Genomic DNA, 115343 nt, shown 5'->3' with positions numbered 1-115343 from the left:
ACCAACCACTGGTTGCCTAAACCGGGTAAGGCATGACGCCACATCTGCGGCATAATCAAGCGGAAGAAAATAGCTGCCTGACTCAAGCCCAGAGCCTGGCCCGATTCCCATTGTCCAACAGGCACCGCTTTCAGTGCGCCGCGTAAAGTCTGCGACGCATAAGCGGAATAGAGCAGGGCCAGTGCGATAACACCACACAGGAACGGGCTGACTTCAAAATCATCAATATTGAGCTTAATCGGCAGCTCAAACAGATAAAGATTCAAAGTGAAGCCATCTGATAGCATCATCAACAGCTGAGAGGAGCCGAAATAGATAAACAGAACCACCAGAATCTCTGGTAGCCCGCGCAGAATGGTGACCCAGCCGGTTGTCAGGTAGCTGACGACCTTCCAGCGTGACGATTCACAGACGGCAAACAACATCGCCAGAACCAGACCGAGGGCCAGTGCACAAACGGCAAGGCCGACGGTCATGCCGGCGGCGCTTGCTAAAGGTTGAAATTCATTCATGGGTGCTTAAATTATTGCTGGAACCATTTTTTATAAATTGTCTGATAGGTGCCATCTGCTTTAACTTTCGTCAGTGCAGCATCTAACTTACCCTGTAACTCAGTGTTATTCTGACGAACGGCAATCCCTAAACCGGTGCCGAAATAGTTCGCGTCAGTCACTTTGTCACCCACAGCCGCCAATTGATTATTTTGTTTCAACCACTCATTGACCACCGCAGTGTCACCAAATACCGCATCCAGACGGCCATTTTTCAAGTCAAGAATGGCATTCTGATAGCTGTCATAAGGCACGGCGGTAATTTCAGGGTGTTTCTCCATCAGGTATTTTTGATGAGTGGACCCATTTTGCATCCCCACACGCTTACCTTTCAGCGCTGCTACATCAGCCACTTTGCCTTTTTCAGCAATAAACAGCGCAGAGTTTTCATAGTAAGGCTGGGTGAACGCTACTTGTTTTTGACGCTCAGGGGTGATGTCCATCCCTGAGATAACCGCATCAAAACGCTTGAATTTCAAGCTTGGGATCAAGCTGTCGAAAGCCTGATTGGTAAAAGTACATTCGGCTTGCATCTCTTTACACAGCGCATTAGCCAGATCGATATCAAAGCCTTGCATCTTATTATTGGCATCAATAAATTCGAATGGCGGGTAAGTGGCTTCAGCAGCGAAACGAATGGTTTCTGCGGCAGAGGCGGACAAACTGATACTGGCAAGGACGGCAGCAATTATTAATTTTTTCATCGCAAATTCCCAAATAGATATCAATGTGACAGATAGCTGGCAAAAGCTTCAGTTGTTGGTTGGATAAAGTGGCTGGCATCACCCTGTTCGACGATGTGGCCGTTTTCCATGTAAACCACACGGCTGGCGGTTTTACGGGCGACTTCAACCTCATGGGTAACAATCACCTGAGTGATGCCAGTTCTCGCCAACTCACGGATAATGCTAACAATTTGTGCTGTGATTTCTGGATCAAGCGCCGCAGTCGGTTCGTCAAATAACAAAACCTGTGGTTCCATCATTAACGCGCGGGCAATTGCCACACGCTGTTGCTGACCACCCGAAAGGTGTAGCGGAAAGCGATCGGCAAAATCAGTCAAACGCAGACGTGTCAGTAACTTTTCTGCCCGCGCCATGGCCTCATCTTTTGACAGACCCAGCACGCGGCAAGGGGCTTCAATCAGATTCTGTATGACAGTGAGGTGCGGCCAAAGATTATATTGTTGGAAGACCATCCCCACATTCTGGCGTAATTCGCGAATAGCCTTTGCGCCCGGAGCCTGGGAAAAGTCAAAGTGATTACCTGCTATCTGCAAGGTTCCCGAACGTGGCATTTCCAGCAGGTTAAGCACACGCAATAGCGAGCTTTTACCGGCACCACTTGGCCCCAGTAACACTAAGGTTTCGCCCGCAGGACAGTCTAAGGTAATGTCGAACAGCGCCTGGTGCACGCCGTAGTAACAGTTAATTCCGTTAAGTTGAATACTCATGCGCCAAATCTGAATAGCCAATGATGCCGTGAATGGTAACTTCCGCGGCATACTTATGCAATCTTTGTGCGTTAAAATTTATTAATAACCAGCATCAGGGGCAAAAAACAGCATAACATTTGGATTTGAATGCTCTCAGAGGGAATTTGTCATGCGATGAATAAATCTGACAGAGCAACCGCAGCAATAGGTTAAAAAACAATCAAAACGAAAATGTGTTTGCAAATCAAGGAGTACCGGTTTACTGGAACAAAACCGGTACATACCCGTCATCTTTCAAGTTGTAGGTGTGTTGGCTGCTCTCACTTACCCGAATCACTTACTTGAGTAAGCTCATCGGGATGCGTTCGCTTGCCGCCTGCCTACAACTTGAAATCTATAGGGTATCGCGGTTGTCATCTTTCAAATTGTAGGTGTGTTGGTTGCTTTCACTTACCCGAATCACTGATTTGTGAGTTAGCGACCGCCCAGAAGTTGGCGCAGGCTGCTGGCTGGGGCTGAGACGCCCATAAAGCGGATATCATCGACCACCCAGCAGGTTCCTTCGCGGATCATCAACACTTCGTCTTGCCACACCACTGACTGCCCACCGGCCGACTGGTGTGTCAAATTGACACGTAGTGGAATATTCCGCGCATCGGTATTGGGAATGGTTGAAGCACTGGCAACATCCGCGCTGGTGCTGCCTTCACGCAAACTGGTGAAGATATCGCCATTAATGGTTTGTGTACTATTTACCGCAGAAGAGGTGCGATTGCCCGCTTGTTTTCTGGCGGTTTGAATCTGTTCATAAAGCGCCTGGCTCAGATAAGGGCGAAATTGGGCTGACAGATTATCATCGGGCAAGCCACTCTTATTGCCGATTTGCTGAATTCGCAGGTCATAGAATTTTTGCGCTACCGTGTCCGGCCCGCCGTCAATACAAGGCGCTGTGCGGCTGCTAATATCTTTATATGCTGGGTCAACGGTATTGCTGCAAGCGCTAAGCAGAATGGCAACAGGAAGAATCAGGGCAATATTTTTCTTTTTCATATGATGACCTTAAGTGAAAGAATCTGTTATGAAAGTGATTGTAGTATAGACCCAAAGAATCAGCGGAGTTAACCCGTGTTGAGCTTGCCGTGCTCTTTTAGCCAACGGGCTGTGCGGATAATGCCTTCATCCAATGACACCTGCGGGCGATATCCTAATTCCAATTCAGCGCGGTGGGTATCCAGCGTCAGATCAAAATTAAGTTTAGCGACACCATAATGGGTCAATATTGGTTCCTTTTCGGCTTTATTTCCCAGTCTTTCCATGGCTCTGGCCATGATATCCAACATCGGGTAGGGCACTGAGCGAATACGGCACGGCATATCCAACTCTTCCAGCAGATGTTGCACAATGGTGCGCAGCGGACGAGGTTGTTGATTAGTAATATTATAAACTCTGCCAGACGGCGTATTCTGGCTTTGGGTCGCCAACCACATCGCATGAACGGCATTTTCCTGGTAGGTCATGTCCACCAGAGCATCACCGCCACGGGGTAGCAGCAACGTGCCATAATACTTAATCATTTGCAGCAGGCGCGGTAGCATCACAGTATCGTGCGGGCCGAAGAGACCTTGCGGGCGCAAAATAGTGAAATGGGTTTGCGGGTTGGACAGCGCTAATTGCTGAATAACGTCCTCGCCCGCCGCCTTGCTGCGTGCGAATTCATTGGCGAAACGTGCTGGGCGGAAGTCTTCCTGAATATTACGATGGTGGTGATAATCAAAATAAATGGCCGGTGAGGAGATATGAATAAAATTTTCCACACCATAAGCAGCGGCCCATTCGCCCAAGCGGCGTGTGGCGCGGACATTGGCCAGTTCGAAAGCCTGTTCGGTGCCCCATGGCGAGGTAAAACTGGAGCAATGCCATAGCGTATCGACATCAGCCAGCATGGCTTTCGCCTGCGAGGAAACCAGATTCGTCAGGTCCGCATGAATAAATTCAGCGCCCATTTTTGTCAATAATGCACCCATCGCCGGATTATTGCCGGTGGCGATAACTTTGATACCCTGACGACGGAGATATTCAACGGCATTTCGGCCTAACCCGCAGGTTGCACCGGTGACCAATACCTTCATAGCGAATTCGGTTCCCACCAAAAATCAGAATGCTAGAGCTTTTATTTATTCGCCCAGCAAATAAGATGCCATTCTTTCGTGAAATGCAGCGCTATGCAATCAGAATCCCCTGCTTACTTGAATTTGCAGCGTTATTCGTCGCTCTTATGGTTGCGTTCGCGGTCATATTGCACCGCTAGCGTGGTGATGCGTTTTGCCATTCCACGGAAAATAAACAGATGGGCTGGCATCATCACAAACCAATACAGTAATCCATTAAAGCCCGCCGGATGCCACCATGCCCGAACATCAAAACTGCGCCGGCCGCCCAAGTCCTTGATGGTAAAAGTTAATCGACCAAGGCCCGGCGCTTTCATGCCAAACATCATGGCTAACTGACGCAACGGTTTGAGCGTGATAACTTTCCAGCCATCAATCAAGTCACCTAACTCCAGCGTTTCCCTGTCCGGGCGGCCATAAACGACACCGCCACCGGCAAGATCATCCATCCAGGCGCGGGTTTTCCATAGCGGATTGCCATAAAAATAACCCTCTTTGCCGCCAATTTGCTGTACCACATGCCACAGTGCTTCGCTGGAGGCCGAAGTGTAGAGTTGGCAGCCGGCTTGTTTGGGATAAAAGCCATAACCCGGTCGCCAGCGGGCGCGGGCCTCGGGGTCATAGCCCCAGTCGGGGGAATCCACCACTTCATCTTCACGGCGCAATGTCTCTTTGACAGCATCGTCAAAACTGATCAGTTGCTGGGGGATAAGTGCTTGTAACGCCTCACCATCCGCAGGTAAATCGTGATTTAGTCCTTCAATCAATGCGCTGGCAATTGATGTGGGCACCGACGTGACCATATTGATGAAATAAACCGAGATAAAGCGGGTAGGGAGCGGAATGGGGACCAGCCAGCGCCGTTTACCACTGATGGCAATAAAGCGCTCGAACATCGTTTGATAGCTAATGTATTCTGGCCCGGCGACATCAAAAATGCGGTTTTCTGCGGCGGGATGATTGAGTAATTCCGTTAAGTAAACTAACAAGTTTTCCAGCGCAACCGGTGATGATTTCGACCTAACCCAGCGCGGTGGCGTCAGAATCGGCAGGTTATAAACCATATCGCGCATGATTTCAAAAGCGGCGGAACCGGGGCCGACGATAATACTGGCGCGCAGCTCTGTCACCGGAATACCACTTTGACAAAGCAGGTCACCGGTCAGTTTGCGGGCAATCAGATGAGGGGAACTGCTATCATCCGGCTGTAAGGCGCTGAGATATATGATCTGTTTTACTGACGGGCTTTGTTGCAGCGCCGCTTTCATATTGGTGGCAGCCAGACGTTCTTGCTCAATCAAATCCTGCCCGTCGCCCATGCCATGCACTAGATAATAGACGACATCAATATCTTGTAGCGCAGTGATAAGGGTTGAGGGCTGATAAAGATCGACAAAACGGCAATTGACCCCCGGCCAGGATTGCTCTTTTAGCCACTCGATACGACGAGCTGCCGCCGTGACAATGTGCCCTTGCTGGCTGAGTCTGGGCACCAGATGCTGACCAATATAGCCACTGGCCCCCAACACTAATATTCGCTGCGGTGTCATGAGCGCTGCTCGCTCAAAAACTCACGCCATAGCGCGACGACTTTTTCCAAATCAGTACGGCTGATATTGATGTGAGTAATCATTCTGGTGATGGGGCCAGCGCTGATTAATACACCACGTTCGCGCATCCACGGGCCAAGTTTGGCTGCTAATTCAGCGGGTTGTTTAATATACAGCACATTGGTTTGTGCTCCTGGTGACACAATTTCTACACCGAGCGCGTGCAGTTGTTGCTCCAGCCAGAGGGCATTGTCATGGTCATCTTTTAGTCGCGCGACATTGTGCTCTAATGCATATAGCCCGGCCGCTGCCAGAATACCCGCCTGACGCATGCCACCGCCGGTCATTTTGCGCCAACGGCGCGCGCGTTTGATGTATTCAGCGCTGCCACACAGTAATGAGCCAACAGGTGCGCCCAACCCTTTGGAGAGGCAGATTGTCAGGGTATCGCAATATTGGGTTATCTCGCTGAGGGGCACATCCAATGCCACAGCCGCATTAAAAATACGAGCACCATCAATATGTAACGCCAGTTTTTTCTCGCGGGTCAATGCCCAGGCTTGTTGCAAGTAACTCAGTGGTAATACTTTGCCGCTGTGGGTATTTTCCAAGCTCAGCAGCCGGGTTTGGGCAAAGTGAATATCATCGGGCTTGATCGCGGCCAAAACTTTATCCAGTGGCAAAGTACCGTCATCATTTGCATCAATAGGCTGTGGCTGAATACTACCAAGCACTGCGGCTCCACCGGCTTCATACAGATAGTTATGCGCTTTTTGCCCGACAATATACTCTTCACCACGCTGACAATGAGTCAACAGTGCCACCAAATTTGCTTGTGTACCGCTCGGCAGGAATAGTGCGGCCTCTTTACCTGATAACCTGGCAGCTTGGGCTTCCAAAGCATTCACCGTCGGGTCATCGCCATACACATCATCGCCGACTTCGGCATTCGCCATGGCATTGCGCATGGCGGCATCAGGTTGTGTAACGGTGTCACTGCGTAAATCGATCAGCATAAATTTCTCGCGAACAGGGGAAGAGTGGTTTCATCATAGCGAGAATATTAAAACAAAGAAGCCCACTAAAAGATTATTTACTGTAAATAGGATATTCATCCCAACAAGCAAGGTTTATTCGCTGATTTTATTCTGGTTCTTATTTAATTCCATGAGCAATCGCTAGCGCTTTATTCAGTTTACCTAATACTGTCCCTTGTTTATTGGTAAAATAACGCTGTTCCAGCGTGCTGGTATCGGCATCGTAATACAATTTCAGATGATACTTATTGAGAAACATGTCCAGGTGCCCTTTTTCGATGCCAAAAACCCAGTGCTCACCAATGTTTTTTAACCCTTCTAAAACTTCGACCGAACCATATGAGGTGTTTTCACCGGCGAGGACGTCGGAGTAAACATAGTCGAAAATGATTTCACTGCCGTCGGGGGCGCAAGAGTCGATGGCTGAAAAAATACGGTTCACCGTGCTGGGAGGGAGATACATAATTAATCCCTCCAATATAAACAGGTTTTTCTCACCTTTTTTCTGCGGGATTTCTTGTAGGATGGTGGTTAAATCCTGCTGATTAAAATCAATCGGGATATAACGTAAATTCTCCGGGGTTGGAATGCTAAGTTCTTGTAGTTTTGCTATTTTATTCTTTTGAGATATCGGGTGGTCGAGTTCGTAAACACGATTTTGCTGTAGCTGATTCTGGAATCGAATCGCCCTGGAATCAAAGCCTGCACCCAGAATAAAAATGTTGGCAAATTCGCTGGCACGCAATTGAAATAATTCGTCGATGTATTTTATCCGGCTAATTAAAAACTCATAGCTACCCGCGGGCATCTGCGGAGAAAGAATATTGCCCGGCATCAAAAAAGATTTTTGTGTCATGGAAAAAAAGGAGGTTAAAGAGTGTGAAATTAATAACGAGATATAATCATCTGTTTTGTATCCTTCTCTTTTCTCACTGTAAGATTTTGCTCTGAGTATGCAGATTAACTCCGCCGAAGGTGAGAAATCTGACATGGTGCTTTTTGCCATTTTATTTATCCCTAATATAAATTCGACTTAATTAAGATTTTACGCCGTACATTATGAATGAGGATTTAAATAAAGCAGCCTCATGTGCCTGCTTAATTTTTATCTGGATAGGATATGAAAACTGTTAACTGGATGGGGAAATTACAATAATTATTGGCCCCAGAAATCGCTCTCTGGGGCGGAGTAGAAGAAGAAAATCCCTATGGGGTGAAATGGGTTCTGTCAGCGTAACCAGTTAGTCTTGGCCAGTTCGACCACTTCATCACCACGGCCATTAATGATGGCTCTAAGCATGTACAGGCTGAATCCTTTGGCTTGCTCAAACTTGATTTGTGGCGGCATCGACAGTTCTTGTTTGGCGGTGACCACATCCACCAAGACTGGCCCCGGATGGGCAAAAGCGCTTTCCAGTGCCGCATCTAACTCAGAGGCTTTCTCCACCCGAATGCCTTTGATGCCTGCGGCGTTGGCGATGGCGGCGAAATCAGGGTTATGTAAGTCTGTGCCATCGGTTAGATAGCCACCGGCTTTCATCTCCATGGCAACAAAGCCCAGCACACTGTTATTAAATACCACAATTTTTACCGGTAATTTTAGCTGCGCCAAGGTGAGAAAATCCCCCATCAGCATGGTGAAACCGCCATCACCACATAAGGCCACAACTTGCCGGTGCGGATCAGTGGCTTGCGCGCCAATGGCTTGTGGCATGGCATTAGCCATAGAGCCGTGGTTAAATGAACCCAGTAAGCGGCGCTTTCCGTTCATTTCCAGATAACGGGCGGCCCACACGGTTGGCGTGCCAACATCACAAGTGAAGACGGCATCATCTGTGGCATGGCGGCTGATTTGCTGCGCCAGATATTGCGGGTGAATAGGTTGGTTATCATTGGCGGTGGCCAGCCCATCGAGATCTTTGCGCGTGGTGCGATAGTGCTCCAGTGCTTTGGTCAAAAAGGTATTATCACTTTTGGCCTCTAACTGAGGTAACAGCGCATTCAGCGTGGTTTTGATATCACCGACCAGCGCCATATTGACCGGGCAGTGGGCGCCGATGCTACCGGGGTTGATATCAATCTGAATAATATTTGCATGGGTGGGATAAAACGCGCGGTAGGGGAATTGTGTCCCCAGTAATACCAACGTATCGGCATTCATCATGGCATGATAGCCGGAGGCAAAACCAATCAGCCCGGTCATGCCTACACTGTACGGATTGTCCCACTCAATATGTTCTTTGCCGCGTAGCGCATGAACTACCGGTGCTTGCAGCATTTCAGCCAGTTTCACCACTTCATCATGGGCACCCGCGCAGCCACTGCCGCACATTAGTGTGATGTTTTGGGCTTGGTTTAATGTTTCGGCTAAAATATTCAACTCACTCATCAGTGGCTGAACCAACGGCAGTTTAGGTGTTTGCCACACCACGGCGGCATCTTCCGGAGCCGGTTGTAATGCGACATCACCCGGTAGCACAATCACTGAAACACCACGGTTAAGAATGGCTTTGCGCATGGCAATTTCCAGCACGCGCGGCAATTGCTCCGGATTTGACACCAATTCACAGTAGTGGCTGCATTCGCGGAACAATTCTTGTGGGTGGGTTTCTTGAAAGTATCCGCTGCCAATTTCACTGGAGGGGATATGAGCGGCGATAGCCAGCACGGGCACATGGTTGCGATGGCAATCAAATAAGCCGTTAATCAGATGCAGGTTACCGGGGCCACAAGAACCCGCACAGACAGCGAGTTGTCCGGTGAGTTGTGCCTCCGCGCCGGCAGCGAAAGCGGCAACTTCTTCGTGGCGTGTTCCGAGCCACTCGATAGTTCCCATGCGATGCAGGCTATCACTCAGACCATTGAGTGAGTCCCCGGTTACGCCCCAGATTCGCTTAACGCCAGCTTGTTCCAACGTTTTTGCGACCAGTGTTGCCACGGTTTGCTTCATAGTTGTTCCCTCAAGGATTAATGGCGAGTCATTATTCTATGAGGTCAAAGTATGGCGCGTTTAACAATAATTGCCCCATAAAATACAGGCAATAGGCATTTATGGGGCAGGTAAAAAAGAGTATCAAGCCAGCTGAACATCACCTTGTAGCTGACAACTGCATGCCAGAACATAACCCTGAGCAATCTCTTCAGGTGTCAGTGTCATGGTGCTGCTGGTGGTGTATTCGCCATGCAGAATGCGGGTTTTACAAGAGCCGCAAACCCCCGCGCGACAAGCGGCCATCACCGGCACTTTGTGTTGCTCCAAAGCAAATAACAGCGAGGTGCCAACCGGAACTTTTACACTGCGTAGCGGGTGACTGATGGTCATCGTCAGTTCATTGCTGCTGTCAATTGCTTCATCGGATGTGCGAAATTGCTCTTTCTGGAAATGGTCACTCGGAACTGCGTGTTCGCGACAATATTGCTCAACCCAATCCATATAAGGTGCAGGCCCGCAAGTCATGACGCGGCAGCGGGTGATATCCGGTGCGACCTGTTGCATCACTTGAGCATTAATTCGCCCGGCAATAAATCCATCCGTTGCATCAGACTCGGCCATCAACGTGAGCTGCAACTGCTGGGGATACTGCTGCAACAGTGTTTGCCAGATATCGGCAAAAATGACATCAGCCGGAGTGCGGACATTATAAATGATCCGGATATCGGCTGTAGGCCGTTGCGCGAGTAAATAACGGCACATCGACATCACTGGTGTAACACCGCAACCGGCGGCACACATTAAATAGTGGTCATCATCAAAATGAGCACAGGTAAACTCCCCCTGGGCATCGGACAGCCACAGATAATCACCTGCTTTGACCTGTTGAGTCAGCCATTGTGAGCCTTCACCAGCAGCCAAACAACGTACGGTAAGCTGGATAAATGGGCTTAAACCGGGTGTGGAAGATAGGGTATAAGCGCGCAGAGTTTCATCACTGTTACGAATACTCACCAAAGCATATTGCCCCGGCAAATAAGGGTAAAAATCATGATTAATCAGCCGCAGGCTCCAGACGTCGGGGGTTTCTTGCACGATGGAGTGAACTTGCATACGGTTGGGGGTGATAGCGGTAGGGCAATCAGTGGGGATAAAATCAGTCATGGGTACCTCACAACAAATCAGGTCATTTGGGGCAAAATATGATTTATGCCCAGCCAACAGCAAAGCGCACTGGCCGGGCACAAGGCGGTGACTTAATGACCTAAAATTGCATTCATATCTTGTTCTACGGTCGTAATTGGCCGCATGCCAAATTTCTCATACAGAATTGCCATCAAATTATCGGTCAGGAACCCCGGAGCGGTCGGGCCGGTATAGATATTTTTCACACCCAATGACAGTAAGGTCAGCAGAATAACAATGGCTTTTTGTTCAAACCATGACAGCACCAGGCTGAGTGGTAAGTCATTGACGGTGCAGCCGAGTTTTTCTGACAACTTAACCGCCAGCATAATTGCCGAATAGGCATCATTGCATTGACCAACGTCCAGCAGACGCGGTAACCCTTCCAGGGTGCCGAAATCGAGTTTGTTGAAGCGATATTTACCGCAAGCCAAGGTCATAATGATGCAATCTTGCGGCACACTGCGGGCAAAATCGGTGAAATAGCTGCGTTCTGTGCGGCTACCATCACATCCACCGACCAAAAAGACATGGCGCAATTTTTTAGTGGCAACCAGATCAATCACGGTATCCGCAGCATTCAGCAAGGTTTGACGACCAAAACCGACAGTAATCAGGTGTTCCAATTCATTGTACGGGAACCCCGCCATCCCCAGAGCTTGCTCAATAACCGGTGCAAAATCCTCACCTTCCAGATGATTGACACCCGGCCAGCCAACAATACTGCGCGTCCAAATGCGGTCGCCGTAATCTCCTACATTTGGATCAATAATACAGTTGGATGTCATCAAAATAGGGCCGGGGAATTTGGCAAATTCTGTCTGCTGATTCTGCCAGCCACTGCCATAGTTACCGACCAAATGTGAATAGCGTTTTAACTCAGGGTAGCCGTGGGCGGGCAACATTTCGCCGTGAGTATAAATATTGACTCCGGTTCCCTGAGTTTGCTCTAGCAGCATCTGTAAGTCTTTGAGATCATGGCCTGAAATCAAAATGGCTTTACCGGCTACAGGGCGTACGTTGACGGATGTTGGCTGCGGGTCGCCGTAAGCTTGCGTTTCACCGCGGTCCAAAATAGCCATGACATTGAAGTTCATTTTGCCAATGCCCATGGCGTTATTCAGCAAGGTATCAACATCACGCGGTTGAGTGCCCAACCAAGCCATATAGGCATGATATTGTGCATAAATTTGCTCATCGAACTGGCCCAGCACATGGGCGTGCTCCATATACGCAGCCGCTCCTTTCAGGCCATACAGGCACAACATTCGCAGACCATGAATATCATCACCAACCTCAGCTTTGTCGTTATTCAGCGCAAATTGCTGGGCTTGTTGTTGCAGGGTAGGGATGTCGTCGGAGTGCAGTTGTAGCTCGGCCAGCGGATGATCGACGGTAATCGTGCTGTCAATCAGGCGGCAACGAATAGCCAACGATTGGCGCAACAAAATGGCTTCTTTGGCATAACCGACGATGCGGTCTGAGTCAAAGTTCACATTGGTTAGTGTGGAGAAAAAGGCTCTGGGTGCAAAGCTGTCAATCTCATGGTCAACAATGCCCAGCTCGCGGGCAGTTAATGCCCATGCGGACAACCCTTGTAATACGGCTACTAACAAGTCTTGTAAATCAGAAGTTTCGGCGGTTTTCCCGCACATTCCCTGCGCGTAAGAGCAGCCATTACCCACCGGCGTCCGGATAGTTTGTTCACATTGCACACAGAACATAATTATTTTTCCTTTTAAAGTTGCATTTGTAATGCGTGTTTAAAAGCATAGATGTGCACAGGTGGTTTAAAAAGGCTTTTTTCATGCAACTTTAACTTGTTTTGATTTGGCGCAACTTTCGCTGCGAATGAGAATTTATTCACTATTGGAGTGAAATCACGCAGTGAACCGAGTGGCTCACTGCGCGAATGAAGAATTATGAAGAGAAGAAAGCAATCAAAATTGGCGCGAGCAAGCTCAGTAAAAAGCCGTGCACAATAGCGGCGGGCACCATTTCCAACCCGCCACTACGTTGTAATACCGGTAGCGTAAAGTCCATGGAGGTCGCGCCACACAAGCCCAGCGCGGTGGAACGACTGCTGCGCACCAGTGTTGGAATCAACATAATGGCCACTAATTCACGCGCCAAATCATTGAAGAATGCCGCACTCCCAATGACAGGACCAAATGAATCAGTTAATAAAATACCTGACAATGAATACCAGCCAAAACCAGACGCCATCGCCAGTCCGGTTTTAATCGGTAAACCCATCAATATTGCGGCGAGCATTCCGCCCGCCAATGCACTGATCGCCACCACAAAGGCCACAATGGTGCCACGGCGATTTAATACAATCTGGCGCAGTGTCATACCACTATTACGCAATTGAATCCCAACTAAGAAAAGCAGGAAGATCAGCGCCAGTTCGCTGCCTTTAGCGGCAAACTGTAACCACTCCCACTGGCTCAATCCCAGTAAGAAACCGACAATGACTACGCCGCATAACTTTAATGATTCCAACGCCATATGCAGACGGGATGGTAATGCTTCCTGACGATGGGTATTTTTCCACGGCGTTTTGCGTTCGAGCAAAAATAACGCCAGTAAATTGGCACAAAAAATACACAGGAAGAAGACACCAGTGTATTGGAAAATAAGTAGCAGGTTCGCACTGAGATTTTCGAGAAATGCCAGGCTGATGCCCATAAAGAATAAAATAACGTAGACCATCCAGCTTAATAAGCGGTTGATCAATTGAATTAATGTTTTGCGGCTAAGTGGGATGAGATAACCAATAATTAACGGCAAAAGAATGATCAGCAATCCTGAATACACGAGTTATACCGTCCTATACCCTTCTCATTGTCGTAACTTGCCGTGCTGTAACAGCAATGACGCTGGGTATTATATGCAGATGAATAATGGGCTGTGGCGCAATAAACTATCTAAAATCAAAGGAAGAGTAAAGCAACACCGGTTGTCAGGAGACTTGACCTATAAGGTTTTTTTGCCTGAGATAATCAGGTAATAGGTTAGCTCTGTAATCTGATAGTATCAGTATGAATAAATTCGCACCGGAGGCGTAGCATGTATCTTGAACGCGTAGATATTGTCGGTTTTCGCGGTATTAATCGTATTTCATTGAACCTTGACGATAATACGGTGCTGATCGGTGAAAATGCCTGGGGTAAATCCAGTCTATTAGATGCCCTCACATTACTTTTATCCCCTGAACCTCAGCTTTATCATTTCACCTCGCAGGATTTTTATTACCCAGCAGGTGATGAGAGTGCTAAAGAGCGCCACTTACAAATTATCTTCACCTTTTGTGAAAAAGATATCGGCCATTGGCGAGCCCCTCGTTATCGCCAGTTAGCGCCGCTATGGATAAAAAATGACGATGGTTTACATCGTATTTATTATCGAATTGCAGGTGAGTTGGCAGACGATGACACGGTATGTACCTGGCGCACTTTCCTCGATTTAGAAGGGTGCCCACTGGAATTACACGATATTGAAAAGCTGGCGCGCGGGGTGATTCGTATTCATCCGGTATTGCGTCTGCGAGATGCGCGTTTCATACGCCGACTGCGCAGCACCACGGCTGAAAACAGTAACCAGCCAGATAAAGTGGCGTTGAATCAGCAATTGGATCAGTTAAGCCGTGAATTGGTACGGAATCCACAAAAACTGACTAATACCCAGCTGCGCCAAGGCTTGGAGGCGATGCGTCAATTGTTAGAACATTACTTCGCCGAGCAAGGGTCACAGTCCGCTAGCCTGCGCAATCATCGTCACCGGCCACAACCTGAACGTGAAGCCTGGCTCGCCCTCGATAGCATCAACCGCATGGTGGCCGAACCTAACAGCCGCAGTATGCGATTGATACTGTTGGGTATGTTTTCAACGCTATTGCAAGCGAAAGGACCACTGAGCCTTGACCCTCATGCGCGCCCATTGCTGCTGGTGGAAGACCCGGAAACCCGTTTACACCCGATCATGTTATCTGTTGCCTGGGGGTTACTGAGCCAACTGCCGCTTCAGCGCATTACAACTACAAACTCTGGGGAACTCATTTCATTAGTGCCCGTTGAGAGCATTTGCCGATTAGTGCGCGAATCATCCAGGGTTGCCACTTACCGCATTGGCCCCCGTGGCATGAGCTCTGAAGATAGCCGCCGTATCGCTTTTCATATTCGTTTCAACCGCCCCTCAGCGTTGTTTGCCCGTTGCTGGCTGTTGGTTGAGGGGGAAACCGAAATTTGGTTACTTAATGAACTTGCCCGCCAGTGCGGCTATCACTTTGAAGCGGAAGGCGTAAAAGTGATTGAGTTTGCTCAAAGTGGCCTGCGCCCGTTACTTAAATTTGCCAACAGAATGGGGATCCAGTGGCATGTTCTGACTGATGGCGATGACGCAGGGAAAAAGTATGCTGCGACAGTACGTAATATGGCGGACAATGGGCGAGATCACGAACGGGATCGCTTGACCATTTTGCCAGCCCCGGATATGGAGCACTTTTTATATCGCTCGGGCTTTGATGAGGTATATCACCGAATATCCGGTATTCCTGCCAATGCCAAAATGCAGCCACGCAGAGTAATTGAAAAGGCCATTCATCGTACCTCTAAGCCCGATTTAGCAATTGAAGTGACCAACTACACCAGAGAACGGGGCATTGAATTCATCCCGCCATTGTTGAAAAAAATGTTCTCCCGCGTAGTCTGGCTGGCGCGCGGCCGGGCAGACTAGCGGGCATGGCCTGCCTAAGCACCTCTAACCGCGTGAAAAATGCGCGGCTAAACCATTTTCAAGTTGTTCAAGTAACTGATAGCGGCGGCGATATTCTGCGCGTTTTTTACTGGCAATGTCTTCAATGGACTTACGTGCAATTCTGACGGGTAAATTGAAATGACCTTCAGCACATTGCACTCCACCCAGTGATATCCAGAAGCTATCGTAATCTGCATGTAATTTATCTTTCTTTTTCGCTCGATAGCGCCAGTTTTGATAAACATGGGTGGCGTTGCCGACGGCAATAATCTGTCTAATTCCCATCAGTTCTGCCAGGCAACAGGTGGCTTCTAATACTAATCGTTTCGGGAATAATCCATGACAGGCCTTGGTGCAGGCATGAATTTCACTGTGTGGGGTTTCGTTATCAGCACCTTGCAACCCACCGATAAACAACGTTTTTTTGTTTTGGTAATAAGTGAGGCTAAATGTGAGTAATGCCAGGGTTTGTTGTTGCTCATTGGCAAGCATCAGCGTAATTTCACCCTCCTTATTGAGTTTTGGAATAACACCCAAATAAAGAGAATACCTTTCCTCATTCTTGCCAGCTAATTCGGTCAATTTATAAGGTGAATGATGCAAATAGTTGCGGCGTAATAATTCTGGCATACACTGGTTTTCTAACTGGAAATGAGTCTGTAGCACTTCCAGTTTCTGCCGATTATTGAGCGTGTTAGTCAAGTAAGGGCGGTGTAACTTACAGGGTAAGTCCGGTTGAGCGCGTAGCATACTATTGAGAAACGGGTGCTTCACCAGTACACCCAGCAAGTTAAAGGTCAGTTTAGGGCTGATTAAAGTTCGGGCGATAAATTTAAGCCGAAACTGCGATTTTTGCCATGAACCGCCCAGCGCCTGATGACCTTTGAACAGCAATGCAATTAGTCCCCAGCGGTTAATATTGTTAGGGATTAATACGGGGTTATTGTTGATGCGCATGATTAAGTCCGTTATATCAATGTATTTCCGGAGCTAATTGGAACAAATGGGAGCTAAACGGAGTCTCAATGCATCTTAGATTCCGGCGGTAGTCGGGTGGGCATTTACGCGTTGTTTAGCTAAATGAGTGCTGCCGATGCTATTTTCAGCAAGTTGATAAATTTAAAATTTAAAAAAGGTAATTGATTTGATGCAGTTCAGTAGCAGTCAGCGCCGATGGCTTATCGCCATTGCCGTTTTCATTATCGGCGGTTTTTTCATTATCAGGCACCTTACGGCACCCACACCGATTCAATTCCAAACGGTAAAAGTCGCCCACCGTGATCTGCAACAGAATGTATTGGCAACTGGCAAACTCGATGCAGTGCGCAAAGTTGATGTAGGTGCTCAGGTCAGCGGCCAGTTGGAAAAACTCTATGTGGAAATTGGCGATCAAGTTAAGCAAGGGCAATTGCTGGCGATGATCGATCCACAACAGGCGCAGAACCAAATTAAAGAAGTGGAAGCGACATTACAGGACTTAAATGCACAATTGGGGCAGGCGAAAGCTGAACAACAATTGGCTGCTGTCACCCTACGTCGCCAGCAAGATTTGGCAAAATTACAAGCCGTATCACGTCAGGATTTGGATCAGGCGAGTACCACTCTGGCAGTGAAAAAAGCGCAGGTTGAAACTATTAATGCGCAAATTAATAAAACCAAAGCCAGTTTAGATACTGCCAATATTAATTTGGATTACACCAAGATTTCGGCCCCGATGGGCGGTGATGTGGTGCAAATCACGACGTTACAAGGCCAAACTGTGATTGCTGCGCAGCAAGCGCCTAACATTCTGACACTGGCAGACATGAGCACTATGCTGGTGAATGCGCAGGTTTCAGAAGCAGATGTGATTCATTTAAAACCTGGTATGAAAGCCTCGTTCACTGTATTGGGTGATCCTGGAAAGCGCTTTGATGGCGTATTAAAAGATATTCAGCCAACACCAGAAAAAGTGAATGACGCGATTTTCTATTCAGCGCGTTTCGAAGTGCCGAACCCCGATCGGCTATTGCGACTGCAAATGACTGCGCAGGTGTCAATTCAGTTGGCAAATATTCCTCAGGCAATGGTTATCCCATTATCAGCATTAGGTAATGAGTTGGGGACTAATCATTATCAAGTGGCGATACTCAAAGATGGCAAGGAAGAAAAACGCGAAGTGACGATTGGTATCCGCAATAACGTCGATGCGCAGGTTATTTCTGGTTTAAATGTGGGTGAGGAAGTCATCGTTAGTCGCGGCGGCACGGAGGAGGCGTAATGGCGGCATTGCTTGAATTAAAAGGCATCCGTCGTAGCTATCAGTCCGGCGAAGAAACCGTTGATGTATTGCAGGATGTCTCACTGACCATTAATGCCGGTGAGCTGGTGGCGATTATTGGTGCCTCTGGTTCCGGTAAATCGACATTGATGAACATTCTCGGCTGCCTGGATAAGCCCAGTGCGGGCGTTTATCGGGTGGCCGGTCAAGATGTTGCGGCGCTAGACAACGATGCATTGGCCGCATTGCGCCGCGAGCATTTCGGTTTTATTTTCCAACGTTATCATCTTTTACCTCACCTTAGTGCAGCTCATAATGTTGAAGTTCCAGCGGTTTATGCAGGACTAGGTAAAAATGAACGCCGTGAACGAGCGAACATGCTATTAACCCGACTGGGGTTGGGGGAGCGCGTCAGTTATCAACCCAACCAGTTATCTGGCGGGCAGCAACAGCGTGTCAGTATTGCGCGAGCCTTGATGAATGGCGGTCAGGTTATTCTTGCAGATGAGCCGACAGGTGCACTGGACAGTCATTCCAGCGTTGAGGTGATGGCTATTTTGAAACAGCTTCAACAGCAGGGGCATACGGTCATTATTGTTACCCATGACCCCACTGTTGCGGCCCAGGCTGAGCGGATTATCGAAATTAAAGATGGCCGTATCATGGCCGACTCTGGTTCGAAAATAACGCAAAATGTTGAAACTTCTGACGCGATTAGCCTGACACCACCTGCACCTTCCTGGCAGCAATTAGCGGGGCGTTTTCGTGAGGCATTATTAATGGCCTGGCGCGCAATGTCGGCCAATAAAATGCGTACCGCCCTGACGATGTTAGGCATCATTATCGGTATTGCCTCGGTTGTTTCCATATTAGTGGTTGGGGACGCGGCTAAACAGTTGGTGTTGGCGGATATCAGAGCCATCGGCACGAACACTATTGATGTCTACCCTGGTAAAGACTTTGGTGACGACGACCCCAGCACCCGACAGGCGTTGGTTTATGATGATATGGCCGCGCTTAAAGCACAGTCATACGTCAGCGCAGTATCCCCGACTATCGCCGGCAGTATGCGGTTACGTTATGGCAATATTGATGTGTCGGCCAGTGTATCAGGTGTTAGCGAGCAATATTTCAGGGTGTATGGCATGAAGCTTGAACAAGGTACTGCCATCACCCACGAGCAGGTGGAGCGTCAATCACAAGTAGTTGTTATTGATCGCAATACGCAGCGCCGTCTGTTCCCTCATATCAAGGATGTCGTGGGGCAAGTGATATTGATTGGTAATATGCCTGCTACTGTTGTGGGCGTGGTGGAAGAAAAACAATCCATGTTTGGTAGCAGTAAAGCGCTACGGGTGTGGGTGCCTTATAGCACCATGGCGAGCCGTTTGATGGGGCGTTCCTACTTTGATTCGATTACTATTCGGATTAAAGAGGGCTATAGCAGTAAAGAAGCCGAACAGCAGTTGGTCAGGTTGTTGACTATGCGCCATGGTAAGAAAGACATATTCACCTACAACATGGATAGTTTGCTGCAAACCGCAGAGAAAACGACTCGCACTATGCAGTTGTTCCTAACGTTAGTGGCTGTTATCTCACTGGTGGTCGGTGGGATTGGCGTGATGAATATTATGTTGGTATCAGTAACTGAACGTACCCGTGAAATTGGTATTCGTATGGCAGTGGGAGCGCGATCCAGTGATGTTATGCAGCAATTCTTAATTGAAGCTATTTTGGTCTGTCTGGTAGGAGGAGCACTCGGCATCTCACTGTCTTTCGCTATTGGCTTGATAGTCGAAATGTTTTTACCCAACTGGCAAATTGCTTTCCCTCCGGTGGCGCTATTCAGCGCATTTTTGTGTTCAACCGTCATCGGGGTCGTATTCGGTTATCTACCGGCGCGCAGCGCAGCTCGGTTAAACCCTATTGATGCTTTAGCGCGTGAATAAATAGCGCAGAGGTTGATTTTGGTTTATATAGCCGCATATTAGATGTATTGGAAATAAAAATGCCAGTCATTATTGGCTGGCATTTTGAATTGTCATAAATGTTGTACTGCGACAAACCGCTTGGGAAATACCTTTGGCCCCAAAGTGTTGAGGTGAGAGTCAGTCCAAGATGTTCAGGAAGATAAATCCGCGGTGTCAGGCCAATACAGCGTGTTCCTGCGGTATGGCTTCTTGCAGTACCACATCTAATCCTAGTGGTACAATCAGGCTGGCATGGTTCCCTTTTGGCCCTTGATGGACATCAAAGTTAACCATCTGGCCCGCTTTTAACGTTCGGTAGCCATCCATCTGGATAGTTGAATAGTGAGCGAATATATCTTCGCCGCCGCCCTCAGGGCAAATAAAGCCAAAACCTTTGGCATTGTTGAACCATTTAACAGTACCCGTCTCCATACTTCTACGTTCCTCGCAAGGCTATTTTGGTTCGAGATGAGGTAATCACTGGTTAAAGTGAGCGCGAATTGGTTAAAACTCCAACAGCTCACGAAAATACACTCTAGTGGAAATGGCCTTAACGTCAAGGGGGGCGCTTTTGTCTGGGCAAGGCAGTTCTTCAAAGTTTGATGTAGCTAACGCTATTGTCTTTATTTGGATACAATTTAACCGTTTTTAAAGCGAAAATACTGACTTCTTTCTCTGGCGGCGTTATGACATAAGTGATGTTAAAATAATAATAGATATCTGTATGAAATGGTCTTATAACCGGAGTGAAGTATTGCTCCTGAGTGGTTCAGTGAAACGATGGGCAGGCAATGGGGAAGAACAACGACTGGCTAAATTTTGAACATTTAGTCAAAGATAAACAAATCGAGGCGCTCAAACCGCCGTCTATGTATAAAGTGATACTTAACAACGACGATTACACTCCGATGGAATTTGTGATTGACGTTCTGCAAAAGTTCTTTTCTTATGATATTGAACGTGCAACACAGCTGATGCTCAATGTGCATTATCAAGGAAAGGCGATTTGCGGTGTTTTTACTGCCGAAGTGGCAGAGACAAAAGTCGCACATGTAAATCAATACGCCAGGGAGAACGAGCATCCGTTGCTTTGTACGCTGGAAAAAGCCTGATTAAGGCAATTATTGGGAGGTGCCTATGCTCAATCAAGAACTTGAACTCAGTCTCAACATGGCTTTCGCCAGAGCGCGTGAGCACAGACACGAGTTTATGACCGTGGAGCACCTGTTGCTGGCATTGCTAAGCAATCCAGCCGCGCGGGAAGCGCTGGAGGCGTGTTCGGTTGATCTGGTGGCGTTGCGCCAGGAACTGGAAGCGTTTATTGAACAAACCACACCGACCTTACCCGTCAGTGAAGAAGAGCGCGACACCCAGCCGACGCTCAGTTTCCAACGCGTGTTACAACGTGCGGTCTTCCACGTGCAATCATCAGGGCGCAATGAAGTGTCTGGTGCCAACGTGTTGGTCGCCATCTTCAGTGAACAAGAGTCCCAGGCGGCCTACCTACTGCGTAAGCATGATGTCAGCCGTCTGGATGTAGTGAACTTTATTTCCCACGGCGCCCGTAAGGACGAACCGGGTCAGGCACCGAATACAGAAAATCCGGTGAATGAAGAACAGGCAGGAGGGGAAGACCGTATGGAGAACTTCACCACCAATCTGAACCAACTGGCCCGTGTTGGCGGCATTGATCCACTTATCGGCCGCGATAAAGAGTTGGAGCGCACCATTCAGGTATTGTGCCGTCGGCGTAAAAATAACCCACTATTGGTGGGGGAATCTGGCGTTGGTAAAACGGCTATCGCCGAAGGTTTGGCCTGGCGTATCGTGCAGGGCGATGTTCCTGAAGTCATGTCAGAATGCACATTATATTCCTTGGATATCGGATCACTTCTGGCCGGAACGAAATATCGTGGCGATTTTGAAAAACGCTTCAAGGCGCTGCTGAAACAGTTAGAAAATGACAAAGATAGCATCCTGTTTATCGATGAAATTCATACAATTATCGGTGCCGGAGCTGCATCTGGTGGGCAAGTAGACGCTGCTAACTTGATCAAGCCGCTACTTTCCAGCGGCAAAATTCGAGTCATTGGCTCCACCACGTATCAGGAATTCAGCAATATCTTTGAAAAAGATCGGGCGCTGGCACGTCGTTTCCAGAAAATTGATATTACTGAGCCGACGCCGGAAGAAACCGTCCAGATTATCAACGGCCTGAAACCAAAATACGAAGCGCATCATGATGTGCGTTATACCGCAAAAGCAATCCGTGCGGCGGTGGAGTTATCGGTCAAATACATTAATGACCGTCATCTGCCAGATAAAGCCATTGATGTGATTGACGAAGCTGGTGCACGTAGCCGTCTGATGCCGGTGAACAAACGCAAGAAAACGGTCAATGTTTCGGATATTGAGTCTGTGGTTGCCCGCATCGCCCGTATTCCGGAAAAAACGGTGTCAGCCAGTGATCGCGATGTGCTGAAAAACCTGAGTGACCGCCTGAACATGCTGGTGTTCGGTCAGGATAAGGCCATTGAGGCGTTATCTGAGGCTATTAAAATGAGTCGCGCGGGCTTGGGGCATGAGCACAAACCTGTTGGTTCATTCCTGTTTGCTGGCCCAACTGGGGTTGGTAAGACAGAAGTGACGGTGCAATTGGCCAAAGCGCTGGATATTGAGCTGTTGCGCTTTGATATGTCTGAATATATGGAGCGCCACACGGTTAGCCGCTTGATTGGTGCGCCTCCAGGCTATGTTGGGTACGATCAAGGTGGCCTGTTGACCGATGCGGTTATTAAGCATCCTCATGCGGTTCTGCTGCTGGATGAAATTGAAAAGGCGCACCCGGATGTGTTTAACCTGCTGTTGCAGGTGATGGATAACGGGACGCTGACCGATAACAATGGTCGTAAAGCCGATTTCCGTAACGTCATTTTGGTGATGACCACCAATGCCGGTGTGCGCGAAACTCAGCGTACTTCCATTGGTTTTAAACAGCAGGACAACAGCACTGATGCGCTGGAAGAGATCAAAAAAGTGTTTACTCCGGAATTCCGTAACCGGTTGGATAACATTATTTGGTTTAACCACTTGTCACCTGCTGTTATCCAGCAAGTGGTCGATAAATTTATCGTTGAGTTGCAGGCGCAGTTAGATGCTAAAGGTGTATCACTGGAAGTCAGTGAAGAAGCACGTGATTGGTTATCTGATAAAGGTTACGACAAGGCGATGGGTGCGCGGCCAATGGCTCGGGTGATTCAGGAAAACTTGAAGAAACCGCTGGCTAACGAATTGTTGTTTGGCTCTCTGGTTGATGGTGGTTCAGTCACTGTTGGATTGGATAAAGAAAAACAACAGTTGGCTTATGAGTTCCAGAGCGCACAAAAACGCAAAACTGAAGGTGCAGTTCACTAAGTTAGCCATTTGCTAACTGTGCTGTAACTGCATATTTAGAACAAAATAAAGGGCGATAAGCTAATTTAGCTATCGCCCTTTTTATTTCTTTGCACATTTTACTTTTATTTGTATGGTGAATAAATGCACTAAATTGACAAATAAAAGAAAACGCAAAACGCCCTGCCATTAAATGGAAAGGGCGCCGGAGGTGGGGACTACATCCTCAGAGCTCGCCAGCCTTTAAACTGGCGACAGATTAGCCGATTAACGGCTACGGAAGACAATGCGGCCTTTGCTCAGGTCGTACGGGGTCAGCTCTACAGTGACTTTGTCACCCGTCAGGATGCGGATATAGTTTTTACGCATTTTACCGGAGATATGAGCGGTTACCACGTGCCCGTTTTCCAATTCAACACGGAACATGGTGTTCGGCAGCGTATCAAGAACGGTGCCCTGCATTTCAATATTGTCTTCTTTGGCCATCGAATCCTCTAGGTGTAACTACCTTAGTTTTTAACCGGCAAGATAATGCCGAAAAACCCACATTATGTAAAGAAGTGTTGGCGGTCATCGCACCATTTCAGCAAAATTAGTCTGCCGGGAAGAGGGGATAAAGCCTAATGTGGGGTTCTTTTCAACGGTTGAGTTTTACCTGCATCGTGGATGAAACATTCAACGATTGCGGTAACCAGCATTCAGCCGGTAGTGGACTAAACTGGAGTTGACTCAACTGTTGCAAAAAAAAGTTGCGTGGGATCTCAATCGCACCCAGCGACGCAGTGTGAGCGTTGAGGACCTGACAGTCAATCAGTTCTCCACCATGACGGGTAAAATGATGACAAAAAACCATTAAAGCGCTTTTTGAGGCATTATTAGCCCTGCTAAACATGGATTCACCACAAAAGAGTGAGCCCACTGAAACACCATACAAACCGCCAATCAGTTCATTTTTCAACCAAACCTCTACAGAATGGGCGTGGCCCAGTGTATGTAACTGGTAATAAGCTTGCTGTACATCATCCCCAATCCAGGTTCCCTCATCACGCAGGGTGGCACAGGCACGGACAACATCTTCAAAAGCGTGGTTGAGCGTAAATCGATAAGGGCAGTTGCGCAGAAAGCGCCGCATGCTACGGCTGATATGTAAATCTTCTGGGTACAATACAGCTCTAGGGTCAGGTGACCACCATAAAATCATTTCTCCAGGACTGAACCAGGGGAAAATCCCCCGTTCATAGGCGGCCAACAAACGAGGAGGAGATAGATCTCCCCCTAAGGCCAACAATCCGTTTGGTTCGCGCAGAGCCAGCTCAGGCGAGGGGAACGCAAATGATTGAGAAGAGAGCTGTGTGATGCGCATAAATCCCCTTGATGACACTTACAGGCCCATTTGGGCATCCCCGTTGTATTGGGAACCACAGCGCTATCGACGATGTATTCGCTGCATCTTCGGCTGTGGCTCTAATGACTTTGGATATAATCATCAATAACAATAATATTGCTTTGGTTTCAGCAGCTTTACTTAATACTAGCTATAAACTTGCTGATTATCTGTCTATTGTCTGTGTTTAGGCGCTTTACTTGCACACCATCTGCGTATTAATGCCGCTGATGGAACTGGTAGTAGCGCCCTTTGTTTTGTAACAAGTTTTGGTGGCTACCTTGCTCAACTATCTTTCCTCCATCCATAACACAGATTCGATCCATAAATTCCAACCCATACAAGCGATGTGTGACAATAATCAGGCTCTTATGCTGGCAGTGTTGGCGTAATAACGTGAGAATCTGTTGCTCAGTTTCTGCGTCTAATCCTTCGGTGGGTTCGTCGAGAAGCAGCAGCGGTGCTGGATGCAGCAGCGCACGAGCAATAGCTAAGCGACGTTGTTCCCCCCCAGATAATGGCCGCCCACCATCCCCCATCCAGGCATTCAGCCCTTCATCGTTATCTAGCAAATTAGCCAAGCCAACTTGTTTTAAAACAATTTTTAGCTGTTCATCTGTTGCAGTAGGGCAGGCCAGCAATAGATTTTCTCGCAATGTACTGCTGAAAATATGCACCCGCTGGCTGACCACTGTCATCATTTGGCGCAGTGTCGTTTCATCGAAACTGGCTAAAGGTTTCCCGTTTATCGTAATGACACCTTCATTGGCATCCCATGCTCGGGTTAGTAACTGTAATAGTGTGGACTTACCACAGCCCGTACGACCCAATAGTGCGATATGCTCCCCTGCGGCCAGTGACAGCGATATATTCTGTAAAACAGGTAAGGGTTGCTGTGGGTAAGTAAAACTCAACCCTGTCACTTCTAGCGCTACCTGTTGGGCTACAGCGGGGCCGCTGGTCGGGAATATCACTTCGGGTTTTTGTTCCATTAGCTGGCTAACACGAGTCGCTGATGCAATAACTTGCCCCAAGTGCTGGAAAGCACCTGCAACGGGTAACAGAGCTTCAAACGCCGCCAACGATGTGAAAACGAACAGCGCCAACAATGCACCTGGCTGGCTGTCACCTCCTATTCCGTCAGCGGCTCGCCATAAAATTAATGTGACAGTCAAACCTGAAGCCAGAATCATTAAAGCCTGAGATAAACCCGCCAAGGATGCTTGTTGCTTTTGGCGAATCATCCAACGCTGTTCAATCTCTTCTAATGAAGCACGAAAACGATGTAATGCTCCGAAAACCAATAGTTCGGCTTGACCTTGCAACCAAGAAGTCAGTTGTGAACGATAAAGGCCACGCAGGTTAGTTAAATCGCGGCCAATAGGCTTACCAGCACGATAGAAAATCAACGGCACTAACAATAACAACCCAAGTAGGATGGCACCGAGCGTCAATGCTAAATTGACATCAATGTAACTCAGGCCAAAGGTTACGGCAGCTATGATGACAACAGCAGCAACCAATGGTGATATGACCCGCAGATAGAGGTGGTCGAGTGTATCGACATCGGCAACCAGGCGGTTCAGTAACTCGCTCTGGCGAAAGCGAGCAATACCTGCAGGGGAAAGTGGTAAGATTTTCTGGAATGCAAATACCCGTAGATGTGCCAGCACTCTAAATGTTGCGTCATGGCTGACAACGCGTTCGGCATAGCGGCCTGCTGTTCGGGTAATCGCAGCACCTCGCACACCTGCCGCAGGGAGCAGATAGTTAAACGTATACAATCCTGCGGGGCCAGCAATGGCGGTTCCTGCCAAAAACCAACCGGATAAAGTGAGCAATCCGATACTGGCGAGTAGGGTGATGATTGCCAACACAATACCCAGGCAAATTAGGAACCAATGGCGGCGATACAGCGCCAGAAAGGGGAGAAGTACTCGCATGATTAAAGCTCCTCACTGCGGTGGGACAGCAGATTGGCAAATGAACCGTCAGCTTGACTTAAGCTGGAGTAATCACCTTGTTGAATTAAAAGACCATTATCCATCACCCAGATTTGATCATATCCCAACGTATCTTCCAACTGATGAGTGACCAGCAGTGTCGTCTGCCTACGAGAGGCTTCTTCAAGCGCTTTCATGACCAATTGCTCACTATGGGCATCCAAACTGGCCGTAGGTTCGTCTAATAGCAAGAGTCGGCATGGGTTCAGCAATGCTCTGGCAACAGCTACTCGCTGGGCTTGCCCAACAGAAAGTCGCGCTGAATGGTCACCGACCTCCGTATCTAACCCTTGCGGCAAGTCATTGAGGAACTCATTGATATACGCGCGTTCAATCGCCAGTTGTAATTGGTCATTGTTAGCATCAGGTTGGCCCAGCAAAATATTGGCAACCAGTGTCTGTTCCGGCAAGTGCGGATTCTGTCCGACCCAACTTAGCTGCTCACGCCAGGTTTGCGGATCCAATTCACGCAACTCTATATTGTTGATTTTTAATGAGCCGCGATAAGGTAAAAAACCCAATAGCAGGTTAAGCAATGAGCTTTTGCCCGCACCACTCAGACCAACGATAGCAACTCGTTTCCCCGCTGATAGGGAGAACGTTAGTGGCCCAGCCAAACGGGTACCCGTAGGAGATAGTATTTCCAGTTCATTTGCTTCGAGAGCGATGGAATCAGTGCCATCAAGAACTTTATCACCCCGGCCAATAGTTTCACCGTCAGTGCTCAAAAAGGTAACCAGTGATTCAGCAGCCCCAACAGCTTGTGCTTTGGCGTGATAAAACGTGCCTAAATCTCGCAATGGCTGGAAGAATTCAGGTGCCAAAATCAAAACCAGAAAACCTGCAAACAGTGTGACACCAAGGCCGTAGCTGCCAAAATTTAATTCTCCCAAATAAGAGAAGCCGAAATAGACAGCAACAACTGCGATGGAAATGGCGGCGAAAAACTCCAATACGGCAGAGGAGAGGAAGGCCATTCGCAACACTTCCATCGTGCGGCGGCGGAAATCTTCTGAGGATTCGCGGATTTGGTCTGTTTCCGCTTTAGCGCGGTTAAATAGCCGTAAGGTGTCCAGGCCGCGTAGACGATCGAGGAAGTTACCACTCAGGCGGGCCAATGCTACAAAATTACGCCGGTTAGCATCGGCTGCCCCCATTCCCACCAGTGCCATAAACAAAGGGATCAGCGGCGCGGTGACGAATAGAATTAAACCTGCCGCCCAGTTGATCGGGAAGACAGCAATGAGAATCAGCACCGGAATAAGAACAGCCAAATACATTTGTGGCAGATAGCGAGAATAGTAATCCTGCATATCTTCAATCTGTTCCAAAATAATCGTCGCCCAACTTCCGGCTGGTTTGCCTCTTACCCAGGCAGGGCCGAGTTGTTCTAATCGGTCTAATACTGTTTTGCGGATTTGTTGGCGCACTTTCATGCCGCAAATAAACCCCACTCGCTCACGTAACCAACTGATCACGGCGCGCACGGCGAAGGTTCCTGCCAGCAAACCAAAATCAGTGATTAATTCTGCGCGGGGGACTTTATCGATAATTAAAGATTGCAGCAAGGTGGCTAACAGCCATGCTTGAGCAATAATCAATAATCCGCTGAGGAGGCCAAGTAACATGGACAGGCGGAGCCAACGTTGCGCGGGGGCGCTTTGTTTTTTCAGCCAACGAATCAACTCATACTGTCGTGTTTTATTCATCGGGCAATTTGTCTGCGCAAAGTACGGGAAAATGTCAAAAAATGGTTGTCACCTTTCGAGATGGCAAACCAGCGAGGGGCAATATTACCTCGTCATGCCATGAGGTGAAACCATAATGCTTGTGATAGTTGCCGCATTAGTCGATATCTATAATTTGCTGTTTTTCATTGACATGCTGAGATACAAAATAAAGGGCCAATAGAAATTAAAAACGGGCAGCTCACATATTTGTCAGCTGCCCGTTTGTATTCGGTGGATCAATTATGTCAGATGCTATTTATCGTTAACTAACCCATCAAGATAGCGTTCTGCATCCAGCGCGGCCATACAGCCGGTACCCGCAGAGGTGATTGCCTGACGGTAGATGTGGTCCATAACATCACCCGCTGCAAATACACCCGGAATTGAGGTTTGCGTCGCATTGCCCTGAATACCTGATTGCACTTTAATGTAACCATTTTCCAGTGCCAACTGGTCACCAAAGATAGCGGTGTTAGGGCTATGACCGATAGCAATAAATACGCCAGCTACCGCTAACTCTTCGGTTTCATTGTTTTTGGTCGACTTCAGCCGCACGCCTGTTACACCCATATCGTCACCCAGCACTTCATCTAACGTACGATCAGTGTGCAACACGATATTGCCATTTTTCACTTTTTCCATCAGACGGTCGATCAGGATTTTTTCGGAACGGAAGCTATCACGACGGTGAATTAGATGAACTTCAGCAGCGATATTGGCCAGGTACAGTGCTTCTTCAACGGCGGTATTACCACCGCCGACGACGGCAACCTTTTGGTTACGGTAGAAGAAACCATCACAAGTTGCACAGGCAGAAACCCCTTTACCCTTGAATGCCTCTTCCGATTCCATTCCAAGATAGCGTGCAGATGCACCTGTTGCGATGATCAGCGCATCACAGGTGTACTCGGCACTATCACCAAATAGACGGAATGGACGATTTTGTAGATCGACTTTATGGATGTGGTCGAACAGGATTTCTGTCTGGAATTTTTCTGCATGTGCATGCATCCGTTCCATCAGCGCCGGGCCGGTAAGACCTTCCGGATCACCTGGCCAGTTTTCGACATCGGTGGTGGTGGTCAATTGACCGCCTTTTTCCATTCCGGTAATCAATACGGGGTTCAGGTTGGCGCGTGCCGCATAAACTGCCGCGGTATAACCCGCAGGACCAGAACCCAAAATAATCAATTTGCTATGTTTAGCCGTACTCATGAATACCTCTTTCCCACAATGGCGGACAATGTTAACGATTGTAGGGAAATTCGAGCATTAAAAAAAGCAGACAAAAATGTTGTTAGCGATTTGTTTGATAGGTAATGCCTATTTAATGAACTAAGTGTATTAAGAATCGGCAGTTAGCGGTTAAACAAAATTGAGTAATGGGCAAATTAGACCAAAATTCATTTTTACGTTATGGACAAAACAGCCTTAAAAGCCTTTGACCCCATAAAAAATGTGGCTTGCAAGCCGATAACGCAAAAAAAATTTGCAATTTCCCCATGCCAATTTTGCCATTTTATAGCAAAAAAATGGTGAAAAAATAGGTTAGTGAAGGGGACTGAGATTTTAATTCTGGCACGTTCTACTGATTTAACTTCTTTTACTTTGACAATCGGCTGTGCATTTGCGAAAACATCATAGGAAGAAGAAATTATCTGCGCGCCATAATTTCAGATTTGGTATCAGTGATACCAAGCGAAAACCCTGGAATGTTTTCGATTAATACTGGATGGCATGTGGAGTATGTTCCCGAACAACCGTAGGGGGGATGTTTCTGCGGTTGCTCGTGATGCGCTATCTCTTCCTCAACGCTAATAATCATCGAGTACCTCGCATGCGGTTGGACAGACAGGGTGTGAGATAACAACGTGTTGATATATTTGCATAAAACAGGCTGCGGGTCGTTGTTTGCAACAAGTTTTCAATCTATTACGGATTGGAGCCTGTCGCAGACTCAAGGAAATTAAGAGAGACTATAAGATGATAGATAATAAAAAACGTCCGGGGAAAGAGCTTGATCGTATAGATCGTAACATCCTGAATGAATTACAAAAGGATGGGCGTATCTCCAACGTCGAGCTTTCAAAACGAGTAGGGTTGTCACCAACACCATGTTTGGAACGGGTTCGCCGCTTAGAGCGTCAGGGCTTCATTCATGGCTATACCGCATTGCTTAATCCACAGTATTTGGATGCATCATTGTTGGTTATCGTTGAGATTACTCTGAATCGTGGCGCTCCGGATGTATTTGAGCAATTTAATGCTGCTGTAAAAAATCTTGAGGAAATTCAAGAGTGTCACCTGGTTTCCGGCGATTTCGACTATTTGTTGAAAACCCGTGTACCTGATATGTCAGCTTACCGTACATTACTCGGCGAGACCTTGCTTCGCCTACCGGGCGTGAATGACACACGTACCTATGTAGTCATGGAAGAAGTGAAACAGAGTAACCGCCTTGTTATTAAAACGCGGTAAACAGGCAGGTGCAAAACCTGAGTAATTTGGTTACACTCCTGTTTATTCATACAGTTTCAGCGCCGGGAGGGTTCTCGGCGTTGCTACTCATACCAGTTAACAGGAACCTGGAGAGCCTTTCTTGAGCCAGGAATATACAGAAGATAAAGAAGTTACTTTGAAAAAACTCAGCAGTGGGCGTCGTTTGCTTGAGGCTGTTTTGATTGTAGTAACGATTTTGGCAGCCTTCCTTATGGCCGCGCTGCTCAGTTTCAATCCTTCAGACCCGAGTTGGTCACAAACCTCATGGCACGAGCCTATCCATAATCTTGGAGGGAGTGTTGGTGCCTGGATGGCCGATACATTGTTCTTCACTTTTGGTGTATTGGCTTATGCCATCCCCGCCATTATGGTGATGTTGTGTTGGGCTGCATTCCGCCAACGTGATGCCAGTGAACATATCGATTACTTTGCTCTCTCGCTGCGCCTGATTGGCATATTAGCGCTGATTTTAACGTCATGCGGGCTGGCTGCATTAAATATTGACGATCTGTATTACTTCGCCTCTGGTGGGGTAATCGGTAGTCTATTCAGTAATGCCATGTTGCCGTGGTTCAATGGCGTTGGTGCGACCCTAACATTGCTTTGTATCTGGGCTGTTGGTCTGACACTTTTCACTGGCTGGTCATGGTTGGTTATTGCGGAAAAAATTGGTGGGCTCGTCTTAGGCTCTTTGACATTTATGACGAATCGTTCGCGTCGTGAAGAACGTTATGACGATGAAGATGACCAAATTGAAGAAGCGAATACCGCCGAGCAAGATAAGGGTGCCAATAATACAGCGATAGCGGGTGTAGCCGCGACTACCGCACTGGCGGCAAATTCAGCCTATGCAGATGACGACGATGTGTTGTTCTCGGCACCATCGGTAACTGACACACCTGCCAGTCCAATATTAGATGGAGCAATTCCGACAGATAAAATTGCGGCTGAAAGCAATGATCCATTAAATAATTATGATCCATTACTGAGTATATTGCGTGCGACTGATAATGGTGAACAACCGGTATTAGCATCTACAGGGAATCCGTCTGAACCCGTTATCAACCACGGTACAGAGCCGATGGCTGATAATGTCGCCGCGACACCGCCGCTCTATTCTTTTGAGATTCCACAAGAAGCGACGTCTCCTGCGCCAACACGTATGGCACCACCGGTTGAACGGCCTGAACCTCAACTGGGTTCATGGGATAAACCAACATCCCCTGTCAGCCATTCACCATTTGATTTTTCTGCGGCACAACAGCAGAGCGATCAGGTGGAAAATACACCTTATATGAACCCAGGATTAGGCACAGATACTGATAGTCTGGCTGCTATGGGGGCCGTCAATCGCCCTGAATCTACCGTTGGGATTGTCGCGGCAAGTGCAGCCGCAGCTACGTTTATGCCAGCATTTACCGCTACCAGTGATAGCAGTTCGCAGGTTAAACAAGGTATAGGACCGGAGTTGCCACGGCCTAACCCTGTTCGTATTCCTACAAGGCGCGAGCTGGCATCATACGGGATCAAACTTCCGTCTCAACGTATGGCGGAGCAGGAGCAACGTGAGCAAGAAGCACAAGCACCTCAGACGCCGTTCACCGCAGCTGTCGCATCTGAAGATGATGATGCATTAGAACAGGCAATCTTGCGTAAAGCCTTTGCTGATCAACAATCTGAGCGTTATGGGCAATCAGCCGATGCGGGAGTGAATACTTTCGCAGCGGTTGAGCCGGAAGATGAGCAAGCCTTGCAAGAGGCGGCATTACGACAAGCTTTTGCCGCGCAGCAACAACATCGTTATGGCGCAATGCAGGGTGAAAACAGTGACAATAGTCAATATGAACATGTTGCTGTTGAAGAGATGCAGCCGGTAGATACTCGCAGTGCCTTTACATTCTCTCCTGTTGCCGATCTGGTTGATGAGAGCCCGCGTGAGCCTCTGTTTACGTTGTCGCCGTATGTTGACGAAGCCGCACAGCCTGCACCGGTGCAAAGTTCTTCAGTACCAGAGCACACTGAACAGGTCTCGGGCTATCAGGTATCAGGGGTAAATCAAACTCATCAAACATATTCAGGTCAATCAACACCAGTGCAGCCTACGGCATCAACACAGCCCGTGTCACCAGTGCAGCCGATCCCGGCGATGGATAGTTTGATTCACCCATTCCTGATGCGTAATGACCAACCATTGGTGAAACCAACAACACCATTACCTACACTGGACCTCCTTTCTTCACCGCCAGCGGAAGAAGAGCCGGTCGATATGTTCGCTTTGGAGCAAACGGCTCGTCTGGTGGAAGCGCGTCTAGGGGATTATCGGGTGAAAGCGGAAGTGGTCGGTATCTCACCAGGGCCGGTGATTACCCGCTTTGAGCTTGATTTAGCCCCTGGCGTCAAAGCTTCACGTATCTCCAATCTTTCTCGTGACCTGGCCCGTTCGCTATCGGCCATTGCTGTGCGTGTGGTTGAGGTTATTCCTGGCAAACCTTATGTCGGATTGGAGCTGCCGAACAAACATCGTCAGACCGTTTATTTGCGCGAAGTGCTTGATTGCGCCAAATTCCGTGATAATCCATCACCGTTAGCTATCGTGTTAGGTAAAGATATTGCCGGGCAACCGGTAGTAGCTGATCTTGCAAAAATGCCTCATTTGCTGGTGGCGGGTACAACCGGTTCCGGTAAATCGGTAGGTGTTAACGCCATGATCCTCAGCATCTTGTATAAAGCCACGCCTGATGATGTGCGTTTTATCATGATTGACCCGAAAATGCTGGAGCTGTCAGTGTATGAGGGCATCCCTCATCTGTTAACCGAAGTGGTTACGGATATGAAGGATGCCGCGAATGCGCTACGTTGGTGTGTCGGCGAAATGGAACGGCGTTATAAGCTGATGTCTGCGTTGGGCGTACGTAACCTTGCCGGGTACAATGAGCGAGTTGCACAAGCTGAAGCTATGGGGCGACCAATTCCAGACCCATTCTGGAAACCCTCCGATAGCATGGATATTTCACCGCCAATGTTGGTGAAATTACCTTATATCGTCGTCATGGTGGATGAGTTTGCTGACCTGATGATGACGGTGGGCAAGAAAGTTGAAGAGTTGATTGCTCGTTTGGCACAAAAAGCCCGAGCTGCCGGTATTCATTTGGTTCTGGCAACTCAGCGACCCTCAGTGGATGTAATTACTGGCTTGATTAAAGCCAATATCCCAACCCGTATCGCATTTACGGTTTCCAGCAAGATTGACTCACGAACTATCCTTGATCAGGGCGGTGCAGAGTCACTACTGGGTATGGGGGACATGTTGTATATGGCACCTAACTCCTCAATTCCGGTACGTGTTCACGGCGCTTTTGTCCGAGATCAAGAAGTACACGCAGTCGTTAATGATTGGAAAGCGCGAGGCCGGCCTCAATATATTGAGAGCATTCTCAGTGGCGGAGACGAGGGTGAAGGCGGTAGCCTTGGCCTGGATAGCGACGAAGAGTTGGACCCACTGTTCGATCAAGCTGTGAGCTTCGTATTGGAGAAACGCCGGGCATCTATCTCCGGGGTGCAACGCCAATTCCGTATCGGGTATAACCGCGCTGCACGTATCATCGAACAGATGGAAGCCCAGCAGATTGTCAGTACACCGGGCCATAACGGTAATCGTGAGGTATTGGCCCCGCCGCCACATGAGTAGTCATATTTTGCTCTGAGGCAGTTATCATAGACAGGGCCGCTTTGCGGCCCTTATGCAAAAAAGCGTACACCCCATATTTATCAGAGAATTTTATAAGGTATTTAGAATAATGAAAAAACTGCTTGTAGCTTGCTGTCTGTTATCGGGGTTAATTTCGGCTCACGCACTGGCCGATGCCAGTTCCGACTTACAAGCTCGCCTGAGTAAGGTGAACAGTTTTCATGCTAACTTCTCACAAAAAGTGACCAGCTCAGAGGGAGCCGCGGTACAAGAAGGTGAGGGTGAGTTATGGGTGAAACGGCCTAATTTATTTAACTGGCATATGACTTCACCTGACGAGAGCATTTTGATTTCTGATGGTGAAACATTGTGGTTCTATAACCCATTCGTTGAGCAGGCAACGGCGACCTGGCTGAAAAATGCCACAGGTAACACGCCATTTATGCTTATTACCCGCAATAACCCGGATGATTGGAAGCAGTATAATGTGAAGCAGAAAGGTGACGATTTTGAGCTGACACCTAAGAGCGCCAGCGGCAATCTAAAGCAATTTGCTATCACAGTAACGCCAACGGGCACTATCAAGAGCTTTACTGCGGTTGAGCAAGATGGGCAGCGCAGCGCTTATACACTGAAAGGTCAGCAAAATAGCTCAGCGGATGCCAGCAAATTTAAATTTACCCTACCAAAAGGCGTAACGCTGGACGACCAGCGGCAGTGAGGTCAGTGTGAGTAATATGTCCCTCGACTTTTCCCAGAATGAGTTTCAGCCATTGGCCGCGCGTATGCGGCCTTTGACGTTGGAGCAATATATTGGTCAGCAGCATTTGCTGGCTCCGGGTAAACCGTTACCGCGGGCAATCGTTGCTGGGCAATTACACTCAATGATCCTCTGGGGGCCGCCGGGAACCGGCAAAACCACGCTGGCAGAGATTATTGGCCGTTATGGTCAAGCGGATGTTGAACGTATTTCTGCGGTGACCTCCGGCATTAAAGAAATTCGCGAAGCGATTGAGCGCGCCCGGCAAAACCGCGACGCGGGGCGGCGAACTATTTTATTTGTCGATGAAGTCCATCGCTTTAATAAAAGTCAGCAAGATGCATTTTTACCCCATATCGAAGATGGCACGATCACATTTATTGGTGCCACTACTGAAAACCCTTCATTTGAACTGAATTCGGCTTTGCTCTCCCGAGCGCGCGTCTATTTGCTAAAAGCGCTGACCGCCGCAGACATTGAAAAAGTTATCGATCAAGCGATGTCAGATAGCAGTCGGGGCTATGGTGGGCAGAATATAAAACTGCCAGATGAAACCCGCCGCATGATGTCTGAATTGGTGGGGGGCGATGCGCGCCGTGCTTTGAATAGCCTTGAAATGATGGCGGATATGGCAGAAATAGATGCCAACGGGGTGCGAGTGTTAACCCCGGATTTGCTGAAAGAAGTATCAGGTGAACGTAGCGCGCGCTTTGATAATAAAGGTGATCGTTATTACGACCTCATCTCGGCAGTCCATAAATCGATTCGTGGTTCCGCGCCAGATGCGGCCTTGTATTGGTATGCGCGAATTATCACTGCAGGTGGCGATCCGCTCTATGTTGCCCGGCGTTTACTGGCGATAGCGTCAGAGGACATTGGCAATGCCGATCCCCGCGCGATGCAAGTGGCGATATCTGCGTGGGATTGTTTTACCCGTGTTGGCCCGGCTGAAGGTGAGCGAGCGATTGCTCAGGCAATTGTTTATCTGGCCTGTGCACCGAAAAGTAATGCGGTTTACACGGCGTTTAAAGCAGCAATGCAAGATGCGCGTGATAAACCTGACTTTGATGTGCCGGAACATCTGCGTAATGCGCCGACTAAACTCATGAAAGAAATGGGTTTGGGGGCTGAATACCGTTATGCCCATGATGAACAATATGCTTATGCTGCCGGTGAGAACTATTTTCCACCAGAAATGGCCTCGACCCGCTACTATTTACCGTCATCCCGAGGTCTGGAAGGCAAAATTGGTGAAAAGCTGGCATGGCTGGCTGAGCAGGATCAAAATAGCCCGATAAAACGCTACCGCTAGCCTTGCTGTTGCGGTAAGGTTAGCGCTATATAGGACTGCTAAGCGGCTGTTTATGCTGCTTACGTGGTTAAATTATTTTCAATAACCCTTTATACCCCAAAGCATGGCGTTGCTAACAACACGGCAATTCCAGTTCAAGGGTGTAACCATAACTACAAGCACAGGACTAGCATGCTCGATCCCAATATGCTGCGCAATGAGCTAGACGCAGTAGCCGAAAAACTGGCTCGCAGAGGTTTTAAACTTGATGTAGAGATGTTGCGCCAACAAGAAGAGCGCCGCAAAGTTTTACAGGTTGAAACAGAAAGTCTGCAAGCAGAACGTAACTCCCGATCGAAACTGATCGGTGCGGCCAAGGCGCGTGGCGAAGATATCGAACCATTACGTCTTGAAGTCAACGAGTTGGGTGAAAAGCTGGATGCAGCCAAGGCCGAACTGGACAAGTTGCAAAACGAAATCCGCGACCTGGCATTGTCGATTCCTAACCTGCCAGATGATTCGGTTCCGGTGGGTAAAGATGAAAACGATAATCTTGAAGTCAGCCGTTGGGGTGAACCACGCCAGTATGACTTTGAGGTGAGAGATCACGTCTCCTTGGGCGAAATGGCCGGTGGGCTTGATTTTGCCGCCGCGGTGAAACTGACTGGTGCGCGTTTTGTGGTGATGAAAGGGCAAATTGCTCGTATGCACCGCGCATTGGCACAGTTCATGTTGGATCTGCACACTGAAAAACACGGTTATCTGGAAACCTATGTTCCTTATTTAGTTAACCATGCGACTCTGTACGGTACCGGTCAGTTGCCTAAATTTGGTGGTGATCTTTTCCATACCAAACCACTGGAAGAAGAATCTGACAGTAGCAACTATGCATTGATTCCAACGGCAGAAGTGCCGGTGACCAATCTGGTGCGTGATGAGATTCTGGAAGAAGAGTCTCTGCCATTGAAAATGACGGCACATACCCCTTGCTTCCGTTCTGAAGCGGGTTCCTATGGCCGTGATACCCGTGGCTTGATCCGTATGCATCAATTCGACAAAGTTGAGATGGTGCAGATAACCCGCCCTGAAGATTCTATGGCGGCATTGGAAGAGCTGACCGGTCACGCAGAGAAAGTGCTGCAATTGCTGGAATTGCCATATCGCAAAATGCTGTTGTGTACTGGTGATATGGGCTTTGGCTCCAGCAAAACTTACGACCTGGAAGTGTGGTTGCCAGCGCAGAATACTTATCGCGAAATTTCTTCATGTTCAAACATGTGGGATTTCCAGGCTCGCCGTATGCAAGCACGTTGCCGTAACAAAACTGACAGAAAAACCCGTTTGGTTCATACCCTGAATGGTTCTGGTCTGGCAGTTGGGCGTACTTTGGTTGCAGTGCTGGAAAACTACCAGCAGGCAGATGGCCGTATCCAGGTGCCAGAAGTCTTGCGCCCTTATATGGGTGGTTTGGAATTTATTGGTTAGTCACAGCGAGTCAATATCTCTCGCTTGATTATCAAGTAGTTATAAAGCGCCTTCGGGCGCTTTTTCTTTTTTGGGTTATGGCGAATACACAAAATTTATCGCGTAGGGATTTATCCAACAACATATCGTGCTATCGACTCTCGTGATGTAATTGACTTTTTTATCACCAGTGGCATGATGCGCTCACTTTTCTTGTCCCGACGGCTTCAGTCTTATTATGTCCGCATATTCTCGCCCGGTGCTGCTTTTGCTCTGTGGGCTTTTGCTGTTTACGATTTCTATCGCGGTTTTAAATACATTGGTTCCCTTATGGCTATCTCATCAACAATTGCCGACCTGGCAAGTGGGGATGGTAAGTTCATCGTATTTTAGCGGGAATCTGGTTGGGACATTGATTGCCGGGCGGATTATCCAACAACTCGGTTTTAATCGCAGCTACCATTATTCCTGTATTTTATTCGCGCTGGCGACATGTGGGTTAATGCTGTCGGTTGATTTCTGGAGCTGGTTAGGCTGGCGCTTTTTCGCTGGTGTGGCGTGTGCATTAATTTGGGTTATTGTCGAAAGTGCATTACTACGTAGTGGCACGGTAACCAACCGAGGGCAACTGTTGGCGGCCTATATGATGGTTTACTATCTGGGCACCGTCACTGGTCAGTTACTCTTGGGGGTAGTCTCGACTCAACTACTCAGTGTTATTCCGTGGGTCAGTGCATTGGTCATTACCGCAATGTTGCCGCTGTTATTTGCGCATTTTTCTCATCAAGATAGCGGTGATGTACCCCATATCGCCGTTTGGCCGATGCTGAAGCGCCGTAGTGCGCGTTTGGGGATTAATGGCTGCATTATCTCCGGTGTGTTATTAGGTTCGCTCTATGGTCTGCTGCCGTTGTATTTATCGCATCAAGGAATGAGTGATGCCAGTGTTGGATGGTGGATGGCGTTGCTGGTCAGTTCAGGGATAATTGGTCAGTGGCCAATAGGCAAAATGGCCGACCGCTATGGTCGTTTGTTGGTGCTACGGATTCAGGTGTTTGTGGTGATTCTCGGTAGTATCGCCATTCTGGGTAACTATGCGCTGGCACCGGCACTGTTTATTTTGGGGTGCGCCGGTTTTACCCTTTATCCTGTCGCCATGGCGTGGGCATGTGAAAAGGCGAGTGCCGATGAATTGGTCGCCATGAATCAGGCGCTATTGATGAGTTATACCATCGGTAGTCTGACCGGCCCGACCATGACTTCATTGTTGATGCAGCGCTATTCAGACAATCTATTGTTTATCATGATTGCGGGTGTGGCTTTGGTGTATTTAATGATGTTGCTACGTAAACCCGATCAGCAAAAAACGCCGTTCGCCGCGGTGTAACCGCCAAAAAAATACCGCCAGCGAGAAAATCTTGCATGGCGGTATTGATTGAAAATTAGCTAATATTTTGACAGCTATCAGTAGATCACTTTGTGACCATAGCTTTCAAGAATACCTTTCACGCGGTCCATAATCTCCGCGGTAGGGGGCTTGACCCCATCCAGTTTGTATTCTTCGCCCATGGCAATCCATTTGTGCTTACCTAGCTCATGATAAGGCAACAATTCGATTTTCTCGATATTGGTCATGTTCTGAGTAAATTCACCCAGCATATGGGCGGATTTATCATCATCCGACCAACCCGGCACGACCACATAACGGATCCAGGTTTTTTGATTGCGTTTTGCCAGATAGCGAGCAAATTCAAGGGTTCGGTGATTGGATACGCCGACCAGATTCTGATGCACGCTGTCATCCATCTGTTTTAAATCCAGCATCACTAAATCAGTGGCATCCAGTAATTCATCAATCACCGGATCATAACGGCGCACAAAACCATTGGTATCCAGACAAGTGTGAATACCTTCTTCGTGACAGGCGCGGAACCAATCACGAACAAACTCAGCCTGTAAGATGGCTTCGCCACCGGAGGCAGTAACACCGCCACCAGAAGCATTCATAAAATGGCGATAGGTAACGGCTTCTTTGACCAATTCTTCAACGGTAACTTCCTTACCGCCATGGGTGTCCCAGGTATCACGGTTATGGCAATACAGGCAGCGCATCAGGCAACCCTGGAAGAATACGATAAATCGAATACCAGGGCCGTCAACGGTGCCACAGGATTCGAATGAGTGAATGCGGCCAAGTACGGACATTGCAGGTTACTCCAATACTGGATAAATAAAGGCCCCACGAAGGTGGAGCCTTTTAGTCTAATCTATTTTAGTTAGAACTTATATTGACTGTGTGAATGTACGTGTAATCACATCCTGCTGCTGTTCTTTAGTCAGCGAGTTGAAACGAACTGCGTAGCCTGATACACGGATAGTCAATTGCGGATATTTTTCCGGATTTTCCATCGCGTCTAACAGCATTTCGCGGTTCATTACGTTCACGTTCAGGTGTTGACCACCTTCGATGGACGCCTCGTGATGGAAGTAACCATCCATCAGACCTGCCAGGTTAGCTTTACGCACTTCGTCGTCTTTACCCAGTGCGTTTGGCACGATAGAGAAGGTGTAAGAAATACCATCTTTCGCGTAAGCAAACGGCAGTTTAGCAACAGAAGTCAGAGAGGCAACAGCACCTTTCTGGTCACGACCGTGCATTGGGTTAGCACCTGGACCGAATGGAGCACCAGCGCGGCGGCCATCTGGGGTGTTACCGGTTTTCTTACCATAAACCACGTTAGAGGTGATGGTCAGTACAGACTGAGTTGCGACTGCACCACGGTAAGTACGCAGCTTCTGAATTTTCTTCATGAAGCGCTCAACCAGGTCACAAGCGATGTCATCAACACGTGGGTCGTTGTTACCAAACTGTGGATATTCGCCTTCGATGTTGAAGTCGATAGCCAGGCCATCAGCATCACGAATGGTGCTTACTTTGGCATATTTGATTGCAGACAGGGAGTCAGCAGCAACAGACAGACCTGCGATACCACACGCCATAGTACGGTAAACATCACGGTCATGCAGGGCCATCAGTGCAGCTTCGTAGCTGTACTTGTCATGCATGTAATGGATGATGTTCAGCGCAGTAACGTATTGTTTAGCCAGCCAATCCATAAAGTGATCCATGCGTTCCATGACTTTGTCATAGTCCAGCACTTCATCCATCATTGGCGCTTCTTTCGGGCCAACCTGGATCTTCATTTTTTCATCAACGCCGCCGTTAATTGCATACAACATGGTTTTCGCCAGGTTGGCACGCGCGCCGAAGAACTGCATTTGTTTACCGACAATCATCGGGCTAACACAACATGCGATGGCATAGTCATCGTTGTTGAAGTCAGGACGCATCAGGTCATCGTTTTCATACTGTACAGATGAAGTATCGATAGACACTTTAGCTGCATATTTTTTGAAGTTCAGTGGCAGCTTTTCAGACCACAGAATGGTCATGTTCGGCTCTGGAGACGGCCCCATGGTGTACAGGGTGTTCAAGAAGCGGAAGCTGGTTTTAGTCACCAGAGTACGGCCGTCAACGCCCATACCTGCCAGAGACTCAGTTGCCCAGATTGGGTCACCAGAGAACAGCTCATCATACTCAGGGGTACGCAGGAAGCGAACCATACGCAGTTTCATTACCAAATGGTCAATCAGTTCCTGCGCTTCGATTTCAGTCAATTTACCTTCTTTCATATCACGTTCGATATAAACGTCGAGGAAGGTAGAAACACGGCCGAAGGACATGGCAGCGCCGTTCTGAGATTTAACCGCAGCCAGGTAGCCGAAGTAAGTCCACTGTACAGCTTCTTTGGCGTTAGTTGCCGGACCAGAAATATCACAACCATATTTGGCTGCCATTTCTTTGATTTGACCCAGAGCGCGATGCTGTTCAGCAATTTCTTCACGCAGCTGAATGGTCATTTCCAGGTCTTTACCGTTTTCCAGGTCATCCTGCAAAGAGTTGAACTGAGCCAGTTTGTCTTTCATCAGGAAGTCGATACCGTAAACGGCTACGCGACGATAGTCACCGATGATACGGCCACGACCATAAGCATCTGGCAAACCAGTCAGTACACCAGATTTACGGCAGTTCAGGATGTCTTTGGTATAAACGTCAAACACACCTTGGTTATGTGTTTTACGGTATTCGGTGAAGACTTTTTTCAGTTGCGGGTCAAGTTCACGACCGTAAACTTTGCAAGAGCCTTCTACCATTTTGATGCCGCCGAATGGGATCAGGGCACGTTTCAATGGTTTTTCAGTCTGCAAACCAACGATGGTTTCCAGATCTTTATTAATGTAGCCAGCATCATGAGAGGTGATGGTCGCTGCTACGTCGGTATCGAAATCAACTGGCGCATGAGTGCGGTTTTCCAGTTTGATACCTTCCATAACTTGCGCCCACAGCTTGTCGGTCGCTTCGGTAGAGCCGGCAAGGAAGGACTCATCGCCTTCATAAGGGGTGTAGTTTTTCTGGATGAAGTCACGAACGTTGACTTCTTTTTGCCAGTCACCTTGGGTAAAGCCTTGCCATGCTTTGGCCAATTTTTCATTAAGTTCGGTCATAATGCATCTACCTTTTAATGTGAATTTCTTCGAAAACCGTGTGCGGCCACACTTAGTGTTGCTGGTCACCGCGCAGATAAATTACCCAGTAAGTCAAACCTACCAATAATCCGCCACCGATGATGTTGCCGATAGTGACCGGGATCAGGTTATCAATAATAAAGTTACTTACGGTTAAGTTAGCAAATTGCTCAGGTGCTGCTCCTATGGATTGCCAAAATTCTGGGGGCGCGAAGTTTTTAATCACGATACCCATAGGAATCATAAACATATTTGCGATGCTATGCTCAAAGCCGCTGGCAACAAACATACCCACCGGTAAAATCATCGCAAACATCTTGTCCATTATGGTACGGCCGGAGTAGCTCATCCAAACCGCCAGGCAGACCATTAAGTTGGCCAAAATACCCAAACATACTGCTTCAACAAAAGTATGGTGCAATTTGTGGTCGGCTGTTTGTAAAACATTCAAGCCCCATTGACCATTTGCCACAGTATATTGGCCCGCGAACCAAATAAGGCACACGAAGAATAGCGCACCGCACAGGTTCCCAATATAGACATTAACCCAGTTGCATCCCAGTTGACGCCAGGTAATACGGCCACTGGCTTTGGCCACCGTAGTCAGAACAGTAGAAGTGAAAAGATCACCACCACATACCACCACTAACATTAGCCCCAGGGAGAAACAAATACCACCTACCAACTTGGCAAAGCCGAAAGGCACGCCAGCAGTACCGGTAGTCGCTGTAATATAAAAAACAAACGCAATTGAAATAAACACACCAGCAGTAATCGCTAAATAAAAAGTTTTTAGCGGATGCTTGGTGGCTTTATAGACACCGGCATCTTCGGCTACTTTAGCCATTGCCGCAGGTAATAATGCATCGAAGGGGTTGTCAGCTTTCACACTAACTCTCTCTTAAGGGTTAATAAAGCACAACGAGATACTAGCAAAGCAGTATAGCGTGAAAATTGATATGGATCATATTGCGCGAGTTTAGTTAGCCCTAAAACACTACAAAGTATGTGCTTAATTGGATTAACTATTTGATTTTTAAAATAAAAAAATATTTTAAGATTTGCAAAAAATTTTGATTCTGCTGTTTTAAAGCCGTTGAGAACGTTAACTAAAAGTAGTATTTGTAGCTATTTTAATTCATCGCTGTCATTAAATATTAACTATTTATTCACCTCTTTGTTTGTTTCCTCTGATTGGCAAATAATGTTTGTTTAAAGGTGCTGTTTTACCCTAGAGCGGCGTCAAAAAATAACGTTTTTTTATGACAAAAACAATTGTTGGCTGGTGTCATTGGTATTTATTTTGGTTAGGAATAATTGCAGAAATTAATAGCTGAAAAATTTGCGATACAAAAGCGGCGCAATGCCGCTTGAGGTTAATGACAAAGTTGCTGATAGTTCAGTGAGTGAAGGGTTTACCGCACCTAGGGGCGCTCCGGCGACTTACGTCGCTACGACCCCAACGGCACGATTCCCCTTCAATTGACTTTATCAGCTCCGACAGATAATTAACTGAAATCTATAGGGCCGAGGAGTTACTCGCTTTTTGCCCAATAACGGCGTTTCGCCGCCTGCAATTTAGCGTAAGCACCCAGCAGCGCTTGGTGTGCTGGCAGGGCTTTGAGATCTTCATCCACACTGAACAGGCCATTGAAGCGCTCTTCACCGGCGATGGCTGCGGATGCAGCCTCTACAGCTTCCTGACCATACATCTTCACGAATGCATTGTAATATTGCGCTGGGTCGCGGTCTGGCTCTTGGGTCAACAGCAACAGAGTTTGTAGGCAACGATAGTAGTTTGCCTGTTTTGCGGTAAAGACCGAAGAGTTGAAATCTTGCGTCCATTCCACCCAAATCAGTGCTTGCTCCAAATCACCGCCAGCCAGCGCCAGCATAGATTTCAACTCACCCACCCGCAGTGTATACCAGCCGTTATCTTTACCAGAGGCAATACCCAGCAGCTCGCGGACGCGGGCGAAATCATCCAACCCTTCATCATCCAGAGTCTGAATGAGTTCCAGATACTGCTCTGGTTGCCAATCACTGTCTGGCAGCGCCAGCAAGGTATCACGCAGGTGCACGCCCATGGTGTTGTTCGCCATCAGCAGATCTTCAGCTGGATAAATATCAGACATCCCCGGCACCAAAATTCGGCAAGCATACACTCCTAAGTGTTCATAATCGGCGATGTACACTTCGGCGTCTTCTTGCTTGAAGATAGCCATTAAGGTGGCAAATTCTTCTTCTGTCGTGCCTTTAAAGCTCCAATCCACGAAGGGATAATCAGCTTCTTGTTTAAACATATCCCAGCTGATTAAACCGCTTGAATCGATAAAGTGTGTTTCCAGATTGGTATGTTCGGCGACTTCTTCATCATCAAAGGTTGGCGCGGTGAATACATCTAAGTCTTTGAGGCTACGGCCTTGCAACAGCTCAGTGACGGTACGCTCAAGGGCTACGCCGAAGTCGGGATGTGCGCCGAATGAAGCAAAACATGTTCCGTTTGACGGGTTAAACAACACCACACAAATTACCGGGTATTTGCCACCTAAAGAGGCATCGTATGACAGGATCGGGAAACCTTCCTCTTCCAGTTTTGCGATAGCTTCTACCACGCCCGGATAGCGGTTTAACACCTCGGCCGGGATTTCCGGCAAGCTGATAGATTCCGCAATAATACGATTTTTCACTGAACGTTCAAACACTTCGGACAATGCCTGTACGCGAGCTTCATTGGCGGTATTACCCGCAGACATGCCGTTTGAAACATACAGATTGCCGATAATATTCATTGGAATATAGACGGTTTCTAAATCTGACTGGCGGGTGAATGGCAGAGAACAAATACCGCGCGCCGCATTCCCTGACTGCAAATCCACCAGGTCACTGGCGACCAGTTCGTTTTCTGGATCGTAAAACGCCAGCAAGCGCTCATCCAGAATACCTTCCGGCAACAAATCATCTTCAGGAATGGGGAACCATTTCTCATTTGGGTAGTGAACGAAATCACTCTCAGCTATTGCTTTGCCCAGATAGAAGTCGGCAAAAAAATAGTTAGTGGATAAACGCTCGAAATATTCACCCAAGGCCGACGCCAGTGCGGCTTTCTTGCTGGCACCTTTACCGTTGGTAAAGCACAGCGGGCAGTCACGATCGCGGATATGTACCGACCAAACGTGAGGAACTGGGTTCAGCCAGGAGGCTTCTTCAATATTAAAACCGAGGTCGCTCAGTTTTTGCTGAAAGCGGGAGATGGAGTCTTCCAGCGCGGCGTCTTTGCCGGGAATAAAGGTTTGGGTCATGGTCTTCACTTTTTGGCGGTACTAAAAACGCGCAATCATACGGGTTTTTAGTTAATAGCTCCATGTATTCCTAAAGCACAGTAAATGTCACAGTTTTAGTGTGGATATTCCGGATAATTCACTAGCTTATAAATGATGGAGTCATAATATGAAATCTATAAAGCTAACTGTCTTAGCCGGAATCTTAGCAGGGATCAGCGGTTCGGCCTTTGCTCTGCCCAATATTACTTTATTGGCGACCGGGGGAACTATCGCCGGTGGCGGTGATTCAGCCACTAAATCTAACTATACTGCGGGCAAACTGGGGGTCGATGCTCTGGTTAACGCCGTGCCAGAAATGAAAAAACTCGCCAATATTCAGGGTGAGCAAGTGGTTAATATCGGTTCTCAGGATATGAATGATGAAGTTTGGCTGAAATTGGCGAAAAAAATTAATGCTGATTGCGCCAAAACTGACGGATTCGTGATTACTCATGGGACTGATACATTGGAGGAAACTGCCTATTTCCTCGATTTAACGGTCAATTGTGATAAGCCCGTGGTGATGGTTGGGGCCATGCGCCCGGCCACGGCACTGGGTGCTGACGGCCCGCTGAATCTTTACAACGCCGTGGTGGTTGCCAGTGACCCTAACTCTGCTAAACGCGGTGTGCTGGTGGCGATGAATGATACGGTATTAACCGGCCGTGATGTCATGAAAACCAACACTACCTCGGTGCAAACCTTCCAGTCACCTAATACTGGGCCATTGGGCTATATCTATGATGGTAAAGTGAATTATCTTCATCAGCCAGCGCCACGCCAGCCTGCCTTTGATATCAGCAAGCTCAATGAATTACCGAAAGTGGGCATTATTTATAACTATGCCAATGCCTCTGACTTACCCGCTAAGGCATTGATTGACGATGGTTATAAAGGGATTGTCAGCGCCGGTGTGGGTAATGGCAACCTGTATAAAACGGTATTTGATACACTGGCAACCGCGGCACACAATGGCGTCGCAGTCGTGCGTTCATCCCGCGTCCCCACTGGCTCTACCACCGAAGATGCTGAAGTTGATGATACCCAATATGGTTTTGTTGCTTCTGGCTCACTTAATCCACAAAAAGCACGGGTACTGCTGCAATTGGCATTAACCCAAACGCAAAAACCACAAGAAATTCAAAAATTGTTCCACGCCTATTGATAGATCCAATCTTTGACGGAGGCTTCGGTCTCCGTCTCATTCAAGCACCCACAGTTTTTCCCCCTCAAGTGAATAACCGTTGCAGCAAGCGGAGTCGAATGATAAAACCGAGTGAGGATTTATAACGATGGCAATCTCAGTTGAGTGTGGTGAGGGGAAATGACACAGGTTTATAATTTTAGCGCAGGGCCTGCAATGCTGCCGGTCGAAGTTTTACGTCGTGCGGAGCAGGAATTACGTAACTGGCATGGTCTGGGTACGTCGGTCATGGAGATCAGCCATCGCAGTAAAGAATTTATGCAGGTAGCTGAAGAAGCAGAAAAAGATCTGCGCGATCTGATGCAGATCCCCGCCAATTATAAAGTGTTATTTTGTCATGGCGGAGCACGTGCGCAGTTTGCCGCAGTGCCACTGAATTTACTGGGTGACAGCCGCAGCGCTGATTACATCGACGGTGGCTATTGGGCGCACAGTGCGGTCAAAGAAGCTCAGAAATATTGCACGCCGAATGTGATTGATGTGAAGACGCATGATAACGGCGTGACAGGCATTGCTCCGATGAAACAATGGAAATTGAGCGATAATGCCGCCTATGTGCATTATTGCCCGAATGAAACCATTGACGGGCTGGCTATCAATGAAGAACCTGACTTTGGTAACAAAGTTGTGGTTGCCGATTACTCCTCATCCATTCTCTCTCGCCCGATTGATGTCAGCCGCTATGGTGTCATTTATGCCGGTGCCCAAAAGAATATCGGTCCAGCTGGTCTGACAGTGGTGATCGTGCGCGAAGATTTGCTTGGTAAAGCGCGCACTGAGTTGCCAGCTATCCTTGATTATAAGGTTTTGGCAGAGAACGGCTCTATGTTCAACACGCCGCCAACTTTCGCCTGGTATCTGTCCGGCCTGGTATTTAAATGGCTGAAAGAACAGGGTGGTTTAGGCGAAATGGAAAAACGTAATCAGGCGAAAGCTGCATTACTGTATCACGCTATCGACAGCTCTGATTTCTATCGCAATCAGATCGCGACCGTGAATCGTTCCTGGATGAATGTGCCGTTCCAAATGATTGATCCTTCGCTGGACAAATTGTTCTTGAGTGAAGCAGAGGCCCAAGGTTTACAAGCTTTAAAAGGCCACCGTGTTGCTGGAGGTATGCGTGCCTCTATCTATAACGCGATGCCAATTGAAGGCGTAAAAGCATTAACTGATTTTATGGCTGACTTTGAGCACCGCCACGGTTGATTGCTCTGAACAGACGCTCGTCTGCTCAGCTTTGTTTATCATTATGATTTAAATGTATTTATTTGGAATAACAACAGCCCCGTCCTGTGCGGGGCTGTTGCTCATAAAAGACTGGAGAGTGCTTTTCCCATGCTGGAATCCCTGACTTTACACCCCATTGCCCTGATTAATGGCACCGTTAATTTACCCGGCTCTAAAAGTGTTTCTAACCGTGCACTTCTTCTGGCAGCGCTGGCCGAGGGGACAACCCAGCTGAATAACTTGTTAGACAGTGATGATATTCGCCATATGCTCAATGCACTACAGGCATTGGGGGTGAAATACCGTCTTTCTGCTGATCGTACCCGCTGTGAGGTTGATGGATTGGGCGGTAAGTTGGTTGCAGAGCAGCCATTAGAACTGTTTTTGGGTAATGCGGGCACGGCCATGCGCCCACTGGCTGCGGCACTATGCCTGGGGAAAAATGACATTGTATTAACCGGCGAACCGCGTATGAAAGAGCGGCCAATTGGTCATTTGGTTGATGCATTGCGCCAGGGCGGAGCACAGATTGATTATCTGGAGCAAGAAAACTACCCGCCGTTGCGCATACGCGGGGGCTTTCGTGGCGGTAAACTAACCGTAGACGGCAGTGTTTCCAGCCAATTCCTCACGGCACTTTTGATGGCAGCTCCCTTAGCTGAACAAGATACTGAAATTCATATCCAAGGGGAGTTGGTGTCTAAGCCTTATATCGACATTACGTTGCATCTGATGAAAGCCTTCGGTGTGGATGTCGTTCATGAAAATTATCAGATTTTTCATATTAAAGGCGGGCAGGCTTACCACTCACCAGGTACCTATCTGGTTGAAGGTGATGCGTCTTCTGCCTCTTATTTCCTCGCCGCTGCGGCTATCAAAGGCGGAACAGTACGTGTAACTGGTATTGGTAAAAAAAGTGTGCAGGGCGATACCAAGTTTGCGGATGTTTTGGAGAAAATGGGCGCTAAAATCAGTTGGGGTGATGATTATATCGAGTGCAGCCGTGGTGAATTACAGGGTATCGATATGGATATGAACCATATTCCTGATGCCGCGATGACCATTGCTACCACCGCACTGTTTGCCGACGGCCCGACAGTTATTCGTAATATCTATAACTGGCGAGTGAAGGAAACCGACCGCTTATCCGCGATGGCGACAGAGTTGAGAAAAGTGGGCGCGGAAGTGGAAGAGGGGCAAGACTACATTCGGGTGGTACCACCTGCGCAGCTAATCGCAGCCGAAATAGGGACTTATAATGACCACCGCATGGCGATGTGTTTCTCGCTGGTGGCTTTATCTGACACGCCGGTCACTATCCTTGACCCGAAATGTACCGCGAAAACATTCCCTGACTACTTTGAACAACTGGCCCGATTGAGCCAGATGGCCTAATCATCAGCTTAAAATGGGTGTCGCTCGGCACCCATTTTTGATGAATTACATCTGCCAGAAAATAAATATTTCCTCACGAGCTGCCCTATCTCTTCTACACTTCTGCTACCGCCTATGGTTTTATTTTCAGCAACTAAACACCGCAGGGTAACAGTTCACTCCGATGCAGCGTATAATACTGCTCCTGTGTTTGCCCTGCCGGGTAGACAAGAGGTTTTGCCTACCGAAAGGAGAGATAAATGACGGCGTTAGCCCCGGTGATAACCGTTGATGGACCAAGTGGTGCAGGTAAAGGTACGCTTTGCAAAGCATTGGCTGAATCGTTGGACTGGCGTTTGCTGGATTCTGGTGCGATTTACCGTGTTTTAGCTTTAGCAGCGCTGCATCATCAGGTTGATATCAGCACCGAAGAGGCATTAGTTCCACTTGCCGCACATCTCGATGTTCGTTTTGTCTCACAGAATGGGCAGTTAAAAGTGATTTTAGAAGGTGAGGACGTCAGTAATGAGATCCGCACCGAAACTGTGGGGAATACGGCATCTCAGGCGGCAGCGTTTCCTCGGGTGCGTGAAGCACTATTGCGCCGTCAGCGAGCTTTCCGTGAACCGCCCGGCCTGATTGCTGATGGCCGCGACATGGGAACCGTGGTGTTTCCAGACGCGCCGGTGAAAATATTTCTTGATGCAAGTTCGCAAGAACGTGCACACAGACGTATGCTACAGTTGCAGGAAAAGGGGTTTAATGTTAACTTTGAACGTCTTTTGTCCGAGATACAGGAGCGAGATGATCGCGATCGTAATCGGGCTATTGCACCTTTAGTCCCTGCTACAGATGCGTTGGTACTGGATTCAACCAGTATGTCCATCGAGCAGGTGATCGAACAGGCGCTGGCTTATGCCCAACGAATTCTGGCGTTGCCGTTAAAAAAATAACGACAATGCGGTCAGTTCTGAGCTCTCAACGATTTATTTTTTAAATAAAATTATTTTTGATGAGCACTTTAACCTTGCTGCAAGGATGTGTGGCGAGGCATGTGAAACAACCCCATCCGGCGGGATGCTAGATGGACGTTAAACTTAAGAATCCTGAAGATTATAAACATGACAGAATCTTTTGCTCAACTCTTTGAAGAATCCCTGAAAACAATTGAAACACGTCCGGGCTCTATCGTCCGTGGTGTTGTTGTTTCTATCGATAAAGATATCGTACTGGTTGACGCCGGTCTGAAATCTGAGTCAGCAATTCCAGCAGAACAGTTCAAGAACGCGCAAGGCGAACTGGAAATTCAAGTCGGCGACGAAGTTGACGTTGCACTGGACGCTGTTGAAGACGGCTTCGGTGAAACTCTGCTGTCCCGTGAGAAAGCTAAGCGTCACGAAGCATGGCTGATGCTGGAAAAGGCTTACGAAGAAGCTGCAACCGTTACTGGTGTGATCAACGGCAAAGTGAAGGGCGGCTTTACAGTCGAACTGAACGGCATCCGTGCGTTCCTGCCTGGTTCACTGGTTGATGTGCGCCCAGTTCGCGATACTCTGCATCTGGAAGGCAAAGAGCTTGAGTTCAAAGTCATCAAGCTGGATCAGAAACGCAACAACGTCGTTGTTTCTCGTCGTGCAGTTATCGAATCTGAGAACAGCGCTGAGCGTGATCAATTGCTGGAAAACCTGCAAGAAGGCATGGAAGTTAAGGGTATCGTTAAGAACCTGACTGACTATGGTGCATTCGTTGATCTGGGTGGCGTTGATGGCTTGCTGCACATTACTGACATGGCTTGGAAACGTGTTAAACACCCAAGCGAAATCGTCAATGTGGGCGACGAAATCACTGTTAAAGTTCTGAAATTCGACCGCGAACGTACTCGTGTATCCCTTGGCTTGAAACAGCTGGGCGAAGATCCATGGGTTGCTATCGCTAAACGTTACCCAGAAAGCACCAAGCTGACTGGTCGTGTAACTAACCTGACTGATTACGGCTGCTTCGTAGAAATCGAAGAAGGCGTTGAAGGTCTGGTACACGTTTCAGAAATGGATTGGACCAACAAAAACATTCACCCGTCTAAAGTTGTTAACGTTGGCGACGTAGTGGAAGTTATGGTTCTGGACATCGATGAAGAACGTCGTCGTATTTCTCTGGGCCTGAAACAGTGCAAATCTAACCCATGGCAGCTGTTTGCAGAAACCCACAACAAAAACGACCGCGTTGAAGGTAAAATCAAGTCTATCACTGACTTCGGTATCTTCATCGGCCTGGACGGCGGCATCGACGGCCTGGTTCACCTGTCTGACATCTCCTGGAACGTTGCAGGCGAAGAAGCAGTTCGTGAATACAAGAAAGGCGACGAAATCGCAGCTGTGGTTCTGCAAGTTGACGCAGAACGTGAGCGTATCTCCCTGGGCGTGAAACAACTTGCAGAAGACCCGTTCAATAACTACCTGTCTGTTAACAAGAAAGGTGCTATTGTTACTGGTAAAGTAACTGCAGTTGACGCTAAAGGTGCTACAGTTGAATTGGCAGGCGGCGTAGAAGGTTATCTGCGTGCTTCCGAAGCAACTCGCGACCGCGTTGAAGATGCGACGCTGGTTCTGAACGTCGGTGATGAAGTTGAAGCCAAATACACTGGTGTTGACCGCAAAAACCGCGTAATCAGCCTGTCTGTTCGTGCTAAAGACGAAGCTGATGAGAAAGATGCTATTGCTACAGTTAACAACAAGCCAGAAGAAGGCAACTTCTCTAGCGCAATGGCAGAAGCGTTCAAAGCTGCGAAAGGCGAGTAATAATAACGGGGGCGGTTTTGCCCGCCCCTATACGGTAGTTTAGCTGCAAAGCTTGGAGGTAATATGACCAAGTCTGAACTTATTGAAAGACTTGCTGGCCAGCAATCTCACGTACCGACTAAGGTCGTTGAGGATGCAGTGAAAGAAATGCTTGAACATATGGCTGGAACACTAGCTGAAGGTGAGCGCATTGAGATCCGCGGATTTGGCAGTTTTTCTCTTCACTACCGTGCTCCGCGTGTTGGCCGTAATCCAAAGACCGGCGCTAAAGTTGAGTTGGAAGGTAAGTACGTTCCGCACTTTAAGCCAGGTAAAGAGTTACGTGATCGCGCGAATATCTACGGTTAAGTTGTTTTCAACTAATCGCGTTATTATGTAAAGCTGATCGAAACGGTGCCTCCTAAGGGCGCCGTTTTTATTGGTGTTTCGCTCTGTATTCCATTTGATTTACTCGTCGTAAAATAACGATCTTCACAATACTCTCCCGCACATTCCCACTTATTTTAGATACATCCCGCATTTCTTCTGCCGATTCTGCAACACGCTAAAACTGTTAGCGAGCCTGCACGGAACTCCTGTCATTGATACTGGCACTATAGCCCTTACATAGCGAAAATCAGCTTGTTACCCATAAGGTGAACGGATGGCAATGAGGCTATTCGAGCGTTATAAAATGGACGGTTGTTTATCACTTTATCAATTGATCATGCAGCACTCGCTATTATTGCCGGGCTTCTGCCCCTTACTGTGCTACCTCAGTTGCCTGGCGTTAGGATTATTAGCATATTACTGATATTGGGGGCACTGCTATGGGTTAGCGGCAATGCTTATTGTCAGTGGCTGACGTTGGCTTTGTTGAGCTTTGTATGGGGATGCTGGCAGGGTGATAACCTGTTGATGCAGATTGATCAACTGACTCAGAGAGAGCAGCAAGTCGTCGCCACAATAAATACCTCACATTTGACATGGGCAGAAGGTAATAAGGTTCTATTAGATATTCAACAGGTCAATGGGAAGAGGGTGTTCTCAGCGATAAAGGTTACTGTAACATGGCAAAAGGGCCTAAATTACTGCGCCGGGCAGCAATGGAAGCTTTGGTTACGAATGCGAGGGGTACATAGTTTACTCAATGAAGGTGGCTTTGATAGCCAGCGCTGGGCGATAGCAAACCGCCGCCCATTACAGGGGCGAATCATTCGGGCTGAGTTACTCAATGAGTCCTGTAACGCTCGCCAGCAAACTATCCGTGTTGTTGAACAGCAACTTGAGCCTTACAGACAGCGGCAGATCTTGCTGGCATTGGCTTTTGGTGAAAGAAGCCAACTGGATCCTCAGTATTGGACGCTGTTGCGCGATACCGGCACGGCTCACCTGATGGCAATTTCAGGTTTACACATTGCGATGGCGGCGTTATTTGGTGGAGTATTGGCACGAGCGGTTCAGTCTTTGCTTCCTGCCAGTCGTGTCGGGCCTTTGTTTCCGCTGGTTACCAGTTGGCTTGTTGCACTCATCTACACTTGGTTAGCGGGGGCGAATCCACCAGCGGTAAGAGCGGTGATGGCATTAACACTATGGCTGCTGCTGAGACTTTTTAGTGTCTCCTGTAGTGCATGGCAAATATGGTTATGGGCATTAGCACTCATTTTGCTTAGTGAGCCTCTCGCGATACTTTCGGACAGCTTCTGGCTCTCCTGTTTAGCTGTATTCAGTTTGATATGCTGGTTTTACTGGGTTCCACTTGCCCCGCGTTTTAAAACGGGTTGGCAGGGGCTGGCTATTCGTGGACTTCATTTACAATTAGGCATGATGCTGCTGTTGATGCCACTGCAAATCGTTTTGTTTCATGGCATTAGCTTACTTTCGATACCTGCAAACCTGTGGGCAGTGCCTCTTGTCTCCCTAATCACTGTCCCTTGTGTCTTATTGGCACTGGTTTTTGCTCTATTTCCCTCGGTTGCCGGGATATTCTGGTCGTTGGCTGATATATCGTTAGCTGCGGTACTTTTGCTTCTGCACCCGATGAGAATGGGCTGGCTATATACTGGCTCGACATCAATTATTATTGGATTTGGTGGCTGGCTGACCATGCTTATCTGGCGTTTTGCATGGTGGCGTAACTACTCCATCGGAGTCATGGTGCTTTGTGTGAATTTGGCCTTATTCATTCAGCGTCGTGATGAATGTCAGTGGCGTGTTGATATGCTGGATATCGGCCATGGTCTGGCGGTGGTAATTGAACGAGGGGGGAAGGCCATTATCTTTGATACTGGTAATCGCTGGGATACTGGTAGCATGGCGTCCAGGGTGATTTTGCCTTATCTACGCTGGCGGGGCATCACGATTGAGCAAATTATTCTCAGTCATGATCATCAGGATCATACCGGTGGGTTAGCTGAAATTCAGGCCGCTTTTCCTATGGCTACGGTTCGTGCTCCTTTTCCCTTAAAATACGCGCCAAATGCTTTGCCTTGTAAGCAAGGCTTGGTATGGCAATGGCAAGGCTTGAATTTCGAAGTTTTATGGCCTCGTGAGCAGATGATTAATGCTCAGAATGATGATTCGTGTGTTATCCGTATTGATGATGGAAAACACAGTTTATTATTGACTGGTGATCTTGAGAGGCGGGGTGAAAGAGCATTGATTAAAGATTCGCGAGCTAAATTAGCCTCGACATTGCTACAAGTTCCTCATCATGGGAGCAATACATCTTCAACGGCACCTTTTCTGCGAGCGGTGAAGCCGGAAGTGGCTTTTGCTTCTGTTGCACGCTATAACCAATGGCGCCTCCCGGCGAGAAAAGTGATACAACGCTATCAAAAAAATAACATTATCTGGCGTGACACATCGGTGTCTGGGCAACTAAGTGTTCATTTTTACAGCGATAGTTGGCAAATTAATGGTTATAGGGAACAATTAATACCTCGCTGGTATCACCAGCAATTTGGCGTTGGAGGCCATAATGAGTAGAATGGGCCGCTATTTCTTCTGGTGCTGGTATTTGCATGATGAATGATAAAGATCTATCCACCTGGCAGACGTTTCGTCGCCTCTGGCCATTGATCTCTCCTTATAAGACCGGACTTGTTGTTGCGGCAATAGCATTAATTCTTAATGCTGCCAGTGACACCTTTATGTTGTCGTTACTGAAACCCTTGCTCGACGATGGTTTTGGTAAGGCTAACAGCTCAATATTAAAATGGATGCCTCTCGCCGTTATTGGCTTGATGGTGGTTCGCGGCGTAACCGGTTTTGTTTCCAGCTACTGCATCTCATGGGTCTCTGGCAAAGTGGTGATGCATATCCGTCGCCGCTTATTCAGCCATATGATGGGGATGCCGGTCTCGTTTTTTGACCAGCAATCAACCGGTACGCTGTTATCGCGTATTACTTATGACTCCGAGCAGGTAGCCGCATCTTCTTCTGGCGCACTGGTTACAGTGGTGCGGGAAGGGGCCTCGATTATCGGTTTGTTTATTATGATGTTTTATTACAGTTGGCAGTTGTCGCTGATTTTAATCGTCATTGCGCCAATCGTGTCAGTTTCTATTCGCCTGGTTTCTAAGCGTTTTCGTAATATCAGCAAAAATATGCAAAGCACCATGGGGGAAGTTACCACCAGTGCAGAACAAATGCTGAAAGGGCATAAAGAAGTCTTGATCTTCGGCGGCCAAAAAGTTGAAACCGAGCGCTTTGAAGCGGTGAGTAACCGTATGCGCCAGCAAGGGATGAAACTGGTTTCGGCGTCTTCCATTTCAGACCCGATCATTCAGTTGATTGCCTCTTTTGCTCTGGCATTTGTACTGTATGCCGCAAGTTTCCCAAGTGTGATGGAAACCTTGACCGCCGGTACTATTACCGTAGTGTTCTCAGCCATGATTGCGCTGATGCGCCCGTTGAAGTCACTGACCAATGTGAATGCTCAATTCCAACGTGGGATGGCTGCTTGCCAGACATTGTTCACCATTCTGGATATGGAGCAGGAAAAGGACGAGGGCAAACTGGAAGTTGATCGTGCTAAAGGCGAAATAGAATTCCGCCATGTGACGTTCTACTATCCGGGCAAAGATACTCCAGCACTGAATGACATCAATATGCATATTGAAGCCGGTAAAACGGTTGCATTGGTGGGGCGCTCAGGCTCGGGTAAGTCAACTATCGCCAATTTAATGACCCGCTTCTATGATGTCAGCGAGGGCAGTATATTGTTGGATGGTCATGATTTACGTGATTACCGATTAGGGGCATTACGCAACCAGGTAGCATTGGTGTCGCAAAATGTTCATCTGTTCAATGATACGGTTGCTAATAATATTGCTTATGCCCGTGATGAGCAGTACAGCCGCGCTGAAATTGAAGAAGCTGCTCGCATGGCCTATGCGATGGACTTTATCAATAAAATGGAAAATGGCCTGGACACTGTTATTGGTGAAAATGGCGTCATGCTCTCCGGTGGTCAGCGCCAGCGTATTGCGATTGCGCGAGCACTCTTACGGGATTGCCCAATATTGATTTTGGATGAAGCCACTTCTGCGCTGGATACTGAATCTGAGCGGGCCATTCAGGCCGCACTGGATGAGTTGCAGAAAAACCGAACTTCATTGGTCATCGCCCACCGCTTATCAACTATTGAGAAAGCTGATGAGATCCTGGTCATTGAGGATGGGCGCATTGTGGAACGGGGCATGCATGCTGAATTACTGGCGAAAAAGGGTGTTTATGCTCAGCTTAACCGTATGCAGTTTGGCCAATGATTGAGCGTATCTGGTCGGGAAAGTCTTGGCTGTATTTGCTTCTGTTGCCGCTGTCCTGGCTATATGGTGCCATCACCTGGCTTATCCGCATCAGTTATACTCTGGGGCTGCGCTCAGCATGGCGCGCCCCTGTGCCGGTCATCATTGTGGGGAATCTGACTGCGGGTGGTAATGGTAAAACGCCGGTCGTTATTTGGTTGGTGGAACAGCTTAAACAGCGGGGTTATCGCGTTGGGGTTGTGTCCCGGGGTTACGGTGGCAAGTCAGATGTGTATCCATTATTGCTCTCCAACAGCACCACAACGGCTCAAGCGGGCGATGAGCCAGTTCTGATTTATCAGCGCACCGGCGCCCCAGTTGCTGTCTCGCCAAAGCGCTCTGATGCAGTCAAAGCATTACTGAAATCTCATGATCTGGATTTCATTATCACTGATGATGGTTTACAGCATTATGCATTACAGCGAGATTTTGAGCTGGTGGTGATTGATGGTGTGCGCCGCTTTGGCAATGGCTGGTGGCTACCTGCTGGCCCGATGCGTGAGCGAGCGGGGCGCTTGCGCTCAGTTGATGCAGTGATAACCAATGGCGGTATCGCTGCAACTGGCGAGATACCGATGCAACTGGTTGCACGGGAAGCTGTCAATTTGGTGACGGGAGAACGTTGTCCGGCACAGCAACTACAGCATGTTGTTGCCATGGCCGGTATCGGTCATCCCCCACGTTTTTTTGCCACATTGAACCTGCTCGGCATTACACCCAAAAAGGAATATGCTTTTGCTGACCATCAGGATTATTCATTAGCCCAACTGAGTTCGCTGACTTCCGGGCCACAAATTTTGCTGATGACCGAAAAAGATGCCGTTAAGTGTCGGGCTTTTGCTCAGCCTAACTGGTGGTATTTGCCGGTAGATGCGCAGTTACCTTCTGATCAAGCTGAACAATTACTGCTGAAGATCCAGGCACTACCCCGTCGTTCTGCATAATCTCAGTTAGAGACTCAGGGATGTGAGCTGCAGGGCTGCGGCGCATGCCATTAGCGAACGTTGCTGAGTTTCTTCATATAATTGCAGTTCATCGATAACTTCAGCTCCCAAAGCCTGTTGGAAATTCTGCTTGCTAGAGTGCCCGGTAAAATGACTTTGCCCTTTATCGCCTAAATTTGACTGGAAAATACCGGCGGCACTGACTGGCAGAAAATCTTCATAAACCAACGGCTCGAATTGGATGAATCCGGCATCAATTAACTCATCTAAGGTTAAACCTTGTATTAGGTCTACTGAGGCTTTAAGGCTTTTTTCTGTCGGGAAATAGCGGAAGAAAGCGAGTTTCTCCGCCCGCATTGTCGGGTAATCATCCGGAAATTGGCTAAACTGCTCGCTAAGAATAGCCATATATTGTGCCGCATTGTTCTCATTTGCCGGAACTTGCAGTTGATCTTGGGCTGCTTGCAGCAAACGGTCATAGAGATGACGGCCTTTCGCCGTCAGTGCCGTACCGCGCTGCTCTATTTCACCAAAACGGGCAGTATGATGTCCTTGAACAATTTTGCCATCAGGCGATACGAAAGCAACTTTTTCCTCCATGGCCTTGAAACTGGTTTGTCGCAGCAGTATTGGGCAACGGCGTGGAGGTGGCCCTTCGATTACTGCTTTAGGGGGAATATTGTGCTGTGGCATGGCAATTTGTACTGCGTCTATATCCAGTGTCCTTGGGGTCAAGTGGTTAATATGCGGCCCCTTAAAAGCCACAACATCGGCAATTAATCGATGCTGGTCATGCAGTTGCTGATAAACCTCTGCACTGACAGTCGCCTGGCTATGCCAGCGGAATGTTTCCAGTGACTGAATAATAAAATCATCTGCCTCCTGGCTGGTCAGCCCCCCGGCGGTTTCATGCTTAACAATCAATTCAATAGCGCGTGGCGTGAAAATGTTTCTTTTAGCAAGAATATCCGCAGCCCGTTGCCGTAATTGCGGTTGTTCAATCAATTCCAAACGCAATAAAGAAGTAAAAATTCTGAATGGGCTGGCTTGTAATGACACCTCATGCACAGCACGAAATGCTGTAGAGTGAACGGGAACCCCAGCGGGAGCCAGGTCGTAATAGCCAACAGGAAACATCCCCATAACGGTAAACAAACGGCGCAAGGTGGCCAGTTCGGCGGCAGTTCCCACCCGGATTGCGCCATGCCGTTCCAGATTTAATCGTTCAATTTCACCGGTTTGACGTAAATGGCGACTCAGCTCTGGCTGTTGCTCCATAGTGTGGCGATTCGTTTCGGCGACTAATTGCAATAAAGCCCCGTATAACGGAACTTCAACCTGATACATATCCGACATTGCACTGGAGAATCTGGCGCGAATCTCGTCGGGTTGGACAAATGTTTGGTGGATCATAATCAGGTTGCTCCTTTTGGCCCGCTGAGGCGCAAAATTGCCAAATAGTGACGTAGATGTTCAGTTTTTATTTTAGGTTCATCTCGAAAAATTGTGTGGATCTCGCGGATAATATTGGTTTTATATGCGTGGCATCTCATTGATGCTGTTGCTGGCAACATATTCCCAGATAAAATAGTTGCATGGAGATATGTTTTGTGAGTAAATAGCCACCGGCCTGTATTACAGACCTATTTATGTGTAAGAGTGTACGAGAGTAAAGTAAAGCAGTTCCTCCCAAGACGTTATCTTTTGATGCCGCTTCAAAGACGAACCTTCTAGTATCTCCGATAAGTAACTCCCATAAGTAATGTTCCTGTTGCAGACCCGCTATTCCAATGGCGTCGAGTGCCTTATGGCAGATTTATTAGTATTTGTATTTGATAGTAAAGGTAAGAATTATGTCTAAGAAGACTGGTCAGGTTAAGTGGTTCAACGAAGCTAAAGGTTTTGGTTTTATTGAACAGCATGATGGCGGTAAAGATGTATTTGTTCACTTCTCCGCAATCGCAACTGATGGTTTCAAGACTTTGGCTGAAGGCCAGCGTGTTGAATATACCATCCAAGACAGCCGCGCGGGCCGGCTGCTGCAAACGTTGTTGCTCTGTAATACAGAAATATAATGTTTGAATGATTCTGGAAATTGATGATGCTGATGTGTTAATCATCTCTCCGGATAGCAAAATTCTAAAACCCGCGCTTATGCGGGTTTTTTCATATAATCAAGCTCATAGAGGTTTAATCAGAAAACTTTAGGATGGGCAACTGCATCTAAACAATAAATAAAAATGAGTTGTTAGGATGCCCAGTAAAAGGAAATTTATTATGACGTTAAAAATGGGTCGCGTGAAATGGTTCAATCAGTCTGAAGGCTACGGTTTCATTTCACCACACGACGGTAGTTTGGATGTATATGTCAGCAAGACGGCTATCGCCAACACCAAAAATAAATCACTGAGTGAAGGGCAGGACGTTGAATTCTCTACTTATCGTAGTATTCACGGGCCGTCAGCAGCAGATGTGATCGCTTTCTAAGCAAACGGCTACCCAAGGGTAGCCGTTAGTTTTTTTGCCTCTGTTCGACAGTTTTTTCTGCCGCCGGGCCTTTTTGCAGGTGCTTCTATTTGTTTTTTGCGGTTTAGTTGCTGAAGTTAGCAAACAGCGCAATGATTTTATGGAATACTTTCATTTCTTACTCGATGTACATAATTGTGTGATGTCAGTCACAAAATAATACTCCTCGAAATTCAACATATCAATAACAAAACCAACATTTATTATCCCGGCCGTGGGTTGTATTTACTTATCTTGAGATTGATTAACATAACTCTTTGTTATCAATACCTGATATACGTGATGGTATCGACGCAGTTAACCTGCATCGGCGGATATGGTATCCTCGACCACTTTCCTGCTGGCTGAACTCCATTTTGGAGGATGTATGGACCACCGTTTACTCGAAATCGTTGCCTGTCCTGTCTGCAACGGTAAGTTGTACTTCAATAAAGAAAACCTTGAATTGGTATGCAAAGCTGACAATCTGGCTTACCCGGTGCGTGATGGCATCCCGGTATTGTTAGAAAATGAAGCCCGTCCACTGTCAATTGATGAGAAACACGCATGAGTTTCATTGCTATAATTCCCGCCCGTTATGCTTCAACCCGTCTACCAGGTAAGCCACTGGCGGATATCGCTGGCAAACCGATGGTGGTACATGTGATGGAGCGAGCGTTGGAGTCAGGTGCTTCTCGGGTGATTGTGGCAACAGACCATCCGGAAGTGGTGAAAGCGGTTGAGGCGGCGGGCGGCGAAGTGTGTCTGACCCGTGCCGATCATCAATCTGGTACCGAGCGCTTGGCTGAAGTCATTGAACGCTATGGTTTTGCTGATGATGACATTATCGTCAATGTGCAAGGGGATGAGCCACTGGTGCCACCAATGATTATCCGCCAGGTTGCAGATAATTTGGCTGCCTCCAGTGCGGGCATGGCAACATTGGCTGTGCCGATTGAAAGCAGTGAGGAAGCCTTTAACCCTAATGCCGTGAAAGTGGTGATGGATGCACAAGGCTATGCGCTGTATTTCTCGCGCGCAACTATCCCGTGGGAAAGAGAGCGCTTTGCGCAGTCTAAAGAAACCATTGGTAATTGCTTCTTACGTCATATTGGTATTTATGCTTATCGCGCCGGCTTTGTGCGCCGTTACGTTAATTGGGCACCGAGTCAACTTGAGCAAATTGAGCTGTTAGAGCAGTTGCGCGTGTTGTGGTACGGTGAGAAAATTCACGTAGCTGTAGCAAAAGCGGTGCCGGCAGTTGGCGTTGATACTCAAGAAGATTTAGACAGAGTTAGAGCCATTATGCTCAATAAGTAATTATTGCTCAGATCCCTACGCCAGACTGATAGGGTCTGGCGTCATTATTCCTGCTTTTTTATCCCATTCTATTCCGTTCCTGCTGGTTTGATTTTTATTGTGGATGTTATTTGATCTGCATTCTGGAAATATTCAGCCCATCATCTCATTATGAATTATCTATTTCGTCAGATAATCGGACAAAGCCTTATGGAACAGCTGAAAGCTGAGTTGAGTGTCGTGCTCGGGGAGTCTATTACCCGCCTTGAACGCATCAGCGAACAGCCCTATGCCCACCTGTATGCAATGTATAATCAGCAGGGGCAGGCTATCCCATTGTTGGCAAAGAGTTATGTCTGTCAGGGGATTGCGCAGCAAGAGGCCTATAAATTGTCAATGCTCGCGCGCGAAGGCGATATCCGCTTGCCGACGGTGTACGGTTTAGTCATGACTCATCAATCCCCTTATAAAGAAATTTTGCTGATGGAGCGCCTACGTGGCGTTTCGGTAGAAGCGCCCACTCGGACAGGGGAGCGTTGGAATGCGTTGATGGATCAGATAGTTGAAGGTGTATTAGCCTGGCACCGGATCGATAGTCATGGCTGTGTCGGCAATGTTGACAGCACACAAGAGAATGATTGGTTTAGTTGGTATCAGCAACGGGTTGAAGTGCTGTGGGCCACGCTGTCGAATATGAATTCACCGGTAATGACGTTGGATGATCGCGCAGTGCTTTATCGTGCGCGGGCATCGTTAAATGCACTTTTCGCCGGTTTTGACGACAGTTCGGTACTGGTTCACGGCAATTTGACTTTGCGCAGTATGCTCAAAGACCCCCGCAGTGATCAATTGTTGGCGATGCTCAATCCCGGCCCAATACTCTGGGCACCGCGCGAGTATGATCTATTCCGCCTCAGTGAAGATGGCATGCCAAGTCAGCTATTTTATCGCTACCTTAGCAAAGCGCCGGTTTCTGAATCTTTTGTGGCGCGGCGCTGGCTCTATACTCTTTGGGAACTGGTTTCCCGTTTTATTCATACCGGTAATCTGGATCGCGCTTTATTTGATAATGCGGCACAGCAACTTTTACCCTGGTTAGAATAGCTTTATTCATCATTTTTGTTGCCCGTTAACTTTTGCCACAATAGCCCCAATGTCTCATACCAGGCGCGCTCGGAGTGACCTAAATAGATGGCGGCTGGAATAGTGCGCTCCCAGCTATGTAATGGGGTAGTAATGGCTAATTGATTGGCCGGGGCAGGAATCGGATGCAGCCCCTTGGCGGTAAAGAATTTTATCGCTCTGGGCAAATGACTGGCTGACGTCACCAACAAAAAAGGTTTATCACCCACCAGGGTTGCCACTGCTGCCGCTTCTTCAACAGTATCTTTCGGTTGTTCCAATACAATAATATTTGCCGCCGGAACCCCTAAACTTTCCGCTACCTGTGCCGCTGTTTTCGCACTACTTTGGCTGTTCGGCCCAGCGCTACCGGTAAATACCATTTTAGCGTCGGGATGGGCGCGATATAGCCGGATCCCCTCCGTTACTCTCGGCAAACTATTTGCGAATAAATTAGCACTTGGCGGCCAATTCGGATTAAACGTGTAGCCGCCACCGAGGACAACAATGTAATCTACCGGGTCGTTCCCCTGATAGGTGGCGTATTGTTTTTCCAGCGGCAATAATAGGCGATCGGCGACTGGCTGCAGGCTAATCAGCAATAATACCAGCCAACTGAGTGCGAAAAGCGTTTTGCCACTTTTTTGCCAGCGGGTAAACCACAATAGAATTAGCGCCAACCCCATAACGATAAGCAGAAAGGGCAGTGGCATTAATAAGCCGCCAACAAACTTTTTTAGGGTAAAAAGCATAAAAACTGGGACCTTTTGGCTGAAAAAACGGCATTTGGCGATGATTACGGGCCAAGAAGATTTATTCTAAGTCAGGCTGTGCCAAAATAGCAGGTTGGTAGCCATTCTTTTTGCTGTAGCCATTGATTTGCGAGTTTCTATCAAGCCAGGGCGGCAAATCAATAGTGATAGCGGAGCAAGTGTCCATGCAGGATCGCAATTTCGATGATATTGCCGAGAAGTTCTCACGCAATATCTACGGTACGACGAAGGGAATGATCCGTCAGGCGGTGGTGTGGCAAGATATCACCGGGCTGCTAGCGCAGTTGCCGCAACGCCCGTTACGGATCTTAGATGCAGGTGGTGGTGAAGGGCATATGGCTTGCCAATTGGCGGCATTGGGCCATCAGGTTCTATTATGTGACCTGTCTGCTGAGATGATCCAGCGTGCAAAAGTTGCGGCTGAAGAAAAAGGTGTGAGCCACAACATGCAATTTGTACAAAGTGCGGCTCAGGACATCACCCAACATTTAGAACAGCCCGTTGATCTGATATTGTTCCATGCGGTTTTAGAATGGATTGCAGAGCCACAACAAGTTCTGCAAATACTTTTTAATGCGCTAAACCCAGGTGGTGCATTGTCGTTGATGTTTTTCAATGCCAATGGACTGGTGATGCGTAATGCGGTATTAGGTAACTTTCAATTGGCGATACCGGGCGTTAAAAGACGTCGGCAGCGCTCATTGTCGCCGCAATACCCTTTAGATCCCCCGACGGTATATGGTTGGCTTGAGCAAATGGGTTTATCCATTAGCGGTAAGACGGGAGTGCGGGTGTTTCACGATTACATGAAAAATAAACAGCAACAAGTTGATGAGTTTGCTGAATTATTGGCGTTGGAACAGCGCTATTGCCGGCAGGAGCCCTTTATCAGTTTGGGGCGCTACGTGCATGTTATGGCGTTTAAGCCGAATCTGAAGGACCCATTATGAGTGAATTTTCCCAGACAGTACCCGAACTGGTCGCCTGGGCGCGGAAAAATGATTTTTCGATTACTCTGCCAACAGAGCGTTTGGCCTTTCTTATGGCTATTGCTACCTTAAACGGTGAGCGGCTGGACGGTGAAATGAGCGAAGGCGAGTTGGTTGATGCATTTCGTCACGTCAGCAAAGGTTTTGAACAAACCACCGAAACCGTGGCAGTGCGCGCTAATAATGCCATCAATGATATGGTGCGCCAGCGTTTGCTTAACCGCTTTACCAGCGAAATGGCCGATGGCAATGCTATTTATCGCCTGACTCCATTGGGCATTGGTATCACCGATTACTATATCCGCCAACGTGAGTTTTCCACTCTGCGGTTATCTATGCAGTTATCGATTGTGGCGCAAGAGCTGCAACGGGCTGCCGAAGCGGCCGAAGAGGGCGGTGACGAATTCCACTGGCACCGTAATGTCTTTGCCCCACTTAAATATTCAGTTGCTGAAATCTTTGACAGTATCGATATGACACAGCGCTTGATGGACGAGCAGCAGCATAGCGTCAAAGAAGATATCGCGGCACTGCTGAATCAGGATTGGCGTGCCGCCATTGCCAGTTGTGAAATGCTGCTGTCAGAAACCTCCGGCACACTGCGCGAACTACAAGATACGCTGGAAGCGGCAGGTGATAAGCTTCAGGCGAATTTATTGCGTATTCAAGAAGCTACCATCGGCAATGCGGGTTTGGAGCTGGTTGATAAATTGGTCTTTGATTTACAAAGTAAACTTGACCGTATTATCAGTTGGGGTCAGCAGGCGATTGATCTGTGGATTGGCTATGACCGCCATGTGCATAAATTTATCCGTACAGCGATTGATATGGATAAAAACCGGGTATTCGCCCAGCGCCTGCGCCAATCAGTGCAAAATTATTTTGATAACCCTTGGGCCTTAACCTATGCCAATGCAGATCGCTTGCTGGATATGCGCGATGAAGAGTTGTCGCTGCGTAGTGAAGAGGTAACAGGGGAACTGCCACCGGATCTGGAATTTGAAGAGTTTAATGCCATCCGTGAGCAGTTGGCCGCCATGATTGAAGAGGCGTTGTTAGTGTATCAACAGCAAAAACTGCCGCTCAATTTGGGGGACGTCATGCGCGATTACCTCGCGCAATATCCGCGTGCTCGTCATTTTGACGTGGCTCGTATCCTGGTCGACCAGGCAGTTCGCCTTGGTGTGGCCGAAGCCGATTTCTCAGGGTTACCAGCCGAATGGCTGGCAATCAATGATTACGGAGCCAAGGTGCAGGCACATGTCATCAACAAATATTGAAGTAGTCATGCCGGTTAAGCTGGCTCAGGCATTAGCCAATTCACTGTTTCCGGCACTGGATAGCCAGTTGCGCGCTGGCCGTCATATCGGGATTGATGAGCTGGATAATCATGCTTTCCTGATGGATTTTCAGGAGCAACTGGAAGAGTTCTATACCCGCTATAACGTGGAGTTAATTCGCGCACCGGAAGGTTTCTTCTATCTGCGGCCACGTTCTACCACTCTTATCCCGCGCTCAGTGTTATCTGAACTGGACATGATGGTGGGTAAAATTCTTTGTTATCTGTATCTCAGCCCGGAACGTCTGGCTCATGAAGGTATTTTCGCCCAACACGAGTTGTACGAAGAGCTGCTGAGTCTGGCCGATGAGAGCAAATTGCTGAAGTTCGTTAACCAGCGCTCAACCGGTTCGGATTTAGATAAGCAGAAGTTGCAGGAAAAAGTACGCACCTCACTCAACCGGTTACGCCGTTTGGGCATGATCTACTTTATGGGCAATGACAGCAGCAAGTTTCGTATCACTGAGGCGGTGTTCCGTTTCGGTGCCGATGTGCGCAGTGGCGATGACCCACGCGAAGCTCAGTTGCGCATGATCCGCGATGGTGAAGCCATGGCGGTCGAAAATAGTCTGTCACTCCATGATGAAAGCGATGAAAACGACATCACCATGAGAAATGCAACGGACAGTGCAGAGGATGAACAGGAATGATTGAACGCGGTAAATTTCGCTCACTGACCTTGGTTAACTGGAATGGCTTCTTTGCCCGAACCTTCGATCTTGATGAATTGGTCACCACCTTATCCGGTGGTAATGGTGCGGGTAAATCCACCACCATGGCGGCTTTCGTCACAGCATTGATCCCAGATTTGACCTTGCTGCACTTTCGTAACACCACCGAAGCCGGTGCGACCAGCGGTTCTCGTGATAAAGGTCTGCACGGTAAATTGCGTGCTGGCGTATGTTACTCCACGTTAGATGTGGTCAACTCGCGCCACCAGCGGGTGGTTGTCGGGGTGCGCCTGCAACAAGTCGCAGGGCGCGACCGTAAAGTTGATATCAAACCTTTTACCATTCAAGGGCTTCCGACGGCGATCCAACCAACACAGATCCTCACTGAGGTTGTCGGTGAGCGCCAGGCGCGCGTGTTGTCATTGCAAGAGCTGAAAGAGCGTGTCGAAGAGATGGAAGGGGTGCAGTTCAAGCAATTTAACTCCATCACCGATTACCACTCATTGATGTTTGATTTGGGTGTGATTCCAAAACGTCTGCGCTCTTCTGCTGACCGCAGCAAATTTTATCGTTTGATTGAAGCCTCATTGTACGGCGGTATTTCCAGCGCGATTACTCGCTCGCTGCGCGACTATTTATTGCCAGAAAACAGCGGCGTACGTAAAGCTTTCCAGGATATGGAAGCGGCATTGCGCGAAAACCGCATGACCCTTGAGGCTATACGTGTTACCCAGTCTGACCGTGACCTGTTTAAACATTTGATTTCCGAAGCGACGTCCTACGTTGCCGCTGACTATATGCGCCATGCCAATGAGCGGCGTATTCATCTTGACGGCGCTTTGGTGTTGCGCCGCGAGTTGCTGGCCAGCCGGAAACAACTGGTGACTGAACAGTATCGCCATGTTGAGATGTCCCGCGAATTAGCCGAGCAAAGTGGGGCGGAGTCTGATCTTGAAACGGATTATCAGGCCGCCAGTGACCACCTGAGTCTGGTGCAAACCGCGATGCGCCAGCAAGAAAAAATCGAGCGCTACCAAAGTGATTTGGAAGAGCTAACTTATCGGCTGGAAGAGCAAAATGAAGTTGTTGCTGAGGCCAGCGAGCAGCAGGCTGATAACGAAGCTCGTGCCGAAGCCGCTGAGTTGGAAGTGGATGAGCTGAAAAGCCAGTTAGCTGATTATCAGCAAGCGCTGGATGTTCAGCAGACCCGCGCCATTCAGTATCAGCAAGCATTACAAGCGCTGGAACGTGCTCGTGAGTTGTGCCAGTTACCTGAGTTAACGGCGGATAACGCCGAAGATTGGCTGGAAACTTTCCAGGCCAAAGAGCAGGAAGCCACCGAGGCGTTATTGCAGCTTGAGCAAAAACTGAGTGTTGCTGATGCCGCACACAGCCAGTTTGAGCAAGCCTATCAGTTGGTGGTGAGCATCGCCGGTCAGGTTAGCCGCAGTGAGGCCTGGCAAACTGCCCGCGAATTATTGCGTGATTGGCCGTCACAACAACATTTGGCCGAGCGAGTTCAGCCACTGCGCATGCGTTTGTCTGAGCTGGAGCAGCGACTACGCGCCCAGCAGGACGCCGAGCGTTTATTGCAAGAGTTCTGCAAACGTCAGGGGCAAGCCTATCAGCCGGAAGAACTGGAAGAACTGCAACGTGAATTAGAATCACAGGTTGAAGAGCTTTCCCTCAGTGTTAGTGATGCTGGCGAGCGGCGCATGGAAATGCGTCAGGAACTCGATCAAATTAAGCTCAAAATCCAGGAATTGACGGCGCGCGCTCCGGTTTGGCTGGCGGCGCAAGATGCCCTGAGCCAACTGAGTGAGCAGAGCGGTGAAGCGCTGGAAGACAGCCGTCAAGTGACGGAATATATGCAGCAGTTGCTGGAGCGCGAGCGTGAAACCACCGTCGAACGTGACGAAGTGGCGGCAACCAAGCGCGCAATTGATGCACAAATTGAGCGCCTGAGCCAACCAAGTGGTGCTGAAGATTCACGGATGATTGCGCTGGCCGAGCGTTTTGGCGGCGTGCTGTTATCCGAGATTTACGACGATGTGACTCTTGATGATGCGCCATACTTCTCCGCGCTGTATGGCCCGTCTCGCCACGGTATCGTGGTGCCGGATTTGTCGCTGGTACGCGACCAATTGGCAGGGCTGGAAGATTGCCCGGAAGATTTGTATCTCATCGAAGGGGACCCGCAGTCATTTGATGACAGTGTTTTTGCCGTCGAAGAACTTGAAAAAGCGGTGGTGGTGAAAATTGCTGATCGCCAATGGCGTTACTCCCGCTATCCCGAAGTGCCACTGTTTGGCCGTGCAGCCCGTGAAAATCGACTGGAAGCGCTGTATCAAGAACGTGATAGCCTGGCAGAGCGCTATGCAACACTGTCGTTTGATGTGCAGAAAACACAACGTTTACATCAGGCATTCAGCCGGTTTATTGGTTCGCATCTGGGGGTGGCATTCGATTCTGATCCGGAAGCTGAAATTCGACTGCTGAATACCCGCCGTGGTGAAATCGAACGCGCTCTGAACGCGCATGAAGAAAGAAACCAGCAACAACGTCAGCAATTTGAACAAGCCAAAGAGGGTATTTCTGCCCTTAACCGTTTGATCCCACTGGTTTCATTACTGCTTGATGATACCTTGACTGACCGTGTTGAAGAAATTACCGAAGAGCTGGCAGAAGCACAAGAGGCGGCGCGTCATATCCAGAAACACGGTGCGGCCCTGACTAAACTTGAACCGCTGTTGGCGGTGTTGCAAAGCGACCCGCAGCAACACGAGCAGTTAAAAGAGAACTATGCGCAGGCGCAGAACAGTCAACGCCAGGCCAAGCAGCAAGCATTTGCTTTAGTTGAAGTGGTGCAGCGCCGCGCGCACTTTGGTTATACCGACTCCGCGGGCATGTTGACTGAAAACTCTGATTTGAATGATAAACTGCGTCAGCGCCTGGAACAGGCAGAAGCAGAGCGTACTCGCGCCCGTGAGCAGTTACGTCAATATCAGGCGCAGTTTACCCAATACAATCAAGTGCTGGCGTCATTGAAAAGTTCATATGATGCCAAACGTGACATGCTCAAAGAGTTGAGTCAGGAGCTGGTGGACATTGGCGTTCAGGCTGATGCCGATGCTGAAGCCCGCGCCCGCGCCCGCCGCGATGAACTGCATGCCGCACTAAGCACCAACCGTTCGCGCCGTAATCAGTTAGAAAAACAACTGACCTTCTGTGAAGCCGAGATGGACAGTTTGCAGAAAAAATTGCGTAAACTGGAGCGAGATTATCATCAGATCCGCGAGCAGGTGGTTAATGCGAAAGCGGGCTGGTGTGCAGTAATGCGTATGGTGAAAGATAATGGTGTTGAGCGCCGTTTGCATCGCCGAGAGCTGGCCTATATGGATGGCGACGAGCTGCGTTCTATGTCGGATAAGGCGCTGGGGGCATTGCGTCTGGCGGTCGCGGATAACGAACATTTGCGCGATGTGCTGCGCATGTCTGAAGATCCCAAACGGCCTGAGCGCAAAATCCAGTTCTATATTGCGGTGTATCAGCATCTGCGTGAGCGTATCCGTCAGGATATTATCCGCACTGATGATCCAGTCGAAGCCATTGAGCAAATGGAAATTGAACTGGGCCGTTTGACCGAAGAATTGACCGCCCGCGAACAGAAACTGGCGATCAGTTCGAAAAGTGTGTCGAATATCATTCGTAAAACCATTCAGCGCGAGCAGAACCGGATTCGCATGCTGAATCAGGGCTTGCAAGCGGTATCATTCGGCCAGGTTAAGAGTGTGCGGCTGAATGTGAATGTGCGCGAAGCTCATGCGACCTTGCTGGATGTGCTGTCTGAACAACAAGAGCAACATCAGGACTTGTTCAACAGTAACCGCCTGACCTTCTCCGAAGCACTGGCGAAACTGTATCAGCGCCTGAACCCACAAATGGATATGGGGCAGCGTTTGCCGCAAACCATTGGTGAGGAGTTGCTTGATTATCGTAACTATTTAGAGCTGGAAGTCGAAGTTAACCGTGGTGCAGATGGCTGGTTACGTGCCGAGAGTGGCGCACTGTCTACCGGTGAGGCTATCGGTACCGGTATGTCTATTCTGGTGATGGTGGTACAGAGCTGGGAAGAAGAATCGCGCCGTTTACGCGGTAAAGATATTTCGCCGTGCCGCTTGCTGTTCCTTGATGAAGCTGCGCGCTTGGATGCAAAATCTATCGCAACATTATTTGAGTTGTGTGAGCGGCTGGAAATGCAATTAATTATTGCTGCGCCAGAGAATATCAGCCCAGAAAAAGGGACTACCTATAAGCTGGTGCGAAAAGTCTTCCAAAATCATGAGCATGTACACGTGGTTGGTTTGCGCGGTTTTGCAAATGAAATACCAACATTGCCATCGATATTAGCTGAACAATGACGAAATGGTTAATTATTGTTCAGTGACAACGTAATAATAATTAATTTTCTTAGATGGCCGCATTGCGGCCATTTTTATTGTTGTCACATCTGAGGGTTATATTTTATAACCGAAGGAAATCTGTTAGCGTACATAAATGGTTAAATTTATATTATTGGCTACTTAGTGGTATTTCTGTTTGTATAATAATATTAATACCCAAAGAAAGTGGTATTGCAGTTAAACAATAAATCGTGCTGAGCCGCTAACATACTGCGACTTCAAGGAAGAAGGGTAACGACAAACTATGACGTACTTAGATAAGCATACCGGGGGCATAGAATGTCGGTAGAGAAGAAAAATCCGCAACGTGCATTCGCGTTATATTGCGCTTTAATTTGTAGCCTGATGCCGACATTTAGCGCATCAGCTACAGCACCTATTATGCCTGTAGATTCATCTTCGGCGCGCTCGCCCGCATCACAAAGCATGTCGGTGGCACAAAGCCGTTCCCAATTATTGGCGGTATTACCGAAAAACGTTACGCCGTTCTATCCTTCTGAATTGTCTGTGCTTTATGCCGCAAACCATATGCAACCTATGTGGCAAGACCGAGCCGCGGTTCAGCATTTCCAGCAACAATTAGCGGAAGTGGCACTCTCCGGTATCCAACCACAATTTATGCAATGGGTGAAATGGCTCAGTGATCCGGCGCTTACCGGTTTGGCTCGCGATGCTATTTTATCTGATGCGATGCTGGGCTATTTGCACTTTATCTCAGGTGTCGGTGCGAACGGCAGTGTCTGGTTATACAGCAATGTGCCGTACAAGATGGCAATGCCGCCTGCTACGATCCTCAATCGTTGGCAGCAAGCGGTACATGAGGGCACCACAGCGCCATATCTGACATCCCTGGCACCTCAGCATCCTCAGTATGAAAAAATGCATCAGGCGCTGAAAGAGATGCTGGCCGACCGCCGCCCGTGGCCACAAATGGCTAATGGCCCGAGCTTACGCCCTGGTCAGTTAAGTGATGATATTCCTGCTTTGCGGGAGATTCTCGACAGAACCGGCATGTTGTATCCGGTTGCGTCAGCACCGGTACAAACGCCGGAAGTCATTCCGGTTGATAATCCGGCAGCAGCGGTGAATGATGACCTCTCTGTTGATGAAGAGAAAAACCGTGCCCAAGCCCACAGTTTGGTGGTTAGCCCATCAGCGGCACCCGTTGCCGATACGCCAGTGACCGGTGGGGTGGTTGCCCCATCTTCTGCGCCTGTGACGGCTACAGTGACCGATAATGTCTACACACCGGAGCTGATGGAGGCAGTCAAACGTTTCCAGCGCTGGCACGGGCTGAGTGATGATGGCGTTATCGGTACCCGGACGCGTGAGTGGTTGAATGTTTCCCCACAAACACGGGCGACATTGTTGGCATTGAATATTCAGCGTTTGCGCATTTTGCCGGGGCGGGTGGATAACGGCATTATGGTTAATATTCCAAACTATTCACTGAATTATTATAAAAATGGCGCACAGGTGCTTTCATCTCGAGTGATTGTCGGCCGGCCAAGTCGTAAAACACCATTAATGAGTAGTGCGCTGAACAATGTGGTGGTGAACCCGCCGTGGAACGTGCCAACCTCACTGGTGCGTCAGGATATCGTGCCGAAAGCACGTTACGATTCCAGCTATTTCCAGCGCCATGGTTATACCGTATTGTCCGGTTGGAGTAATGATGCCGAAGTCATCGACCCTTCAATGATCGACTGGAGCATGATTTCACCGAACAATTTCCCGTACCGCTTGCGTCAGGCCCCAGGTGCCAGCAACTCCTTGGGGCGGTTCAAATTCAATATGCCAAGCTCGGATGCTATCTATCTGCATGACACGCCGAACCATGGCTTGTTCCAGAAAGATATTCGCGCACTGAGCTCTGGTTGTGTGCGGGTGAATAAAGCCTCTGATTTAGCCAATATGCTGTTGCAGGATGCTGGCTGGAATGATGCTCGGGTATCCTCGACGTTGAAACAAGGCGATACGACTTATGTCAACATCCGCCAACGCGTGCCGGTACAACTCTATTACCTGACGGCATGGGTGGCTGATGACGGCAAACCGCAGTTTAGAACAGATATTTACAATTATGATATGACGGTGAGATCAGGTTCACAAATCTCCCATCAAGCCGAACTTTTGCTGCAATAAATGCAGTAAAACTCAATAACTAATGGTCTCAATATCGGGTTGTCTTATGGGCGTTCCTAATGGAGCGCCTCATAAACTTGGGCTAAACGCACAGTGAATGCGAACTGCATGCGGGTTGACTGGCTCTCCATAGGCAGTTAAGGTTCGGGATGGCACATAGATACCCAAAGTCATTGGGGTTGCAGCCAACACAGTTGCGGCTTCAAATAATAAGGGGGCAGTGCTTAATTTTGACATTTTTGCCGGGTATTAACAGAGATCATGGATAAAATTGATAATCATCGCCGTAAATGGCTAGCGTTAGGGGGGGTAGCACTCGGGATGTCGCTGCTCCCAGGGCAAGCATTCGCTACCCTTTCAACTCCTCGCCCACGTATATTGACCCTGAATAATCTGAATACGGGGGAGTCCATAAAAGCCGAGTTCTTTGACGGTCGAACTTATAATAAAGATGAACTTTCCCGTTTGAATCATTTATTCCGCGATTATCGGGCCAATAAAGTCAAAACTATCGATCCTCGCCTCTTTGATCAGCTATACCGCCTGCAAGGCCTTCTCGGTACAACTAAACCGGTGCAGCTAATTTCAGGTTACCGCTCGCTTGACACTAATAATGAGCTGCGCGAACGCAGCCGTGGTGTGGCCAAACACAGCTTCCACACGCAAGGGCGAGCAATGGATTTCCATATTGAAGGCATTCAATTGAGTAATATCCGTAAAGCAGCATTAAAAATGCGCGCTGGTGGTGTAGGATATTATCCTCGCAGTAACTTTGTGCATATTGATACTGGGCCAACACGATCCTGGTAACGCGTATTTTTATGCCAGTGCTTTGAATCTATCCAGGGTGCTGGGGTTGGAGCTTTATGAAATATCAAATTATTCCGGTGACGGCCTTTAGCCAAAATTGCACACTTATCTGGTGTGAGGAAACAGGGCAGGCCGCCCTTGTTGACCCAGGTGGTGAAGCCGCCAAGATCATCGCAGAAGTTGCTCGTCACGATATTAAGATTAGCCAGATTTTATTGACCCACGGTCATTTGGATCATGTGGGTGCTGCCGCTGAATTAGCTGCGCATTTTCAGGTGCCGATTTATGGGCCAGAAAAAGAAGACACCTTCTGGCTAGAAGGGCTACCCGCTCAAAGCAGAATGTTCGGGTTGAGCGAATGTGAGGCCTTTACGCCAACGCGTTGGCTGGAAGAGGGCGATAAAATTACAGTGGGTGCAATCGAGCTCTCCGTCTTACATTGCCCAGGACATACGCCGGGGCATATCGTCTTTATTGATCAAAAAGATCGTTTGGCGTTAGTTGGCGATGTTATTTTTAATGGTGGGGTTGGGCGCAGCGATTTCCCGCGTGGTGACCATCAGCAGCTGATTAATTCCATCCGAACTAAACTGTTACCTTTGGGGGATGACATGACATTTATTCCCGGTCATGGCCCAATGTCGACGCTCGGACATGAACGGCAGACTAATCCGTTTATACGCGAAGAACCTGCTGTTTGGTAACAGTAACTGATTGGTATCATAAACTCTTAGCAGAGTGACAATATGGAATTACAAGAAGGGCGCCATTCGGTGCCTTTTTTATATTATATTTAATGGGCTGTTAAAGCATTTTGTGAAGTCATAATCAGCTATTTATGTAAACTATGAAGATAATGATGGTGTTTACCACGTAAGCATTACCTCTGTGATATCCATAAGGCATAGCATGGCTGAAAGATATAACTGATATTGACCCGGTAGGCATCTTTCTGCCGTTTGAGTTCGTCATATTAACGAGCGCCTTTCAATGGAATCCACTATGCCATTTCGTCGTTTCAGACTGAATAAATTCCTGTCCCGGCTAGGTTTTTCTTCTATGGTGTTATTGCTGTTTCTGTTATTAGGCGCAGTGGTGATTTACGCGCAAACAAAAAGCAATATGCACCAGAATGCTGAAGCCAAGTTATTTCAGGCCAGAGCGCGCTTCGACCAGATATTTAATAATTTGCAGCATGCGGCTATCCAGGTAGAAACGGGGCTTGGAAAACCTTGCTTGCAAGTGGTACAGAATTTACGCGATCAGGTGGTGTTGATTCCGGATGTTCGCTCTGTCTCTTTAGCCAAAGGCAGTAACATTTATTGTTCTTCAATATATGGGCCACTTTCTACTCCTTTTGATTTAGATGTATTTGTTGATGGGCAATTAGAGTTAATGCAAGGCAATGATGTGACACCTGATCGCGCGTTAATAGCCTACCGACAAGTTCGAGGTAACTACAGTATTCTGGTCGCAGTTGATGGTTATTATCTGCGTAGTATTCTTAATCTATTGAGCAGTGATATTGAACTGCAACTGAGAGTTGGTAATAAATGGATGGATGCAACTGGAGCGGTGCATTCAGGTAGTCCCCCGAATAGCGGTGAACCTTTATATCTGGCCTCAGATAAGTTTGCTTACTCATTAAGTACAGCACTGTCTAATCAACAATATTTGGCTTATGCATGGCAATATGCTCGGGGTAGCTTGATTTTCTTTATCTTAATGAGCTTTGGGTCAGCGGTACTTATTTTCTGGTTATCGGGAAGGGCTGCATCCCCGACTCAGGTATTAAAACAAGCATTAGACAATAACGAATTTATTCCTTATATGCAGCCGATCGTCAGCGGCAAAGACCAATGCTGGATTGGTTGTGAAGTATTAATGCGCTGGCAGCATCCAGGCCAGGGTTTAATTCAACCGAATCAATTTATTCCTATGGCGGAGGACAGTGAACTTATCGTGCCGATGACCCGTTCTCTTATGCTGCAAGTCAGCGCGAAGTTTGCACCTTACGTAAATCAATTACCTGAGGGTTTTCATTTTGGTTTTAATATCAGCGCCAATCACTGCCGTGATCTCAGTTTGGTAGATGACTGCCGTCATTTTATTCAAGCTTTTGGTGGTAATAAAATTAATATCACGCTGGAATTAACCGAACGGAAATTGATTGTTGCCGATGCAACTACAGATAAATTATTTGCTGAACTTCATGCTTTAGGTGTCTTTATCGCCATCGACGACTTTGGTACAGGCCATTCGAGTTTGACTTATTTGCAGAAGTTTAAAGTTGATTTTCTCAAGATTGACCAAAGTTTTGTCGGCATGATTGGTTCAGATGCGTTATCAAGCCATATAGTAGGAAATGTTATTGATCTGGCGACTCGACTGGGGCTGCAAACTATTGCCGAGGGCGTTGAAAACGAAACCCAAATGCGTTATTTGCAATCCCATAGCGTGGATTATCTGCAAGGTTATATGTACGGGCGACCTATGCCGATGAACGAATTTGCCAAATATTTATTTCATTAAAATTTTGGCCTGACAGATAAAACAAAGGGTGCCTGGGGCACCCTTTTTACATATAAATCACAGTGACTTAATTAGAGCACAGCAACGATAGCTTCACATAATGGTGCCATATTGTCTGGCGTCATACCGGCAACGTTAACACGGCCAGAATTTACTGCATAAACCGCGAATTCATTGCGCAGACGCAGCACTTGTTCTTTGGTCAGGCCACTGAATGAGAACATGCCATTCTGGTTTATGATGAAGCTGAAATCTTGTTTAGCCCCTTTTTCTTGCAAGGTGTTAACAAACAACTGACGCATACGATGAATGCGCTGACGCATATCAGTCAGTTCTTGCTCCCAAATTGCCCGCAGCGCTTTGTCACTCAGTATGGTCGCAACCACTGCGGCACCATGAGCCGGTGGGTTGGAATAGTTAGCACGGATAACCGCTTTAACCTGGCTAAAAGCGATATCAGCCACTTCGCTGCTTGCGGCAACAACAGTGCAAGCACCCACACGTTCATTGTATAGACCGAAGTTTTTGGAATAAGAGCTGCAAACGATCAGCTCTTGATGCTGCGCGGCGAAAATACGCAAGCCCTGAGCATCTTCTTCCAGACCTTTGGCAAAACCTTGATAAGCAAAATCAAACAGTGGCAACCAGCCTTTAGCCACTGACAGTTCAGCTAATTGGTTCCACTGGGCTTCTGTTGGGTCAATCCCGGTAGGGTTATGGCAGCAGCCGTGGAACAGCACCACATCACCTGCCTGAGCTTCTGACAGGCTATTTAATAGCCCATCAAAGTCCAGCGCATGGTTAGCGGCATCATAATAGGCATATTCAACGACTTCTAACCCAGCAGCGGCGAAGACATTTTTATGATTTGGCCAGCTTGGATTACTGACCCAGACACGTTTGGCGCTGGTCTGATGGGCGATAAAATCAGCCGCGATACGCAGGCCACCTGTACCACCAGGGGTTTGAGCGGTGCGCGCACGTTTATCAGTAATAATCGCACTATTGGCACCGAACAGCAGTTCCTGAGTACAACGGGCGAAATCGGGCAGCCCCTCAATTCCCAGATAGTTTTTGGTGACTTCATTTTCCAGCAAATACTGCTCAGCTTTTTTGACGCTGGTCAGCACCGGCGTTTTCCCGGTTTCGTCTTTATAGACACCGATCCCCAGGTTAATTTTATTAGGGCGGTCATCCGCGCGGAAAATATCGGTCAGGCCCAGAATAGGGTCCGCAGGTGCAGCAGTGATTTTTTCAAACATGTCAGAGGCTTCCATGGCTTAGCGTTAAGCAAACAGAACCATCAGGGTAGCGCCAGTTGCGGCCTTTGCCAACCGTTTGCGATAAAAAGAAATGAATGTTGTGAGGCGAGGGGATTCGGGGTGAAAAATCGGCAAAATAGCCTGTTCGGCAGCGCAATATCCCTATTTTAGCCAGGGATAAAAACAAAAAGACAGAGCCGAAGCCCTGTCTTTTTTAACTTAGGTCAGCAGATAAACTGCCGGGTTAAGTTTAACTTAGAACTGGTAAACCATACCAACACCCACAACGTCGTCGGTGTTCAGACCGTTAGTACGAGTGAAGTCGTCTTCGTCCAGCAAGTTGATTTTGTAATCAACATAGGTAGACATGTTTTTGTTGAAGTAGTAGTAAGTACCAACAGAAACATATTTCAACAGGTCGTGGTTAGTATCTGTGTTGTTGTTCAGATCCTTACCTTTGGACTGAACATAACCCAGTGATGGGCGCAGACCGAAGTCGAACTGGTACTGTGCAGTGATTTCAATATCACGAGTCTTGTTCGCAATACCGTCATTACCGAATGGAGTCAGGTTCTGAGTTTCAGCATACATTGCAGCCAGGTATACGTTGTTTGCGTCGTATTTAGCACCAACGTTCCATGCCTGAGCTTTATCGCCTTCAGCTACATACAAACCGTTTGCCGGTGTAGTGTTCAGGTGAGCATTTTTCTGAGCAGTAGTACGGTTAGCTGTGGAGTAGCCAGCACCGAAACTTACGCCATAACCGATGTCATAAGTTGAAGACAGACCGAAGCCGTCGCCATTCTGTGTAGCCAATTCGTTGATGCCACTACGGCTAGTTTCATTTTTGCCTTGATATTGCAGGGCAAAGTTCAGGCCATCAACCAGACCGAAGAAGTTGGTGTTACGGTAAGTTGCCAGACCAGTAGAACGGCCAGTCATGTAGTTGTCAGAGTTGGAGATTGAATCACCACCGAACACTGGCAGCATGTCAGTCCATGCGTTGACATCATAGATTACGCCGTAGTTACGGCCGTAGTCGAATGAACCGAATTCAGCAAATTTCAGACCAGCAAAGCCCAGACGGGTTTTGTTGCCTTCAGCGCCTTGAGATTCAGCGTTGTTAGCCTGAATGTTATATTCCCACTGGCCGTAACCGGTCAGTTGGTCAGTAATTTGGGTTTCACCTTTGAAGCCGAAACGAACATAAGATTCGTCGCCGTCTTGTTTAGCGTTGTCAGAGAACTGGTGACGTGCGTCAACTTTACCGTACAGGTCAAGTTTGTTGCCGTCTTTGTTGTAGATTTCTGCTGCATTAGCTGCACCAGCTACTAACAATGCTGGGATTACTACTGCAAGAATATTGCGCTTCATCATTATTATTACCCTCATTGGTGTTATTCGGACACCTGCCACTGCCGCCAATAATTTTTTTGGAACTATTGTTGAGAGTTTGGTGTCGTCTGTGTCTGAACGCAGTGTTCCATTCACGAGGGTTATAATCCAGACCGAAAATGCTACCAATTACCTGAATATGTTTCATTGGGAAAGTATGTGTTACTAAATGTAAATTTAAGGGAACTTTGTGACTCAGATCGAACTTTAAAAAATGATAAAAGCCAGCTTAGCTGGCTTTTATTTGTACAAAATCACAATTTTTTTCTAAATGATGAATTTAGAAACTGGCATTTCTCGGTGTGCGTGGGAACGGAATGACATCCCGAACGTTTTGAACCCCTGTTACATATGAGATCAAACGCTCAAATCCAAGGCCAAAACCTGAATGTGGCACCGTGCCATAGCGACGCAGATCACGATACCACCAATAATCTTCTTTATTGAGGCCCATTTCTGCTAAACGTGCATCCAACACATCTAAACGCTCTTCACGTTGTGAACCACCGATAATTTCACCAATGCCTGGCGCGAGGACGTCCATTGCCGCCACGGTTTTACCGTCTTCATTCATACGCATATAGAATGCTTTGATATCTTTTGGATAGTTTTTAACTACCACTGGCGCTTTAAAGTGTTGCTCAGCTAAATAGCGCTCATGCTCAGAAGACAAATCTATGCCCCAGGAGACATCATTCTCAAACTTCTGGCCAGATGCCAGCAAGATCTCAATAGCATCAGTGTAGTCAACCTGAGCAAAGTCTGAGGTGACAAAACGTTGCAAACGATCAACCGCATCTTTATCGACACGTTCGGCAAAGAATTTCATGTCATCTGCACGTTCGTTCAACACCGCCTGGAAGACGTATTTCAACATTTTCTCAGCTAAACCGGCGACATCATCTAATGATGCGAAGGCGACTTCTGGCTCTACCATCCAGAACTCGGCCAAATGGCGGCTGGTGTTAGAGTTTTCTGCACGGAAAGTCGGGCCAAAAGTGTAAACTTTGGATAATGCACTGGCGTAGGTTTCGCCGTTAAGCTGACCGGATACCGTCAGGAACGCTTCTTTACCGAAGAAATCTTCACTGAAATCGACAGCGCCGGTATCAGTGCGCGGCAGGTTTTCCAGATCCAGCGTCGATACACGGAACATTTCACCCGCACCTTCAGTATCAGATGCAGTGATTAGCGGGGTGGAAACCCAAAAGTAACCGTTCTCATCGAAGAAACGGTGAATAGCTTGTGCCAAAGTATGGCGCACACGCGCCACTGCACCGATCAGGTTAGTGCGCGGACGCAGGTGAGCGACTTCGCGCAAGTATTCGATACTGTGCCGTTTTGCCGCCATTGGATAAGTATCGGGATCATCAACCCAACCGACCACTTTGATAGCAGTTGCCTGAATTTCAAAACTCTGCCCTTCACCCGGTGATGCCACTACGGTGCCAGTTACTTCTACTGAACAGCCGGTAGTTAAATGCAATACTTCGTCCTGATAATTAGGCAAAGTATTATTTACGACGGCCTGTAACGGGTCAAAGCAGGAACCGTCATAAACGGCAACGAAGGAGATACCCGCTTTAGAATCTCTCCGGGTACGCACCCAACCGCGCACGGTGACTTCACTGTCAACCGCAGCACGGCCTTGCAGTACGTCGACTACAGGCACTACGCTCATAGATTTCTCTCTTTAATAGTTTTGGATAATTTTGATATCGAAATAGTTAACAACCCAAAGAAATGGGGATGTTGCTATGTTACTTGTGGCGGTGCAGGACACAAGTAGAAATCATCAGTTCAGTGCAACATTGTTATAAAAATATACGACACAAACAGAGAAATGATTGAATAGTGGAATATAGAAGAGTAAAGCGAGGAAAAAAGTTCCAATTAGAGCGGAGCCGGGCAAGCATGTGCCGCCCGGCAATGACGTGTTAGCTGGCCTTCTTAACCAACGGCAGAGCGAATGCTTCACGTAATTCATCAACAAACGCGGGGTCATGGCAAATGGTTTTACCTGGGCTATCTGAAAGTTTAGCTACCGGCTTGTCATTACACTCAACCAGTTTAATCACGATATTTAGCGGCTTGACGCCCGGGATATCACAAGTTAAACGCGTACCAATACCAAATACTAACTTAACCCGTTGATAGAAGTGGCGGTATAGCAGTAGTGCTTTTTCCAGGTCAAGATTATCTGAGAACACCAATGTTTTGCTCATTGGATCAATACCCAGCTTTTCATAATGAGCAATCGCTTTTTCACCCCATTCAACCGGATCACCTGAGTCATGGCGCAATCCCTGATAGCGGTCAGCGAATGTTTTATCAAAATCGCGCAGGAATGCATCCATAGTAATACAGTCGGTTAAGGCCACACCAAGCTGGTTTGGATACTCATCTAACCAGACTTGTAACGCGACGCGTTGGCTGTTGGCCAGCACCGGGCTAATTTGTTGATGCGCCTGGAACCATTCATGAGCTTGAGTGCCGACTGGAGCTAATGACAATTTCCGTGCTAAATCGTAGTTACTGGTGCCCACCAGATAAGGAAATTCGTCTTTTAAATCACTCACAATAGCGTGCTGTATCTCGCGGGAGAAACGACGGCGTGTACCAAAATCCATTAACTTGAAATGCGTAATATCAATATCCGCACTGAGTGCGTTAAATTGCTGAAGTTTATTGCGCAGTTGCACCACTGCCTGCGCGGTGGTGACCTGCACGGAACGGCGGCGATGGACGATTTCACTGATTACCGCTAATAGTGGCACTTCCCACAGGATTGTTTCGCACCATAATCCGCTAATGCGAATATCTAATTTACCGTCATTGTCAGACACAGTGACTTGCTCGGGATTGAAACGAAAAGCCCGTAACCAATTCAAATAGTCATCTTTAAAGAAAGGCAAACCGGAGAGATACTGATACTCATCATCGGTCAGTGCCAATTGGCCCATCAATGTTATCTGGTGGCGGATTTCGTCGGCATATTCGCCCAGCAGCTCATCACCACGGCAGCGGAACTCAGCGGCAACGGTAATATGGCGATAACGATGGAACACTGCTTGTTGCATATGAAGTTTATAAGCATCTGTATCAAGCAATGAAGTCAAAATCGGTGAGGCGTCTTGGGTCATGGCGCTATATAGCATCCTCGTAGGAGCATTTTCCACAGTATAAAGTCGCAGAAGTATACCGGTATTGTCCTGTTATTGAAGCCTCATCACACCACAAATGCTCATCCGAGGTCTAGGATTAAACGTGCCATCGGCGCTCACCTGGGTTTTTTTCACAATTGTGATACATTGACAAGACTATCTGAGTCTAAGGCGAAGTCGCTGGCAGCCGTACTTTGAAGATAAGGTTTTGAACCCAAAGTTTGGCGCTAAAACGACCCTAAATACAGACTTGATAATCATATCCACAGATGACGTCCAAAGGGTTTTTATGACACAACAGCCGCAAGCTAAATACCGTCACGATTATAAATCGCCGGATTACACTATCACCGATATCAATTTGGATTTCGCACTTGATGCGCAAAAAACTACGGTAACGGCGATCAGCCAGGTAAAACGTCAAACGGCAGACGTGACACCGCTGGTTTTAGATGGTGAGGATTTAACGCTCGTGAGTATCAGCGTTGACGGGCAAGCATGGCCGCATTACCAATTGCAGGATAATTCGCTGGTTATTGAACAATTACCCGCGCATTTTACACTGACAATCGTCAATGATATTCACCCTGCAACGAACAGCGCACTTGAGGGATTATATCTTTCCGGTGAGGCGCTCTGTACCCAATGTGAAGCCGAAGGTTTCCGTCATATTACCTATTATTTAGACCGTCCTGATGTGCTGGCGCGTTTTACCACTCGTATTGTTGCTGATAAAACACTTTATCCTTATTTACTCTCCAACGGTAACCCGGTGGGGCGGGGTGTTCTGGATGATGGCCGCCATTGGGTCAAATGGGAAGATCCGTTCCCAAAACCTTGTTACCTGTTTGCTTTGGTCGCCGGTGATTTTGATGTGTTGCGTGATAAGTTCATTACCCGTTCGGGGCGTGAAGTTGCGCTGGAGCTGTTTGTTGATCGCGGTAATCTGGATCGTGCCGACTGGGCGATGACCTCATTGAAGAACTCCATGAAGTGGGATGAAACCCGTTTTGGTCTGGAGTATGACCTCGACATTTATATGATTGTGGCAGTTGATTTCTTCAATATGGGGGCCATGGAAAATAAAGGGTTGAATGTTTTCAACTCAAAATATGTTCTGGCAAAAGCAGAAACGGCGACAGACAAAGATTATCTGAACATTGAAGCGGTTATTGGTCATGAATATTTCCATAACTGGACCGGTAACCGGGTCACCTGCCGTGATTGGTTCCAATTAAGTTTGAAAGAAGGTTTAACCGTATTCCGCGATCAGGAATTCAGTTCTGATTTAGGCTCGCGCTCAGTTAATCGTATTGAAAACGTGCGAGTTATGCGTGCAGCGCAGTTTGCCGAAGATGCCAGCCCGATGGCCCATGCCATTCGCCCAGATAAAGTCATCGAGATGAACAACTTCTATACCTTAACTGTGTATGAGAAAGGGTCAGAAGTTATTCGTATGATGCATACTTTACTGGGTGAGCAGCAATTCCAGGCCGGTATGCAGCTCTATTTTGAGCGCCATGATGGCAGTGCGGCGACCTGTGATGATTTCGTACAGGCAATGGAAGATGCATCTAATGTCGATCTGTCTTTATTCCGCCGCTGGTATAGCCAGTCCGGAACGCCAATATTAACAGTGCGTGATGATTATGATGCTGAAAAACAGCAATATCATCTGCACGTTAGCCAGAAAACGTTGCCAACCGCGGATCAACCAGAAAAACTGCCATTGCATATCCCATTGGATATTGAACTCTATGACAGCAAAGGTAATGTGATTGCATTGCAGCGCAATGGTTTACCGGTTCATCATGTTTTGAATGTAACAGAGGCCGAACAGACCTTTACCTTTGATAATGTCGAGCACACCCCGATCCCGTCGCTGCTGCGTGAATTCTCTGCGCCGGTTAAACTGGATTACACTTACAGCGATCAGCAACTCACGTTCCTCATGCAGCATGCGCGCAATGAATTTTCCCGTTGGGATGCGGCGCAAAGTTTGCTGGCAACCTATATCAAACTTAATGTTGCCAAATACCAACAAAAACAGCCGCTGAGTTTACCTAACCACGTCGCTGATGCTTTCCGTGCCATATTGCTTGATGACAATCTTGATCCCGCGTTAGCCGCGCAGATCCTGACATTGCCATCAGAAAATGAAATTGCGGAACTGTTTACCACGATTGATCCGCAAGCTATCAGTGCGGTGCATGAGGCTATTACCCGTTGTCTGGCAAATGAATTATCGGACGAATTATTGGCCGTCTATGTGGCGAATATCACTCCTGAATATCGTATTGAGCACCGCGATATTGCCAAACGATCATTGCGCAATACTTGCCTGAGCTATTTGGCGTTTGGTGATGCAGAGTTTGCGAATAAACTTGTTTCTTCTCAATATCATCAGGCTGACAACATGACGGACTCGCTGGCAGCATTAGCCGCCGCAGTTGCTGCCCAGTTGCCTTGCCGCGATGAATTATTAGCGGCCTTTGACGTGCGCTGGAATCATGATGGTTTGGTGATGGATAAGTGGTTCGCTTTGCAAGCCACCAGCCCTGCGGCGGATGTTTTGACACAGGTACGCGCTTTACTTAAGCATCCTGCATTTAGTCTGAGTAATCCCAACCGTACCCGTTCGTTGATTGGTAGTTTTGCTTCCGGTAATCCGGCCGCATTCCACGCCACTGACGGCAGCGGTTATCAATTCCTGGTAGAAATACTCAGTGATTTGAATACTCGTAACCCACAGGTTGCCGCTCGTTTGATTGAGCCATTGATTCGTTTGAAACGCTATGACTCAGGTCGTCAGGCCCTGATGCGTCAGGCTTTGGAACAATTGAAAGCATTGGATAATTTATCCGGTGATTTGTACGAGAAGATAACCAAAGCATTAGCGGCCTAAAATAGGTTGTTTGCATGATAAACAGAGGGCAGCATTGCTCTCTGTTTTTTTATCCCTATAAATACCTTCAGTCTTTGCATGGCTTTACGTCGCAAACGTTTACTTTCCTGAGAGATGAATTTACCATTCCCGCATCAACGGCTAGTCACCGCTCGCTCAGGAGATCACATGTATTATCCACTTGCCAAAAAAGCACTATTTCAGCTTGATCCAGAACGCGCCCATGAATTCACTTTTCGTCAGTTAAAACGTCTTACCGGCACCCCACTGCAATTTTTGGTTAGCCAATCAGTGCCAACTAAACCTGTAAGCTGTATGGGCTTGTCATTCAAGAATCCATTAGGTTTGGCTGCGGGTTTAGATAAAGATGGTGAGTGTATTGATGCTCTTGGCGCGATGGGTTTTGGCTTTATTGAAGTCGGGACGGTAACACCAAAGCCACAGTCAGGAAATGATAAACCAAGGTTGTTTAGAGTGGTCGAAGCTGAAGGCTTGATCAATCGTATGGGATTTAATAATCATGGTGTTGATAACTTAATTGAAAACGTTAAGAAATCACATTTCGGCGGTATTTTAGGTATTAATATTGGTAAGAATAAAGATACACCGGTAGAGCAAGGCAAAGAAGATTACTTGATTTGTATGGATAAAGTTTATCCTTATGCCGGATATATCGCGATTAATATTTCATCACCTAACACCCCAGGATTACGATCTTTGCAGTATGGTGAAGCACTGGATGATTTATTAGCAGCAATTAAAAATAAACAAACTGAATTACATCAGCGTCATCATAAGTATGTTCCTGTGGCGGTAAAGATCGCTCCGGATCTTACTGAAGAAGAATTGATCCAAATAGCGGACAGTTTGGTGCGCCATAATATAGATGGCGTTATTGCCACTAATACCACTTTAGATCGTTCCCTCATTCAGGGATTAAATTATTGCGAACAAGCTGGTGGGTTAAGTGGCCGTCCATTGCAATTGCGTAGCACTGAAGTGATTCGCCGTTTATCGCAAGAGCTGCAAGGCCGCTTACCTATTATTGGGGTAGGGGGAATTGACTCTGTGATTGCCGCGAGAGAAAAAATGGCTGCGGGTGCTTCATTGATTCAAATTTATTCCGGATTTATCTTCCGTGGGCCAGGCTTGATTAAGAATATCGTTACTCATATCTAATTATTTATCTTCATTATTGGCCGGGGGGTTTATTTATTCCTCCGGCTCGTCTATATTTTACCCCAATGGATTAAATATACATCAAAAGCCTTATATGATTAAGTGCAATTAGATGGGTGATAACTCAAATTGTTGAGTCAATAATGTTGATGAGCGTGGCGGGAAGGGTAAAATATGCGGATTAAACCAGACGATAAATGGCGTTGGTATTTTGATACCGAACATGACCGACTTATGTTGGATTTAGCCAATGGTATGATATTTCGCTCGCGTTTCCCGTCTAAAATGTTAACCCCTGATGCATTTGATGAGTCTGCATTTTGTGTTGACGATGCTGCGCTTTATTTTGAGTTTGAAGATCAATGCCGCCAAATTAAAATGGGGCATGAGCAACGTTCGGAATTGATATTAAATGCGTTGGTTGCTTTCCGTTTTCTTAAACCATTAATGCCCAAAAGCTGGTATTTTGCACAACAACCTAAAACGTGGCTGCCACAGAATGCAGAACTGGCAGCAGTAAAAGTATTGGAGAACGGTGAAGAGATTAGTTTGTTAGTGGTTGAGTCAGGTGACACTGCCAGTTTGTGTTTATTAGCACAACCCCAGGTAGTATTAGCAGGGCGCCAGTTAGTATTGGGCGATGCGATAAAGATAATGAATGACCGCTTAACACCATTGGTTATTGAGAAACCTTATGCCGCACCGGCCTTTAATCTTGACCGGGCGGTTTAGTTAATCAGTTGCAGCTTATTTGCCGCTAAGCGTAATATCTCCTTTAGGTATGCAACTGCAACAAAGAATCGTTCCGTCATTTCCAATCGCACTTTGTTTTAGCGGTGCGACCTCGCCATCAACTAACGTAATTCTGCAACAGCCACATATTCCTGCCCGGCACGAGTAAGGAATGCGGATATTTTGTTGCTCCAACTGTTCCAATAATACCTGCTGATTATTCCCATTAAAGCGAATGCCATTATATTCAATGGCTACGTCTTTGGATTGATCCTGCGGTGCCGCAAGGCTTTCAACTACCGCTCCAGCGCCATAAGGGCGCGGTGGCTTGGTTGACAGAACTTCTACTTCATCCCCAACCCGAATAATACCGCTGTTCCTGGCCACCATATTCTGACCAAAATCGATATCGCCATTCTCGGCAGTTCGGAATGTCTGTAGTGTTTGTAATGGTTCGCCGGTTGGATGCTTGCGACCGCGCTCAACACTGACAGTGGTTAATACGCAGCGGCTACAGGGCTTCACCAAATCAAAAGTAATATCGCCCACTCGGATAACCTGCCAACTGTCTTCAGCGAATGCACTGGCACCGCTCACGACCAAATTAGGGCGAAATTGTTCCAGCTTAATACTGCCGGGGCAGCGTTGTTGTAACTCTTTAAATGAAGCTTCATTAATTAGCAGATAAGGGAAACCATCCGCGAATGACAGCGGAATTTCCGGCATTGGTTTTACCCGCCGGGTTAATTCTGGCCCCAGCCAGCGTAATTGTACTTCTCTTTGAAAATAACCACTGAGCCAGTTGTTAATAGCTGCAGGGGCAATGAGCGCGGTAAAATGATTCCCCCAAACTTCTGTCGGTTCGGCATTGGCTAAAAAATCATTAAAGCGGATACTGGCACTCTCGCCGTCAGGAGCAGTGAGATATAAACCGTCTGACATTAAGGCGGGGGTAAACATCACCATCTTCGGATATTGGCGCGCAGTAATAAAAGTGCCATCCGGTTCGGTAATCATAAATACGCGGTCAAAGGCCAATCCACTGCTGCTGACTTGGGCATGAGAAAGCTGCAAGCCGCGCATGGATTTTACCGGATGAACATAAAGTCGGGAGAGGGTAATCACCATTGCCTCCGTGCGAGTATTAAATAAGAGGGAGCAACTTTATGACAAGCTGCTGGGATTAGCTATAATGCGCAACAATTTTCTTTTTGGTGATAGTGCGATATGAACTCTCTGTTTGCCAGCACGGCGCGTGGACTGGAAGAACTGTTAAAAAGCGAACTCGAAGCGTTGGGCGCTCACGACTGTAAAATAGTGCAGGGCGGGGTACATTTTCAGGGCGACGATCGACTCATGTACCAAAGCCTGCTGTGGAGCCGTTTGGCTTCGCGCATTTTGTTACCGCTCAATGATTTTAAAGTTTACAGTGATTTAGATTTGTACCTTGGGGTGCAGGCGATTGATTGGCCGTCAATTTTTGGTGTGGATAAAACCTTTGCCGTGCATTTTAGCGGCGTGAATGACGAAATCCGCAATAGCCAGTATGGGGCATTAAAAGTTAAAGATGCCATCGTCGATAGCTTTACTCGTAAGCTGGATCAGCGCCCAACCGTGGCTAAACAGCAGCCGGATATCCGGGTGAATGTATTCCTGCAACGTGAGATGGCCAGTGTCGCGCTGGATCTCAGTGGCGAAGGTTTACATCAGCGCGGCTATCGTGACCTTACCGGTCAGGCACCGCTGAAAGAAAATCTGGCCGCAGCGATTATTCAACGTTCAGGCTGGCAGTTGGGCACACCGCTGGTCGATCCGATGTGTGGTTCAGGTACATTGCTGATTGAAGCGGCCATGATGGCATCTGATCGCGCACCGGGTCTGCATCGCGAGCATTGGGGCTTTACCGCCTGGAGTGCTTTTAACGAAGAGCTGTGGCGTGAATTAACCACTGAAGCGCAAGTTCGCGCGCGCCGTGGTTTGCAGGAGACGACCTCTCGCTTCTTTGGCTCTGATATTGATCGGCGTGTGATTGAGATGGCTCGGGCCAATGCCCGCCGCGCTGGCGTTGCTGAACTGATTAGCTTCAATGCCAATGATGTCAGTAAATTGGTGAATCCATTACCGGAAGGGCCAGTCGGCACGGTTATCAGTAACCCACCTTATGGTGAGCGGTTGGACAGTGAGCCAGCGTTGATTGCGTTGCATAATATGCTCGGTCGCATCATGAAAACCTCATTTGGTGGCTGGCGTTTATCCTTGTTCAGTGCCTCGCCGGAACTGCTGAGCTGCCTGCAATTGCGTGCAGAGCGCGAATTCAAAGCCAAAAATGGCCCATTGGATTGCGTGCAGAAAAACTACCAATTAGCGGCAAATCCACAAGGTGCGGCGGGTGTTCAGGTTGCTGAGGATTATGCTAACCGCCTGCGTAAGAATGTGAAAAAACTGGATAAATGGGCTAAACAACAGGGCATTGAATGTTACCGCCTGTATGATGCTGATTTGCCAGATTACAACGTGGCCGTTGACCGTTATGGTAGCAAGGTGGTGGTGCAGGAATACGCGCCGCCGAAAACGATTGATGCACAAAAAGCGCGTCAGCGTCTGTTTGATGTGATTAATGCCACTTTAGCGGTGTTAAATTTGCCATCCAATCAGTTGGTATTGAAAACACGCGAACGGCAGAAAGGCAAAAACCAATACGAGAAATTGGCCCAGAAAGGCGAGTTCCTGCTGGTGAGTGAATATAATGCCAAGCTATGGGTTAACCTGACCGATTATCTCGATACCGGCCTGTTCCTGGATCACCGCATCGCTCGTCAGATGCTCGGTAAAATGAGCCAGGGTAAAGACTTCCTTAACCTGTTCGCTTATACCGGTACTGCCAGTGTTCATGCAGGGCTGGGGGGCGCACGCAGTACCACTACAGTCGATATGTCGCGCACCTATTTGGAATGGGCGGAGAAAAATCTGCGGGCAAATGGTTTAACTGGCCAGCAGCACCGCTTGATTCAGGCCGATTGCCTCTCCTGGCTGAGTAACACCGATGAGCAATTCGATGTGATCTTCATTGATCCACCGACGTTCTCCAACTCCAAGCGTATGGAGACCACCTTTGATGTTCAGCGCGATCATTTAGTGCTGATGAAAGAACTTAAACGGTTACTGCGCCGTAAGGGAACAATCATGTTCTCAAACAATAAGCGCGGTTTCCAGATGGATTTGGACGGGATAAAGGCGTTGGGATTGGAAGCGAAAGAAATCACCGCGCAAACGCAATCTGAAGACTTTGCCCGCAATCGTCAAATCCACAACTGTTGGCTGGTGACTCACAGCCACGAGGAAAAGTAGAAACTATGTCGTTAATTAGCATGTCCGGTGCCTGGTTGTCGTTCAGCGATGCACCTTTATTAGATAATACTGAATTGCATATTGAGGCAAACGAGCGTGTTTGTCTGGTGGGCCGCAATGGCGCGGGCAAATCCACCTTGCTGAAAATTTTGAGCAAAGAAATTCCCCTGGATGATGGTCGCATCATTTATGAGCAGGATTTAATTGTTGCCCGTTTACAACAAGATCCACCGCGTAATGTAGCTGGCACGGTGTTTGACTTTGTTGCAGAAGGTGTTCAGGAACAAGCCGAGCATTTGAAGGCTTACCATGCCACGCTGCATGAGGTTGAACTTGATCCCAGCGAGAAGAACCTTAATCGTCTGGCGGCATTGCAGGAGATTCTGGATCACCAGGGATTATGGCAATTAGATAGCCGCATTCAGGAAGTGCTGAAACAGTTGGGTCTGAACGCAGATGCTGAGCTTTCCTCGCTGTCGGGCGGCTGGTTGCGTAAAGCGGCATTAGGTCGCGCGCTGGTTAGCTCGCCAAAAGTGCTGTTGCTGGATGAACCGACTAACCATTTGGACATTGAAACCATTAACTGGCTGGAAGGCTTCCTGAAAGAATTCCAGGGCAGCATTGTCTTTATTTCCCATGACCGTTCCTTTATTCGCGCGATGGCAACACGCATTGTCGATCTGGATCGCGGTAAATTGGTGTCATGGCCAGGTAATTACGAACTGTATCTTGCCAGCAAAGAGGAAGCGCTGCGGGTCGAAGAGCTGCAAAATGCTGAATTTGACCGCAAATTGGCGCAAGAGGAAGTGTGGATCCGCCAAGGCATCAAAGCACGACGCACCCGTAATGAGGGCCGTGTTCGCGCCCTGAAAGCACTGCGTATGGAGCGTTCACAGCGCCGTGAAGTGATGGGTACGGCCAAGATGCAAGTGGAAGAAACCGTGCGTTCGGGCAAAATTGTCTTCGACCTGGAAAATGTTAATTATCAGGTTGGTGGCAAAGTGCTGGTGAAAGACTTCACCGCTCAAGTACAGCGCGGTGACAAAATTGCGCTGGTGGGGCCAAATGGTTGCGGTAAAACCACCTTGCTGAAACTGATGCTCGGTCAGCTTAAAGCCGACAGCGGTAAAGTCCATTGTGGCACCAAACTGGAAGTGGCCTATTTTGACCAGCATCGTGCAGAACTTGATCCAGAGCGCACGGTGATGGATAACCTGGCTGAAGGTAAGCAGGAAGTGATGGTCAATGGCCGTTCACGCCATGTTCTGGGTTATCTGCAAGACTTCTTGTTCCACCCGAAACGCGCTATGACCCCGGTAAAAGCGTTGTCTGGTGGTGAGCGTAACCGTCTGTTATTGGCTAAATTATTCCTTAAGCCAAGTAACTTGCTGATCCTCGATGAACCGACCAACGACCTGGATGTGGAAACACTGGAATTATTGGAAGAAATGGTTGATAGCTATCAGGGCACAGTCTTGTTGGTTAGCCATGACCGTCAATTCGTTGATAACTCGGTAACAGAGTGCTGGATCTTTGAAGGCAATGGTCAAATCAGCAGCTTCGTCGGCGGTTATTATGATGCTCATCAGCAGCGCGCTGAGGCGAAACCTATTCGTCAGGTAGCACCAAAAGTTGAAGAAGCCAAAGCAGCAGCACCGGTAAAAAGTGCAGCTCCAGCGGCCAAACGTCCTGGCAAGCTGAGTTATAATCTGCAACGTGAATTGGATCAGTTACCGCAGCAATTAGAAAAACTGGAACATGAAATCAGTAAGTTACAGGCTGAGGTTAGTCATGCTGATTTCTTCTCTCGTCCACACGAAGAAACACAACAGGTTTTGAAGGCATTAGCCGATGCTGAACAGGCATTAGAAGTGGCGTTTAGTCGTTGGGAAGAGCTGGAAGCTCAGAAAAACGGCTAAAACGTATTTGCGCCGTTCTGTCAGGTGACGTGATATCCTACTTTATGATGATATTATGTCTATTGTTATAGTAAGTTACTTGATAGAACGGTGTTCAATCCCCTTGATAAAAGGGGGGCAGCCGTGAGGGATTCGATATTGTGTTCTGTAATTCAGCCTGAGCACGGCGAGCACACAGGGCAGTCAGGGAACGTTATCCTGTGCCGGCAGTGCGATATGTCAGTGGCCTTACCCTCCTTGCCTTATGGCACCAAAGCGGTATGTCCGCGCTGTAAAACCACACTGACCGCACGGTGGGATGAACCACGTAAACGCCCGGTTGGTTATGCTATCAGCGCACTCTTTATGCTGTTGCTGGCGAATATGTTCCCCTTCGTCAATATGCGTGTGGCGGGGATCACCAGCGAAATTACCCTGATCCAAATACCCCAAGTGATGGTGGCAGATGACTATGCCAGCATGGCAACGTTATTTATGGTTTTGGTTCAACTGATTCCGGCTTTCTGTATGGTGGCCATTATTCTGCTTTGTCTGCGAGTGCGTATGCCGCACCGCTGGAAGGCACTGATAGCAAAAGCACTTTTCCAATTCAAAACCTGGTGCATGGTCGAGATTTTCCTCGCCGGTGTGCTGGTCAGCTTTGTGAAGCTAATGGCCTACGGCGAAATCGGCATTGGCAGCAGTTTTATCCCTTATTGTCTATTCTGTTTATTGCAGGTGCGTGCTTTCCAATGTGTTGATCGCCATTGGATGTGGCAGGATATTGCTCCCGCGCCAGTGTTACCTCATCCATTGATTGCGGGCCGAACCGGTTTGCGTCAGGGACTGCGCTCTTGTGCGTGCTGTACGGCTATTTTGCCACAAGACCTGGTGGAATGCCCTCGCTGCCATACTCATGGCTATATCCGCCGGCGCAATAGCCTCCAGTGGACAATGGCATTATTAGTCACGTCAATCATGTTATATATTCCAGCCAACCTGATGCCCATTATGATTACTGAAAGTTTAGGGAATCAGATGAATTCAACCATCATGGCTGGGGTGATTTTCTTGTGGAGTGAAGGCTCTTATCCGGTGGCAATGGTGATTTTTATTGCCAGTATTATGGTGCCATCATTAAAAATGTTAGCGATCGGTTGGTTATGTTGGGATGCAAAAGGCAAGGGTAATACCGACACTGAACGGATGCATTTTATTTATGAAATAGTCGAGTTCGTTGGCCGCTGGTCAATGATTGATGTTTTTGTTATCGCGGTGCTGTCGTCATTGGTGCGTATTGGGCAACTGATGAGTATCTATCCGGCGATTGGTGCCCTGCTATTTGCCATGGTGGTTATTTTGACCATGTTTGCTGCATTAACCTTCGATCCTCGTTTAACCTGGGATCGGATAAGTGAAACAACCCAAAAGGAGCCGCAAGGTGACGGACAATAATCCCAGCCAAGGTGTGGCAGAAATTGAAAAAATCAAGCGGTGGTCCCCGGTGTGGATCATCCCAATTGTCACTGCGCTGATTGGCGCATGGATACTGTTTTATCACTTTAGCCATCAGGGGCCGCAGGTGGTTATGACCACCTTGAACGCTGAAGGCATTGAAGCGGGTAAAACCAAAATAAAGAGCCGCAGTGTTGATGTCGGCATCGTTGAGCAGGTCACGTTAAGTGAAGATCTCAACCATGTTATCGTGAAGGCACGGTTGAACTCCGGCATGAATACGTTGCTACACAGCGATACGGTTTTCTGGGTGGTCAAGCCGCAGATTGGTCGCGAAGGTGTTTCGGGCCTTGGCACACTGCTTTCAGGGGCTTACATTGAATTGCAACCGGGTGGTAAAGGTAAGCCATTAAATGAGTTCGCATTATTGGATTCCCCACCACTTGCCTCGCCGGATGCCAAAGGGCTGCGCATCATACTTGACAGTGAGCAAGCCGGGCAGTTGAATGCTGGCGATCCTGTGCTGTTCCGCGGCTATCGTGTGGGTTCCGTGGAAACCAGTGCTTTTGATGCGAAGTCACGTCTGATGCGTTATCAGCTATTCATTGGCGCACCTTATGACAGTCTGGTCACCAGCAATGTGCGTTTTTGGAAAGACAGCGGGGTGGCGGTAGATCTCTCCTCACAAGGGATGCGCGTCGAAATGGCCTCTTTGGCGACTTTATTCAGTGGTGGTGTCAGCTTTGATGTGCCAGACGGTTTAGATCCGGGCAAGCAAGTTACCGAGTCTAAAGCTGAGTTCAAGCTGTTTGATAACCGCAGCAGCATTCAAAATTCACTGTACACCGAACATGAAGACTTCTTGTTGTTCTTCTCTGACTCTGTGCGTGGTTTGCAGGCGGGAGCGCCAGTTGAATTCCGGGGTATCCGTATCGGTACTGTCGGGGATGTACCTTTCTTCGCGAAAGGAATGAGACAGCGCGTTGATAATGACTTCCGTATTCCGGTATTAATCCGTATTGAGCCTGGCCGTTTCCGCGAGGACTTAGGCCCGGATGCTAATTTTGAAAAAATACTGAAAACAGCCAAAGAACGCGGTCTACGGGCATCCTTGAAATCAGGCAACTTGTTGACCGGCGCACTGTTTATCGATCTGGATTTCTACCCGGATGCCAAACCGTGGAAAGGGCCAGTGGAAGTGGCTGGCTATCCATTGTTGCCAACCGTCAGTGGTGGTTTAGCGCAAATTCAACAAAAAGTGATGCAAACACTGGATAAGATTAATAATCTTCCTCTGGACCCAATGGTCAATGAAGTCACCAAAACACTGGCTGAAAGTCAGAAAACCATGCGTGCAACCCAGAAAACACTGGAATCACTGACGGCCCTCACTGCCAGTCCGGCAATGCAGGATTTACCGAAAGATCTGCAAAAAACCTTGAATGAATTGAACCGCAGTATGAAAGGTTTCCAGCCAGGTTCACCAGCCTACAATAAAATGGTGGGTGATATGCAGCGGTTAGATCAGGTGTTGCGTGAATTACAACCGGTGTTGCGAACGCTGAATGAAAAGAGCAACGCGCTGGTATTTGAAGCGGCAGGAAGTCAGGATCCTCAGCCTAAGAAGGCCAAAAAATGATGAAATGGATGGCAGTTATCGCAGCGTTATTACTCAGCGCTTGCAGCAGCACACCCAGCAAAACGTACTATCAGTTACCAGCACTCAGTGCGCCTGCTGGCGCGACGAGTAGTGTTGCATCACGGCAACTGTGGGTTGAGCATGTTGGTGTGGCGGATTATCTGGCAGCGGCCGGTGTGGTATATCAAACCAACGATGTGCAATACGTGATTGCCAGTAACAACCTTTGGGCAAGCCCATTGGATCAGCAGTTGCAGCAAACCTTGGTGACTAATCTGAGCAATGCGCTACCGGGCTGGCTGGTGTCCTCACAACCACTTGATAGCGATCAGGATGTCCTGAATGTCACTGTCACCGGGTTCCATGGCCGCTATGATGGGCGCGCCATCATCCGTGGTGTTTGGATACTCAAACATCAGGGGCAGCTGATTAAACAGCCGTTCGATTTAGAGCTTAAGCAGAGCGAAGATGGCTATGATGCACTGGTTCGCACTTTGGCAGAGGGTTGGCAGCAAGAAGCTAAGTCGATAGCGGCACAGTTGCGGTGATTTAAGTCATATTTTGTTCCAAATCTGTCTAATCCTCTTTCATCGATAATGATAAATTTATCGTGAAAGAGGATTTTTTATCATATATCAATCAGTTAACACCGTTCACCCCAAATCAATCACTTAGCAAATTCAGCGGGCATAGCTCACAAATATGACATTGGCGTGAATTTTGCGCATTGCTTTTCTGTTTCCTAAGGTCTATCACTTAACTGTGACTGAACATAAAGTAGTCACTGTTTTCTTTCCACCAGACCGAAAGATGAGGGAAACGAGGCATGAAGAGACAGAAAAGAGATCGCTTGGAAAGAGCGTTGTCACGTGGTTATCAAGCAGGTATTTCAGGGCGTTCAAGGGAAATTTGCCCCTATCAAGCTTTAGACGCCAGATCGCATTGGTTAGGAGGTTGGCGACAAGCCATGGAGGACAGGGCTGTGACCGCTTAAGCGGCTCTCTGTCAGACTAAGGGATAACCTCCGCTTTATGCGGAGGTTATTGGTCACTTTAATCAACCCAACGTTTTAGCAAGATACTCGCATTCACCCCACCAAACCCAAAACCATTTGAAAGTGCATAGGTCATTGCATGAGGCTGCGCTTTACCTGCTATCACATTCAGCCCGGAGGCGGCTGGGTCCAGATTCTCCAGATTCAATGTTGCGGGCACGATTTGATCACGCAATGCGAGCACGGTGAAAATTGTTTCCAACCCGCCAGCAGCACCCAGTAGGTGGCCAGTCGCTGACTTGGTTGATGTGACCGCTAAGGTATCACCTTCGCCAAACAAGTGTTTAATCGCGTTGATTTCGCCGAGATCGCCTACCGGTGTTGAGGTTGCATGAGCATTGAGATGCTGAACCTGAGCGGGTGTAATACCTGCCTGGCGTAACGCAATCTTCATAGCACGGTATGCTCCATCACCGTCTTCGGCGCCGGAGGTCATATGATAAGCATCGGCACTGGTACCGTAGCCGACAATCTCGGCTAAGGGTTTTGCGCCACGCGCCAAAGCATGTTCCAGTTCTTCAATAACCAGTAAGCCAGCACCTTCACCCATCACAAAGCCATCACGGGCACTGTCAAAGGGGCGAGACGCTTTTTCAGGGGCATCATTAGAACCGGTTGATAATGCGCGCGCGGCCGCAAAACCAGCCAGGCTGACTTTATCGATTGCAGCTTCAGCGCCGCCACATAGTGCAATATCAGCCTCATCATTGCGGATAAGACGAACTGCATCGCCGATGGCCTGAACACCGGCAGCACAAGCCGTCACTGGCGCGCCAATCGGCCCTTTGAAATGATGCTTAATGGAAACATGGCCTGCGGCCAGATTCACCAAAAATGAGGGGACGGTAAAAGGTGACAGCCGTTTTGGCCCACGGCTATCCGTGGTACGTACCGCATTTGCAATCGATGGGAAACCACCAATACCAGAACCAATAATGGTCGCGGTGCGCTCTTGTTTCTCGGTATTATCGGCTTGCCAGCCAGCATGGGCAATGGCTTCATCTGCGGCGGCCATCGCAAATTCAATAAAGCGATCCATTTTCTTTTGATCTTTTGGCGCAACAGCTTTATCTGGATCGAAGCCTGCTTCTGGATCTGCTGCGAGTGTTGGCACTTGTCCACCAATTTTGGCCGGTAAATCACTGACAATTTCATCTGGCAGAACACGGATACCCGATTGCCCGGCTAGCAGGCGTTGCCACACCATATCGATACCGCAGCCTAATGGGGAAACCACACCCATTCCTGTAATTACTACACGGCGCATATTCATTATTTTACCTTTTGAGACTCAATTGAATGGGGGGAATACCTGACATTGGCTACATCTTTCTCATGCATCAATGCCAACCGTTTATTAATTATATCGCTCCTGACCGAGCCTGCCGCGATGGTGACATCCTCTGCCCGAATAGGTTGCTGAGTAGTATTGTTCAGCAAAATTGGATCGACCGGAGTACCGGTACGGCGATTGGCGAGGATGACCGCGGGGCCGTCTGGCGCAAAATGTTGATTACCCCAGTGAAACAGGGCTGCAATCACCGGGAAGAAATCATTGCCGCGCTCCGTCAATAAGTATTCATAGCGGGCGGGGCGAGCTTGATAGAGCTGTTTCTCCAGGATACCGCTTTCTACTAAATATTTGAGGCGGCGGGTGAGGATAGTGGGAGAAAGCTGCAAACTTTGTTGAAATTCATCAAACCGAGTGAGCCCTTGAAAGGCATCACGGATAATCAGTATGCTCCACCATTCACCGACTCGTTCAAGAGAACGGGCCACCGGGCAGGGCATATCTTGCAGGCGAGTTCTTTGCATACCACTCCTCGGATGATTTTTGTGGGCAGAGCGAGCTGTGCCAAAATTAAATGTAACTTAGTCACTACATTTATTGTAGTAACTAATATTAAAAAAAATGCCATTGGCATCGTAGTTCATTGGAATCATAGTTAATGTGCAGGGGAGTCAACTGCCCCTGCACGGGAAAACGGGTCTAAATATTAGAAGGCGTTAGTATCTTTAAACAGGCCTACTTTTAAGTCGGTGGCGGTATAAATCACTTTGCCATCTACCAGCACTTCACCGTCAGCCACACCCATAATCAATTTACGCATAATAATGCGTTTAAAATTAATACGATATGTTACTTTTTTGGCATCTGGCAGAACTTGTCCGGTGAATTTCACTTCACCGACGCCGAGTGCACGGCCTTTGCCTTCGCCACCCAACCAGCCAAGATAGAAACCAACCAACTGCCACATGGCATCAAGGCCCAGGCAGCCAGGCATTACCGGGTCGCCGATAAAGTGGCAACCGAAGAACCATAGATCCGGATTAATATCCAGTTCCGCTTCCACATAACCTTTGCCATAGGTACCGCCGTCTTCTGTCATTTTAACAACACGGTCCATCATTAACATATTGCCTGCTGGCAATGGTGGCCCGCCAGCGCCAAACAGTTCGCCACGGCCTGATGCTTCAAGGTCTTCTTTTGTATAGGATTCGCGTTTATCTACCATGTTCTCAGTAAGCCTTATTTTAATGAAGTGCGCAGAATAGCGTACAGCTGTACGCTGAGCAAGTCCGATCAGCCCTGGTTGAACCAGTTGAGCCAGCGTAATGGCCAAGGCCAGCGGCGTCTGTCCTGCGGATTTACTTGTGAGATTCGCTCTTGAATTATACCTAATAAGCTAGGTTGCTGCTCATCGGCATACACCACGCCCGTTAATAACGGCAGTGCCTCAGCGACGGTATCTACAGCCCACAAATGGAACTGACCTTGCTGTACCGCCTCAATCACCGCTTGATTCAAGCATAAATGACGGACATTTGTGGCCGGTAAAATAACCCCCTGGCTGCCTGTAAGCCCACGACGTTGGCAAGCTTCGAAGAAGCCTTCGATTTTTTCATTCACGCCACCAATAGGCTGTACGTTGCCAAATTGGTCAACTGAACCGGTCACAGCGATTTGCTGGTTAATCGGCTGCTGTGACAGGGCGCTGATCAGTGCGCAAAGCTCTGCCAGTGAGGCACTGTCGCCATCAACCTCTCCATAGGATTGCTCAAAAACAATGGAGGCCGAGAACGGTAGCGGCTGATCAAGTTCCAGTTCTGAAATCAGGAAGGCTTGCATAATCATCATGCCTTTAGCATGAATGTTACCGCCTAATTCAGCTTTACGTTCGACATCAACAAATTCGCCGTCACCTAAATGGACAACGCAACTGATGCGAGCGGGTTCGCCGAAAGCATAAGGGTGGCCCGGATATTCCAATACCGACAGGCCATTAATTTGGCCAACAACCTGGCCTTCAGTCTCAACCAGAATTTGCCCTAGCTCAATTTCATCTTGCATCCGTTCAGCAAGGTAGCTATTACGCCAGTCGCGGGCATTTAGTGCGGCTTCAAGCGCATTGGCGGTAATCGTGTCCTCTTCGGCATAGAGTGCAGCTTCAGCTAACTGGCGAGTGAGCCATTGCGGGCATAATGGCAGGCTTCCTTGGTCACCGCTGTAGCGTACAGCCTGACGGAATAGGACCGGCCAGGCATCGGCGGATAACGAAGGTAACTGCTTTTGCTGCAATAGCGCATTGATATAGCCGCACCACAACGTCATGCCATCAATATCGACCAACGGCAGTTCAACTTCGAATTCACCGTAGATAGCCAATTCGCCAAGCTCAGGTTCCATATCATGGAAATCACCCAGACCAAGACGATCGCCAACCAGAATCAAACGCAGATCCAGTGGCATTGAAGGGATATGTACCGGTAGAGGACGAGTTTCGTCAGGTGACAGCCAGTCGAAGCGCTGCTGAACTATCATCTGCTTCAGACGTAGCCACATCAGTGGTTGAGCCTGTAATGATCGTACCGACAGGATCAATACACCGCCATTAGCTTGATGAACCAAGCCAGGCTGGAGACTTATTTGATCTTTATGCCATCTAACGCAGCCAAATAGCTGTTCTGGTTCTACCCATTCCTGATAGAGGCAGCGTGAAATCGCCGCAAACGGCTCATCACCGCGTTGTGCGGGTTGCCAGCTGACCTGATGCCCATGCACCAGGTAGTCTCCGCCAAACAAGGCTGAGGCCTCAGGCTGGAGCTCTTTAACAGCTTGTGCGATCAATGCCAGATACTCAGTGCTCTCCTGTGCTTTAATCAACATAAAACGCGGCAGTGATTGTGGATGACAAAATAGTGTCATTCCATTCTCAAGCCGGGGTTGAATCGCCGCGAAAGAAACAGGCTCCAACTGGGAGGCAGTAGCAAATAACGCTTCATATGGCGTTGTGTTCGGCAGCAGTGACTGCCATTCAAGTCTGTTATTGGTCAAAGTGATAGATGCAATCGTCAAAAAGGGAAAGGGCGATTATACAAGAATAAACCAGACTTCATATACGTAGAGTCGTCGTTGATGGTAAGGAGTAAGATATCGACAGTGTTTCGTACAAAAAACAAACTAAGCATGCACTTTTAGTAGGGTGAAATTCTGCGTAAAACTGTTATGCTTAACTTAAGTTACACGGTCACTAAAGAGCTCACGATGAAATATCAGCAACTGGAAAATCTGGAAAGCGGTTGGAAATGGGCGTATTTGGTTAAAAAACACCGTGAAGGTGAAGCCATTACTCGTCATCTAGAAAACAGTGCAGCTCAGGATGCTGTCGAGCAACTGATGAAGTTGGAAAGTGAACCGGTGAAGGTGCTGGAATGGATTGATACGCATATGAATATGCAACTGGCTACCCGGATGAAGCAGACTATCCGCGCCAGACGTAAGCGCCATTTTAATGCGGAGCATCAACATACCCGTAAGAAATCAATCGATCTTGAGTTTCTGGTATGGCAACGTTTGGCTGCGCTGGCAAGGCGTCGAGGCAATACGCTATCAGAGACAATTGTTCAGTTAATTGAAGATGCTGAACGTAAAGAGAAGTATCAGAATCAGATGTCGTCGTTGAAACAGGACTTGCAAGATATTCTTGGTAAAGATGTTTGAGCCGCACGGGCATGAATCAATATCAACACTGCAAAATAGTGAAATTAAGAAAATGTGATTTAATCCGATTTTCTTAATTTCACTATAAAAAAAACCCCGCATTGCGGGGTTTCTTACGGAAGCAGTAAACTTAAGCCTGTGGCTGAGTTACAACTTCTTTGTAGCCTTTAACTTCGATCTCTACGCGACGATCTGGTGCCAGGCACTCAATCAGAGCAGCACGTGGTTTCACGTTGTCACAGGTGTTGCCTGTAACTGGGTTAGCTTGGCCTTCACCGCGAGCGGTGATTTTGTCAGCAGGGATACCTTTAGAAACCAGGTAATCACGCACGCTGTCAGCACGACGCTGAGACAGAGCTAAGTTAGGAGCTGGTTGACCGATACGGTCAGCGAAGCCCAGAACCACTACAGAACCATCTTTAGGATCGATAGAGCTCAGTTGTGCATACAGTTGGTCCAGAGCTTGCTGGCCTTCTGGTTTCAACGTTGCTTTGTTGAAAGCAAACAGCACGTCAGATTTCAGTGTGAAACGCTTGGTGTCAACAACTGGCGCTGGAGCTGGAGCTGGAGCAATTGGAGCTACTGCATCTTCCTGACCGAAACGGTAAGAAACACCTACGCTCAGCATGCCGTTGTCTGGACGAGCACCAACGGTAGCTTTATCACCGATGTTGCTAACCCATTGGTATTCCATACGGGTTGCCCAGTTTTTGGTCCATGCGTATTCAGCACCCAGCGCTACCAGTGGAGAAACACCGGTGTCATGAGCACTATAACGTGCGCCATCAATAGAACCATCGGTATCTGCACGCCATACCATACCACCCAGACGAGTGTACACGTCCAGATCCTGAGCTACTGGATAGCTCAGTTTAGCAGCCAATTGGACGCCTTGAGCTTTGAAAGCGCCATTGTTAGTGTCGCCTTTGTAAGGCATACGGCCAAGCCAGTCGTATCCCATTTCAAAGCCGAGGTATTGGTTTGCTTGGTAACCCAAGAACGCACCAGCACCTACTTGGTCTTTATGAGTAGGACCGTCATTGTTAATGATGGAACCTGTGTCTTGGAACTGAGACCAACCCAGTTTACCACCGGTATACCAGGTGTTATCTTTCGGTGCGGCTTGCGCTACTGTAGCGAAACCAGCCAGTGCCACTGCTAATGCGATAGCTGTCTTTTTCATTTTACGCCTCGTTATCATCCAAATAGGCAATGAGCTTTAAAAGCTAAGCCCTTGGTTAAAATTCTTCGTCAAGGTTTTAACGCTCCCGTTAATCACGCTGCCAGTATAATTTGGCGTTTTAGAGCAACCTTGGCGATGTAAAGTCTACAACGTGGCGAGAAAGTTACAAGTGTGATGTGATAAACCGGCTGAAAAAAAAGCGAAATAGTGCATAATCTTTAACGATTTAGCAGTAAAAATCAGCATTTCCTAGACCTTGTTTTCCGCTGCAAGCCGCATTCTGACTCGTTTTATGTCGATTTAGCAGGAGTAAGCCCTAAATATTGTAATAATTCATGGGATAAATCCTAAATTTACTTAATGATACAAAGAAGAATGAATTTTTAACGTTGCGCACTGTCCTTGGTCGAGTTTTGTGTCATTCAGCGGACGCATAACAAACCCATAAGCATTGCCTAACTTTGCTGCCATACGCAATCTAATGCGGTCATTTTCTGACAACTCGGGCAGCCATCCAAGAACGACACTATAATTCCCTGTCAACAACGCTTTTTCCATTGCATCAACCGTGGATAATGGATTGACCTGCCTTGCCTGAACGACTTTACTCATTGGTAAACCTGATTGCTGTAACCATAAACGACTCAATTTCTGTTGTGGAGTCAACCACAAGAGCCATCGGGACTGTTTACCAAGCTGTTGTAATAAAGGAAGCAGTAACTGTGCTACCGCAGGCTGATTTTCACTGTACACAAGTTCACTGATAAGGCCACTATCTGTTGGTGTATCAACTCTTGTTTGTGTGTCACGGGTAATAAGAGAATGATAATTAGCATTATAAGGTTTTAGTGATTGAGTACGCATGATGAACCTCGCCTGTAGTGTGCTGTATGCATATACAGTAGTCACTGTTTGTTCGAAGATCAACTAAATTTTTACAAGGCGCTTCGCATTATTGCGATGTAAATACGTAAAAGTTGATTTTGTATTTGGCTCAGTTATCCATATTGCGTATTTTTTAATTAGTTTTTCCTCTTACACTTATTACAACTGAAAAGGGACGTTGGATCGGATTTTTACTAAAGGAGTAGTGATGAAAAAAGTATCAGAGAACAAGATAATGCAGGCTCAGTGCCGTTTTGATTTTTTGGGCAAAATCACAGTCCGCTCACAATTTGGCGGTTATGGCCTGTTAGCCAATAACATTATGTTTGCAGTCGTTTCGGAAGGGGAGTTGTATTTACGTGCTAATGACTTGGTAGAAAACTTATTCCTCACCAGAGGAATGGTTAATCTCATTTATGCCAAACGTGGTCTTCCTGTTTCACTGCGTTATTATTGGGTCGATTCGGTATTGTGGGATGATGATCTTGCATTGCGCCACTTTGCAAAACAGGCATATCAAGGGGCTAAATCCGAAGTTTTAAGTAAAAAATGCCCCCCAGTTCGTTTGAAGGATTTACCCAATCTCAGTGCCAGTCTTGAACGACTCTTATGGAAAGTCGGCATCCAGAGTGCAGCAGAGCTGAAGCTTGAGGGGGCTAAGCGTTGTTACCTGAAGTTACGCACGTTAAGGCGCACATTAGGCGTCAATGTATTACTGGCTCTTGCAGGGGCGATCAGTGGTCACCACTGTGCGGTGTTGCCGTTAATGATGCGTAGCGAGCTGATTGAATGGTTTGAAATGTATATTCGGTCGGTTGATGTCGCACAATATGAAACAATATAGAGTAAGGCCATTAATAGAAACTGGCCCTGGGTTTCATTAGCCGGCCTGGCCAATGCGTTTATTAAGCTCACTAAGCTCAGGTAATAATTCGAGCAATAAGCCAATCTGTTGTAAAACCAATTGATCTTTGCTCTCCGGCTCAGGATTACAGTTCTGTAGCCGGGTTAATAAGCTCGCTAATACTTGTGTCATTTTTGTACTGTCGAACTGTTCTTGCTCAAGAGCACCTTCAACATAACAAATAGCATCGTCGAGTAAATTCAACGTGGCAGTATTAGCCAGTTTTTCACGGTGGGCACCTAATGCAGAAATATAACTCAACATGGTGTGGTTGAGGCAGAGAAAGCGAAATGCCGCCTCCTGCGTTTCTTTGTCGTTCTTGGGTTCCGCTGACATATTTGAAATAACGGATGCCAATTCAGCATCGCAATTATGTGCATCACGCCGGGCAATACGGTATGACAGGCTGTTATCTTTACCTTGATAATATTGCACTAAAATAGCATCCAGATAACGGCAATTCGCATTAAGTGTTTTGTGAACCACGGCAGGAAGTTGGCGGAATTTCCAGTCAGGCCAGATAAAGCTCACCGCGACCCAGGCAATAGCACAACCAAGCAGCGTGTCAAACACCCGCGGTGCAGCAACTTCAAATCCTTCCCCGAGTAAGTTAAAACAGAGCAAAACCAACAAAGTAATGAACATTGTTGCATGAGCATACTGAACATTGCGGAAAGCAAAAAAGAGTACGCCGGTAATGACGATCAGGATTAGCTGACCCTCAATAGATGGCACGAAATAAAGGATGGGTAGCCCGATAAGTATACCTGCCAAGGTGCCAATGATGCGTAACGCCAGACGACGCTTTGTTGCATTGTAGTTGGGTTGGCAGACAAAAAGGCTGGTCAGCAAGATCCAGTAACCATGGCGCATGCCGGTAAGTTGAATAAACGCATAGCCCACGCAGAGCACAACGGACATGCGTACAGCATGACGAAAGAGTGCTGATTGAGGGGTTAAATGACGGCTGATGCGTAACTTGATATCGCTCCATCCGGTGATGCGATCGTCGGATAAGCGGCTTTCAGGTTGCGGGCCTTCTGCTAATACTTGTTCTGATTCAATGCCCGCCAGTTGAGCATCAATAGCTCTTAGGTTTTTGAGTAAATGAGACAGTGCTTTGACTTGCGGTACATTTTCATTCTGCGCCAGCTCTCGAGCCAATGCAGCATCTAAAAATGTAAATGCACGTTCGAAACGCGGGTCGTGCTGATATTTTTGTCTCATCAGAATGGATTGCGACAGTTGCCTACAGGCGCGGGCCTGCATACTCAGTAAGCGCTGAAAGCGGAACAACACGTCGCTGTAGCGGAATTTTTCTCGCAATACCTGATATTGAACATGTGATGAACTGGCGCGCTCATGAATATCTTGCGCGACAAAATAATAGTGTAGGGTGCGCCGGGTTTCGCGTTGACCACGATCACCTTTCAGTCGCGTAACAAGTGAGGTTTTGGCTTGGTTCAATGTTGAGACTAATGTACCGTTAGCCATCGCGACATCTATAAGTGGTTGATTGACATCTGATTCTATGTCTGGATCAAATAAATTGGCTTTTGCTTCAAGATATTGGGCCAGATGTTGATAGCACCGAGCCAGATTATCCTGCAAAGGGCGGATAGGGAAAATAAGATGCCCGCAAAGGGTCAGAACATTATACCAGACGGCACCGAGTATCAGTAACAGGGGTTGCTGATACCAAATATGGTACATAGAAGTACCTAACATGGTGTAGATGGCAATTAATAATGCGCCAAAGGCGATGGTAGCATAACGTTGGCCTAAGGCACCGAGCAGAATAAAGCCGCAGGTTGAAAAGGTCAGACCAAGGGCAAAAAGCCAAGGATAAGGAAATAACAGTTCAATGGAAGCCGATGCGACGAAAAAACATATAAGCGTAATGAATAAGTTGCGTAACCGCCCAGCCAGGCGGTCATCAAGGTCTGTTAGTGCTGCAGCTACAACTCCCAGTGTCAAAGGGATTGTCAATTTAGGTTGGTCAATCCACCATGGAACCGCCGTTACACCTACCAATGCGATAAATATACGAACATGATAAAGCAAGCTGCTATTGTAGATATAACGACGTAACCCAGTGATGAAAGTGAGCACAAAAAACCTCTAAAAACAGAATATTCAGCGTTGCTGATACTGGCGTTGAGCGTTAGCCATTCTCGCTTGTTGTGCCATTTCGACAGAAACGACACGGCGACCCACCGGCCATAACGCGATAGCGGCAATCTTAAAATTGGCAATCCCGACCGGAATACCAATTATGGTGATGCATTGCACAATTCCTGTTGCAATATGTGATAAACATAGCCACCAACCAAATAAAATAAACCAGACAATATTCAGTAAAGAACCGCCCGCGGAAAGCAGAGCATTACTTTTTTCTGGGTATAATTCATTGACATGGATCGCCTCATTGCCATAAGGGAGAAATGATAACTTGGTGATCTCCCAGCAAGAGCGAGTTAATGGTAAGGTGAAAATCAGGATGACGCTGACCACGGTTGCTAATAGCCAGCCTAATGTGGTGAAGAAACCACCTAAAACAAAATTAAGAATATTCAGTACAGTACGCATAGTGATTAATCTGCCTAGCTGAATAAAAAACCGCAATGCGGATGAGTGATAACAAGTGCTATCTATTCTATACCTATAGCACCGGTTAGTTTCCTTTGTTAACTATCGGATACCTGTTGTTTAAACTCAATTATTTTATTTACACTCCATCATGTTATTTCAATTCACTTAATACGAGTTATGGCGCGCAGATATGGAACTTAAAGCGACATCTTTTGGCAAGCATTTGGCACAACACCCCTATAATCGGGTGCGCTTGCTGAATGCGGGCATCGAAGTATGCGGTGATAAACATCAATACCTGATTCCTTTTAACCAGTTGGTTAATATTCAATGTAAGCGCGGTATTGTTTGGGGCGAGATGGAATTTGAACTTCCGAATCAGCAAGTTGTGCGTTTGCATGGCACTGAATGGCAGGAAACTCAGCGTTTTTATCATCATTTACTGGGCATCTGGCAACAATGGAGTGAGGAGATGAGCCGGGTGTGTGTTGACGTTTTGCATAAACAAGTTGAACTGATTAAGCGAATTGAACAACAGGATAAATGGTTTAAACGCAGCGAGTTAAGTCAGGTACAAGCATCTATCCGTGAGGCTTTTACATCACTGCCGATGCCGGTTCAGCGCTTAATCGAATTTGACACTTGTCGCGCAGATTATGAGCTTTGTTTGCGCTGGCTGGAGCATGGTAACCGAAGTGTTGACCGCCGCAATCAGCAATGGACTCATCGTATGCTGGAGGAACATCAGGATTTCTTCCAGAACGTAGAGACGTCTCCGCTGAATGAGTCGCAAAGTCGGGCGGTCGTCAACGGTGAGGATTCGGTATTGGTGTTGGCTGGTGCTGGCAGTGGCAAAACCTCTGTATTGGTTGCGCGAGCGGGTTGGCTACTGCGCCGCAACGAAGCTATGCCTGAGCAGATTTTACTGCTCGCTTTTGGCCGCCAGGCCGCAGATGAAATGAATAGCCGCATTAAGCAACGTCTTGGCGCGGATGATATCCAAGCCAAAACTTTCCATGCGCTTGCCTTGCAGATAATTCAGCAAGGTAGCCGTAAAACTCCGGTGATCAGCAAACTGGAGTCAGACAGTCAGGCCAGGCGATCCCTACTTATTAAACATTGGCAACAGCAGTGCAGTGAGAAAAAGGCACAAGCCAAAGGGTGGCGGGAGTGGTTAACCGACGAGCTTGAATGGGATATTGATGATGGCGAGTTTTGGCGTGATTCGCGGCTCGCAACCCGGTTAGCCGGGCGGCTTGAGCGTTGGTTAGGTTTGATGCGAATGCATGGGGGAAGTCAGGCTGAAATGATTGAACAGGCTGATGAGGAAGTGCGTGACCTCTTCCAAAAACGTATACGGCTAATGGCACCGTTATTGAAAGCATGGAAAACAGCGCTAAAAGAAGAGGGCGCTGTTGATTTCTCTGGTCTGATTCATCAAGCCATCAATTTGCTGGAAAAAGGGCGGTTTGTCAGTCCGTGGAAACACATTCTGGTGGATGAATTTCAGGATATTTCACCACAGCGTGCCATGCTGCTAACCGCTTTACGCAAACAAAATAAGCAGACCTGCCTGTTTGCCGTGGGGGATGACTGGCAGGCGATCTACCGTTTTAGCGGAGCCGAACTTTCCCTCACCACCGCTTTCAGCCAGAGTTTCGGTGAAGGGGCTGAATGTGCATTGGATACTACCTATCGATTTAATGACAGGATTGGTGAGATTGCTAACCGGTTTATTCAGCAAAATCCCTACCAGTTAAAGAAACCCCTGAATAGTTTGAGTAAAGGTAATAAAAAATCGGTCGTTATCTTGCCAAGTGAACAACTTGAATCGCTATTGGATAAGTTAAGTGGTTTTGTTAAGGATGATGAGCGGATTCTGATTTTGGCTCGATATCACCATTTGCGACCAGAAATTTTGCAAAAAGCAGCCACTCGCTGGCCAAAATTAACGATTGATTTTATGACGATCCACGCCAGCAAAGGTCAACAGGCAGACTATGTGATTATTGCTGGTTTACATGAAGGGAATGATGGTTTCCCGGCAGTGGCGCGGGAGTCCATTTTGGAGGATGTGCTGCTACCGGCCCCTGAAGATTTCCCTGATGCGGAAGAGCGGCGCTTACTTTATGTCGCCATGACGCGAGCAAAACATCAAATTTGGTTACTGCAAGATACAGCGAACCCTTCTATTTTTGTTAATCAACTTAGTGAGTTAGGGGTGCCGACCCAACGTAAACCCTAGTCAATATGGGCCAATTTTGTGCAAAATACCCCGGAGATGTTATCACTCCGGGGAGCATGATTATTTCAGGCGTTGCTGTAAGTAGCGCTCATAATCGGGGATAGCAATAGTCACTTCACTGCTAAATAAGTCGGAGCCAATCAAGAAATCGGCGGTAGAGCGGTTGGTCGCGACCGGAATGTTCCAGACGGTTGCCAGGCGTAGCAGGGCTTTGACATCAGGATCATGTGGAACAGCATTAAGTGGATCCCAGAAGAAAATCAAAATATCAATTTTCTTCTCAGATATCAACGCACCCACTTCTTGATCCCCTCCCATTGGGCCACTGAGCAGACAGCGAACATCAATGCCTGTTGCCTTTTGTACCAGGTTTCCGGTGGTGCCCGTTGCATAAAGTTCGTGTTGTGACAACAAATCTCTATTCTGCATGACCCATTCGAGCAGTGATTTTTTGCAATGGTCGTGGGAAACAAGGGCAATATGCTTGCGTGCCGCAATGGTGCGGGTGGTGAGTTCCATCAACTTTTCCTTTCATAAATGCCTGCGATATGCAGACAGATTACTGAAATGGCGTTTTAGTGCATAGCAGTAACGTAAAGAAATGCGAGGAAACAAGCATAAGCTGATGTTTAAGAACGATCTCAGGCTAAGTCTGTTACTTCGCGGGTTGTTTTTTAGCCCATAATAGGAAACGCTGCTGAGTGTCTGTATCGGATTGCAAGAACCAATATTGCAGCATCTGTTCTGCCACATTTTCACCCTGCAAATTGCTGGTTTTTGGTGGGGAATTCGTTCCTGCAACGGCAATCGTGGTTCCCGGTACAGCGCTAACCGGTGAGGGGGGAATGGTAGCAAAAGAGGGAACCGAAGCACTAAATTGCCCGACGTTATAAGTTGCCATGGCTGTTTCCAGGGTTGCCGCGGTATTAAGATTGTCCTGATGCAATACATCGTGGCGTACCGATAATGGCCGCCCATTATCGCCGATTAGCTGATATGACGGATTTTTAGAAAACTTGTTACCATCTCTCTCAGTCTCGATTACGGGCAATTTTATCGCCACAGACCGGATATTGCGGGTGTTAAATACCACCACTAATGGTGGGGAGGAATACAATACTTTTGGATCAGTCGGGAGAGGTTTGGCAACTTTGAATAGAATTTGATGCTGACCGCTATTCAGCTCCAGGCTATCTGCCCCTTTAAGCAAGGAACCTGACATATTTTTTCCATCGACCACCAGCAGGTCAATTTCCGGCGCGAGTTTTAAGGTCGTGGCTATAGCTGAAGCACTACAGCAAACGGCCAAAATCCCTGCGACCACCAGACCAAATTTCATGTGCTACTCCTGAGGGTGATATCCACTAACATTGTCAGACACGCTAGATTATGTGTCAAAGTCTTTCCGGTTGCCCATATTTATTTACTTTCTGAAACATCCAGTATAGATATGCGGCTTTTATCTTAATGAATTTTAAAGATAAAAGAGTCAATCTAACAGCTATTACTGCCATAACTATTACACCAAATCAATTAGGTGACGTTTATCATCGGTTTTCCGAGTGATATACACTGAGATGTCGCCTAATATTGGTAAATCCATCCGGATGCAGATGGATTGGAATATTCTTTTAGCGCATCAGAGGAACTGAAAAATGCACGATAAAGACATTGCTGACATTCTTCAACAGGTGAAGACGATTGCATTAGTGGGAGCCAGCGATAACCCCGCACGACCCAGTTACAGCGTGATGAATTACCTGCTAGAGCAGGGATATCAGGTCACCCCCGTCAGCCCTAAATTGGCCGGAAAGACGTTACTGGGTCAGCAGGTTTATGCTGAATTAGCCGATATCCCTTATCCTATCGATATGGTGGATGTATTTCGTAATTCTGATGCGGCATATGGTGTTGCGCAGGAAGCAATTGCTATCGGAGCTAAGGTATTGTGGCTGCAAATCGGTGTTATCAATGAACTGGCTGCAACATTGGCAGCAGATGCCGGGTTAAAGGTTGTTATGGATCGCTGCCCTAAAATTGAAATTCCGCGATTGGGATTAGAGAAAGAGTAATATTTTGGGCATCAATAGCCTTAAATTTCCCCTATAAAAAACCCGGCAACCAGTGCCGGGTTTTATCAAGAAATTTTAACGTCTAGTTGCGCAGACGCGGAGCCTGCAACTGATGGCGGATAGAGGCTGCCAATTCATCTAATGAAGGTTGTTCAGGATGAGCATCCATATCTTCATAAGTCAGTTGTGCCTCAGCCAGATAAGTGTGTACCGGTTGCCCTTCATCATCTTCAATTACCACGTGATACCAAGGCGAAAAACGCAAAGTATCGTTGTTTGCAACCTCATCAGGTGCGGGTGGCTCAAGCGAATATTCAGGATCGATATCAATCACTACACCCAAGTAGCCGTGGAGGCGGTGGCGAACCTGCTGCCCGATACCGAATTTGCTCGCGATCATATAACCTCCTGGGAAACTATTACGCTGCTTTCTATATGAGGGCAGCGCAGGGCATTTCAAGTCACATTATCCGACACGCAAATCCTTTCAGGTACAAACCTTCAGGATAAGTTGCGATGACGGGGTGATCCGCTGCCTGGCGGAACTGTTCTATAAATTGTATATCATGGCCTGCATCTAACGCAGCATCGGCTAAAATTTTCTGGAATAAATCAGTTGGCATCAAACCAGAACAAGAGAAACTTAATAAGATACCGCCTGGGCGTAAAAGCTGTATCGCCAACATATTGATATCTTTATAGCCGCGACAAGCACTGGCCAGTTGGCTTTTATTTTCTACAAATTTCGGTGGATCCATGATGATCATGTCAAACTTTTCCCCTTGTGCGCGATAGTTGCGCAGCAATTGGAATACATCATCACGAATAAATTCGGCTTTACTTAGATCTAGCTGATTTAGCTCAACATTCTGTTTAGCGATATCCAACACGGATTGTGAAGTATCAACACTGATAACTTGTTGGCAATTCCCCATCAGCGCTGCAACAGCAAAGGCGCCGGTATACGAGAAGCAATTCAGAACACGGCGGCCATTGGCATAATTACGAGCAGCCAGACGGCTATCTCGCTGGTCTAAATAAAAACCAGTTTTATGGCCCTGCTGAATATCAACCAGTAACTGCATACCGTGTTCAGTGATAGGTAACAGTGCCGGAGGCATTTCGCCACAGACAGTACCTTGGGTCAGTTCCAGACCTTCCTTTTTACGCACCGAAACATCGGAGCGATCATAAATAGAACATTCCGGATAGCACTGTTGTAATGCGCTGACCAGTGCCGCACGTTGATATTCAGCACCTGCCGACAGCAGTTGCAATACCAGGAAATTTTGGAAGCGGTCAATGGTGATACCCGGCAAGCCATCGGACTCACCGGCAATGAGACGGTAGCCATTTAAGCCATCACGTTGTGCCAGCCAGTCCCGCCAGCTTTGCGCCTGCTGTAGACGGCGAACAAAGAACTCGCGGTCGATCTCTTCATCTTGTTGGAATGTCCAGACTCGCGCCACAATCTGCGACGCCGGAGAGTAAGCGGCGCGGGCCAGCCATTTCCCCTGACTATCAAGAATATCGATGGTTTCACCCGCGCTTGCATTGCCTTCAAGGCGTTGCACTGCCCCAGAGAAGATCCATGGATGGCGACGAAGTAAGGATTTTTCACGTCCTCTGGCAAGAAATAGGCGCATTATAATATTCTTTTAAAATCAAATGGTTGAAATTGATGGGTTATTATCAATCAAAATAAGGTCACAATGATATAGCAATATCATGCTACTCACTACCACGACTGTCTTGATAGCCAGCGCTCACTTAGGCGGCTTAGCCTCTCCTCGACTGCTCTCTCACATTCGAGAGAACGGCCAAAAATTTTTCGCTAACATATTCATAGAGCTATAATAACTTTCTTGGTTCAAACTTTCTTCATAGCAGGAGTCGCATCATGACGAATAAGCAAACTCACACAGAACTCACCGAAAAACAAAAAGAAGAAATTGATTTAATGGCACTACAGCGGGTTGACGCGATGAATAGCGATGAGTTTCTGTGTAACAGTATTGACCAAAAAATTCATTCGATGGAAGAACATCTTAAATCCTATTTCCAGTCACGTTTTTCGTTCCATTTAAAGCAAAAAAACAGTGAGAAATAGAGGTAAACTCCGTTGGAAAACATAAAAGAAATCATCATTTATCTCTCTCAGTCATTACAGCTGTTGCTGGAATTCTTGTCTGTTATTTGTGTTTTTGTCGGGTTGGTAAAGTCACTGCCCACTGCAATAACAAATTTTAAGAATCAGTCCATACTCCACTTAATGAGAACGCGTTTTGGTACCTGGCTGGCATTAGCGCTAGAGTTCCAATTAGCGGCTGATATTTTGGCTACGACAATTAACCCAAGTATGGAGGAATTGATCAAGCTGGCCATTATTGCTGTTATACGAACATTCCTTAATTACTTCTTATCTAAAGAGTTAGAGTCGGCAGAAAGTAATTTTGCCAACGCCAATAAAGCAAATACCAGCACGCATCATGGGAAAAAGTAACAATAGATGAGGAACTGATATGGCAAAAGTATGCACTGCTGCTTATGTTTATGGTGTCGTTCAAGGTGTGGGGTTTCGCTATAGCACACAACGTCAGGCACTGGCGTTAGGGGTCACAGGTTATGCCCGAAATTGTGATGACGGCAGTGTAGAAGTTGTGGCTTATGGCGAACAACAAGCGGTCGAGCAATTGATGGAGTGGATTAAGCAGGGCGGGCCGCGCGGAGCGAGAGTTGATCGCCTGCTGACCGAGCCTCATCCATCCACTCCATTTGAGACATTCAAAATTCGCTATTAGTCCATCAACCTGACTAATTCATTAGCATTAAATACATTTCACTGGCTTGGGCAATCCGGCAATTTTTGTGGCTTGCTTTGCCGGTCCTTTGGGGAATAGGCGATAGAGATAGCGGCTGTTGCCTTTTTCTTCGCCGTATTTCTGCGCCATGGCTTTGACCAGCATACGGATTGCCGGTGAGGTGTTGAATTCCTGATAAAATGCACGCACAAAACGCACCACCTCCCAGTGCGGTTCGGTGAGGGTGATGCCCTCTTGTTCAGCCAATATAGGAGCCAGAGCTTCACTCCAGTCAGCGCTGTTTTTCAGGTAGCCCTGCGCGTCGGTCTCAATTGTGCGTCCTTCAAACTCCAGCATACAACCTCAGTTATCCCATCAATCAAACGGCTGCTAATTTAGCAAATATTTGTCTGTATCCCAAACAAGTCTGTGCCCACGGGGAGAGGTAGCATAAAGAGTTTAGATAATAGAGCTGGTGTACAGTGAATCATCATCATGGTGATTAATTCAGCATTTGATAATTAGATGGTGTCTTTTTACCCGATTAAACACAAACAAGCTTTACAAGCGGCGGAGCTCTGTTTATAGTTCGGCTCGTTGCGGAGGGGTGGCCGAGTGGCTGAAGGCAACGGTCTTGAAAACCGTCGACGGGAAACCGTTCGAGAGTTCGAATCTCTC

The 115343-nt window shown here is 47.7% G+C and carries 91 protein-coding genes, 1 tRNA gene and 1 pseudogene (2 of these 93 cut by a window edge); 50 read left to right on the top strand and 43 right to left on the bottom strand.

Annotated features, from left to right (window positions below; genetic code table 11):
- The 12 genes from artQ to HU019_RS00675 all read right to left on the bottom strand — a co-directional run.
- Positions 1-512, bottom strand: partial view of an arginine ABC transporter permease ArtQ gene (artQ, locus tag HU019_RS00730; protein WP_011816018.1) — the 5' portion only. The gene continues 205 nt to the left of window position 1, outside the view; 512 of the gene's 717 nt are visible here — the first part of the coding sequence; its start codon is at positions 510-512; the stop codon falls past the left edge of the window.
- A gap of 11 nt (positions 513-523) precedes the next feature.
- Positions 524-1255 carry an arginine ABC transporter substrate-binding protein gene (artJ, locus tag HU019_RS00725; protein WP_174847043.1) on the bottom strand — a complete coding sequence of 244 codons (732 nt, stop codon included), beginning with the start codon at positions 1253-1255 and terminating at the stop codon, positions 524-526.
- Between the two features lie 20 nt (positions 1256-1275).
- Positions 1276-2004, bottom strand: coding sequence for an arginine ABC transporter ATP-binding protein ArtP (gene artP / locus HU019_RS00720; RefSeq protein ID WP_174847138.1), 729 nt, complete (start codon positions 2002-2004; stop codon positions 1276-1278).
- A 456-nt stretch (positions 2005-2460) separates the two neighbouring features.
- On the bottom strand, positions 2461-3036 hold the full coding sequence (locus HU019_RS00715) for a lipoprotein (protein ID WP_174847044.1): 576 nt from the start codon (positions 3034-3036) through the stop codon (positions 2461-2463).
- A 68-nt stretch (positions 3037-3104) separates the two neighbouring features.
- On the bottom strand, positions 3105-4115 hold the full coding sequence (locus HU019_RS00710; protein WP_174847045.1) for an NAD-dependent epimerase/dehydratase family protein: 1011 nt from the start codon (positions 4113-4115) through the stop codon (positions 3105-3107).
- Positions 4116-4246: 131 nt separating this feature from the next.
- Entirely contained in the window at positions 4247-5704 is a 1458-nt protein-coding gene (locus tag HU019_RS00705; RefSeq protein WP_174847046.1) for a DUF2867 domain-containing protein, read from the bottom strand.
- Positions 5701-6720: a low-specificity L-threonine aldolase gene (gene ltaE, locus HU019_RS00700; RefSeq protein WP_174847047.1), complete on the bottom strand. Its 1020-nt coding sequence runs from the start codon at positions 6718-6720 to the stop codon at positions 5701-5703. The genes HU019_RS00705 and ltaE overlap by 4 nt, the downstream gene beginning before the upstream one ends.
- A gap of 139 nt (positions 6721-6859) precedes the next feature.
- Positions 6860-7747 (bottom strand): class I SAM-dependent methyltransferase, encoded by an 888-nt coding sequence (locus tag HU019_RS00695; RefSeq protein ID WP_174847048.1) that lies wholly within the window; start codon positions 7745-7747, stop codon positions 6860-6862.
- Positions 7748-7969: 222 nt separating this feature from the next.
- Positions 7970-9691 carry a ubiquinone-dependent pyruvate dehydrogenase gene (gene poxB / locus HU019_RS00690; RefSeq protein ID WP_174847049.1) on the bottom strand — a complete coding sequence of 574 codons (1722 nt, stop codon included), beginning with the start codon at positions 9689-9691 and terminating at the stop codon, positions 7970-7972.
- Between the two features lie 123 nt (positions 9692-9814).
- Positions 9815-10837, bottom strand: a complete 1023-nt coding sequence (gene hcr / locus HU019_RS00685) for an NADH oxidoreductase (protein WP_174847050.1) — start codon at positions 10835-10837, stop codon at positions 9815-9817.
- A 92-nt stretch (positions 10838-10929) separates the two neighbouring features.
- Positions 10930-12582 (bottom strand): hydroxylamine reductase, encoded by a 1653-nt coding sequence (gene hcp / locus HU019_RS00680; RefSeq protein WP_217450912.1) that lies wholly within the window; start codon positions 12580-12582, stop codon positions 10930-10932.
- Positions 12583-12778: 196 nt separating this feature from the next.
- Positions 12779-13678, bottom strand: a complete 900-nt coding sequence (locus tag HU019_RS00675; RefSeq protein WP_174847051.1) for a LysO family transporter — start codon at positions 13676-13678, stop codon at positions 12779-12781.
- Between the two features lie 252 nt (positions 13679-13930).
- Here HU019_RS00675 and HU019_RS00670 point away from each other — a divergent pair, with 252 nt between their 5' ends.
- Positions 13931-15595, top strand: a complete 1665-nt coding sequence (locus HU019_RS00670; protein WP_174847052.1) for an ATP-dependent endonuclease — start codon at positions 13931-13933, stop codon at positions 15593-15595.
- Between the two features lie 24 nt (positions 15596-15619).
- Here the strand turns inward: HU019_RS00670 and HU019_RS00665 are convergent, their stop codons facing one another.
- Positions 15620-16573: a VirK/YbjX family protein gene (locus tag HU019_RS00665; protein WP_174847053.1), complete on the bottom strand. Its 954-nt coding sequence runs from the start codon at positions 16571-16573 to the stop codon at positions 15620-15622.
- A 190-nt stretch (positions 16574-16763) separates the two neighbouring features.
- Here HU019_RS00665 and macA point away from each other — a divergent pair, with 190 nt between their 5' ends.
- Positions 16764-17876, top strand: coding sequence for a macrolide transporter subunit MacA (macA, locus tag HU019_RS00660; protein WP_174847054.1), 1113 nt, complete (start codon positions 16764-16766; stop codon positions 17874-17876).
- Complete coding sequence (gene macB / locus HU019_RS00655) at positions 17876-19825, top strand: macrolide ABC transporter ATP-binding protein/permease MacB (RefSeq protein WP_174847055.1); 1950 nt, start codon at positions 17876-17878, stop codon at positions 19823-19825. The genes macA and macB overlap by 1 nt, the downstream gene beginning before the upstream one ends.
- A gap of 195 nt (positions 19826-20020) precedes the next feature.
- On the opposite strand, the gene cspD is transcribed toward macB, so the two are convergent.
- Positions 20021-20278: a cold shock-like protein CspD gene (cspD, locus tag HU019_RS00650; protein ID WP_050078472.1), complete on the bottom strand. Its 258-nt coding sequence runs from the start codon at positions 20276-20278 to the stop codon at positions 20021-20023.
- Between the two features lie 359 nt (positions 20279-20637).
- Between cspD and clpS the strand changes: the two genes are divergently transcribed.
- The gene (gene clpS / locus HU019_RS00645; RefSeq protein WP_004389612.1) at positions 20638-20958 is read left to right on the top strand and encodes an ATP-dependent Clp protease adapter ClpS; all 321 of its coding nucleotides are present in this window, start codon (positions 20638-20640) and stop codon (positions 20956-20958) included.
- A gap of 25 nt (positions 20959-20983) precedes the next feature.
- On the top strand, positions 20984-23260 hold the full coding sequence (clpA, locus tag HU019_RS00640; protein ID WP_050078470.1) for an ATP-dependent Clp protease ATP-binding subunit ClpA: 2277 nt from the start codon (positions 20984-20986) through the stop codon (positions 23258-23260).
- A gap of 246 nt (positions 23261-23506) precedes the next feature.
- Here clpA and infA read toward each other — a convergent pair whose 3' ends face one another.
- The 5 genes from infA to trxB form a co-directional block, all read right to left on the bottom strand.
- Positions 23507-23725, bottom strand: coding sequence for a translation initiation factor IF-1 (infA, locus tag HU019_RS00635; protein ID WP_002211347.1), 219 nt, complete (start codon positions 23723-23725; stop codon positions 23507-23509).
- Positions 23726-23876: 151 nt separating this feature from the next.
- Complete coding sequence (aat, locus tag HU019_RS00630; protein WP_174847056.1) at positions 23877-24602, bottom strand: leucyl/phenylalanyl-tRNA--protein transferase; 726 nt, start codon at positions 24600-24602, stop codon at positions 23877-23879.
- 239 nt (positions 24603-24841) lie between these two features.
- On the bottom strand, positions 24842-26566 hold the full coding sequence (cydC, locus tag HU019_RS00625; protein ID WP_174847057.1) for a heme ABC transporter ATP-binding protein/permease CydC: 1725 nt from the start codon (positions 26564-26566) through the stop codon (positions 24842-24844).
- Positions 26567-26568: 2 nt separating this feature from the next.
- The gene (gene cydD / locus HU019_RS00620; protein WP_174847058.1) at positions 26569-28335 is read right to left on the bottom strand and encodes a heme ABC transporter permease/ATP-binding protein CydD; all 1767 of its coding nucleotides are present in this window, start codon (positions 28333-28335) and stop codon (positions 26569-26571) included.
- Between the two features lie 273 nt (positions 28336-28608).
- Positions 28609-29571 (bottom strand): thioredoxin-disulfide reductase, encoded by a 963-nt coding sequence (gene trxB, locus HU019_RS00615; RefSeq protein WP_046050702.1) that lies wholly within the window; start codon positions 29569-29571, stop codon positions 28609-28611.
- 768 nt (positions 29572-30339) lie between these two features.
- Here trxB and lrp point away from each other — a divergent pair.
- The 6 genes from lrp (at position 30340) to HU019_RS00585 (ending at position 39445) form a co-directional block, all read left to right on the top strand.
- Positions 30340-30834 (top strand): leucine-responsive transcriptional regulator Lrp, encoded by a 495-nt coding sequence (lrp, locus tag HU019_RS00610; RefSeq protein ID WP_002211340.1) that lies wholly within the window; start codon positions 30340-30342, stop codon positions 30832-30834.
- A 121-nt stretch (positions 30835-30955) separates the two neighbouring features.
- Positions 30956-34543, top strand: coding sequence for a DNA translocase FtsK 4TM domain-containing protein (locus HU019_RS00605; protein WP_174847059.1), 3588 nt, complete (start codon positions 30956-30958; stop codon positions 34541-34543).
- A gap of 109 nt (positions 34544-34652) precedes the next feature.
- The gene (lolA, locus tag HU019_RS00600) at positions 34653-35264 is read left to right on the top strand and encodes an outer membrane lipoprotein chaperone LolA (RefSeq protein WP_174847060.1); all 612 of its coding nucleotides are present in this window, start codon (positions 34653-34655) and stop codon (positions 35262-35264) included.
- 7 nt (positions 35265-35271) lie between these two features.
- Positions 35272-36615 carry a replication-associated recombination protein A gene (locus HU019_RS00595; RefSeq protein WP_174847061.1) on the top strand — a complete coding sequence of 448 codons (1344 nt, stop codon included), beginning with the start codon at positions 35272-35274 and terminating at the stop codon, positions 36613-36615.
- 171 nt (positions 36616-36786) lie between these two features.
- Entirely contained in the window at positions 36787-38079 is a 1293-nt protein-coding gene (serS, locus tag HU019_RS00590; protein WP_005162747.1) for a serine--tRNA ligase, read from the top strand.
- A 217-nt stretch (positions 38080-38296) separates the two neighbouring features.
- On the top strand, positions 38297-39445 hold the full coding sequence (locus HU019_RS00585) for an MFS transporter (RefSeq protein ID WP_050078461.1): 1149 nt from the start codon (positions 38297-38299) through the stop codon (positions 39443-39445).
- A gap of 77 nt (positions 39446-39522) precedes the next feature.
- On the opposite strand, the gene pflA is transcribed toward HU019_RS00585, so the two are convergent.
- From pflA to ycaO, 4 genes are all read right to left on the bottom strand, one after another.
- The gene (gene pflA / locus HU019_RS00580; RefSeq protein ID WP_005171041.1) at positions 39523-40263 is read right to left on the bottom strand and encodes a pyruvate formate lyase 1-activating protein; all 741 of its coding nucleotides are present in this window, start codon (positions 40261-40263) and stop codon (positions 39523-39525) included.
- 78 nt (positions 40264-40341) lie between these two features.
- Complete coding sequence (pflB, locus tag HU019_RS00575; RefSeq protein ID WP_174847062.1) at positions 40342-42624, bottom strand: formate C-acetyltransferase; 2283 nt, start codon at positions 42622-42624, stop codon at positions 40342-40344.
- 52 nt (positions 42625-42676) lie between these two features.
- Positions 42677-43534 carry a formate transporter FocA gene (focA, locus tag HU019_RS00570; protein ID WP_050078460.1) on the bottom strand — a complete coding sequence of 286 codons (858 nt, stop codon included), beginning with the start codon at positions 43532-43534 and terminating at the stop codon, positions 42677-42679.
- A gap of 646 nt (positions 43535-44180) precedes the next feature.
- Complete coding sequence (gene ycaO, locus HU019_RS00565; protein ID WP_174847063.1) at positions 44181-45947, bottom strand: 30S ribosomal protein S12 methylthiotransferase accessory factor YcaO; 1767 nt, start codon at positions 45945-45947, stop codon at positions 44181-44183.
- A gap of 148 nt (positions 45948-46095) precedes the next feature.
- Here ycaO and ansB point away from each other — a divergent pair, with 148 nt between their 5' ends.
- From ansB to lpxK, 9 genes are all read left to right on the top strand, one after another.
- Positions 46096-47133 (top strand): L-asparaginase 2, encoded by a 1038-nt coding sequence (gene ansB / locus HU019_RS00560; RefSeq protein WP_174847064.1) that lies wholly within the window; start codon positions 46096-46098, stop codon positions 47131-47133.
- 159 nt (positions 47134-47292) lie between these two features.
- Positions 47293-48378, top strand: a complete 1086-nt coding sequence (gene serC, locus HU019_RS00555) for a 3-phosphoserine/phosphohydroxythreonine transaminase (protein WP_174847065.1) — start codon at positions 47293-47295, stop codon at positions 48376-48378.
- Between the two features lie 129 nt (positions 48379-48507).
- Positions 48508-49794 (top strand): 3-phosphoshikimate 1-carboxyvinyltransferase, encoded by a 1287-nt coding sequence (aroA, locus tag HU019_RS00550; protein WP_174847066.1) that lies wholly within the window; start codon positions 48508-48510, stop codon positions 49792-49794.
- A gap of 239 nt (positions 49795-50033) precedes the next feature.
- Complete coding sequence (gene cmk / locus HU019_RS00545; protein WP_174847067.1) at positions 50034-50726, top strand: (d)CMP kinase; 693 nt, start codon at positions 50034-50036, stop codon at positions 50724-50726.
- A gap of 168 nt (positions 50727-50894) precedes the next feature.
- Positions 50895-52568, top strand: a complete 1674-nt coding sequence (gene rpsA, locus HU019_RS00540) for a 30S ribosomal protein S1 (protein WP_004391091.1) — start codon at positions 50895-50897, stop codon at positions 52566-52568.
- A 63-nt stretch (positions 52569-52631) separates the two neighbouring features.
- Complete coding sequence (gene ihfB / locus HU019_RS00535) at positions 52632-52916, top strand: integration host factor subunit beta (RefSeq protein ID WP_005159907.1); 285 nt, start codon at positions 52632-52634, stop codon at positions 52914-52916.
- Between the two features lie 333 nt (positions 52917-53249).
- Positions 53250-55535, top strand: a complete 2286-nt coding sequence (locus tag HU019_RS00530) for a ComEC family protein (RefSeq protein ID WP_174847068.1) — start codon at positions 53250-53252, stop codon at positions 55533-55535.
- 35 nt (positions 55536-55570) lie between these two features.
- Entirely contained in the window at positions 55571-57319 is a 1749-nt protein-coding gene (msbA, locus tag HU019_RS00525) for a lipid A ABC transporter ATP-binding protein/permease MsbA (protein WP_019079875.1), read from the top strand.
- Positions 57316-58302, top strand: coding sequence for a tetraacyldisaccharide 4'-kinase (lpxK, locus tag HU019_RS00520; RefSeq protein WP_174847069.1), 987 nt, complete (start codon positions 57316-57318; stop codon positions 58300-58302). Before msbA ends, lpxK begins: the two co-directional genes overlap by 4 nt.
- Before the next feature lie 6 nt (positions 58303-58308).
- Here lpxK and hglS read toward each other — a convergent pair whose 3' ends face one another.
- A complete protein-coding gene (gene hglS, locus HU019_RS00515; protein WP_174847070.1) occupies positions 58309-59715 on the bottom strand; it encodes a 2-oxoadipate dioxygenase/decarboxylase HglS in 1407 nt (468 codons plus the stop codon).
- 440 nt (positions 59716-60155) lie between these two features.
- Between hglS and cspE the strand changes: the two are divergent.
- From cspE to HU019_RS00490, 5 genes and pseudogenes are all read left to right on the top strand, one after another.
- Positions 60156-60364: pseudogene (gene cspE, locus HU019_RS00510) on the top strand (transcription antiterminator/RNA stability regulator CspE).
- 215 nt (positions 60365-60579) lie between these two features.
- Positions 60580-60789, top strand: coding sequence for a cold-shock protein (locus tag HU019_RS00505; protein WP_005159937.1), 210 nt, complete (start codon positions 60580-60582; stop codon positions 60787-60789).
- Positions 60790-61195: 406 nt separating this feature from the next.
- Positions 61196-61378 (top strand): Trm112 family protein, encoded by a 183-nt coding sequence (locus HU019_RS00500; RefSeq protein ID WP_004700032.1) that lies wholly within the window; start codon positions 61196-61198, stop codon positions 61376-61378.
- Positions 61375-62127 (top strand): 3-deoxy-manno-octulosonate cytidylyltransferase, encoded by a 753-nt coding sequence (gene kdsB, locus HU019_RS00495; RefSeq protein ID WP_174847072.1) that lies wholly within the window; start codon positions 61375-61377, stop codon positions 62125-62127. The genes HU019_RS00500 and kdsB overlap by 4 nt, the downstream gene beginning before the upstream one ends.
- A gap of 189 nt (positions 62128-62316) precedes the next feature.
- Positions 62317-63210 (top strand): YcbJ family phosphotransferase, encoded by an 894-nt coding sequence (locus tag HU019_RS00490; RefSeq protein ID WP_174847073.1) that lies wholly within the window; start codon positions 62317-62319, stop codon positions 63208-63210.
- A 2-nt stretch (positions 63211-63212) separates the two neighbouring features.
- Here HU019_RS00490 and elyC read toward each other — a convergent pair whose 3' ends face one another.
- A complete protein-coding gene (gene elyC, locus HU019_RS00485; protein WP_174847074.1) occupies positions 63213-63980 on the bottom strand; it encodes an envelope biogenesis factor ElyC in 768 nt (255 codons plus the stop codon).
- A 185-nt stretch (positions 63981-64165) separates the two neighbouring features.
- On the opposite strand from elyC, the gene cmoM reads away from it, so the two are divergent.
- The 8 genes from cmoM (at position 64166) to HU019_RS00445 (ending at position 76950) form a co-directional block, all read left to right on the top strand.
- Positions 64166-64951, top strand: coding sequence for a tRNA uridine 5-oxyacetic acid(34) methyltransferase CmoM (gene cmoM / locus HU019_RS00480; protein ID WP_174847075.1), 786 nt, complete (start codon positions 64166-64168; stop codon positions 64949-64951).
- Positions 64948-66270 carry a chromosome partition protein MukF gene (gene mukF / locus HU019_RS00475; RefSeq protein WP_174847076.1) on the top strand — a complete coding sequence of 441 codons (1323 nt, stop codon included), beginning with the start codon at positions 64948-64950 and terminating at the stop codon, positions 66268-66270. The genes cmoM and mukF overlap by 4 nt, the downstream gene beginning before the upstream one ends.
- Positions 66251-66979: a chromosome partition protein MukE gene (gene mukE / locus HU019_RS00470; RefSeq protein WP_050078444.1), complete on the top strand. Its 729-nt coding sequence runs from the start codon at positions 66251-66253 to the stop codon at positions 66977-66979. The genes mukF and mukE overlap by 20 nt, the downstream gene beginning before the upstream one ends.
- The gene (mukB, locus tag HU019_RS00465; RefSeq protein WP_174847077.1) at positions 66976-71421 is read left to right on the top strand and encodes a chromosome partition protein MukB; all 4446 of its coding nucleotides are present in this window, start codon (positions 66976-66978) and stop codon (positions 71419-71421) included. The genes mukE and mukB overlap by 4 nt, the downstream gene beginning before the upstream one ends.
- Positions 71422-71742: 321 nt before the next feature.
- Positions 71743-73608, top strand: a complete 1866-nt coding sequence (ldtD, locus tag HU019_RS00460) for a L,D-transpeptidase (protein ID WP_174847078.1) — start codon at positions 71743-71745, stop codon at positions 73606-73608.
- Between the two features lie 261 nt (positions 73609-73869).
- Entirely contained in the window at positions 73870-74418 is a 549-nt protein-coding gene (locus HU019_RS00455; protein ID WP_174847079.1) for a YcbK family protein, read from the top strand.
- Between the two features lie 56 nt (positions 74419-74474).
- The gene (locus tag HU019_RS00450) at positions 74475-75122 is read left to right on the top strand and encodes an MBL fold metallo-hydrolase (RefSeq protein ID WP_026017891.1); all 648 of its coding nucleotides are present in this window, start codon (positions 74475-74477) and stop codon (positions 75120-75122) included.
- A 298-nt stretch (positions 75123-75420) separates the two neighbouring features.
- Entirely contained in the window at positions 75421-76950 is a 1530-nt protein-coding gene (locus HU019_RS00445) for an EAL domain-containing protein (RefSeq protein WP_174847080.1), read from the top strand.
- Between the two features lie 71 nt (positions 76951-77021).
- Here HU019_RS00445 and HU019_RS00440 read toward each other — a convergent pair whose 3' ends face one another.
- From HU019_RS00440 to pncB, 4 genes are all read right to left on the bottom strand, one after another.
- The gene (locus tag HU019_RS00440; RefSeq protein ID WP_174847081.1) at positions 77022-78212 is read right to left on the bottom strand and encodes an amino acid aminotransferase; all 1191 of its coding nucleotides are present in this window, start codon (positions 78210-78212) and stop codon (positions 77022-77024) included.
- 255 nt (positions 78213-78467) lie between these two features.
- Positions 78468-79586: a porin OmpF gene (gene ompF / locus HU019_RS00435; protein WP_174847140.1), complete on the bottom strand. Its 1119-nt coding sequence runs from the start codon at positions 79584-79586 to the stop codon at positions 78468-78470.
- Positions 79587-79887: 301 nt separating this feature from the next.
- Positions 79888-81288 carry an asparagine--tRNA ligase gene (asnS, locus tag HU019_RS00430; RefSeq protein WP_075337015.1) on the bottom strand — a complete coding sequence of 467 codons (1401 nt, stop codon included), beginning with the start codon at positions 81286-81288 and terminating at the stop codon, positions 79888-79890.
- Positions 81289-81544: 256 nt separating this feature from the next.
- Positions 81545-82750 (bottom strand): nicotinate phosphoribosyltransferase, encoded by a 1206-nt coding sequence (gene pncB / locus HU019_RS00425; RefSeq protein ID WP_174847082.1) that lies wholly within the window; start codon positions 82748-82750, stop codon positions 81545-81547.
- Between the two features lie 310 nt (positions 82751-83060).
- On the opposite strand from pncB, the gene pepN reads away from it, so the two are divergent.
- The 3 genes from pepN (at position 83061) to HU019_RS00410 (ending at position 87587) form a co-directional block, all read left to right on the top strand.
- Positions 83061-85676 (top strand): aminopeptidase N, encoded by a 2616-nt coding sequence (pepN, locus tag HU019_RS00420; protein ID WP_174847083.1) that lies wholly within the window; start codon positions 83061-83063, stop codon positions 85674-85676.
- A 168-nt stretch (positions 85677-85844) separates the two neighbouring features.
- Positions 85845-86855: a quinone-dependent dihydroorotate dehydrogenase gene (gene pyrD / locus HU019_RS00415; protein ID WP_174847084.1), complete on the top strand. Its 1011-nt coding sequence runs from the start codon at positions 85845-85847 to the stop codon at positions 86853-86855.
- Positions 86856-87029: 174 nt separating this feature from the next.
- Positions 87030-87587 carry a cell division protein ZapC gene (locus tag HU019_RS00410; protein WP_174847085.1) on the top strand — a complete coding sequence of 186 codons (558 nt, stop codon included), beginning with the start codon at positions 87030-87032 and terminating at the stop codon, positions 87585-87587.
- A gap of 15 nt (positions 87588-87602) precedes the next feature.
- On the opposite strand, the gene HU019_RS00405 is transcribed toward HU019_RS00410, so the two are convergent.
- Positions 87603-88715, bottom strand: coding sequence for a YcbX family protein (locus HU019_RS00405; protein WP_174847086.1), 1113 nt, complete (start codon positions 88713-88715; stop codon positions 87603-87605).
- 99 nt (positions 88716-88814) lie between these two features.
- Here HU019_RS00405 and rlmKL point away from each other — a divergent pair, with 99 nt between their 5' ends.
- The 6 genes from rlmKL to rmf all read left to right on the top strand — a co-directional run bounded on the left by rlmKL (position 88815) and on the right by rmf (position 96921).
- The gene (gene rlmKL, locus HU019_RS00400; protein WP_174847087.1) at positions 88815-90935 is read left to right on the top strand and encodes a bifunctional 23S rRNA (guanine(2069)-N(7))-methyltransferase RlmK/23S rRNA (guanine(2445)-N(2))-methyltransferase RlmL; all 2121 of its coding nucleotides are present in this window, start codon (positions 88815-88817) and stop codon (positions 90933-90935) included.
- Positions 90936-90940: 5 nt separating this feature from the next.
- Positions 90941-92854 carry an ABC transporter ATP-binding protein gene (locus HU019_RS00395; protein ID WP_174847088.1) on the top strand — a complete coding sequence of 638 codons (1914 nt, stop codon included), beginning with the start codon at positions 90941-90943 and terminating at the stop codon, positions 92852-92854.
- A gap of 138 nt (positions 92855-92992) precedes the next feature.
- Positions 92993-94288, top strand: coding sequence for a membrane integrity-associated transporter subunit PqiA (pqiA, locus tag HU019_RS00390; RefSeq protein WP_174847141.1), 1296 nt, complete (start codon positions 92993-92995; stop codon positions 94286-94288).
- The gene (gene pqiB, locus HU019_RS00385; RefSeq protein ID WP_174847089.1) at positions 94275-95927 is read left to right on the top strand and encodes an intermembrane transport protein PqiB; all 1653 of its coding nucleotides are present in this window, start codon (positions 94275-94277) and stop codon (positions 95925-95927) included. Before pqiA ends, pqiB begins: the two co-directional genes overlap by 14 nt.
- Positions 95924-96475: a membrane integrity-associated transporter subunit PqiC gene (gene pqiC / locus HU019_RS00380; protein ID WP_174847090.1), complete on the top strand. Its 552-nt coding sequence runs from the start codon at positions 95924-95926 to the stop codon at positions 96473-96475. Before pqiB ends, pqiC begins: the two co-directional genes overlap by 4 nt.
- A gap of 278 nt (positions 96476-96753) precedes the next feature.
- Positions 96754-96921, top strand: a complete 168-nt coding sequence (gene rmf / locus HU019_RS00375; protein ID WP_005170911.1) for a ribosome modulation factor — start codon at positions 96754-96756, stop codon at positions 96919-96921.
- Positions 96922-96979: 58 nt separating this feature from the next.
- Here rmf and fabF read toward each other — a convergent pair whose 3' ends face one another.
- The 4 genes from fabF to HU019_RS00355 form a co-directional block, all read right to left on the bottom strand.
- Positions 96980-98254 carry a beta-ketoacyl-ACP synthase II gene (gene fabF, locus HU019_RS00370; protein WP_174847091.1) on the bottom strand — a complete coding sequence of 425 codons (1275 nt, stop codon included), beginning with the start codon at positions 98252-98254 and terminating at the stop codon, positions 96980-96982.
- Entirely contained in the window at positions 98254-98796 is a 543-nt protein-coding gene (locus HU019_RS00365) for a winged helix-turn-helix transcriptional regulator (RefSeq protein ID WP_174847092.1), read from the bottom strand. Before HU019_RS00365 ends, fabF begins: the two co-directional genes overlap by 1 nt.
- A 182-nt stretch (positions 98797-98978) precedes the next feature.
- Positions 98979-99497, bottom strand: a complete 519-nt coding sequence (gene fabA / locus HU019_RS00360) for a bifunctional 3-hydroxydecanoyl-ACP dehydratase/trans-2-decenoyl-ACP isomerase (protein ID WP_005160035.1) — start codon at positions 99495-99497, stop codon at positions 98979-98981.
- 68 nt (positions 99498-99565) lie between these two features.
- Complete coding sequence (locus HU019_RS00355; RefSeq protein WP_174847093.1) at positions 99566-101317, bottom strand: AAA family ATPase; 1752 nt, start codon at positions 101315-101317, stop codon at positions 99566-99568.
- A 210-nt stretch (positions 101318-101527) separates the two neighbouring features.
- On the opposite strand from HU019_RS00355, the gene matP reads away from it, so the two are divergent.
- On the top strand, positions 101528-101983 hold the full coding sequence (gene matP / locus HU019_RS00350; protein WP_174847094.1) for a macrodomain Ter protein MatP: 456 nt from the start codon (positions 101528-101530) through the stop codon (positions 101981-101983).
- A gap of 130 nt (positions 101984-102113) precedes the next feature.
- On the opposite strand, the gene ompA is transcribed toward matP, so the two are convergent.
- Both ompA and sulA read right to left on the bottom strand, forming a co-directional pair.
- A complete protein-coding gene (gene ompA / locus HU019_RS00345; RefSeq protein ID WP_174847095.1) occupies positions 102114-103166 on the bottom strand; it encodes a porin OmpA in 1053 nt (350 codons plus the stop codon).
- A 357-nt stretch (positions 103167-103523) separates the two neighbouring features.
- On the bottom strand, positions 103524-104030 hold the full coding sequence (gene sulA / locus HU019_RS00340) for an SOS-induced cell division inhibitor SulA (protein WP_174847096.1): 507 nt from the start codon (positions 104028-104030) through the stop codon (positions 103524-103526).
- 229 nt (positions 104031-104259) lie between these two features.
- Here sulA and HU019_RS00335 point away from each other — a divergent pair, with 229 nt between their 5' ends.
- Positions 104260-104895: a TfoX/Sxy family DNA transformation protein gene (locus tag HU019_RS00335; RefSeq protein ID WP_174847097.1), complete on the top strand. Its 636-nt coding sequence runs from the start codon at positions 104260-104262 to the stop codon at positions 104893-104895.
- 36 nt (positions 104896-104931) lie between these two features.
- On the opposite strand, the gene yccS is transcribed toward HU019_RS00335, so the two are convergent.
- Together yccS and HU019_RS00325 are read right to left on the bottom strand one after the other, a co-directional pair.
- Entirely contained in the window at positions 104932-107067 is a 2136-nt protein-coding gene (yccS, locus tag HU019_RS00330; RefSeq protein ID WP_174847098.1) for a YccS family putative transporter, read from the bottom strand.
- A gap of 24 nt (positions 107068-107091) precedes the next feature.
- Positions 107092-107544, bottom strand: coding sequence for a YccF domain-containing protein (locus tag HU019_RS00325; RefSeq protein ID WP_174847099.1), 453 nt, complete (start codon positions 107542-107544; stop codon positions 107092-107094).
- A gap of 193 nt (positions 107545-107737) precedes the next feature.
- Between HU019_RS00325 and helD the strand changes: the two genes are divergently transcribed.
- The gene (gene helD, locus HU019_RS00320; RefSeq protein WP_174847100.1) at positions 107738-109792 is read left to right on the top strand and encodes a DNA helicase IV; all 2055 of its coding nucleotides are present in this window, start codon (positions 107738-107740) and stop codon (positions 109790-109792) included.
- Positions 109793-109852: 60 nt separating this feature from the next.
- On the opposite strand, the gene HU019_RS00315 is transcribed toward helD, so the two are convergent.
- Positions 109853-110311 (bottom strand): methylglyoxal synthase, encoded by a 459-nt coding sequence (locus HU019_RS00315; RefSeq protein WP_174847101.1) that lies wholly within the window; start codon positions 110309-110311, stop codon positions 109853-109855.
- A 136-nt stretch (positions 110312-110447) separates the two neighbouring features.
- A complete protein-coding gene (locus tag HU019_RS00310; protein WP_174847102.1) occupies positions 110448-111131 on the bottom strand; it encodes a DUF2057 family protein in 684 nt (227 codons plus the stop codon).
- 316 nt (positions 111132-111447) lie between these two features.
- On the opposite strand from HU019_RS00310, the gene HU019_RS00305 reads away from it, so the two are divergent.
- Positions 111448-111864 (top strand): CoA-binding protein, encoded by a 417-nt coding sequence (locus tag HU019_RS00305; RefSeq protein ID WP_174847103.1) that lies wholly within the window; start codon positions 111448-111450, stop codon positions 111862-111864.
- 82 nt (positions 111865-111946) lie between these two features.
- On the opposite strand, the gene hspQ is transcribed toward HU019_RS00305, so the two are convergent.
- Positions 111947-112264: a heat shock protein HspQ gene (gene hspQ, locus HU019_RS00300; RefSeq protein WP_050078411.1), complete on the bottom strand. Its 318-nt coding sequence runs from the start codon at positions 112262-112264 to the stop codon at positions 111947-111949.
- A gap of 61 nt (positions 112265-112325) precedes the next feature.
- A complete protein-coding gene (rlmI, locus tag HU019_RS00295) occupies positions 112326-113516 on the bottom strand; it encodes a 23S rRNA (cytosine(1962)-C(5))-methyltransferase RlmI (RefSeq protein WP_174847142.1) in 1191 nt (396 codons plus the stop codon).
- Positions 113517-113764: 248 nt separating this feature from the next.
- Here rlmI and HU019_RS00290 point away from each other — a divergent pair, with 248 nt between their 5' ends.
- From HU019_RS00290 to yccX, 3 genes are read left to right on the top strand one after another with little or no spacing between them, the layout of a single operon-like run.
- Positions 113765-113974 (top strand): hypothetical protein, encoded by a 210-nt coding sequence (locus tag HU019_RS00290; protein WP_174847104.1) that lies wholly within the window; start codon positions 113765-113767, stop codon positions 113972-113974.
- A 12-nt stretch (positions 113975-113986) separates the two neighbouring features.
- Positions 113987-114367, top strand: a complete 381-nt coding sequence (locus tag HU019_RS00285) for a DUF1622 domain-containing protein (protein WP_174847105.1) — start codon at positions 113987-113989, stop codon at positions 114365-114367.
- Between the two features lie 19 nt (positions 114368-114386).
- Positions 114387-114665: an acylphosphatase gene (gene yccX / locus HU019_RS00280; RefSeq protein ID WP_174847106.1), complete on the top strand. Its 279-nt coding sequence runs from the start codon at positions 114387-114389 to the stop codon at positions 114663-114665.
- Positions 114666-114692: 27 nt separating this feature from the next.
- Here yccX and tusE read toward each other — a convergent pair whose 3' ends face one another.
- Positions 114693-115022, bottom strand: a complete 330-nt coding sequence (gene tusE, locus HU019_RS00275; RefSeq protein ID WP_174847107.1) for a sulfurtransferase TusE — start codon at positions 115020-115022, stop codon at positions 114693-114695.
- 244 nt (positions 115023-115266) lie between these two features.
- Here tusE and HU019_RS00270 point away from each other — a divergent pair.
- Positions 115267-115343, top strand: a tRNA-Ser gene (locus HU019_RS00270); it runs 11 nt beyond the window's last position.

The organism is Yersinia artesiana (genome assembly GCF_902726545.1).
GTDB classification, from domain to species: Bacteria; Pseudomonadota; Gammaproteobacteria; order Enterobacterales; family Enterobacteriaceae; genus Yersinia; species Yersinia artesiana.
Note: the sequence above shows the minus strand (reverse complement) of the source record. Positions and strands in the feature narration are given on the sequence as shown.

Coding starts and splice junctions, on each gene's coding strand:
- cspD (WP_050078472.1), bottom strand. CDS start 20,278: ATGGAGACGGGTACTGTTAAATGGTTCAACAATGCCAAAGGTTTTGGC.
- mukB (WP_174847077.1), top strand. CDS start 66,976: ATGATTGAACGCGGTAAATTTCGCTCACTGACCTTGGTTAACTGGAAT.
- HU019_RS00395 (WP_174847088.1), top strand. CDS start 90,941: ATGTCGTTAATTAGCATGTCCGGTGCCTGGTTGTCGTTCAGCGATGCA.
- hcp (WP_217450912.1), bottom strand. CDS start 12,582: ATGTTCTGTGTGCAATGTGAACAAACTATCCGGACGCCGGTGGGTAAT.
- HU019_RS00715 (WP_174847044.1), bottom strand. CDS start 3,036: ATGAAAAAGAAAAATATTGCCCTGATTCTTCCTGTTGCCATTCTGCTT.
- HU019_RS00665 (WP_174847053.1), bottom strand. CDS start 16,573: ATGCGCATCAACAATAACCCCGTATTAATCCCTAACAATATTAACCGC.
- pepN (WP_174847083.1), top strand. CDS start 83,061: ATGACACAACAGCCGCAAGCTAAATACCGTCACGATTATAAATCGCCG.
- cydD (WP_174847058.1), bottom strand. CDS start 28,335: ATGAATAAAACACGACAGTATGAGTTGATTCGTTGGCTGAAAAAACAA.
- HU019_RS00585 (WP_050078461.1), top strand. CDS start 38,297: ATGTCCGCATATTCTCGCCCGGTGCTGCTTTTGCTCTGTGGGCTTTTG.
- kdsB (WP_174847072.1), top strand. CDS start 61,375: ATGAGTTTCATTGCTATAATTCCCGCCCGTTATGCTTCAACCCGTCTA.
- hcr (WP_174847050.1), bottom strand. CDS start 10,837: ATGACTGATTTTATCCCCACTGATTGCCCTACCGCTATCACCCCCAAC.
- ompF (WP_174847140.1), bottom strand. CDS start 79,586: ATGAAGCGCAATATTCTTGCAGTAGTAATCCCAGCATTGTTAGTAGCT.
- sulA (WP_174847096.1), bottom strand. CDS start 104,030: ATGCGTACTCAATCACTAAAACCTTATAATGCTAATTATCATTCTCTT.
- pqiC (WP_174847090.1), top strand. CDS start 95,924: ATGATGAAATGGATGGCAGTTATCGCAGCGTTATTACTCAGCGCTTGC.
- poxB (WP_174847049.1), bottom strand. CDS start 9,691: ATGAAGCAAACCGTGGCAACACTGGTCGCAAAAACGTTGGAACAAGCT.
- clpS (WP_004389612.1), top strand. CDS start 20,638: ATGGGGAAGAACAACGACTGGCTAAATTTTGAACATTTAGTCAAAGAT.
- pflA (WP_005171041.1), bottom strand. CDS start 40,263: ATGTCCGTACTTGGCCGCATTCACTCATTCGAATCCTGTGGCACCGTT.
- ompA (WP_174847095.1), bottom strand. CDS start 103,166: ATGAAAAAGACAGCTATCGCATTAGCAGTGGCACTGGCTGGTTTCGCT.
- ansB (WP_174847064.1), top strand. CDS start 46,096: ATGAAATCTATAAAGCTAACTGTCTTAGCCGGAATCTTAGCAGGGATC.
- HU019_RS00365 (WP_174847092.1), bottom strand. CDS start 98,796: ATGCAAAGAACTCGCCTGCAAGATATGCCCTGCCCGGTGGCCCGTTCT.
- HU019_RS00505 (WP_005159937.1), top strand. CDS start 60,580: ATGACGTTAAAAATGGGTCGCGTGAAATGGTTCAATCAGTCTGAAGGC.
- mukE (WP_050078444.1), top strand. CDS start 66,251: ATGTCATCAACAAATATTGAAGTAGTCATGCCGGTTAAGCTGGCTCAG.
- helD (WP_174847100.1), top strand. CDS start 107,738: ATGGAACTTAAAGCGACATCTTTTGGCAAGCATTTGGCACAACACCCC.
- fabA (WP_005160035.1), bottom strand. CDS start 99,497: ATGGTAGATAAACGCGAATCCTATACAAAAGAAGACCTTGAAGCATCA.
- HU019_RS00455 (WP_174847079.1), top strand. CDS start 73,870: ATGGATAAAATTGATAATCATCGCCGTAAATGGCTAGCGTTAGGGGGG.
- matP (WP_174847094.1), top strand. CDS start 101,528: ATGAAATATCAGCAACTGGAAAATCTGGAAAGCGGTTGGAAATGGGCG.
- HU019_RS00450 (WP_026017891.1), top strand. CDS start 74,475: ATGAAATATCAAATTATTCCGGTGACGGCCTTTAGCCAAAATTGCACA.
- ldtD (WP_174847078.1), top strand. CDS start 71,743: ATGTCGGTAGAGAAGAAAAATCCGCAACGTGCATTCGCGTTATATTGC.
- ltaE (WP_174847047.1), bottom strand. CDS start 6,720: ATGCTGATCGATTTACGCAGTGACACCGTTACACAACCTGATGCCGCC.
- aroA (WP_174847066.1), top strand. CDS start 48,508: ATGCTGGAATCCCTGACTTTACACCCCATTGCCCTGATTAATGGCACC.
- HU019_RS00445 (WP_174847080.1), top strand. CDS start 75,421: ATGCCATTTCGTCGTTTCAGACTGAATAAATTCCTGTCCCGGCTAGGT.
- cmoM (WP_174847075.1), top strand. CDS start 64,166: ATGCAGGATCGCAATTTCGATGATATTGCCGAGAAGTTCTCACGCAAT.
- tusE (WP_174847107.1), bottom strand. CDS start 115,022: ATGCTGGAGTTTGAAGGACGCACAATTGAGACCGACGCGCAGGGCTAC.
- HU019_RS00315 (WP_174847101.1), bottom strand. CDS start 110,311: ATGGAACTCACCACCCGCACCATTGCGGCACGCAAGCATATTGCCCTT.
- infA (WP_002211347.1), bottom strand. CDS start 23,725: ATGGCCAAAGAAGACAATATTGAAATGCAGGGCACCGTTCTTGATACG.
- HU019_RS00310 (WP_174847102.1), bottom strand. CDS start 111,131: ATGAAATTTGGTCTGGTGGTCGCAGGGATTTTGGCCGTTTGCTGTAGT.
- lpxK (WP_174847069.1), top strand. CDS start 57,316: ATGATTGAGCGTATCTGGTCGGGAAAGTCTTGGCTGTATTTGCTTCTG.
- pflB (WP_174847062.1), bottom strand. CDS start 42,624: ATGACCGAACTTAATGAAAAATTGGCCAAAGCATGGCAAGGCTTTACC.
- HU019_RS00440 (WP_174847081.1), bottom strand. CDS start 78,212: ATGTTTGAAAAAATCACTGCTGCACCTGCGGACCCTATTCTGGGCCTG.
- macB (WP_174847055.1), top strand. CDS start 17,876: ATGGCGGCATTGCTTGAATTAAAAGGCATCCGTCGTAGCTATCAGTCC.
- pncB (WP_174847082.1), bottom strand. CDS start 82,750: ATGACCCAAGACGCCTCACCGATTTTGACTTCATTGCTTGATACAGAT.
- rpsA (WP_004391091.1), top strand. CDS start 50,895: ATGACAGAATCTTTTGCTCAACTCTTTGAAGAATCCCTGAAAACAATT.
- HU019_RS00695 (WP_174847048.1), bottom strand. CDS start 7,747: ATGGCAAAAAGCACCATGTCAGATTTCTCACCTTCGGCGGAGTTAATC.
- HU019_RS00405 (WP_174847086.1), bottom strand. CDS start 88,715: ATGGTGATTACCCTCTCCCGACTTTATGTTCATCCGGTAAAATCCATG.
- HU019_RS00410 (WP_174847085.1), top strand. CDS start 87,030: ATGCGGATTAAACCAGACGATAAATGGCGTTGGTATTTTGATACCGAA.
- msbA (WP_019079875.1), top strand. CDS start 55,571: ATGATGAATGATAAAGATCTATCCACCTGGCAGACGTTTCGTCGCCTC.
- cmk (WP_174847067.1), top strand. CDS start 50,034: ATGACGGCGTTAGCCCCGGTGATAACCGTTGATGGACCAAGTGGTGCA.
- yccX (WP_174847106.1), top strand. CDS start 114,387: ATGGCAAAAGTATGCACTGCTGCTTATGTTTATGGTGTCGTTCAAGGT.
- HU019_RS00290 (WP_174847104.1), top strand. CDS start 113,765: ATGACGAATAAGCAAACTCACACAGAACTCACCGAAAAACAAAAAGAA.
- trxB (WP_046050702.1), bottom strand. CDS start 29,571: ATGAGTACGGCTAAACATAGCAAATTGATTATTTTGGGTTCTGGTCCT.
- serC (WP_174847065.1), top strand. CDS start 47,293: ATGACACAGGTTTATAATTTTAGCGCAGGGCCTGCAATGCTGCCGGTC.
- lrp (WP_002211340.1), top strand. CDS start 30,340: ATGATAGATAATAAAAAACGTCCGGGGAAAGAGCTTGATCGTATAGAT.
- rmf (WP_005170911.1), top strand. CDS start 96,754: ATGAAGAGACAGAAAAGAGATCGCTTGGAAAGAGCGTTGTCACGTGGT.
- serS (WP_005162747.1), top strand. CDS start 36,787: ATGCTCGATCCCAATATGCTGCGCAATGAGCTAGACGCAGTAGCCGAA.
- HU019_RS00705 (WP_174847046.1), bottom strand. CDS start 5,704: ATGACACCGCAGCGAATATTAGTGTTGGGGGCCAGTGGCTATATTGGT.
- HU019_RS00670 (WP_174847052.1), top strand. CDS start 13,931: ATGTATCTTGAACGCGTAGATATTGTCGGTTTTCGCGGTATTAATCGT.
- artJ (WP_174847043.1), bottom strand. CDS start 1,255: ATGAAAAAATTAATAATTGCTGCCGTCCTTGCCAGTATCAGTTTGTCC.
- aat (WP_174847056.1), bottom strand. CDS start 24,602: ATGCGCATCACACAGCTCTCTTCTCAATCATTTGCGTTCCCCTCGCCT.
- ihfB (WP_005159907.1), top strand. CDS start 52,632: ATGACCAAGTCTGAACTTATTGAAAGACTTGCTGGCCAGCAATCTCAC.
- hspQ (WP_050078411.1), bottom strand. CDS start 112,264: ATGATCGCGAGCAAATTCGGTATCGGGCAGCAGGTTCGCCACCGCCTC.
- HU019_RS00305 (WP_174847103.1), top strand. CDS start 111,448: ATGCACGATAAAGACATTGCTGACATTCTTCAACAGGTGAAGACGATT.
- clpA (WP_050078470.1), top strand. CDS start 20,984: ATGCTCAATCAAGAACTTGAACTCAGTCTCAACATGGCTTTCGCCAGA.
- HU019_RS00500 (WP_004700032.1), top strand. CDS start 61,196: ATGGACCACCGTTTACTCGAAATCGTTGCCTGTCCTGTCTGCAACGGT.
- mukF (WP_174847076.1), top strand. CDS start 64,948: ATGAGTGAATTTTCCCAGACAGTACCCGAACTGGTCGCCTGGGCGCGG.
- HU019_RS00325 (WP_174847099.1), bottom strand. CDS start 107,544: ATGCGTACTGTACTGAATATTCTTAATTTTGTTTTAGGTGGTTTCTTC.
- lolA (WP_174847060.1), top strand. CDS start 34,653: ATGAAAAAACTGCTTGTAGCTTGCTGTCTGTTATCGGGGTTAATTTCG.
- pyrD (WP_174847084.1), top strand. CDS start 85,845: ATGTATTATCCACTTGCCAAAAAAGCACTATTTCAGCTTGATCCAGAA.
- hglS (WP_174847070.1), bottom strand. CDS start 59,715: ATGATCCACCAAACATTTGTCCAACCCGACGAGATTCGCGCCAGATTC.
- HU019_RS00335 (WP_174847097.1), top strand. CDS start 104,260: ATGAAAAAAGTATCAGAGAACAAGATAATGCAGGCTCAGTGCCGTTTT.
- HU019_RS00710 (WP_174847045.1), bottom strand. CDS start 4,115: ATGAAGGTATTGGTCACCGGTGCAACCTGCGGGTTAGGCCGAAATGCC.
- artP (WP_174847138.1), bottom strand. CDS start 2,004: ATGAGTATTCAACTTAACGGAATTAACTGTTACTACGGCGTGCACCAG.
- fabF (WP_174847091.1), bottom strand. CDS start 98,254: ATGAATATGCGCCGTGTAGTAATTACAGGAATGGGTGTGGTTTCCCCA.
- rlmKL (WP_174847087.1), top strand. CDS start 88,815: ATGAACTCTCTGTTTGCCAGCACGGCGCGTGGACTGGAAGAACTGTTA.
- asnS (WP_075337015.1), bottom strand. CDS start 81,288: ATGAGCGTAGTGCCTGTAGTCGACGTACTGCAAGGCCGTGCTGCGGTT.
- ycaO (WP_174847063.1), bottom strand. CDS start 45,947: ATGACCCAAACCTTTATTCCCGGCAAAGACGCCGCGCTGGAAGACTCC.
- macA (WP_174847054.1), top strand. CDS start 16,764: ATGCAGTTCAGTAGCAGTCAGCGCCGATGGCTTATCGCCATTGCCGTT.
- cydC (WP_174847057.1), bottom strand. CDS start 26,566: ATGCGAGTACTTCTCCCCTTTCTGGCGCTGTATCGCCGCCATTGGTTC.
- elyC (WP_174847074.1), bottom strand. CDS start 63,980: ATGCTTTTTACCCTAAAAAAGTTTGTTGGCGGCTTATTAATGCCACTG.
- HU019_RS00490 (WP_174847073.1), top strand. CDS start 62,317: ATGGAACAGCTGAAAGCTGAGTTGAGTGTCGTGCTCGGGGAGTCTATT.